The organism is Myroides sp. TSA_177.3 (genome assembly GCF_052691955.1).
The window spans coordinates 173,015-288,357 of record NZ_JBQZGD010000001.1; the positions used below are offsets into that span (position 1 = coordinate 173,015).

Annotated in this window: 92 protein-coding genes and 8 tRNA genes (2 of these 100 running past the window's edge); 47 read left to right on the top strand and 53 right to left on the bottom strand. The window is 35.5% G+C overall.

The features are described from left to right. Positions 1–111, bottom strand: the start of a protein-coding gene (locus tag ACUTSE_RS00740) for a thioredoxin domain-containing protein (RefSeq protein ID WP_445638868.1). The gene continues 1,887 nt to the left of window position 1, outside the view; the window shows 111 of its 1,998 coding nt (coding positions 1–111); it begins with the start codon at positions 109–111; its stop codon lies beyond the left edge, outside the window. 446 nt (positions 112–557) lie between these two features. On the opposite strand from ACUTSE_RS00740, the gene ACUTSE_RS00745 reads away from it, so the two are divergent. Further along, positions 558–2,840 (top strand): anion permease, encoded by a 2,283-nt coding sequence (locus ACUTSE_RS00745; protein ID WP_445638869.1) that lies wholly within the window; start codon positions 558–560, stop codon positions 2,838–2,840. Positions 2,841–2,929: 89 nt separating this feature from the next. On the opposite strand, the gene ACUTSE_RS00750 is transcribed toward ACUTSE_RS00745, so the two are convergent. Further along, positions 2,930–3,829, bottom strand: coding sequence for a NifU family protein (locus ACUTSE_RS00750; protein ID WP_445638870.1), 900 nt, complete (start codon positions 3,827–3,829; stop codon positions 2,930–2,932). 210 nt (positions 3,830–4,039) lie between these two features. Here ACUTSE_RS00750 and ACUTSE_RS00755 point away from each other — a divergent pair, with 210 nt between their 5' ends. From ACUTSE_RS00755 to ACUTSE_RS00770, 4 genes are read left to right on the top strand one after another with little or no spacing between them, the layout of a single operon-like run. After that, entirely contained in the window at positions 4,040–4,456 is a 417-nt protein-coding gene (locus ACUTSE_RS00755) for a hypothetical protein (RefSeq protein ID WP_445638871.1), read from the top strand. Between the two features lie 4 nt (positions 4,457–4,460). Beyond that, positions 4,461–10,439: a T9SS type B sorting domain-containing protein gene (locus ACUTSE_RS00760; RefSeq protein WP_445638872.1), complete on the top strand. Its 5,979-nt coding sequence runs from the start codon at positions 4,461–4,463 to the stop codon at positions 10,437–10,439. Positions 10,440–10,446: 7 nt separating this feature from the next. Then, a complete protein-coding gene (locus ACUTSE_RS00765; protein ID WP_445638873.1) occupies positions 10,447–11,457 on the top strand; it encodes a PorP/SprF family type IX secretion system membrane protein in 1,011 nt (336 codons plus the stop codon). A 51-nt stretch (positions 11,458–11,508) separates the two neighbouring features. Beyond that, entirely contained in the window at positions 11,509–12,021 is a 513-nt protein-coding gene (locus ACUTSE_RS00770) for a gamma carbonic anhydrase family protein (RefSeq protein WP_445638874.1), read from the top strand. A gap of 98 nt (positions 12,022–12,119) precedes the next feature. Here ACUTSE_RS00770 and murI read toward each other — a convergent pair whose 3' ends face one another. The 8 genes from murI to ACUTSE_RS00810 all read right to left on the bottom strand — a co-directional run bounded on the left by murI (position 12,120) and on the right by ACUTSE_RS00810 (position 20,583). After that, a complete protein-coding gene (murI, locus tag ACUTSE_RS00775) occupies positions 12,120–12,899 on the bottom strand; it encodes a glutamate racemase (protein ID WP_445638875.1) in 780 nt (259 codons plus the stop codon). Positions 12,900–12,960: 61 nt separating this feature from the next. Continuing rightward, complete coding sequence (locus tag ACUTSE_RS00780) at positions 12,961–13,476, bottom strand: OmpH family outer membrane protein (protein ID WP_002989920.1); 516 nt, start codon at positions 13,474–13,476, stop codon at positions 12,961–12,963. Positions 13,477–13,498: 22 nt separating this feature from the next. Then, the gene (locus ACUTSE_RS00785) at positions 13,499–14,773 is read right to left on the bottom strand and encodes an OmpH family outer membrane protein (protein WP_445638876.1); all 1,275 of its coding nucleotides are present in this window, start codon (positions 14,771–14,773) and stop codon (positions 13,499–13,501) included. A gap of 29 nt (positions 14,774–14,802) precedes the next feature. Next, complete coding sequence (locus ACUTSE_RS00790) at positions 14,803–17,469, bottom strand: BamA/OMP85 family outer membrane protein (protein WP_445638877.1); 2,667 nt, start codon at positions 17,467–17,469, stop codon at positions 14,803–14,805. Between the two features lie 11 nt (positions 17,470–17,480). Next, complete coding sequence (locus ACUTSE_RS00795) at positions 17,481–18,221, bottom strand: isoprenyl transferase (protein ID WP_002989928.1); 741 nt, start codon at positions 18,219–18,221, stop codon at positions 17,481–17,483. Beyond that, positions 18,222–18,902, bottom strand: coding sequence for a type IX secretion system protein PorG (gene porG / locus ACUTSE_RS00800; protein WP_115092470.1), 681 nt, complete (start codon positions 18,900–18,902; stop codon positions 18,222–18,224). Positions 18,903–19,037: 135 nt separating this feature from the next. Next, complete coding sequence (locus ACUTSE_RS00805; protein ID WP_445638878.1) at positions 19,038–19,922, bottom strand: NAD kinase; 885 nt, start codon at positions 19,920–19,922, stop codon at positions 19,038–19,040. Between the two features lies 1 nt (position 19,923). Next, on the bottom strand, positions 19,924–20,583 hold the full coding sequence (locus ACUTSE_RS00810) for a CBS domain-containing protein (RefSeq protein ID WP_445638879.1): 660 nt from the start codon (positions 20,581–20,583) through the stop codon (positions 19,924–19,926). Between the two features lie 94 nt (positions 20,584–20,677). On the opposite strand from ACUTSE_RS00810, the gene ACUTSE_RS00815 reads away from it, so the two are divergent. From ACUTSE_RS00815 to clpX, 9 genes are all read left to right on the top strand, one after another. Continuing rightward, a complete protein-coding gene (locus ACUTSE_RS00815) occupies positions 20,678–21,391 on the top strand; it encodes a pyridoxine 5'-phosphate synthase (protein WP_445638880.1) in 714 nt (237 codons plus the stop codon). Continuing rightward, a complete protein-coding gene (locus ACUTSE_RS00820) occupies positions 21,391–22,164 on the top strand; it encodes an alpha/beta fold hydrolase (RefSeq protein ID WP_445638881.1) in 774 nt (257 codons plus the stop codon). Before ACUTSE_RS00815 ends, ACUTSE_RS00820 begins: the two co-directional genes overlap by 1 nt. 309 nt (positions 22,165–22,473) lie before the next feature. Further along, positions 22,474–25,416, top strand: coding sequence for a DUF7507 domain-containing protein (locus tag ACUTSE_RS00825; protein WP_445638882.1), 2,943 nt, complete (start codon positions 22,474–22,476; stop codon positions 25,414–25,416). Between the two features lie 311 nt (positions 25,417–25,727). Continuing rightward, complete coding sequence (locus ACUTSE_RS00830; RefSeq protein WP_445638883.1) at positions 25,728–26,978, top strand: OmpP1/FadL family transporter; 1,251 nt, start codon at positions 25,728–25,730, stop codon at positions 26,976–26,978. 18 nt (positions 26,979–26,996) lie between these two features. Further along, positions 26,997–28,619: a hypothetical protein gene (locus tag ACUTSE_RS00835; RefSeq protein WP_445638884.1), complete on the top strand. Its 1,623-nt coding sequence runs from the start codon at positions 26,997–26,999 to the stop codon at positions 28,617–28,619. Between the two features lie 11 nt (positions 28,620–28,630). Next, the gene (locus tag ACUTSE_RS00840; RefSeq protein ID WP_002989947.1) at positions 28,631–28,987 is read left to right on the top strand and encodes a phage holin family protein; all 357 of its coding nucleotides are present in this window, start codon (positions 28,631–28,633) and stop codon (positions 28,985–28,987) included. A gap of 98 nt (positions 28,988–29,085) precedes the next feature. Beyond that, positions 29,086–30,411 carry a trigger factor gene (gene tig / locus ACUTSE_RS00845; RefSeq protein WP_445638885.1) on the top strand — a complete coding sequence of 442 codons (1,326 nt, stop codon included), beginning with the start codon at positions 29,086–29,088 and terminating at the stop codon, positions 30,409–30,411. A gap of 83 nt (positions 30,412–30,494) precedes the next feature. Next, positions 30,495–31,154: an ATP-dependent Clp endopeptidase proteolytic subunit ClpP gene (gene clpP, locus ACUTSE_RS00850; RefSeq protein ID WP_002989952.1), complete on the top strand. Its 660-nt coding sequence runs from the start codon at positions 30,495–30,497 to the stop codon at positions 31,152–31,154. 2 nt (positions 31,155–31,156) lie between these two features. Next, a complete protein-coding gene (clpX, locus tag ACUTSE_RS00855) occupies positions 31,157–32,398 on the top strand; it encodes an ATP-dependent Clp protease ATP-binding subunit ClpX (protein WP_115092480.1) in 1,242 nt (413 codons plus the stop codon). A gap of 161 nt (positions 32,399–32,559) precedes the next feature. Here the strand turns inward: clpX and ACUTSE_RS00860 are convergent. From ACUTSE_RS00860 to ACUTSE_RS00875, 4 genes are all read right to left on the bottom strand, one after another. Next, a tRNA-Leu gene (locus ACUTSE_RS00860) sits at positions 32,560–32,645 on the bottom strand. 180 nt (positions 32,646–32,825) lie between these two features. Then, positions 32,826–33,179 carry a hypothetical protein gene (locus ACUTSE_RS00865; protein ID WP_115092481.1) on the bottom strand — a complete coding sequence of 118 codons (354 nt, stop codon included), beginning with the start codon at positions 33,177–33,179 and terminating at the stop codon, positions 32,826–32,828. 92 nt (positions 33,180–33,271) lie between these two features. Continuing rightward, positions 33,272–33,357, bottom strand: a tRNA-Leu gene (locus ACUTSE_RS00870). Between the two features lie 13 nt (positions 33,358–33,370). Next, positions 33,371–33,446, bottom strand: a tRNA-Gly gene (locus ACUTSE_RS00875). A gap of 450 nt (positions 33,447–33,896) precedes the next feature. Here ACUTSE_RS00875 and ACUTSE_RS00880 point away from each other — a divergent pair. Beyond that, positions 33,897–38,342, top strand: a complete 4,446-nt coding sequence (locus ACUTSE_RS00880; RefSeq protein WP_445638886.1) for an MBG domain-containing protein — start codon at positions 33,897–33,899, stop codon at positions 38,340–38,342. Positions 38,343–38,437: 95 nt separating this feature from the next. Here the strand turns inward: ACUTSE_RS00880 and ACUTSE_RS00885 are convergent, their stop codons facing one another. The 6 genes from ACUTSE_RS00885 to ACUTSE_RS00910 all read right to left on the bottom strand — a co-directional run bounded on the left by ACUTSE_RS00885 (position 38,438) and on the right by ACUTSE_RS00910 (position 47,158). Then, on the bottom strand, positions 38,438–39,829 hold the full coding sequence (locus tag ACUTSE_RS00885; protein ID WP_445638887.1) for a RagB/SusD family nutrient uptake outer membrane protein: 1,392 nt from the start codon (positions 39,827–39,829) through the stop codon (positions 38,438–38,440). Between the two features lie 12 nt (positions 39,830–39,841). Then, positions 39,842–42,958: a SusC/RagA family TonB-linked outer membrane protein gene (locus ACUTSE_RS00890; protein ID WP_445638888.1), complete on the bottom strand. Its 3,117-nt coding sequence runs from the start codon at positions 42,956–42,958 to the stop codon at positions 39,842–39,844. 624 nt (positions 42,959–43,582) lie between these two features. After that, a tRNA-Leu gene (locus ACUTSE_RS00895) sits at positions 43,583–43,668 on the bottom strand. 17 nt (positions 43,669–43,685) lie between these two features. After that, positions 43,686–43,758 (bottom strand) — tRNA-Gly (locus ACUTSE_RS00900). 208 nt (positions 43,759–43,966) lie between these two features. Next, complete coding sequence (gene mutS / locus ACUTSE_RS00905; RefSeq protein WP_445638889.1) at positions 43,967–46,567, bottom strand: DNA mismatch repair protein MutS; 2,601 nt, start codon at positions 46,565–46,567, stop codon at positions 43,967–43,969. Positions 46,568–46,645: 78 nt separating this feature from the next. After that, positions 46,646–47,158: an FUSC family protein gene (locus ACUTSE_RS00910; protein WP_445638890.1), complete on the bottom strand. Its 513-nt coding sequence runs from the start codon at positions 47,156–47,158 to the stop codon at positions 46,646–46,648. 200 nt (positions 47,159–47,358) lie between these two features. Between ACUTSE_RS00910 and ACUTSE_RS00915 the strand changes: the two genes are divergently transcribed. Continuing rightward, on the top strand, positions 47,359–47,886 hold the full coding sequence (locus ACUTSE_RS00915; protein WP_445638891.1) for an RNA methyltransferase: 528 nt from the start codon (positions 47,359–47,361) through the stop codon (positions 47,884–47,886). Between the two features lie 44 nt (positions 47,887–47,930). Here the strand turns inward: ACUTSE_RS00915 and folK are convergent, their stop codons facing one another. Continuing rightward, a complete protein-coding gene (gene folK / locus ACUTSE_RS00920) occupies positions 47,931–49,067 on the bottom strand; it encodes a 2-amino-4-hydroxy-6-hydroxymethyldihydropteridine diphosphokinase (protein WP_445638892.1) in 1,137 nt (378 codons plus the stop codon). A 126-nt stretch (positions 49,068–49,193) separates the two neighbouring features. Between folK and sppA the strand changes: the two genes are divergently transcribed. The 4 genes from sppA to ACUTSE_RS00940 all read left to right on the top strand — a co-directional run bounded on the left by sppA (position 49,194) and on the right by ACUTSE_RS00940 (position 55,446). Further along, positions 49,194–50,954, top strand: coding sequence for a signal peptide peptidase SppA (gene sppA / locus ACUTSE_RS00925; RefSeq protein ID WP_445638893.1), 1,761 nt, complete (start codon positions 49,194–49,196; stop codon positions 50,952–50,954). A gap of 90 nt (positions 50,955–51,044) precedes the next feature. Then, the gene (locus ACUTSE_RS00930; RefSeq protein ID WP_445638894.1) at positions 51,045–53,687 is read left to right on the top strand and encodes an AsmA family protein; all 2,643 of its coding nucleotides are present in this window, start codon (positions 51,045–51,047) and stop codon (positions 53,685–53,687) included. A gap of 150 nt (positions 53,688–53,837) precedes the next feature. Beyond that, complete coding sequence (locus ACUTSE_RS00935; protein ID WP_445638895.1) at positions 53,838–54,455, top strand: DUF6088 family protein; 618 nt, start codon at positions 53,838–53,840, stop codon at positions 54,453–54,455. Next, positions 54,445–55,446 (top strand): nucleotidyl transferase AbiEii/AbiGii toxin family protein, encoded by a 1,002-nt coding sequence (locus tag ACUTSE_RS00940; RefSeq protein WP_445638896.1) that lies wholly within the window; start codon positions 54,445–54,447, stop codon positions 55,444–55,446. Before ACUTSE_RS00935 ends, ACUTSE_RS00940 begins: the two co-directional genes overlap by 11 nt. Positions 55,447–55,483: 37 nt before the next feature. Here ACUTSE_RS00940 and ACUTSE_RS00945 read toward each other — a convergent pair whose 3' ends face one another. Further along, entirely contained in the window at positions 55,484–56,281 is a 798-nt protein-coding gene (locus ACUTSE_RS00945) for a DUF2797 domain-containing protein (protein WP_002989977.1), read from the bottom strand. A gap of 108 nt (positions 56,282–56,389) precedes the next feature. Between ACUTSE_RS00945 and ACUTSE_RS00950 the strand changes: the two genes are divergently transcribed. After that, positions 56,390–57,901, top strand: a complete 1,512-nt coding sequence (locus ACUTSE_RS00950; RefSeq protein WP_445638897.1) for a GH3 auxin-responsive promoter family protein — start codon at positions 56,390–56,392, stop codon at positions 57,899–57,901. A gap of 68 nt (positions 57,902–57,969) precedes the next feature. Here the strand turns inward: ACUTSE_RS00950 and ACUTSE_RS00955 are convergent, their stop codons facing one another. The 3 genes from ACUTSE_RS00955 to ACUTSE_RS00965 all read right to left on the bottom strand — a co-directional run bounded on the left by ACUTSE_RS00955 (position 57,970) and on the right by ACUTSE_RS00965 (position 62,450). After that, the gene (locus ACUTSE_RS00955) at positions 57,970–58,197 is read right to left on the bottom strand and encodes a hypothetical protein (protein WP_002989980.1); all 228 of its coding nucleotides are present in this window, start codon (positions 58,195–58,197) and stop codon (positions 57,970–57,972) included. Between the two features lie 127 nt (positions 58,198–58,324). Further along, a complete protein-coding gene (locus ACUTSE_RS00960) occupies positions 58,325–60,481 on the bottom strand; it encodes a S46 family peptidase (RefSeq protein ID WP_445638898.1) in 2,157 nt (718 codons plus the stop codon). Positions 60,482–61,196: 715 nt separating this feature from the next. Further along, a complete protein-coding gene (locus ACUTSE_RS00965; RefSeq protein ID WP_445638899.1) occupies positions 61,197–62,450 on the bottom strand; it encodes a 3-deoxy-D-manno-octulosonic acid transferase in 1,254 nt (417 codons plus the stop codon). Between the two features lie 165 nt (positions 62,451–62,615). On the opposite strand from ACUTSE_RS00965, the gene ACUTSE_RS00970 reads away from it, so the two are divergent. Further along, positions 62,616–63,746 carry a DegT/DnrJ/EryC1/StrS family aminotransferase gene (locus ACUTSE_RS00970; RefSeq protein ID WP_445638900.1) on the top strand — a complete coding sequence of 377 codons (1,131 nt, stop codon included), beginning with the start codon at positions 62,616–62,618 and terminating at the stop codon, positions 63,744–63,746. A 48-nt stretch (positions 63,747–63,794) separates the two neighbouring features. Here the strand turns inward: ACUTSE_RS00970 and ACUTSE_RS00975 are convergent, their stop codons facing one another. The 7 genes from ACUTSE_RS00975 to ACUTSE_RS01005 form a co-directional block, all read right to left on the bottom strand. Then, complete coding sequence (locus ACUTSE_RS00975) at positions 63,795–64,976, bottom strand: multidrug effflux MFS transporter (RefSeq protein ID WP_445638901.1); 1,182 nt, start codon at positions 64,974–64,976, stop codon at positions 63,795–63,797. Between the two features lie 71 nt (positions 64,977–65,047). Further along, a complete protein-coding gene (gene fabD / locus ACUTSE_RS00980; protein WP_259187779.1) occupies positions 65,048–65,920 on the bottom strand; it encodes an ACP S-malonyltransferase in 873 nt (290 codons plus the stop codon). Positions 65,921–66,024: 104 nt separating this feature from the next. Further along, a complete protein-coding gene (locus ACUTSE_RS00985; RefSeq protein ID WP_445638902.1) occupies positions 66,025–68,118 on the bottom strand; it encodes a peptidylprolyl isomerase in 2,094 nt (697 codons plus the stop codon). Between the two features lie 305 nt (positions 68,119–68,423). Beyond that, positions 68,424–68,624, bottom strand: coding sequence for a hypothetical protein (locus ACUTSE_RS00990; protein ID WP_445638903.1), 201 nt, complete (start codon positions 68,622–68,624; stop codon positions 68,424–68,426). A 4-nt stretch (positions 68,625–68,628) separates the two neighbouring features. Next, entirely contained in the window at positions 68,629–69,189 is a 561-nt protein-coding gene (lptC, locus tag ACUTSE_RS00995) for an LPS export ABC transporter periplasmic protein LptC (protein WP_115092496.1), read from the bottom strand. 12 nt (positions 69,190–69,201) lie between these two features. Further along, entirely contained in the window at positions 69,202–70,467 is a 1,266-nt protein-coding gene (locus ACUTSE_RS01000; protein WP_445638904.1) for a hypothetical protein, read from the bottom strand. Further along, on the bottom strand, positions 70,445–71,194 hold the full coding sequence (locus ACUTSE_RS01005; protein WP_445638905.1) for a type III pantothenate kinase: 750 nt from the start codon (positions 71,192–71,194) through the stop codon (positions 70,445–70,447). Before ACUTSE_RS01005 ends, ACUTSE_RS01000 begins: the two co-directional genes overlap by 23 nt. A 126-nt stretch (positions 71,195–71,320) precedes the next feature. On the opposite strand from ACUTSE_RS01005, the gene ACUTSE_RS01010 reads away from it, so the two are divergent. The 3 genes from ACUTSE_RS01010 (at position 71,321) to ACUTSE_RS01020 (ending at position 71,598) form a co-directional block, all read left to right on the top strand. Beyond that, positions 71,321–71,393: transfer RNA gene (locus tag ACUTSE_RS01010), tRNA-Phe, on the top strand. Positions 71,394–71,425: 32 nt separating this feature from the next. Beyond that, positions 71,426–71,498: transfer RNA gene (locus ACUTSE_RS01015), tRNA-Phe, on the top strand. Positions 71,499–71,525: 27 nt separating this feature from the next. Beyond that, positions 71,526–71,598, top strand: a tRNA-Phe gene (locus tag ACUTSE_RS01020). A gap of 118 nt (positions 71,599–71,716) precedes the next feature. Here ACUTSE_RS01020 and ACUTSE_RS01025 read toward each other — a convergent pair. From ACUTSE_RS01025 to purH, 7 genes are read right to left on the bottom strand one after another with little or no spacing between them, the layout of a single operon-like run. Beyond that, a complete protein-coding gene (locus tag ACUTSE_RS01025) occupies positions 71,717–72,184 on the bottom strand; it encodes a hypothetical protein (protein WP_445638906.1) in 468 nt (155 codons plus the stop codon). Between the two features lie 40 nt (positions 72,185–72,224). Beyond that, complete coding sequence (gene rodA / locus ACUTSE_RS01030) at positions 72,225–73,478, bottom strand: rod shape-determining protein RodA (protein WP_002990006.1); 1,254 nt, start codon at positions 73,476–73,478, stop codon at positions 72,225–72,227. Then, positions 73,478–75,340, bottom strand: a complete 1,863-nt coding sequence (mrdA, locus tag ACUTSE_RS01035) for a penicillin-binding protein 2 (protein ID WP_445638907.1) — start codon at positions 75,338–75,340, stop codon at positions 73,478–73,480. The genes rodA and mrdA overlap by 1 nt, the downstream gene beginning before the upstream one ends. After that, positions 75,337–75,858: a rod shape-determining protein MreD gene (locus ACUTSE_RS01040; protein WP_445638908.1), complete on the bottom strand. Its 522-nt coding sequence runs from the start codon at positions 75,856–75,858 to the stop codon at positions 75,337–75,339. The genes mrdA and ACUTSE_RS01040 overlap by 4 nt, the downstream gene beginning before the upstream one ends. After that, positions 75,851–76,684: a rod shape-determining protein MreC gene (gene mreC, locus ACUTSE_RS01045; RefSeq protein ID WP_115092502.1), complete on the bottom strand. Its 834-nt coding sequence runs from the start codon at positions 76,682–76,684 to the stop codon at positions 75,851–75,853. The genes ACUTSE_RS01040 and mreC overlap by 8 nt, the downstream gene beginning before the upstream one ends. A gap of 8 nt (positions 76,685–76,692) precedes the next feature. After that, on the bottom strand, positions 76,693–77,721 hold the full coding sequence (locus ACUTSE_RS01050; protein ID WP_060872609.1) for a rod shape-determining protein: 1,029 nt from the start codon (positions 77,719–77,721) through the stop codon (positions 76,693–76,695). A gap of 54 nt (positions 77,722–77,775) precedes the next feature. Continuing rightward, positions 77,776–79,302, bottom strand: a complete 1,527-nt coding sequence (gene purH, locus ACUTSE_RS01055; RefSeq protein ID WP_445638909.1) for a bifunctional phosphoribosylaminoimidazolecarboxamide formyltransferase/IMP cyclohydrolase — start codon at positions 79,300–79,302, stop codon at positions 77,776–77,778. A gap of 180 nt (positions 79,303–79,482) precedes the next feature. On the opposite strand from purH, the gene ACUTSE_RS01060 reads away from it, so the two are divergent. Next, positions 79,483–80,733, top strand: coding sequence for an ABC transporter permease (locus tag ACUTSE_RS01060; protein ID WP_445638910.1), 1,251 nt, complete (start codon positions 79,483–79,485; stop codon positions 80,731–80,733). A gap of 120 nt (positions 80,734–80,853) precedes the next feature. Here the strand turns inward: ACUTSE_RS01060 and accD are convergent, their stop codons facing one another. The 3 genes from accD to tamL are packed head-to-tail and all read right to left on the bottom strand — an operon-like array spanning position 80,854 to position 85,433. Next, positions 80,854–81,708 carry an acetyl-CoA carboxylase, carboxyltransferase subunit beta gene (gene accD, locus ACUTSE_RS01065; protein ID WP_002990020.1) on the bottom strand — a complete coding sequence of 285 codons (855 nt, stop codon included), beginning with the start codon at positions 81,706–81,708 and terminating at the stop codon, positions 80,854–80,856. Positions 81,709–81,754: 46 nt separating this feature from the next. Next, positions 81,755–82,822: a class II fructose-bisphosphate aldolase gene (gene fbaA, locus ACUTSE_RS01070; RefSeq protein WP_002990022.1), complete on the bottom strand. Its 1,068-nt coding sequence runs from the start codon at positions 82,820–82,822 to the stop codon at positions 81,755–81,757. Between the two features lie 46 nt (positions 82,823–82,868). Next, a complete protein-coding gene (gene tamL, locus ACUTSE_RS01075) occupies positions 82,869–85,433 on the bottom strand; it encodes a translocation and assembly module lipoprotein TamL (RefSeq protein ID WP_445638911.1) in 2,565 nt (854 codons plus the stop codon). Between the two features lie 42 nt (positions 85,434–85,475). On the opposite strand from tamL, the gene ACUTSE_RS01080 reads away from it, so the two are divergent. Beyond that, positions 85,476–86,216 carry a TrmH family RNA methyltransferase gene (locus tag ACUTSE_RS01080; RefSeq protein ID WP_445638912.1) on the top strand — a complete coding sequence of 247 codons (741 nt, stop codon included), beginning with the start codon at positions 85,476–85,478 and terminating at the stop codon, positions 86,214–86,216. Here the strand turns inward: ACUTSE_RS01080 and porT are convergent. The 7 genes from porT to ACUTSE_RS01115 form a co-directional block, all read right to left on the bottom strand. Further along, entirely contained in the window at positions 86,203–87,000 is a 798-nt protein-coding gene (gene porT, locus ACUTSE_RS01085) for a type IX secretion/gliding motility protein PorT/SprT (protein ID WP_115092506.1), read from the bottom strand. The genes ACUTSE_RS01080 and porT overlap by 14 nt on opposite strands. A gap of 2 nt (positions 87,001–87,002) precedes the next feature. Beyond that, positions 87,003–87,731, bottom strand: a complete 729-nt coding sequence (gene ubiE, locus ACUTSE_RS01090) for a bifunctional demethylmenaquinone methyltransferase/2-methoxy-6-polyprenyl-1,4-benzoquinol methylase UbiE (RefSeq protein ID WP_002990032.1) — start codon at positions 87,729–87,731, stop codon at positions 87,003–87,005. 114 nt (positions 87,732–87,845) lie between these two features. Continuing rightward, positions 87,846–88,412, bottom strand: coding sequence for a GNAT family N-acetyltransferase (locus ACUTSE_RS01095; protein WP_445638913.1), 567 nt, complete (start codon positions 88,410–88,412; stop codon positions 87,846–87,848). Between the two features lie 53 nt (positions 88,413–88,465). Further along, complete coding sequence (locus ACUTSE_RS01100; RefSeq protein WP_445638914.1) at positions 88,466–89,911, bottom strand: alanine/glycine:cation symporter family protein; 1,446 nt, start codon at positions 89,909–89,911, stop codon at positions 88,466–88,468. A gap of 344 nt (positions 89,912–90,255) precedes the next feature. Beyond that, on the bottom strand, positions 90,256–90,783 hold the full coding sequence (locus ACUTSE_RS01105) for an inorganic diphosphatase (protein WP_002990037.1): 528 nt from the start codon (positions 90,781–90,783) through the stop codon (positions 90,256–90,258). A gap of 87 nt (positions 90,784–90,870) precedes the next feature. After that, entirely contained in the window at positions 90,871–93,363 is a 2,493-nt protein-coding gene (locus ACUTSE_RS01110; RefSeq protein WP_445638915.1) for a DUF5686 family protein, read from the bottom strand. An 89-nt stretch (positions 93,364–93,452) separates the two neighbouring features. Continuing rightward, positions 93,453–94,430: a pyruvate dehydrogenase complex E1 component subunit beta gene (locus ACUTSE_RS01115; protein ID WP_002990040.1), complete on the bottom strand. Its 978-nt coding sequence runs from the start codon at positions 94,428–94,430 to the stop codon at positions 93,453–93,455. 337 nt (positions 94,431–94,767) lie between these two features. Between ACUTSE_RS01115 and ACUTSE_RS01120 the strand changes: the two genes are divergently transcribed. From ACUTSE_RS01120 to ACUTSE_RS01165, 10 genes are all read left to right on the top strand, one after another. Then, entirely contained in the window at positions 94,768–95,136 is a 369-nt protein-coding gene (locus tag ACUTSE_RS01120) for a hypothetical protein (RefSeq protein ID WP_445638916.1), read from the top strand. A 283-nt stretch (positions 95,137–95,419) separates the two neighbouring features. Next, positions 95,420–95,809: a hypothetical protein gene (locus ACUTSE_RS01125; protein ID WP_445638917.1), complete on the top strand. Its 390-nt coding sequence runs from the start codon at positions 95,420–95,422 to the stop codon at positions 95,807–95,809. Between the two features lie 298 nt (positions 95,810–96,107). Next, entirely contained in the window at positions 96,108–96,854 is a 747-nt protein-coding gene (locus ACUTSE_RS01130; RefSeq protein WP_002990051.1) for an electron transfer flavoprotein subunit beta/FixA family protein, read from the top strand. A 32-nt stretch (positions 96,855–96,886) separates the two neighbouring features. Continuing rightward, the gene (locus ACUTSE_RS01135) at positions 96,887–97,855 is read left to right on the top strand and encodes an electron transfer flavoprotein subunit alpha/FixB family protein (RefSeq protein WP_445638918.1); all 969 of its coding nucleotides are present in this window, start codon (positions 96,887–96,889) and stop codon (positions 97,853–97,855) included. 102 nt (positions 97,856–97,957) lie between these two features. Beyond that, positions 97,958–98,572: a bifunctional nuclease family protein gene (locus ACUTSE_RS01140; protein ID WP_002990056.1), complete on the top strand. Its 615-nt coding sequence runs from the start codon at positions 97,958–97,960 to the stop codon at positions 98,570–98,572. 19 nt (positions 98,573–98,591) lie between these two features. Further along, on the top strand, positions 98,592–99,416 hold the full coding sequence (locus tag ACUTSE_RS01145; RefSeq protein ID WP_002990059.1) for a thymidylate synthase: 825 nt from the start codon (positions 98,592–98,594) through the stop codon (positions 99,414–99,416). 18 nt (positions 99,417–99,434) lie between these two features. After that, entirely contained in the window at positions 99,435–99,815 is a 381-nt protein-coding gene (locus ACUTSE_RS01150; protein ID WP_115092515.1) for a 2TM domain-containing protein, read from the top strand. A gap of 3 nt (positions 99,816–99,818) precedes the next feature. Next, positions 99,819–100,304 carry a dihydrofolate reductase gene (locus tag ACUTSE_RS01155; protein ID WP_445638919.1) on the top strand — a complete coding sequence of 162 codons (486 nt, stop codon included), beginning with the start codon at positions 99,819–99,821 and terminating at the stop codon, positions 100,302–100,304. A 2-nt stretch (positions 100,305–100,306) separates the two neighbouring features. Further along, complete coding sequence (locus ACUTSE_RS01160; RefSeq protein ID WP_445638920.1) at positions 100,307–101,101, top strand: hypothetical protein; 795 nt, start codon at positions 100,307–100,309, stop codon at positions 101,099–101,101. After that, positions 101,101–101,715, top strand: a complete 615-nt coding sequence (locus tag ACUTSE_RS01165) for a deoxynucleoside kinase (RefSeq protein ID WP_002990065.1) — start codon at positions 101,101–101,103, stop codon at positions 101,713–101,715. The genes ACUTSE_RS01160 and ACUTSE_RS01165 overlap by 1 nt, the downstream gene beginning before the upstream one ends. A 44-nt stretch (positions 101,716–101,759) precedes the next feature. Here ACUTSE_RS01165 and gldA read toward each other — a convergent pair whose 3' ends face one another. The 3 genes from gldA to ACUTSE_RS01180 are packed head-to-tail and all read right to left on the bottom strand — an operon-like array spanning position 101,760 to position 103,942. Continuing rightward, complete coding sequence (gene gldA / locus ACUTSE_RS01170; RefSeq protein ID WP_115092518.1) at positions 101,760–102,662, bottom strand: gliding motility-associated ABC transporter ATP-binding subunit GldA; 903 nt, start codon at positions 102,660–102,662, stop codon at positions 101,760–101,762. Positions 102,663–102,699: 37 nt separating this feature from the next. Then, positions 102,700–103,089, bottom strand: a complete 390-nt coding sequence (locus tag ACUTSE_RS01175; protein WP_002990068.1) for a DUF1634 domain-containing protein — start codon at positions 103,087–103,089, stop codon at positions 102,700–102,702. Between the two features lie 10 nt (positions 103,090–103,099). Then, positions 103,100–103,942, bottom strand: a complete 843-nt coding sequence (locus tag ACUTSE_RS01180; RefSeq protein ID WP_445638921.1) for a sulfite exporter TauE/SafE family protein — start codon at positions 103,940–103,942, stop codon at positions 103,100–103,102. 156 nt (positions 103,943–104,098) lie between these two features. Between ACUTSE_RS01180 and ACUTSE_RS01185 the strand changes: the two genes are divergently transcribed. Beyond that, positions 104,099–105,169 (top strand): chorismate mutase, encoded by a 1,071-nt coding sequence (locus ACUTSE_RS01185; RefSeq protein ID WP_445638922.1) that lies wholly within the window; start codon positions 104,099–104,101, stop codon positions 105,167–105,169. Between the two features lie 93 nt (positions 105,170–105,262). Then, positions 105,263–106,228, top strand: coding sequence for a ribosome small subunit-dependent GTPase A (rsgA, locus tag ACUTSE_RS01190; RefSeq protein ID WP_002990073.1), 966 nt, complete (start codon positions 105,263–105,265; stop codon positions 106,226–106,228). An 80-nt stretch (positions 106,229–106,308) separates the two neighbouring features. Here rsgA and ACUTSE_RS01195 read toward each other — a convergent pair whose 3' ends face one another. Beyond that, on the bottom strand, positions 106,309–107,193 hold the full coding sequence (locus ACUTSE_RS01195; protein WP_445638923.1) for a hypothetical protein: 885 nt from the start codon (positions 107,191–107,193) through the stop codon (positions 106,309–106,311). A 586-nt stretch (positions 107,194–107,779) separates the two neighbouring features. Between ACUTSE_RS01195 and ACUTSE_RS01200 the strand changes: the two genes are divergently transcribed. The 8 genes from ACUTSE_RS01200 to ACUTSE_RS01235 form a co-directional block, all read left to right on the top strand. Then, positions 107,780–109,765, top strand: coding sequence for a DUF3857 domain-containing protein (locus ACUTSE_RS01200; RefSeq protein WP_445638924.1), 1,986 nt, complete (start codon positions 107,780–107,782; stop codon positions 109,763–109,765). Between the two features lie 4 nt (positions 109,766–109,769). Next, complete coding sequence (gene dtd / locus ACUTSE_RS01205; RefSeq protein ID WP_445638925.1) at positions 109,770–110,222, top strand: D-aminoacyl-tRNA deacylase; 453 nt, start codon at positions 109,770–109,772, stop codon at positions 110,220–110,222. Further along, positions 110,222–110,425, top strand: a complete 204-nt coding sequence (locus ACUTSE_RS01210; protein WP_002990087.1) for a hypothetical protein — start codon at positions 110,222–110,224, stop codon at positions 110,423–110,425. The genes dtd and ACUTSE_RS01210 overlap by 1 nt, the downstream gene beginning before the upstream one ends. An 85-nt stretch (positions 110,426–110,510) precedes the next feature. Further along, positions 110,511–110,837, top strand: a complete 327-nt coding sequence (locus ACUTSE_RS01215; RefSeq protein ID WP_002990089.1) for a nucleotide pyrophosphohydrolase — start codon at positions 110,511–110,513, stop codon at positions 110,835–110,837. Positions 110,838–110,849: 12 nt separating this feature from the next. Then, a complete protein-coding gene (locus tag ACUTSE_RS01220; RefSeq protein WP_445638926.1) occupies positions 110,850–112,082 on the top strand; it encodes a 3-phosphoshikimate 1-carboxyvinyltransferase in 1,233 nt (410 codons plus the stop codon). A 110-nt stretch (positions 112,083–112,192) separates the two neighbouring features. Further along, a complete protein-coding gene (gene queA, locus ACUTSE_RS01225; RefSeq protein ID WP_002990093.1) occupies positions 112,193–113,242 on the top strand; it encodes a tRNA preQ1(34) S-adenosylmethionine ribosyltransferase-isomerase QueA in 1,050 nt (349 codons plus the stop codon). A 125-nt stretch (positions 113,243–113,367) separates the two neighbouring features. Next, positions 113,368–114,648, top strand: a complete 1,281-nt coding sequence (kynU, locus tag ACUTSE_RS01230) for a kynureninase (RefSeq protein ID WP_445638927.1) — start codon at positions 113,368–113,370, stop codon at positions 114,646–114,648. 61 nt (positions 114,649–114,709) lie between these two features. Beyond that, positions 114,710–115,343 carry the 5' portion of an agmatinase family protein gene (locus tag ACUTSE_RS01235; RefSeq protein WP_259187808.1) on the top strand. The gene runs 449 nt beyond the window's last position, so 634 of the gene's 1,083 nt are visible here — the first part of the coding sequence; the start codon lies at positions 114,710–114,712; the stop codon falls past the right edge of the window.

Genomic DNA, 115,343 nt, shown 5'->3' on the forward strand with positions numbered 1-115,343 from the left:
ATTTTGTTTTTGGGCTTGCTCAAAAACAGTTGGATGCCAAGCTTTCCAATGAATAGGATTGGAGGCATGTTGTCTTAAATACGGGTTTGAAGCGTGTTGGAGTTCATTCATATTCGTAACTTGTGTTTGAATAACAAAATTAAGGAAAATTTTATTGGAAATCCGAGCACAGTTGCATTTGTCGAGACCTGAAGTCCCTAAAAACGGTCAGCTGTATTTAGGGACGTTCACCTTCACTCCCTTACCCATAACCCGCAACCCCTAACTCATAACCCCTAACTCATAACCTAACTCATAACCTAACTCATAACCTAACTCATAACCTAACTCATAACCTAACTCATAACCTAACTCATAACCTAACTCATAACCTAACTCATAACCTAACTCATAACCCCTAACTCATAACCCCTAACTCATAACCCCTAACTCATAACCCCTAACCCCCAACTCATAACTCACAACCCCTAACCAAAAAAAACAAAGGATAACATTAAGTTAACGTTGGATTACAGAAATATAAGCACTTTTGCAGTACGCAAAAAATAAAAGAATAAATGGAACAGATTTTTATTGTAATGCTGATAGCCCTTGGGATATTGGCGATAATAGATTTGACTGTTGGAGTTAGTAACGACGCTGTAAACTTCTTAAACTCAGGACTTGGATCAAAGGCGATGTCTTTCAAAGGTATCATGTTGGTCGCTTCTTTGGGTATTTTGGTAGGAGCGGTGTTTTCTGGTGGTATGATGGAGATTGCCCGAAGTGGAATCTTTGTCCCCAGTATGTTTACCTTCAACGATGTAATGATTATTTTCCTAGCCGTAATGATTACGGATGTCTTGTTGTTGGATGTCTTTAATACACTAGGATTACCTACATCTACAACAGTTTCGATTGTATTCGAATTGTTGGGAGCTGCAGTGTGTTTAGCTGTAGTGAAAATTGTAACAAGTGATGACAGTTGGGCTACCTTGCCCTCGTATATCAATACGAAAAAAGCCTCCGAGATTGTTGTGAGTATTTTGTTGTCCGTTATTTTATCCTTTACACTAGGTACGTTAGTTCAATATGTATCGCGTCTAATTTTTACGTTTCAAGTAGAACGTAAATTGAAATACTTTGGTGCTTTATTTGGAGGAACAGCAATTACGGCAATTTCATTCTTTATCTTAATTAAAGGGTTAAAAGGTTCGAGTTTCTTGACGAAGGAAGCATCGAATTGGATTGATCACAATCAGCTAATTATTCTAGGAGCAAGCTTTGTGTTTTGGACCTTGTTCTCTCAGATGCTCATGTCCTTGTTTAAGCTAAATATCCTACGCGTCATTATTATCATCGGAACGTTTGCTTTAGCCTTGGCTTTCGCAGGAAATGATTTGGTGAACTTTATTGGGGTGCCGATTGCGGCGATTCAATCTTTTGAATTCTTTCAAAGCTCAGGACAAGCGCCTGATGTTTATATGATGGGAAAATTAGCAGAAGAAAGTGTGAAAGCACCCTTCTACTTCCTATTGTTAGCTGGAGCGGTGATGGTTTATACCTTGTGGACATCAAAAAAGGCACGCAATGTAATCGAAACAGAAATGAGCTTAGCTCGTCAAAGTTCAGATTCTTCAGATGAGAAATTTTCACCGAATTTGTTGTCAAAGGCTTTAGTACGAAGCATGGTTATTTTGGGTGGAATTGTGAATTACTTCCTTCCAAAATCATGGCAAATCCATATGGATAAGCGTTTTGAGCAACCGGAGGTAAAATCAAAAAGCAAGAATAAGGAGGATGAACCAGCTTTTGATATGGTACGTGCTTCTGTCAATTTGATGGTGGCGAGTATTCTAATCTCTATTGGTACATCAATGAAACTACCTTTATCTACAACTTATGTTACGTTTATGGTAGCAATGGGTACTTCCTTTGCGGATAGAGCCTGGGATAGAGATTCAGCTGTTTATCGCGTAGCAGGGGTATTCAACGTAATTGGTGGATGGTTTGTAACAGCTATAGTTGCTTTTGTGGCTTCTTTCATTACAGCCTACATTTTATATATAGGAGAAGTTTATGCTTTAGTAGCGATGTTGATCTTAGTGGGTATTCTATTGTATAGAAGCAATAAGATGCATCAGCGTTTAGAACAAGAGAAAAAACTCAAAACGGAAAAGCTCAATAAAATTGATATTGTTACCATCCAGGAAGTAGCTTCGGAGAGTTCGGCTCAAATTGCTAAGGTTATTGTTCGTACAAATGAATTATATACTCGTGTGATTGATGGAGTGGCTTTGCAAAATCACGCGGATTTAAAAGCGTGTAGAAAGAAGTTAAAACAGCTGGAAAAAGAAGTGGATAGTTTGCGTGGAAATGTGTATTTCTTCATTAAGAATTTAGATGAAACTACGGTAGGAGCAAGTAAGTTTTACGTATTAACGCTTGGATTTTTACAAGATATTATTAAGTCTACCTTATTTATTACACAGAATAGCTATACACACGTGGACAATAACCACAAGAAGTTGAAGTTTAATCAGATTCGCGACTTAAAGCTAATCGATAATAAACTACAAAGCTTCTTAGATGAGATTGGAGCCATCTTCTTAGAAGAGAAGTTTGATCGCATTAGTGATGTTTTAGCGAATAAAGAAGAGATTACGTTGACGATTGATAAATTAATTCAAAAGCAAATCGTTCGTATTCGCACAACAGAAACGAGTCCGAAGAACAGTAAGTTGTATTTCTCTATCTTGTTTGAAACTGATGATTTGGTAAAAGCAACTATAGGGTTGTTGGAATTATTTGAACAATTTGACCTCGATCAGAAACGAACTAAATTTACTTCGAAAGGGTAAGGAATTTTAAATCGTTCAACTTATAACTAAAAAAGCGCTTGAATCACTTCAAGCGCTTTTTTTAATAACTATTACTATTGTATCGGATATTATCCGTTGATTGCTTCTACAACGATAGCTTCGTCTGCAAGCATGTGACGTAGCATGTTCTCAATACCATTCTTTAAGGTAAAAGTAGAAGATGGACAACCGCTACAAGCACCTTGTAAGATAACTTGAACCACGTTGGTATCTCCATTGTAATTTTGGAAAGCGATATTTCCACCATCAGCCTGAACTGCTGGTTTTACATTTTCTTCCAAAATATTAATGATGCGTTGTGACTTTTCATCTAATGAGTCAAAGTGAATATCCGCTTGTTTTTCTAATTCTTCTACATTAGTTACTAAAGCTTCATCCACCGCTAAATTTCCTTTTTCTAAAAATTCCTTAATAAAAGAGCGTGTCGATTGAATGAATTCATTCCAATCAAAGGCCTCATATTTCGAAATAGAAACATAGTTCTCATCAATGAATACTTCGCGTACAAAAGGCAGTTTAAACAGCTCTTTCGCTAAAGGAGAAGACTTGGCTTGATCAATGTTTTTGAACTCAACCCCTTGCTTAGTTAATGCCTTGTTGGCAACAAATTTAATTACGGCTGGGTTTGGAGTTGACTCTGCATAAATCGTAATAGGATGTTTTTTGGCATCATCTTTAGATTCTATTAAGATTTTCTTACCTTTAGCCATGAAAGTTTGGATTTGGTCTGCAACCGTGTCTTGCACGTCCTCCCATTCAACAATTGAAAATTTTTCAATAGCAATGAAATTATTTGCAATAAATACCGTTTTTACAAAAGGTAAGTAGAAAAGTTCTCGCGCTAAAGGAGATTGAGCAGTTTCATCAATGTTTTTGAACTCAAAATTGTCTCCTTTTGTGATGAAATCAGGTAGGATAAACTTGACAATTGCTGGGTTTTGAGTATTTTGAATTTTAATGTGCGACATTTTGTTTTATTTTTTTTCAAAATTAACAAACTTATATTCTACGAATCTGTATATTTGGTTTTTTAAACATATAATTAACATATAATTAAGTATGAATTAACAGCGTGAAAAATAGAAGCCTTTTAATTCCAATTCTGAACGTAAGTTAATCTATTTTAGAATTTTATAATAGTAATAAATGAATAATAATTTTTATAAAGTGTGTAACGTATGAAGTTTAAAATGGTTTTTAGCTCTGTAATTATCTTAGTTGGAGCTATACTCTTGGGTTTTTCATCAAAAGCGCAAGATAGAACGACGACTTTAGATCCTCGAATTACAGAAGTCTATCGAGATAATAAGCAATTGTTATCTGAAACTAGAGTGAACGCCTTAATGCATCTGCTCAATGAAAGAGTAGAAATTAAGGAAGAAGCTTTCGTAGCAGGTGAAAAACATCAATTATTGTCAACTGTACCTTTGTTCAACAAGTTTAATCCAGATTTGACACGTGATACAACAGTAGACGTTAATACATTTAATGTATTAAAGTATGATATGAAATTTTTTAATTTAGGAAGTTTCTCGTATCGTATGGACAATACAAATTTTGTAATTATTATTCATAAACAAGCTTATAGAGATTAGCAGTATGAAAAAAATTATTAACCTATTATTTTTATTATGTAGTTACCTGATTTATGCCCAAAATAACTCAGAGTATACTCCATATCCCATGATAAATGGTGAAGTTGAAACCTGTTCGGGTTATTTTTATGATTCGGGAGGATTTGACAATCACTATGGGAATAATGAAAACTTGACTTATACGATATGTCCTGATGCGGCAAATAGAGTTATAGTTCTTGATTTCGAGGCTTTTATTACAGAAGCTAATGCAGATATTTTAACTATTTATCGAGGAACTGTTGCGGGAGGGGCTCCTTTAATGGAGTTGTCTGGACAAGTAGATCCATTTCGTGTTGCAGGCCACACTGCATCAGGTGGGTGTTTAACAATGGTTTTTCAATCCGATGACCAAAATACTTTTCCAGGTTGGAGAGCGAAAATTACATGTCAAGGTGGAGAATGTCAGAGAATTAATGCCATTTTTGTTGGGTCAACACCAGAGATTGACCCAGCCTTAGCTCCTCAATGTCCTGAAGATATTGGGATTATTCGCGCATGTAAAGGAACGCCTGTTACCTTAAAAATGAGAGGAGCTTTTGAAGTAGATGGTTCAGGAGCAACTTATGAGTGGGTTTCGAGTATGAGAGATGCAAACCACCAGCCTATTGTTTATTATGGTAAAGAAGTGACGTTGGATTTGGATCCGGGTGCTTATAAATTTACATTAGTTGTACGTGATGCTAACGGTGTATGTACAAGTCATGATAAAGGGAAAGTTATTGTGCAGATTTCTGAAAGTGAAGCGGAAATAGAATTGAGTACAGATAAGGAAAACTATTGTTTAAATGATACGGTTCTTCTAAATGCTGATGTAATTCTGAAAAGGGTAAAATATAACCCACCTCCACCACAAGCAGGTGTTACTTTTATTCCTGATGGTCAAGGAACTGCATATGAAACAAAAATCGTTGTAGATATGTTCTGTGATGATGAAAGAATTGGAGATAATCCGGATATAGATCCTGCGGAAAATTTTACGTTCTATGTAAATATGGAACATTCTTACCTAGGGGATTTAGATATTGATTTAATTCCACCAGTTACTACAGATGACGATGGGAATGTTACACATAATGGTGTTATTAGTATTAATAGAGAGAATCAAGGATTAAATTTAGCCATGGGAATCCCAAATTGGCTAGGTGGTGCTGGACCCAATTCTCCTGATGCACAATTAGGGCCTGGAGTAGGTTGGCGTTATGACTTTGCAGAGGCGGGAGCAACTATTTTATCTAATGGTCCAACTACTCAAGTAAGCATGCCAACGGTTCCTACACGTAGACAATCGATTAATCCAGGGACCTATCGTGCTAATAATAGTTTTGCAGATGTTGTAGGTCATAAACTCAATGGAGAATGGACTATTCGTATTAAGGATAATAAAGGAATTGACAATGGGTGGATTTTTGAATGGGGATTGATTTTCAATGATGCAATTTTACCAAAAGATTTATCTTTTACACCTGAAATTAAATCACAACGTTGGATTGGTGAGGGAATCATGGATAACGGAGATGGTACAGCTAGTGTACGTCCAGTTATGCCAGGTACCTATACTTATACTTATGAAGTAACTGATTCATTTAATTGTGTTCATACGGAAGATATTACAGTTACCATTGATCCTGTATTATTTGTTGATCGTCCAGATAATTTAAATGCTTGTATGGATCAAGCAACACGCGTTGGAACATTTAACTTAAGAGATGTTCAACCTTCTGTTAGCTCGAATCCAAATGTAGTGTATAGTTATTATAATAGGGAAGAAGATGCGCAACTTAATGTTAATGGTATTGTCGTTAATCAAGAGGTAAATATTGCTGATAGTCCAAGAAAAATTTGGTTTAGAGCGGTTGATCCTGGAATGAGTTTAAATTGTTATACAGTTGATAGTTTCTATTTGGTGGTAAACAATTGTGCATTACAACTGCGTGATTTAGATAATTTAATTATTTGTGATCCAGCAACAACTTTTGATTTAACTGTACAAACTCCTATTGTATATAATAATACACCTGGATTTACAGTAACTTATCATACTACACAAGCTGGTGCATTGGCAGGAAATAATGCTATTCCAACAGCAGATTTAGCTACTTTTGCTGGTACAGATGGGCAGACTATCTATGTACGTGTGCAAAGTGATGCGAATGCTGAGGCTTATGCCACAACAAGTTTTAGATTATACATTGAAGAAGTACCTACTATATTCCCAGTAACCGAAATTTTTGGTTGTCCTGTGAATGCAGAGAAATCTATTGGTGAATTTAACTTGCCATTGAATAATTTAGCTTTAACAGGTGGAAGACCTAACTTAATCGTTAGTTATTTTGCTACAGAAGCAGATGCAATTGCAGGTTTGGCTGCGAATCGTTTACCAAATATGTATCAAGCAATGAATGGTAGAATTTGGGCACGTGTAGAACATTCAAGAACGAAATGTTTTGCTACGACACCAATTGATTTGATTGTAGCTGATATTCCAGAACATGCGGATGATGTTACTATCTTTAATTGTTCAACAAATAATGATGGTATTGCTGAGTTCTCAACGAGTACAATTACATTCCAATTGTTTGGTAATATTTTACCTAATATAAGTGTACGTTATTTTATTTCTGAAGCTGATGCACAACGAAATATTAATAACTTATCTGATACATTCACCAATACAATTCCAAATAATCAAACGATTTATGCAAGAATTGCTTTTGATCGTTCAGGATGTTTTGAAATTGTACCTGTTGAATTGGTAATTTCACGTTCTCCTAGAATTGTGACACCTACACCTTTCGAAGCGTGCGTTGAAAGTCACAATAGAGAAGTTATTTATGATTTGCGTCAAAAAGAAGCTGAAATCTTAGGCGGTCAGAATGCTGCGAATTTTGAAATTACTTACTACTTGACTGAAAATGCTGCACATAGAGGAGAATTCCCTATTGATAATGCAAATTCTTTCTCTAATACTACTTCTTATGTGGTATGGGTAAGAGTACAAGATAGAACAACAGGATGTTATGCAGTAACTCGTATTGTGTTAACGACAAAATTATTACCAAATATCTCGGCTATGTTACCTACGTATAAATTATGTAGTGCACCAGAGGATAATGGAATTGGAGTTTTTGATTTAGTAGGATACAAGAATGTAATAGCAAATGGACAACAAGGTTTAGTTATTACCTACCATAAAACAGAAGCTGATGCAGATGCGAATCGCAATAGATTACCTAATAGCTATGAAAATGAAACGGCTTATTACCAAACCATTTTTGTTCGTATTGAAAACGAAGTAGGATGTCATGTAGTAAGAACATTAGCATTACGTGTTGATGCATTACCAACATTGAATATTACTGCTGAACCATTCCAAGTTTGTAGCTATGGAGAAACAGGAGTAACTTCTTTTAACTTAGTGGATATTATCAATACCATCCAAGTAGGAGTTGTTGGTTTAGAATATCATTTCTATGAACTAGAAGAAAATGCATATAACGATATTGATCGTATTTTAAATCCAAGAAACTATACGAATATTCAACCAGGGGTATCAACAGTTTGGGTGAAAGCATTAGATCCTGTAACACGTTGTTTCACTGTGAAGCCTTTGAGAATTGTTGCAGTAGCTGCGCCTATTTTACCAGTGGCTCTTGAAAATTTAGTGATGTGTACAGATAGATTTGATGGTACAAGTGCTATTTTTGATTTAACAGATCAAAATGATCGTATCTTAGCTGAGCAAGAAGGAAACCCTGCTGATATTAGAATTGTTTACTATTTAACAGAAGCTGATGCATTAAATAGTAGAAATAGAATTACAACGCCAGAGGTGTTTACAAATACAAGACTAAATCAAAGAATTTGGGTTAGAATTGATAATGCAGTAACGAAATGTTATGTAATTGGTTCTTTCCTATTGGAAATTAAAAATCCATTGGAAATTGCTGCGGTATTAACACCAATCGATTTATGTCAAGATATAACGTTACCTGGTGTTTCTGCAACATTTAATTTACATGAAAGAGAATCAGAACTTTTATTAGGTGTTGAGGTATTTGGAGCTGTATTTGGTTATTATGAATCAAAAGAAGATGCAGAGAATAATCGTAACCCAATCCAGAATACAAGAAACTATGTAAATAGAACAAATCCTCAAACGATTTGGGTGTCTGTTGAAGGTAGAAATGGTTGTAGAAGTTATAGACCATTAGTTATTAGAGCAAAACCATTACCAAAGCCAAACTACAATCCTAAGACTTTAGAGATGTGTGAGTTTGAAACAAGAGATGGAAAAGCTGAATTTAATCTACGTTTAGCTGAAGAGGACATAAGAAATCAAGATCTAAATTTATTCTTTAGTTATTTTGAATCTGAAGCAGATGCTAATGCAAATGTAAATCCTATTCCGGCTCCGACTAATTATGTGACAGGAACAAGAACTGTTTGGGTGAGAGTTGCTAAGAATAATGGAGGTGTACCTGATACTTGTTATGTGATTGTAAAATTACCAGTGAAGGTAAATCTTCAACCATACTTTAGTCCATTGAAACCTTATGTTCATTGTTTGGATACTCCAGGGGAGTTTGAAAAATTTGATTTAAGAACAAAATTTGATGAGATTTTAGAAGGTAGAAATGCAGCTGATTATTTAATTACGTTCTATACAGGTTTAGATGCAGCAATGAATGATAGAGAACCAATCATGTATGATTTCGTTAATACTACTCCAAATCGACAAGTGATTTTTGTAAGATTAACTGATAAGAAAACAGGTTGTTTCTATGTAGATAGATTAACGTTATCAATTGAACAAAAAGTAATAGCTTTTCCAATTAGTACAACGGATAAAGGAAGAATTGAGAAATGTGCAACACCAGCAGGGCCAGCAGGAACTGCAGTATTCGATCTTAATTTGTTTACAGATGAGATTAAAGGAGCTCAAGTTATTGTTCCAGCTGATTTAGTAGTACAATACTATTACAACAATGCATTAATTGATGCTGGAGATTTAGGACGTTTCAGATTACCAATCGGAACACACGAAATCGTAGCAGTTGTTAAACAAGATGATGCAGGGTTCTTCTGTCAAGATGAAACCAGATTCACATTGACTGTTTTTGAAACACCGATCGCACCAGTACTACAAGCGAGTACATTAGTATGTATCGATTACAATACAGGAAAATTAGTTGACCCGTATACGATTGATTCAGGATACAAAGGTGGTGATTATGAATTCCAATGGGAAAGAAGAGGTGCTACAGGTGGATTTGTGCCAATTAATGGTGCTACAAAATCATACTATGTAGTCGAAAGTATTGAATTAGGTAATGTCTTTAGAGTGGTTGTTAAATACAAAGGACAACAATGTTCTAATACTAGTAATGATATAACACTTAACTTTGTTGAGGATATCAAAATCAAAGTAATGAATGTTGACTCAAAAGGTATTATTGGAGCAATTGACGGAGAAGAAAGAATTTCAATTATAATTGAAAGTCCAACGGACACTAGATTGTTTGAGTATGCTTTAGATGAAGGTGCTTACCAAGATTCAAGAATCTTCTATGATGTATTAAATGGTTCACATAGAGTTTGGGTTAGATACAAAGATCAGAGATCAATTTGTCCTCAATATGTTGACGTATTTGTTTTAGGGTATCCAAGATTCTTTACACCAAATGGTGATGGGTTTAATGATACTTGGAATATTCCAACATTAAAAGGACATCCAGAAGCTGTGATTTATATCTATGATAGATATGGTAAATTACTTTCTCAGTTTAATCCTGCTAGTGGAGGATGGGATGGTACATTTAATGGGAAGCAAATGCCATCAACAGACTATTGGTTTACTGTAGAATATTTAGAAGAGGCTAAACAAGCAAATCAAGTTCCTAGAAAAGTTCAATATAAAGGGCACTTCTCATTAAAACGATAATTAGGATATGAAAATATTTAAGAAAAGATATTTAGCAGTTGCGTTATTAGTTACTCAAATGAGTAATGCGCAAGACGGTGGATTACCTATGTATTCGGATTATTTAGCTGATAACTATTATTTGATTCACCCTGCAATGGCTGGTTTGAAAAATAGTACACAAGTAAGAGGAGCGATAAGACAACAATGGGGAGATACGGATGATGCACCGCAAACTCAAACTTTAACAATCAATACCCGCGTCGGAGAACGATCGGGTATTGGTATCATCGCTTTCAAAGATAAGAATGGGTATCATTCAGAAACAGGAGCGAAGTTGACGTATGCGCACCATATCACATTTAGTGAATCGCGTTATGAATTGAATATGTTATCGTTTGGTATGAGTGCAGGTTTTGCGCGAACTACATTAGATGAAACAGAGTTTGGTTCTGGATACGATCCGATTCTAAGTGGTGGTCTTGAAGTAAAAGACAGCTATTTCTCTGTTGACTTTGGAGCAGCTTATCACCGTGGAGAATTTTTCTCTATGTTCACAGTTAAAAATGCAGTTACGAGTAAAAGAGAATTGTACACGGATGCAGAAAGTAGCAACTTCCGCCGCTATTTATTAGGTGGGGGATATACATTCGGAAACACACGTTACAATGGTGGATGGATGTATGAGCCTTCGGTTTTATTACAGTACGTTGAAGAAACTGAAATGAAGTTAGCAGATGTGAATATGAAAGTGTATAAAACATTTGACAATGCAAAGCTTTGGGCAGGGGTTTCTTATAGACGCGACTTTAACAGAGCTGAGTACATGAAAAGTGGTAAAACGAAGAAACAAGCAAATCAAAGTATTAGTCCACTATTAGGAGGATCTTACAAGATGTTTAGTTTGACTTACACGTATACACATGAATTAGGAGATAATACGTTTAACAAAGGAGGATTCCACTTGTTTACACTTGGAGTTAATTTATTTGGAAAACGAAGTTCATTAGATTGTAACTGTCCTAACTTACATGATTAAAAAAAAAGTCCCGATATTTATCGGGACTTTTTTTTTAAAATATAATGAAGTATGATAATAAAAGAAATAAGAGGAAAATACCCTCAAATAGCTGCGGATTGTTACATTGCTGAAAATGCGACTATCGTTGGTGATGTTACGATAGGAGAATCGTGTAGTGTTTGGTTCAATGCTGTAATACGCGGAGATGTGAATTCGATTACCATAGGAAATCAAGTCAATATTCAGGATGGAGCGGTGATTCATTGTACCTATGAAAAACATCCAACGGTTATTGGAAACAATGTATCTATAGGACATAATGCCATGGTACATGGTTGTGTTATACATGATAATGTCTTGATTGGAATGGGGGCGATTGTGATGGATAATTGTGTGGTGCATAGCAACACCATTATTGCTGCGGGAGCTGTTGTTACACAAAACACAGTAATTGAGTCTGGAAGCATTTACGCAGGGGTTCCTGCTAAGAAAGTAAAAGATATCAATGCTTCTAACTTCGCTGGGGAAATAGAGCGTATAGCAACGAATTACGTGATGTACTCTAGTTGGTTCAAAGAATAAAAGAAAAGAGTGGGGGAGGATGATAACTTTCCCAATTAAAGTATGTAAGGGATCAAGTATCTTTAATAAAAAAGCATGGAAATTTCCATGCTTTTTTATTAAAATTCAATTTGTTGAACTTGGACATCATCAGGTGCAAAAGTCTGTAAAATACTAGGATCAACGTTTGTGTAAAATACTGTGTTGCCCTTGTTTGTATGGGGGGTCAATAAATGATGTTCTCCCAATATTTTTTGCGTGTGTTTTGCCACAGCCTCGCCTGAGTCAATAATCAATATATGCTCGGGAATTAAAGTCTTGATGATGGGGGTTAAGTAAGGATAGTGCGTACAGCCTAATACAAGGGTATCCATGCCTTGTTCTACCATTGGTAATAGATACAGTTGTAAAAGATCTTTCATTTCTTGTGAGTGCAGTTGTCCGGACTCAATCAAGGTAACGAGATTATAGCCTATTTGCTCAATTATCTTAACGTTAGGGTATAGTTTTAGCTTAGAAGTAAATAAATCACTTGTAATGGTTCCTTTTGTAGCTAAAACGCCTATAGTTGAGGTTTTAGTCAATAAGGATGCAGGTTTAATTGCGGGTTCTATTCCAATAATAGGAATAGTGAAAGAAGAACGCAACTCTTGAATGGCATTGGTTGTAGCTGTATTACAAGCAACAACAACAAGCTTACAGCCTTGATCAACGAGGTATTGTACATTTTTATGAGATAAGGCAAGAATAGCTTCTTTGGTTTGCGTACCATAAGGAGCGTTCTTTTGATCGGCTAAAAAAATGGTGTCCTCCGTAGGCATTAGTTTGTGTATCTCCTGCCATATTGTGGTTCCACCTATACCAGAGTCAAATAGACCAATGGGATTTGTATTTTTCATAAGTAGAACAAAAATAAAAAAGTCCGTTGTAATAACGGACTTTTTTATTGAAATATAAAAATTATTTAATACCTAATTCTTTTTTTACATCAGCTGCTAAGTTTGTACCATCAGCTAATAAAACTCCTGAACCCATTGAAGAATCTAAAACATATTGGATTCCTTGAGCACGAGCTACTTTTTGGATTGCAGTTCTAGCTTTCTCAAAAATTGGTTGTGTTAAATCAACCTCTTTCTTTTGTAAATCTTGTGAAGCTGTAGTCTGGAATTGTTGGATTCTTTGTAAAAGATCTTCAACTTCTTTTTGTCTATCTTCATTTACTTTGTCTCCTACAGTAGGTGCTTCAGTTTGGTATTTTTGAGCTTTTGTTTGGTACTCAGATACCATTGTTCCGTATTCTTTTTGATATTTTTCGCTTAATGTTTTCAATTCTGCCTCAGCTGATTTCATAGCAGGCATTTCTGTAATCAAAGCTTGAACATCGATGTGTGCAACTTTAGTTTGAGCTGTTGCTGTTGTTAAGCTAACGCCAAAAAACATTACTGCTGCAATCAATAAGGATTTCATTTTTTTCATTGTATTCGTTTTTTATATTATTTTACTTGTTACTTTTTGCGGCTTCAATTTGTTTTTTCATTTCTTCTTGTTCTTGAAGCATTCTCTTGCGTTTCTCTTCTTGTTCTTGTTGAACACGATCTTTAATTTCCTGTTGTTTACGTTGAGTTTCCTCGATTTGTCGTTGACGTTGTTCTAGGGCTTCTTTTTTCTTTTGCTCTAGGTCGGCTCTACGCTTAGCTTCGGCAGCTTGTCTTTCAGCAATTAATTTCTCAAGTTCTTCATTCTTTTCATTCTTTTGCTGTTTTTCTGCTTCTTCTCGTCGTCTATCTTTTTCTTCTTGTTCTCTTTTTTCTCTAGCAGCTTTTTGCTTTTCAGCTTCTTCTTGCTGCTCTTTGATTTGCTTTTCTCGATCTAATTGAAGTTGCTCTCTCTTTTGTTTATCTTCTTGCTTCTTCTGCTCAATTTCCTCTTGCTTTTGTTTCAACGCTTGTTTTTGCGCTTCAATCTTTTCTTGTCTTAATCGTTCAGCTTCTGCTCTTTTTTCTTCTAACTCCTTCAGCTTCTCTTCCTGTTGACGTTTTAAAGCGTCTTCTTTGTTCGTTTGCTCTTGCTGATTAGAAGTTTGCTGTTGTTTCTGCTTTTCCTCTTTCTGTTCTTGACGCATTTGACGTTCAGCTTCTTCTCTTCTTCGTTGCTGTTCTTCACGTCTACTTTGTCTCAACGAAATAGCATCTTCTTCTTTTTCCTCTTTCTCTACTGCTTCAACCTGTTCCGCAGTCATGTTTTGTTTTCTTCGAGCAGAGGTCATACGACGAATGACTAAATTACTAATATCATATCGTTTATCCGCTATTAACATCGTAGTTTCTGCATTCTTGTCTAAAACATAGTCGTATTTTCTAGCTTCAGCAATATCTTGTACCATAGAGAATACCTGATCTTGAATCGGTTTCGCTAAACTTATTTTTTGCGAAAAGTACTCTCCATCTGTACCAAAATATTTTTGTTGATATTTTAAAAGATCGTCTTCAAGAGAACTGATGTCTTCTTCTTTTTCATTAATCAAATCACGAGTTAGCAATACTCTTTCATTTGCTAAATCCGTTTTGAGCTTTTTAATCTCTTCCTTTTTCTTATCAATTTCTTGTTTCCAGCCTTCTGCACGGGAAGCTAATTGTGCACTAGCTTCGGTGTATTCCGGGACGTGTTGCAAGATAAGTTCCATATCAATATAAGCAACTCGGGCAGACCCACCTTGTGCAAAGGAAAAGGAATATCCAAAAATACTGATTAAAAAAATAAAAAGATACCTCATAATTTGTTAAATTTTAGCAAAGTGTATCACTAAAACTGTTGACCAAGGATGAAGTGAGTCTCCCAACCGTTTTTCTGAGTTGTTCCTGGAGGTGCATCAAATCCATATCCAAAGTCAATACCCAATAGACCAAACATAGGCATAATCACACGAACACCCAATCCAGCAGATCGTTTTAAATCGAATGGATTGTAATCTTTGAATGAATCATATGCTGCTCCTGCTTCTGCAAATGATAATACATATACTGAGGCACTTGGTTTTAGTGTAATAGGATAACGTAATTCTAGGGTGAATTTATTGTATATCGTACCACCAATTTGTTCACCATATTGATTAATTGGTGTCAATGCTTGGTTTTTGTACCCTCTCAACTGAACAACCTCACGGCCATCTAATGAGAAGTTTACTAATCCATCTCCTCCTACATAGAAGCGCTCAAATGGAACAACACCACGGTTGCTATTATACGCTCCCATATAACCGAATTCTCCTACTGTTCTAAATACTAATTTATCAAAAATTGTGGTATACCAATCACCTTTGAATTTTAATTTATAATATTCTAACCAGTTGAATCGTTTTTGGTCAACTTTACTCGCATCAGCAGTAGCATCTTGCCAGTTGCTTACTGGTTGTCCAGCTGCATTTAAGTATGTACCTTCAGGAATTACTAATCCAGTATTTGGATCAACTTGTCCTGCTTTAGATCTGTATTTGTATTCTTGTTGATTTCCTAAATTCTTGTAGTCAACATTGTTGAACAACGAGTAAGGTGGAGTGAATTTTCCACTGATACTAAAGAATGAACCGAAAGTAGGGAAGTTTGGATCCATTCCTCGGTTGTCTCTCGTTAATTCAATTTGATACGCTAAATTTCGCGATGAACCATCACCAAACGTAAATAGTCCAGTGTTATAGTTCTTCATATCATAGTATTGGAAACTAAGTGTATGTGATAATACAAAATAATCATCTGGAACACTTAATTGTTTCGCAACCCCTAATTGTAATGTTGTAATATTAAAACCTCTACTACGGTCTGTTCTTCTGTTGTAGTAGTCGTATAAGTTTTGTGTACTATAAGCAATGGTACCAAATAAGTTTACCGGTTTTTTTCTACCCAACCATGGTTCAGAGAAACTCAAACTATACGTTTGGTAGTATGAACTTCCTTGTAATCTCAAGGCTAAAGATTGACCATCTCCCATTGGGAATGGATGGTATGCTTTTTTATTGAAGATATTTCTTAAAGAGAAGTTATTGAATGACAATCCTAAGGTTCCGATGAAACCTCCTCCACCGTATCCTCCTTGTAATTCAATCTGGCTTGAACCTTTTTCAGCTACTGACCATTCCACATCTACCGTTCCTGAAGTTGGATCTGGATTTAAAATGTCTGGTACAATGGCTTGTGCATCAAAAATATTCAATGCCCCTAAACGACGCATTGTCTCCATAACCATCGCTTTGCTCCAGATTTCTCCAGGTCTTGTTTTTAACGTACGGTGGATAACGTGATCATGCGTATATTCGTTTCCGCGAACAGTAATGTTGTTGAAACGTGCAATAGGTCCTTCTGTAATTCGAATCTCGAAATCAATCGTATCATTCGCTGTTTTTACTTCTACTGGAGTAATATTAGAGAATAAATATCCGTTGTTTTGATATTGGTTGGTTAAATCATACGCATCTGGATTAGAAGAATCTTGAATACGTTTATTTAATAACACGCCATTATATACTTCTCCTTTATCAATTCCCAAGATATTGCGAAGTTGATTATTCGTATAAACGGTGTTTCCAATGAAACGGATGTCTCCGATGTAGTATTTGTTCCCTTCTTCCACATCGATGTTAATCGCCATGCGATTTGTTTTTGGATTGTAAGCAGTCGTATCTGTAATAATACGTGCATCTCGGTATCCTTTTTCTTTGTATTTATCCACTAAGCGTGTTAAATCTTCCTCATATTTCGATTGAATAAATTTGGAAGGTTTAAAAATACGTAATGGATTGAATGGACTGCGTTTTTTAGTGTCTTTTAATGCTTTGCGCAACTGTTTGTTTGTTAACTGCTGGTTACCATCAAAAGTAATATCTGAAATACGTACTTTTTTTCCTTTGTCAATACCTACAACTAAATCTACGTATCTACCAGTTGAATCCGTAGGTACCGTATTTAATGTGATTTTTGTATTGTAGAAACCGTCTTTTTTGTACTTATTTAAAAGATAATATTTCGTTGTAGAAAGTAAGTTTTCATTAACGATTTTCCCTTTTGTCAATTTAGCTTCTTTGATTACCGTTTCAGACTTCGCTTTTTTGAAGCCTTTTACTTTAGCGCTATTTAAACGAGGTAACTCATTTAAAGTAAGTTCTAAATTGATAGTATCGTTAACAACAGATGTTTCGTAAAAATTAATGTCTTTAAAAAAACCTAGTTTCCATAGTTTTTTTAAAGCATCCGAAATCTCTTCTCCTGGAACAGAAATTTTTTGACCTTTATTTAAACCTGTAAAAGTTACAACCGTTTGAGGATTGTAATTAATTTTACCAGTTACTTTTATATCTCCTAAAATGTAGGTTTTAGGGGTTTCTAAAGTAGGAATGTTGTCCCCTTGCTGTGCTTGTGCACTACTACAAATTAGACCTGCAATAAACAGAGCAAAAAGTGAGATGCCTTTTTGAAACATTATTTTCGTTTTTATTTAATTTGTTCACTAGTTTTTCCAAATCTTCTCTCTCTGTTTTGATAGGATAGAATAGAACGATATAGCTCGTCCTCAGAGAAATCTGGCCATAATACCTCCGTAAAATACAATTCCGCATAAGCGATTTGCCAAAGCAAGAAATTACTTATTCTTTGCTCTCCACTTGTGCGAATTAACAAATCAACATCAGGCATATTATGCGTGTAAAGATGCTCATTAATAATTGATTCGTCAATATTGTCTTCTGAAATTATATTATTTTTAACTTTAATAGAAATTTCCTTAATTGCGTGTATTATTTCTGCTCTGGAGCCATAACTTAGTGCTAAAGTTACAGTCATCCTTTTGTTTTCTTTCGTTTTATCAATTGCGTCTGTTAACTTTTCTCGAACTTTTTCTGGAAGTAAATCAATATTTCCTATCGCATTTAAAGCGATATCATTCTTCATAAAAGTCGGGATTTCCTTGGTCAACGCTTTAATCAATAATTCCATCAGTTTATCTACTTCATATTTGGGTCTATTCCAATTTTCTGTAGAAAAAGCGTATAGGGTTAAATAGTCAACGCCTAATTCTCCGCATGTTGTGATAGTTGTTCTGAGGGATTTTACACCATTCTCATGGCCTATTGTTCGTAGAAAACCTCTTTGTTTCGCCCATCTACCATTGCCATCCATGATAATTGCAATGTGCTTTGGTAGATTACTCATGTTAATTTGTTCTTTCAATTTCATTTAATCTGCGCAATAACAAGGATTATGTCCAAAAGTATAACTTATTGTAATGCCTGAATAGAAAAACCAGTCATTTCCACTTTTTCCAAAACGATAGCGTTTGGTACTAGAAGAAGTAGGATGACTACCATCTAAATTATCAGTAAAAGTATAAGTTGCGGTAACTTCTGCATTGATATTAATCTGAGGGTTTACTCGAATTTTCATTCCTGCTGCAAATGGTATTGCCGCATTGTATTTTTTATCCCCTTTAATCATTTTTTTATTTCTATGGTAAATATCAGAATAACGAATACCTGATAAACCGGCGTAAAGATAAGGAGTCATGGCGAAATTCTCTTGGTGTAAATCGAATTCAAAAAAGTTAAATTCAATACCCAAGCTCAATTGCTGTAGTGTATTATCAAAACGCAAGCCTCTTTCTTTTCTACTTTCACTAGAAGCATCTGCATCATTTCCTGTTAGTTTGTGTTGACTAAAACTCAAACGATAGGAATGTCTAGGGCTTTTGTTCCATCTATAAAAAACGTTATAGCCTATATTCTTTGGATTGATAAACTGTGCAGATCCAATATCACCTACATAGTTTGTACCACCTAAACCGAAGCCTACCTCATGGATTTGAGCGTATGCTAAAGGCATGGTAAGTAGTAAGATAAATGTAATTAAGGCCTTTTTCATTTTGTTAAAATAATTCACAAATATAGTAATAATGAACTCTCTTTGTTTGAAAAAAAAGATTTTGTTGAAGCAAATACTAACAAAATCTTGTAATAAACAATAAATGTAGCGAAAAAAATGGCGCTACATGCTTATTTAATTGCGTTTGTCTTCTCCCCAAAGCAATTTATTTCGCAATGTCTTGATAAAACTTTGTTGTGGAAATTCTACCAAATTAATCGTAAATGGCGCTTTTGAAATAGTTACTTCTGTTTCGTTGTTTACCGCTTGTGTACTACTGTCCACAGAAAGTAAAAACTGACTTTCTCTTGCGTTTACTTTTAATTTAATCGTAAGATTATCTCGAATGACCAATGGGCGAACATTTAAATTGTGAGGTGCCAAAGGAGTAATAACAAAACAACCTGTTTCTGGTTCAATAATAGGGCCTCCACAGCTCAATGAGTATCCTGTCGATCCAGAAGGTGTTGAGATGATTAACCCATCTGCCCAATACGTAGCCAAATACTCATTGTCTAAATAAGTCTCAACCGTAATCATAGAAGTCGTGTTTTTACGCGATACCGTGATGTCGTTTAAAGCAAAATTAATATCGAAATTGGAGTTAGCCACAGGATCACAAGCAATAGTGAGTAGTGCTCTTCTCGATAATTTATAGGTGTCTTTAAACAAATGTGGTAAATGTTCTTCGATTGTATCTTCTTGAATATTAGCTAAAAATCCCAAACGACCAGCATTGATTCCAACAATGGGAATATTTTTGTCTTTGATGAAATTTGCGGCTCGTAACATCGTACCATCGCCACCAATACTGATGAAGAAATTCACATCCGTTGGAAGTTCATTCTCATCTCCAAAGGTTTCATACGTCGTCGGCAAGATATTGATCTCGTTCAAAAGATTGTAAAAGTTACTTTCAAAAATAATAGTAGGATTGTACGTCTCTAATACATTTAAAAGTCGTTGAACGATTTGTTGTACGATGGTTTTATTGGTTTGCCCGTAAATTGCAAATTTCATACTATAGGTTTAAAAATTTGTTTAGATAATTTGAATGCTCAATCAACTTGTTCTGATGTAAGTCTTCGTCGTGATGCGAGACAATTGTAAAATCAAAACGTCTAAAGTCTTGAATAATTGCCTCAATATTTCGTTGACTAAGACGCAACAGCAGTTGTGTTTGATTGTCTTTGGTTTGAAGTACTAGAATACCGAGTAATTTAGTATTGTTACTTTCGACAAGTTGTACCACGGTAGAAAGACTGTAAGCTTCAGCGTTAATTTCAATGATGAGCGTCGTTCCAGGTTCCGTCAGAAAGGTGCTTTCTAGTAAATTGGCCGTTAATGCCGCTTTGGGTAACATACCCTTGAGGTACATTTCTTCATCAAGTACAGGTAATAAATTGCAGCTATTGAGAATAAACGTATCAGCAATTTTAGCTAAATCATCAGAGGAAAAAGCAAAGAAAGATTCTACATGATACTGTAGATTCGCAATCTTTTCTGTTTCATCTACATCATAAAGTAAATCGGTCGCGATATTGCCTATCCACTTGTTGTCCGAATCGACAAGGGAAAGATGCGAATACTCATGCTGATCTAAAAAGGCTATGACCTCACTCACTTGCATATCGCTAGTGAGGGTAGGTGCGTCGATGAATAAAGATTCTAAGGTTATCAAAATACGTCTGATTGAAATGCTTTTGCAAAATAATTAAAAATAAACCAATAAGCCTTAATTATACTTTGTATTTTTGTTTTTTAATATCTTAATTATGACAAAGCTATCTGTAAATATCAATAAAATTGCTACTTTAAGAAACTCTAGAGGTGGTAATGTACCTAATTTATTAAAAGTTGCTGAAGATGTTCAAAAATTTGGTGCCGCAGGTGTAACCATTCACCCTCGACCAGACGAACGTCACATTCGTTATCAAGATGCAAGAGATTTGGTGCAGGTTGTTCATACAGAATATAATATTGAAGGAAATCCAATGGATGACTTTTTGAAGTTGGTTTTTGAATGTAAACCGACGCAGGTTACATTAGTACCAGATGCCGTTGATGCATTGACTTCTAATGCGGGGTGGGATACGGTGAAACACAAAGGCTTCTTAACTGAGGTGATTCAAGAGTGTAAACAACAAGGAATTCGCACATCTATTTTCGTGGACCCTGTGTTGAGTATGATTGAAGGGGCAAAGATAGTAGGAACAGACCGCATTGAATTGTATACTGAAGAATTTGCAACTCAGTATGGTTTAGGTAATAAGAAGGGAATTGAACCTTATATTAAAGCAGCGGAATTGGCTGTTGAATTAGATCTAGGTATTAATGCAGGACATGATTTGAGTCTAGATAATATTCAATTCTTTAAAGCGAATATTCCAAATTTATTAGAAGTGTCTATTGGACATGCGCTAATTGCAGAATCGCTTTATTTAGGATTGGAAAATGTAGTGAATATGTATATAAATAAATTGAGCTAATGAAAGAGATTTTATATTCAAAAATTGAAGGGGAAGGCGGAATACCGATGCTAGTATTGCACGGGTATTTTGGTATGTCGGATAACTGGAACACGTTTGGTCGACAAATGACAGCATTAGGATATGAGATGCACTTGGTAGATTTGAGAAACCACGGGCGTAGTTTTCATTCTGATGAATGGTCTTATGAGGTAATGGTAGAGGATATCATTCGCTATATGGATCACTATAATATGTGTGATGCTATTGTATTAGGGCATTCTATGGGAGGAAAAGTAGCCATGCATTTGGCAACAAAATACCCGAATCGCGTAGAGAAATTAATTATTGCAGATATTTCTCCTCGTTCTTATGCTCCGCATCATCAAGATATTTTAGAGGCATTAAATGCAGTTGATTTTTCAACAAAGCCTTCAAGAAAAGAAGTAGATGATATTGTAAGTGCGCGAATTACAGATTTTGGGACAAAACAATTTTTGTTGAAAAGTTTATATTGGAAAGAACCAGATCAATTGGCTTTCCGATTCAACTTAGATGTTTTTAATAGAGATGAAAATGTGGTTGGTGAAGGTATTGATGAAACTGCTTTATTTGATAAACCGACTCTTTTTGTACGTGGAGGCGCATCAAAGTACATTCAAGAAAAAGATGAAGTGCTCATTCAACAGCATTTTCCTCAAGCTGTTATTGAAACTATTCCTGGGACTGGACACTGGTTACACGCAGAAAATCCACAGCTGTTTTTTGAAATCGTTTCGAATTTCTTAGCTTAAAAAGCGACGATACATCAATATTGAAAAGGCTCTTGCAAATTTGCAAGAGCCTTTTTTTGTTAATTATCGGGAAGTAGGGTTGTTTTTTATTATTTGAATGGTGGAATAAAAATACTGTTTTTGTTTAAATTATTAAAGTTTAGATGTTAAAATAAAAAAAATAGTATTTTTTGGTTATTTTTTTATTTTGTATAATTTGCGGTATAGTTAAATTTAACTTAAATTGGACGGATTTTATTTTAGAATAGAGTTAACCTGAAGCTTACCAACGCAGGTTTAGTATAAACCACTTTAGATCGAACGATATTTATGAAACAAAAAAACTTTTTACTTCTCAGTATTTTACTTTTGTTGAGTAATGCTGTATTTGCTCAATACTATAAGACCCATCATATAGCGCCAGCACCATGGCAATATTGGAGCACCGCTAATCAAATTGTAATAGGAACTTTGTCAGCAACACCTGTAGAAGTTGTATTGAAAAAAAGTGATGGAACTCTTTTAACGACGTTAACGGTAACAGCAAACGATCCTATTGCGTATCGTTTTGTAGGAACTGCTAATACGCAGAATCGAAATGTTGTTAACACAACATATAACGATCGTGGGTTATTGGTTGAGGCAACTGAACCTGTATTAGTGAATATGCGAAATATTGCTTCAGACGCAACAGTAGGTTGGAATTCTTTAGGGGTGGAAAACATTAAAGGAAATGCCTCTTTAGTGAGTTTCGGTGAGGAAGGATTAGGTGTGGAATTTCGCTTGGGATACTATAGACAAAGCACCCAAGGACTATATGAGGATGCACCTGTTTATTCTGTAATGGCAACTGAGGATGAAACGGAGGTAGAAATACAACAAGCAACAGGTGTAATGACTTTTACACTGGAGCAAGGGCAAAGTAGACTATTTAAAGCACCCTTAGGAAGCTATTTAAAAGCAACGAAGTCTGTCGTGGTCAATGTAGGAAACTGGGGGGATACTCCTCGATTATGTGGACCAGGTGGAATTAACGGACAAGATGGGACTTTTGACCAAGTGGCACCTGTACATATGTTGGGGAATCGCTATTTAGTAGTTCGTGGTGAGGGAACCATTCCCAATGATACGCAACGCAATCAATTCTTAGGATCAGAACAGAGTTTAATTGTGGCAACAAAGGATAATACAACAGTTACCATCAAGAGTTACACGCCACAAGGGGTGGAAACAGGGACAATGGTTACGCAAGTATTAGCTAATGCAGGAGACTATTATTCGTTTTATCATGGGGATGGTCGAAATCCCAATTCTTCTAGTTTGGTTGTATCAGATAACGAAGTAATTGTATACGCAGGTACAGCAGTTGAATGTGAAACGGATATTTCTACCGTATTGCCTATTGGTGGTTGTGCAGGATCAATCAATATTCAAACCAAGAAATTCGTGAATTATAATGATGGAGGATTACCTTATATGGGATTCGCTATTATTGAGCACCCAACAGAAGTTGTTTACATCAACAATCAAAATATTGAAACGTTAACAGGAAGAAATCGAGTGCCATTAGGAATTAGTGGTTTATACATGATTACGTTTAATCATACGTCTATTGGAAATCCAGAAAATATTGTTCTGCGCTCTGAATTGCCTTTAACAGCTAGTTTGGTGCAACAAGGAGATGGATTTTCTATGTCTGCTTTTTTCTCTTCTTTTGGAGAGGCTGCAAAATCGCCAATCAAGATTCAACAAAATGACAACTGTACAGTGAGAATAGAATCGGAAGAAGATTCATTGGAATATGAGTGGTTTTTTAATGGAGAATCTTTAGAGATTACTACGGAAAATTTTATTGATGTAGTCGCGAGTGGAATGTATGCGGTGAAGATTAAAAAAGAATGTGGTTGGAGTAATATGTCACTTCCACTAGATGTACTAGTGAAACCTTGTACAGATTTAGCTATCACGAAAAAAGTAAAATCACAAGAGGAAAGCATGGCTGTATTTATTATTACAGTGAAAAACTTAGATGAAATTTTTACTGATACTAATGTTGTGGTGACTGACTTATTGCCTTCTGGATATGAGTTTGTTAGCTATCAAACAGATAAAGGAAGTTATGATGAAACGACAGGAGAATGGAAAATAGGAGCATTAGAACCACAAGAAGAGGTTACTATTGAAATTAAGGTGAAAATCAAAAGTGGAGGGGAATATAAAAATATCGCTACAGTAGAAGGTGATAATATCGACCCTAATCCAGATAATAATACTGATGAAGCCATTGTTGCATTAGGTAAATTAGAGTTTACGAAAAAAGTAGTGGACAAGGAATATATCCGTATTGGCGATCGTATTGAGTATGAGATTATTGTGAAAAATATTGGTGAAATTACGATTAAAGATATTGTATTGACGGATGAAAACGCGGATCCAGGATCTTTAAGTCCTGCTAAAATTTCTGTGTTAGATCCGAAAGAATCGGTAACAATACAAGCCTACCATACGATTACAGAAGAAGACTTTAGAGCGAAAGAGGTAATTAATCAAGCTTCTTTAAAAGCGATTGCCCATGGTGGAACAATGACACAATTGTCTGATGACCCTACTACACCACAACGCAATGATCCGACTATTGCGCCAATTTTGTATCGAGCAGATTTACATGCAGTAAAAGATGATGGTATAAAGTACTATACTCCAGGGCAACAAACAACATATACTATTGTTGTTGAAAATAAAGGACCAGGATCGGCTGTAGATGTGGAAGTCGTAGACATGATGCCAGAAGGTGTCAAACACATGGAATGGACAAGTTCTTTGGGAGCATCAGGAATAGGGGATATGATTGATATAATTTCATTATTAGATGTGGGAGATCAAGTGACTTATCAAGTGACCTTAACCATACCCGAAAAACATACGAATGCTTTTATTAATATTGTTTCGGTTACAGCAGAAGATAATGAAGATCCAGTAGAAGCTTGTGAGAGTTGTATGGATATTAACTATCAAAAGGTATTTATTCCTAGGGGAATTTCACCAAATGGCGATGGATTGAATGATTATTTAGATTTAAGTAATTATGATGTAATCAGTCTGAAGGTGTATAATCGATTGGGAATATTGGTTTATAATGCAGGGAAGTACGAAAAGGAATGGTATGGACAATCCAATTCAGGAAATAAATTATTACCAGCAGGAACGTACTTCTACGTGATGCAAAATATTTTAAAAGATACGTATAGTGGATGGATTTACCTCCAGCATTAAATTGAATTCTTACGTTTTTTAGTTTATATTTTGAAAAGCTGTCTTAACTTGTTAGGACAGCTTTTTTTGTTTTTGGAGCAGAAAGCAAAGTACTGTTAAGGGAATGTTGAAAAGAGATACGATTGTATTTGTTAATTAAGAGATAAAATGAATATGTGCTAAATAAAGTAAGTTTATGCTTTGAATCTTTTTTTAAAATAGTATTTTTATTTCTATTTTTTCTTTTTTAGTGTTAAAGTGGGTATTAAAAATTTGTCAAATTAGGATATCTTTTTATATTTACTATAAATGAAATAAAATAAGTGTTAATTATGATAAAAAAGGTATTATCATTATCCCTTCTGACGCTCATCACGGCATCTACGTATGCAGGTGGTTATCGCGTTAGTATGCAAGGAAATAGACAGCTTGCGATGGGACATGCAGGGGTGGCTGTTATTAGTAGTGGTGCTGAATCATTATTTTTTAACCCAGGTGCATCAGTTTATCTAGAGGATAAGTTTAACTTTTCTGCTGGAATGAATTATTTGGTAGCTGATACCAAATTTCAAAATAAGACCTATGGATGGGAAAATGATACGCGTAACCCGGGGACGCCTTTTTATCTCTATGGGACTTATAAAGCAACGGATTGGATGACGGTCGGTTTAGCGGTTTATACGCCTTATGGAAGTGCTGTAGATTGGGATAGAGATTGGCAAGGGTCACATTTGGTGAATAACATCGATTTAAAGGCCTTCTACTTCCAACCAACGGTTGCTTTCAAGGTAAGTAAGCACTTCAGTTTTGGTGGGGGACCTATCTTCGTTAATGGAGGGGTTACATTTGATAGAAACGTATCTCGTAGTATGACCGATGAGCAAGGAAGAAGAACAAGTGTTGATATCGAAGCGAAAAATGTGACCGCTTGGGGATGGACTGCAGGTTATTTGGTAAGCGTGGATGACCATTTGCGTTTTGGATTAAACTACCGTTCTAAAATTATAATGAAGGAAAATAGTGGAAAAGCTAAATTCTCTAATGTTCCTGGTTTTGGAAAAGACTTGTTTAAGGATGGAAAAATCAAAGCAGAAATGCCGTTGCCAGCTGAGTTAACAGTAGGGGCTTCTTATACTTGGGATAAATGGGTATTTGCCTTTGACTATAATAGAACATTCTGGAAAGTATATGATGCTCTGGTAATTGAATTCGTTGATAGCGCAGTGCCAACATCAGTAAATCCTAGAAATTATAAAGATTCAAGTACATACCGTGTAGGGGCACAATACAGTGTAAATGAGCAATTGACTTTACGTGCTGGGTGGTATTATGATGAAAGTCCGGTACAGAAAGGATACTTTGCGCCAGAAACACCTAGAAATGATTCGCGTGCGTATACTGGAGGTTTAACCTATAAATTTAAAAACGGAATTGGAGTGGATCTAGTATTCTCTTACTTACACTTTAGCGATACCAATAGTTCGTACGATTATTTTCAAGAGGATGGACAAAACGTATCTTTTGGAGGAACATATAAATCTGCTGTTACAAGTGGTGGTGTAGGAATTACGTATAGTTTTTAATGATTAAAGAGATTTAAAATGAAAAGAAAATATTTATATATAGCGCCACTTTTAGCTGTTATAGCTGCAGGATGTGAGCCTTCTATTAAAGATGAAATCAATTCAGATACTTACTATGCAGGTGAAGCTGATTTTTCTTCTTACGTGGCTATCGGAAATTCTCTGACCGCTGGATATATGGATGGAACTTTGTATCGCTCTGGACAACAAAATTCTTTCCCTAATATCTTAGCACAACAGTTTAAAGTTGTAGGAGGTGGACCATTTACTCAACCGCCTTTGGATGATGATACAAACAATGTAGGAGGAATGTTGATTAACGGAAATCCACTACCTGGTTTTGATACTAAATTAGTGATGAATATGTCTACTAGTAGTCCCGAAAATAAAAAGGGAACTGTGACTTTAGATGTAAATAAAAGAGCACAAAAGGCTTATCATAATGCAGGTGTTCCAGGAGCAAAAACATTTCATTTGATTGCACCAGGATATGGAAGTATGAGTAATTTACTGGCAGGAAAAGCCAATCCTTATTTTGTTCGTACGGCTACTTCTGATGAGACAACGGTAATGGCGGATGTTATGACGTTAAAACCTACGTTTTTTACAAACTGGATTGGAGCAAATGACGTATTGGCTTATGCGACTTCAGGAGGAGAAGGTTTAGATCAAAATGAACAAGCGAATGGAACAGATCTTACGCAATATGGAGGAAATGATATTACGCATGTAGGCGTATTTAAAATGGCGTATGAAGGAATTGTAAATACACTAGTTAGTGGTGGTGCAAAAGGAGTAGTTGCGACTGTGCCTGATGTAACAACCATTCCGTTTTTTACAACGGTTCCTTATAATCCAATAACCTCAGCGGTTATCGTTCAGCCTGGACAAAACGAAGATGCTGTTTTTGGTCAGTTGAATTTATTGATTGGAATGTTTAAAGAAGTTTTAACTCAACTGGGTCAAGGTGATCGTTTACAGTTGTTGGATAAAACGAAAGCGAATCCGCTACTTATTCAAGATAAATCACTAGACAATTTAGAACCACAATTAAATGTGATTATAAAAATGTTAGTGGATTCAGGTAAATTTCCAATTAAATTATCTGACCAAGAAATTGCTTTTATTGCAAAAGGCTTTGGTCAAGCAAGACATGCAACAGCAAAAGATTTAATGTTGTTGACAAGTAGAGCGCAAATTGGTGGTGCATTACCTTCGACAGGTAAACCAGAAATGGATGCCATGTTGAAAAAGGGAATTACTTATCCAATCGACGATAAATTTGTATTGAATGTGGTAGAGCAAGAAAAAGTACAAGCTGCTACCAATGCCTTTAATTCAATCATCAAAAATGTGGCGAATGAAAAAGGATTAGCTGTTGCGGATATGAATGATTTGTTGCGCAAAGCAGTTAGTGGATTGAGAGTGGAAGATGGTCAAATTTATACGGCAGATTATTTTAAAGGAATGGGGAACTTAAATACCGTTATGTTTTCATTAGATGGTGTACATTTGAACCCTAGAGGGTATGCGTTTATCGCAGCTGAAATTTTACGTGTGATTAACAAACACTATAAAGCAAATATTCCTCTAGTGAATCCTGCTGTTTATCCAGGACCAACCTTAGTTTTGCAAAATTAAAAATGATATAAATGAGTTTTATAGTTCGATTATTAGTTACAACAGCTTTAGTTGTTTTTCTTTGTTGGCTGTTGCCTGGTGTACACGTGGTAGGATGGACTTCCGCTTTATGGGTGGCTGTAGTGATGGGATTGCTGAATATGTTCTTGAGACCGGTTCTGGTATTTATGACGCTACCTGCTACAATTGTTACCATGGGGTTGTTTCTGTTCGTGATTAACGCAATCATTATCATGTTGAGTGCTTATTTCGTTGATGGATTTCAGGTTAATGGATTTTGGTATGCCCTATTATTCAGTTTAATCTTAGCGTTTTGTCAATCAATCGTAAATGGGATTCTGCAAAATGGTGAGCCAAGAAAGAGATAAAAAATTTAATAGTTGAAAGACAAACACTTAAAAAGTTGGACGGGTTGTAAAAATAATTTATTTTTGCAACCCAATTTTATATGTAAATACATCAAAAAATGAATATTACAAGAAATAATGTAGATGCTCTTAATGCAATTGTTACTATTGAACTTGCAAAAGAAGATTACCAAGGTAATGTAGATACTGTGTTATCTAACTATAAAAAGAACGCTAACGTTCCTGGATTTAGAAAAGGTGCTGTACCGATGAGTTTGATTCAAAAACAATACGGAAAATCTGTATTGTTCGAAGAAGTAAACAAAATGTTGCAAGAGAAATTGAATAACTATCTTGTAGATGAAAAATTAGATATTTTAGGAAATCCTCTTCCAGTAATGAGCGAGAACTTTGACTGGGATGCTGATGTATTAAAATTTGATTTCGAATTAGGATTGGCTCCTGAGTTTACTGTTGACTTAGAAGGAAAAACTAAGGTGACTAAATTTAATATCGTTGCTGATGAGGCGATGTTAGATGAGCAAGTTGAGTATATCCAAAAACAATACGGAAAATTAGTATCGAAAGAGGCAGTTGAAGAAACTTCTGAGTTAGTTGGTACTTTTACAAATGAAGAAGAAGGAATCAACAAAGATGTAACAATCGCTGTTGCTGATTTCAGAACAAAAACAAACCAAAAGAAATTCTTAAACAAAAAAGTTGGTGATCAAGTTACAGTTAACACAAAAGGGTTATTCGAAGACGATCACAAATTAATGGATGTTTTAGGAATTGATCACGATCAAGTTCATGGATTAGAAGTTGATGTTGTATTTACAATCAACGAAATCAACGAGTCTGAAAAGGCAGAATTAAACCAAGAGCTTTTCGATAAATTATTTGGACAAGATGTTGTTACTTCAGTAGAACAATTGAAAGAAAAAATCAAAGAAGATGCTGAAAAACAATTCGCTTCTCAAGCAGATCAAAAATTCTTAAATGACGTTTTTGAATCATTGTTAGAAACTACTTCTTTTGAATTACCTGCAACATTCTTGAAAAAATGGTTAATGACTGCTGGTGAAACTCCAATGACTGCTGAACAAGCAGCTGATGAGTACGAAAAATCAGAAAAAGGTTTACGTTACCAATTAATTGAAGGTAAAGTAATGACTCAATATGAGTTACAATTAACTTTTGAAGATATTAAAGCTTATACAACAAAGTTAATCAAAGAACAATTGGCTCAATTTGGTCAAACTGAACCAGATGATAAAACAGTTGAAGATATCGTTGCAAGAGTAATGTCTAACCAAGATGAGGTAAGACGTATTTCTGAACAAGCAATGAATGAGAAAATGTTAGCTTTATTCACAGACAAAGTAAAAGCAAACGTGAAAGAAGTTTCTTACAAAGATTTCGTTAAGGAAATGTACGGAGAATAATTCTTTCCTGAAAAATAAGTATATTTGAGCGTCTATTTGAATGAATAGACGCTCATTTTTTTAATCATAAAAAGAAATAATTTATGGACTACGGAAAAGAATTTCAAAAATACGCAACCAAACATCACGGTATAAATAGCATGTATTACGATAAAATCGTAAGCAGTATGACTCCTTACATCATTGAAGAACGTCAAATGAATGTCGCTTCGATGGATGTTTTCTCTCGTCTTATGATGGATCGTATCATCTTTTTAGGAACTGCAATTGACGATTATGTGGCAAACATTATCCAAGCGCAATTGTTGTTCTTGTCTAGTGTAGATAATGAAAAAGATATTAGTATTTACGTGAATTCTCCTGGTGGAGGAGTATATGCAGGTTTAGGTATTTATGATACGATGCAATTTATTAAACCGGATGTAGCGACAATTTGTACAGGTATGGCTGCTTCTATGGGAGCTGTTTTACTATGTGCAGGAGCGGATGGTAAACGTTCTGCGTTACCACATTCACGTGTGATGATTCACCAACCATTAGGTGGAGCACAAGGTCAGGCATCTGATATTGAAATCACAGCAAGAGAGATATTAAAATTAAAAGACGAATTGTACCAAATTATAGCAAAACACTCGGGTCAAACGATGGAGAAAGTACATCACGATAGCGATAGAGACTATTGGATGATTGCTCAAGAAGCGAAAGCTTATGGTATGATTGACGAGGTTCTAATTAGAGAATAAATATGGCTAAAGAAGAGATGAGATGTTCCTTTTGCGGACGTCCAAAATCGGAAACAAATATTCTTATCGCAGGTATTGATGCGCATATTTGTGATCGTTGTGTGGACCAAGCCTATGGAATTGTTCTTGAAGAAGAAGATGCGAAACATTTAGAAGGTCTATCCAATGAGTTATTGCTGAAAAAGCCAATGGAAATCCGTGCGTTTTTAGATGAATATGTGATTGGTCAAGATCAAACAAAAAAAGTAATGGCTGTAGCGGTATATAATCACTACAAACGCTTGTTGCAAGAGATGAATGGAGAGGATGAGGATATTGAAATCGAGAAGAGTAATATCTTGATGGTTGGACAGACTGGAACTGGAAAGACATTGGTGGCAAAAACAATTGCGAAGATGTTGAATGTACCGTTGGCTATTGTAGATGCTACAGTATTGACAGAAGCAGGATATGTAGGAGAAGATGTGGAAGGTATTTTAACTAAATTGCTACAAGCAGCAGATTACGATGTTGAAAAAGCAGAGCGCGGTATTATCTTTATTGATGAGATTGATAAGATTGCCCGTAAAAGCGATAATCCTTCTATTACACGTGATGTGTCAGGTGAAGGAGTGCAGCAGGCGTTGTTGAAACTGTTGGAAGGAAGTGTAGTGAATGTACCGCCTAAGGGAGGAAGAAAACATCCAGATCAAAAGTTTATTGAGGTTAATACTAAAAATATTCTCTTTATTGCGGGAGGTGCATTTGATGGAATCGAGCGTATTATTTCGAAGCGTTTGAATTTCCAATCTGTAGGATATGGATCGATCAAAGAAGGAGAAAAAGTAGACCGTACTAACTTGATGCAGTATATTATTCCGAAAGATGTTAAAGACTTTGGTCTAATACCTGAAATCATCGGTCGTTTGCCTGTTTTAACGTATATGAACCCATTGGATAGGGAAACACTAAGAGCGATCCTTACAGAGCCTAAAAATGCGTTGATCAAACAGTATGAGAAATTGTTCGATATGGACGGTATTGCTTTTTCTATTACAGATGAAGCTTTAGATTATATTGTAGATAAGGCATTAGAGTACAAACTTGGTGCAAGAGGATTGCGTTCACTTTGCGAGGCTATTTTAACGGATGCGATGTATGAGCTACCGAGTAAAGAGGAAGTGAAGGAATTGGTCGTTGATCGTGCTTATACAGAGCAGGCATTGAATAAAAACTTAATGCAAAGATTAGAAGCAGCGAGTTAAAAAAGAAAGATTAATTATGTAGATTAATTAATATAAAAATAGAAGGAGTTTAGTTTTATACTAGGCTCCTTTTTTTATACAGTTATCGAAAGGAATAGTTATTCAAATAAAGTAGAAAATAAGGATAAAAAAAAGTCCCAAGTGTTCACTTGGGACTTTTGTACTCGAGGCGGGACTTGAACCCGCACGAACATTACTGTTCACTGGATTTTAAGTCCAGCGTGTCTACCACTTCCACCACTCGAGCCTTTGCTCATCAGTATTAGAACTGTTTTGCGAGTGCAAAGATAGAATAAAAAATAGGTGTCACAAGAAAAAAATAAAGAAAATTAAAACTTTTTTTGAACAGTGATGTTTAGCTGTTGGTAATCAGTATTTTGGTTTTTTGTTTTTTTTGTAGCTGATTTTTTATTTTTTCTTTGTTAGGCTATTCTTCAGGGAAATCTCCAAAAATATCAAGGGATAAATCCAGTGTTTCTGCTGAAGTGAAATTTTGAATTACTTCTTCAATGCCATTTTCAAAACGCAATTCAGTATTGAATCGGCGACTAGTACCGAAAGTGTTTCCTTCAATAACGGTTTTGAAATAAAATTTTCCACTAGGTGTTTTGAAACGTATAGCTTCAACTGCAGAGAAGTTGTTTTTGAGGTAGTCAATGGTTTCATAGACTTCTTCTTTGGTTGTGTGTTCTTGGCTTGTAAGTAGAGTTCGTCCTCTGCGATGTTCAAATGTGAACTTATACGTCTCATTTTCTTTCTGGCTAATAACGATTGCGCTCATGATAAAAATGTAATAAATTCAAGATTGTTGACGCGAATTGCAATTCGCACTTGTCCAAAAAAAAAGTCCCAAGCATTCACTTGGGACTTTTGTACTCGAGGCGGGACTTGAACCCGCACGAACATTACTGTTCACTGGATTTTAAGTCCAGCGTGTCTACCACTTCCACCACTCGAGCGTAATTAAATTACTGGAGCGAAAAACGGGGTTCGAACCCGCGACCTCAACCTTGGCAAGGTTGCGCTCTACCAACTGAGCTATTTTCGCTTATGTTTGTAAGATCGTGCAGTACTTCTGTATTGCGAGTGCAAATATAGAATAGAATTTATTGTTTTGCAAGCTTTTTTAAGGATAATATTGAATGGTTTTTGCTTCTGATTGATAATGAAAGGATTGAGCTCTTTTTTTATACTTGCTTCTTCTTTCTTTTCAACTAATAGTGTAATACCCTGCATTCGGTGGAAATCTTAAATAGACGGTACAACTCTTTTTATATTTGTTTTTTATTAACATTGGCTTGTTTTGTTTAATTTATGTAATGTGTAATATTTTTTTGTAAATATTAAAAATAATAGCATATATTTTTATATATTGTTATTTAAAATATTGTTTACTCCATGGCCTATATGAAAGGTTTTGTTAATTAGTTAACTAAATAAATAACCCTTAATATGACGATGTTGTGCTAGTACTGGATGTATAACCAAATGACCTATTATGAATAACATTACTTACCTAAATGTTTTAACTACAAAGGCAAAAAAAAACAACCGATGGCTCCAACAGCTATTTTTGTTTTTAGTCCTTTTAAGTAGTCCCCTTGCTTTTGCTCAATTTCCTTCGCCTTATTGTGAAGTAGATGGATTTGCTGTGGAAGAAATTACCAAAATTGAATTTGATGGGCTAGAAATAACCAATACAAATGATATGAATTTTTTAGTGGATCATACAGCTGAGGTTGCTGAGGTTGTCGCAGGACAAACCTATACCTTAACGGTTCATGGAAATACATATGGAGATGAAAATGATATCTATGCTTTTATTGATTGGAACCACAATGGTTTTTTAGATGATGCTGGCGAAATCTATTATATCGGAAGATTGGAGGATTCTGATGGAGAAGATGGACTCAGTGTTTCATTCGATATTGCTGTACCAACAACAGCTTTAGCAGGTGCAACACGTATACGAATTACTAAAACTTGGATTGCGTTGGGTTTTGAAGTGAATATAGATCCTTGTTGGATTAGTGGATATGATGAGGATTGGGGTAGCAATGATGACTCATTTGGTCAAGCCATTGATTTTACGTTGGATGTAGATTCTGATAATGAAACTCCTGAACCAGGCGTAAGCTGTGAGATTGGAATTAATTTAACGTTCCCTAGTTATGGAGATGTAACTACTTGGAAATTACTCGATGCAGATGGACGCGCTGTTCTCAGTGGTGGTCCTTATGATTCTTGGTCTTATAGAAATTTTGTAATTAATCGTTCATATACTGGTTCAAATCATCCATATTCGCTGCAAATTACAGTGGATGATGAATTTTGGGGTGACTGTGATAATGAGGTAAATTATGCGGTGACAGTTGGAGGTGCTAATGATATTTCAGGAACTGTAACGGCCTGTGAAGAACTCGTATCAGAAACGTTACCAATTGGGCCTTGTCCTACTTGTGGGCCTCCAACAAGATTAACGAAAACGAATATTACGCCTACTGGATTAACATTGAATTGGACTAGTGATGGTGCTCAGTTTGAAATTGAATATGGACCTACTGGTTTTGTACAAGGTAGTGCAAATGGTACAATCATTGAGAATATTACAACAACATCTTATACCTTTACAGATTTAGCAACAACGCAAGCGTATCAGTTTTATGTGCGCAATATTTGCTCGGATGAAGAAAGTGTATGGGCTGGACCGTTATCCTTTGATGATATTCTTATTGCACCTTCCCCTTGGCATGAAGATTTTAGTGGAGGACGAGTTTATCCTTTAGGATGGGCTCCATTGCCTGGGGCAACTTGGAGCTTTACACCAGTAACTACTGATCAAGGGAATAGTATTCATACGAGTTTATATGATTATTCTTTTTTAGGTGGAGTCCTAACGGGGAGTTTTTCAACCATTACTGTTGGACCTATACTATATGGAGATACCTTCTCTTTTAAATATTTACTAACAGACGATTTTGGTGATCCAGCTTACACTGGTTTAGGTCGTTTAACAGTTGAACTATCTACGGATTTCGGTCAAACTTATACCCAAGTAGGAACAATCAATACCAATGGAACAAGTGGATGGCAAACGTTTACGTATGATCTTGAAGATTATGCAGGTATGTATGTAAAAATCAGAGTGAAGGCCAATGTCCTTGAGGTGTTTGCTAATCTTGACGTCGCATTGGATGATTTTGATATTTCAGGAGGTGTGCCATGTGACGAGGTTACGCTTGCAGAAGTTGAAGTGAATGAAGAGGAAACGGTCTTGCATATCGAATCGGAAGGAACAACATTTGAAATTGAATATGGGCCAGCTGGTTTTGTACGTGGAGCTGGAACAACAGTAGACAATGTAACAACGCCTTATACGTTTACGGATTTAATAGCGGATACTGATTATGATGTATATGTACGAGCTTTACCATGTGGAGTTTGGTATGGACCATTGACATTCAGTACATTACCTCCAGATAATCAGGTGATCACAGCAGAAGATGTTACGAAAGTATATGGTGATATACCTTTTATACATGGAGTTTCGGATAGCGGTTTGGCATTAAGTTATGCGGTAGAAGATGAAACAGTAGCTGTAGTTGAGAATGGAAAATTGGTGATAAAAGGAGTAGGAACGACAACTGTTACAGCAAGTCAACCAGGAAATAATGTATACTTACCTGCTGAAGATGTAACTTTTACCTTAACAGTAACGAAAGCCATGCTCACCGTTACAGCAGATAGTAGCCAAGAAAAAAGATATGGTACTGAAGATCCGGTGTTTACTTATACAGCCACTGGATTTAAATATACGGATACTTTAGCTGTTTTTTCGGGTGCCCTTACTAGAGTGGCAGGGGAGGAAATGGGAATGTATGCCATTACACAAGGTACTCTAAGTGGTGGAAGAAACTATGAGATTACGTTTATCAGTGCGGATTTCAAGATTATTTTCGCAGAATTAATTGTAACTGCCAACGAGCAGACAAAAGAATATGGTGAAGCGGATCCGGTGTTTACTTATCAAGTAACAGGGTTGTTAAACAATGATACAGAAGCTAATGTATTAAGAGGAACACTAGGTCGTGTAGCAGGAGAGAATGTAGGTAATTATGCCATCAATCAAGGAACTCTACAAGTGATTGGAGCAAATTATGAATTGACCTTTCAAGCCAGTGAATTGAGTATTACCCCTGCGGCTTTGGTGGTTGTGCCTGATGCAGGTATGCAAAAAGTATATGGACAAGTAGATCCTGTGTTTTCGTATACTGTTACAGGACTAAAATTTAATGATACCGCAGCTACAGCTTTAACGGGGTTACTCGGTAGACAAATAGGAGAAAATGTAGGGGTATATAATTATGCTTTAGGAGGTATGCAAGCTTTGTCTGGGAATTATATCTTGACTGTAGAAGGGCAAGAGAAGTTTAAAATTATACCCGCACCTTTAGAAATCGTCGTGATAGAAAACCAAGCAAAAGGATATGGTGAGGCAGATCCCGTTTTCTTGTTTGATGCCATTGGTTTACAAAGAGGAGACCAGCCTATTCAGGTGACAACAGGACGTTTAACACGTGTTGCAGGGGAAGAAATAGGATTATATGCTATCAACCAAGGTACTTTAGCTGTACGAGCAAACTATGAATTAGTTTCTTTTACAGGTGCTGATTTTGAAATTAAACAAAGCCCAATCAGTGGTATCTCGTTACCAGATCGAATTTTTGTTTATGATGGTCAAGTAAAATCTCTACAAGTGGAAGGAAATGTTGGAGCTGAGGCTGAGATTACTTATATCAACAATAATCAAACCGAAGTTGGAGTATATGAAGTGACAGCGAAAGTAGATTATGGACCTGCCTATGAAGTTCTAACGTTGAATGGAACGCTAAAAATAGTTCAAGCAAATCAAGTAATTGATTTTGAAACAGTAAATACGGTGGTGATTGAAGATACACCAACGTTACAACTAACAGCAACTGCTAGTTCTGGATTACCTGTTTCTTATCATATTAACGACGCAATAGATCAAGAAGTGGCAACGGTAGATGAAAGAGGAATGGTGCGTTTCTTACGCACAGGATTCGTTACAATTACCGCTTCTCAACCTGGAAATGAAAATTACAGCCCAGCGATACCTGTGGCACGAACAATTGAAGTGACCAGTAAAGCAGTGGAGATTGAAAACTTAATTATTGATGGTGTTTCGTATGGAAAACCAGAGAAAGAAGTGTATGTTGTGATTGGTTGTGAAAAAGAACAAGATCAAGTAATTATCGAAGTTCAGGTTGCAGATGGAGTGCAAGTATCACCTTCAACGTATATAACAGTAGTTGTAAAAGAACACGGTACGTACAAACAAGTTATTACCGTGACTTCTCCTCGTGGAACCGAACAAGAAACGTATACTGTGTATATTGAAAAACGCCTCGCTACAACCAATCTTGTATATCAGAAATATAACAATGTCTTATTGGTAAACAACAATAAGAAAACCAATGGAGGGTATGTATTCAAAGGATATGAATGGTTTAAAAATGGAGAACCTATTGGAGATCAACAAGCGTATTCAGCAGGAAATAGCATCAACGATGTATTAGAAGTTGGAGCAGAGTATCATGTAGTCTTGACGTTGTATAATGGTAAAAAGGTGGTGAGTTGTCCAATTTATATTGAACAAAAAGCAGCAGCAGATTGGGGAGTATATCCAAATCCTGTCCAGAAAAATCAAACATTACACGTTCGTTTAGATGAAGATCAACAACAAGCAATGAGTTATGTGATTTACAATGTCAAAGGTCAGGTAATCAAACAAGGAGAGTTTGTAGAAGGTACTACAGATAAACAAATTGAATTATCTTCAACTTTAGCAACGGGATCTTATATTCTTGTACTCAAAGGCAATGGAACACAACAAAGTGTACAATTCATTGTAAAAGAGTAAATAAGCGATGTTCTTCATAAGAAGAAAGATGTAAATACATGAAAAGCCCTAAGTCAAACTTAGGGCTTTTTTTATTGTATCATTTGATATGCGTTTTACTTACGTGCATCTAGTTCTTCTTGTGGAATAGGTAATTGGAAACGTTTGTCTAAAGGTGCAATGGATAATTTGGTGCGGTGATTTCCCGTACGATTAATGCCTCTTAAGAGTCGCTTCGCATCAAACCATTCTACACCACATTCGCCGTATAATTCTTTTCTTCGTTCGAGTAAGATAGCTTCCAATAAATCAGTACCGCTGGCTGTAGTTGCTTGTGCGGCAGTATCTCGATTTTGGCGGATATCATCAAGTAATTTACGTGCGTTGGTTTCATCTCCTAGATGGTAAGCGGCCTCGGCATCAATCAAAATAAGCTCTGGATAACGAAGAATAGGAATGTCCGATTCAAAAGTAAACGTAAATTTAGAAGTTACGTATTCTTGCCAATCACCTGCTGGTTTCTCGTAAAAATTAGAAAACAAGTTACGGACATCTGTAGCGCTAAATTGTTGTACAAAAGCATCATTGATGAATGTGCCATGGTAAGCCACAGCCACATGATCCATCATGGCATGAGGGTGTGAACGATAGTAAACGGTTTGGTCTGCGCTTTGTGGTAAAGCCCATAACCATTCTGCTGCTTGGATAGAAGCAAAGCCCTTGTTATAGTCTTCCGCGCGTAATACTTCAAGAGGATGCCCACCGTAGGCTGCTGCTGCATTTTTCTGCGCCAATTCCCATTTTCCCATGTATTGATATACTTGCGCTAAAAACGCTTGTGCTACGGCTTTATTGATGTAGGATTTATTTTCTCTTTTTTCATCTAAAAGAGTAGTGGCTTCTTCTAAATCCGTTACAATGCGACTGAAAAACTCCTCTTTCGTGGTAAAGGGAGCTGGAGTAGCCGTAGGTTCGGTATAAATTGGAGGGAAATTAGAGTGTTCTGGAGATAGATAAGCATCTCCAAATTCAATAGCGAGCTGAAAATAGTAATAACCTCTAAGTGCTAGTGCTTGTCCGATTAAGGTATTTTTATCTTCTGAACTGATTTTAGTACTCGCTTTAACCCCTTGAATTAAGTTGTTAACTTGATCGATGATTTTATAGGGTAATCTCCATGAAAATACAGCTCGTGTTCCTGTGCTTACATAGACTTGATGATCGTAATCATCGCCAAACCAAATTTGTTTTTGGATTAAATCTGCTCCTTTTACGCTTCGGGCAAATAAAATGCTATGAAGGCCTGAGGCTTCGTCGTTAATCATTGACATCCTTTGTAATCTCAAAATACCCGATAGAAAAGAGGTTGCTCCTTCTTTACTCCCAAAAACAATGTCGGGAGAAATGCTATCTTTAGGTTGAGGTTCATCTAAGAAATCAGAGGAACAACCCAGAAGACTACTAGATAGTATGATTAAAATAATTGCTTTTATAATTGATTGTATCATGTGTTTGCGCTTTTAAAAATTAATATTTAATCCAACCGAAACAGTAGCAGATAAAGGAACGCGATAATTCGTCACGCCATTAATTGCTTGTTCGGGATCAATTCCTTGATGTGATTGGAAGGTCAATAAATTTTCTCCTTGTATATATACTCTCGCTTGTTTGAGTTTTATTTTACTTAAACGATCAACAGGAAGTGAATATCCTATTGTTAAGGCTTTCAGACGGAGATAATCATTTTTGTATAAAAATCGTGTTGAAGTAGCAGCAAAATTATTAGAAGCATTCAAGATGATTGGCGTGTCTGTAATATCCCCTGGTTTTTGCCAGCGATTTTCCAAATCTGGTGAACTTTGATATCCTTTAGAAATTCCCCCCATTAAGCTAGCATAATCATTGTCGTAAATATAACCACCTAAACTAAAATTGAAAAAAGCACTAAAGTCAAAGCTTTTATAAGACAAACTTGTATTGAAACCTCCCACAACTTTAGGCAGAGCTGATTGTTTGTAATAACGAGTCGCTTCATCATAGTCTTTTGTTGTTTCTCGTCCCGTTACTTGTCCCTGAGCGTCTAATACATCTTTATACCACATTCCATATCCGTCATTTGGATCTACACCTGCCCATTCTCTAAGGTAAAAATCATAAAGTGAACGACCTTCTTCCCAACGGTTTAGACCACTAATGAAACTATCTTGCGTCAACGATTTAATTTTATTTCTGTCGATAGAAAAGTTTAGTGATGTATCCCATTTCCAATCCTTTGTGCGGAGAAGGTGAGTGGTTAAACTCACTTCTAATCCGTAGTTTTCAATAGTCCCTGCATTCGATAATAACTCAAGATTTCCTGTTGAAGGTGCTTGTGGAATCGCAAATAGCAAATCAATAGAGCGCTTTTTGTAATAATCCACAGAACCTTCAAGGCGGTTGTTAAACAAACTGAAATCAAGCCCAACGCTGAAAGAAGCAGTTTTCTCCCAAGTTAAATAAGGATCAGTTAAGTCTCCCAATACAACACCAGGATTGTCTAATTGATTATATCCCGTTTCAAATAATCTCAAATAAGGGAAATATTTATCCTTTAGGTTGTTGTTTCCTAATTCTCCATAGGAAACCCTTAGTTTAAGTAAGTCGATATACGAAAGATTGGCTAGGAAATCTTCAGAAGAAACAATCCAGGAACCCCCAATAGAATAAAAGTTTCCTGCCCTTACTGATTTGTCGAAACGCGTACTTGAATCACGTCTAAAAGAACCTTCTATAAAATACGCATTGTTGTAATCATAACTAATGCGACCTAAATAGCTCGTTAAACGATCTTCTACCTCGTATCCTTCAATGCTTTCTAAAGCTGTACCACTGCCAATTTCAGTATTTCCAGGGAGATATCCTGTAGAAGAAGCATGAAACAGATCTTGTTTAAAACGATAGGCTTCAACAATCCCATCGGCTGCAAAATGGTGATCACCTATAACTTTGTCATAGTGTAACGCATTGATAAAGTTAATCGTTTCAGAAGTGTCCTTTGATTTTTGAACACGCCCTTGCACGCTAGAGGCTTGTCCATATTGTGCATTGTTGTATTCTTTTACGTTGTAATCGTATTTTTCATAAGATAAGTTGGATTTGAAATAAAGCCCTTCAGTCAAATCAACTTTAGCAAAACCATTCCAACTGAGTGAAGAACGACGGTTGATGGTGCTATTATTAAATAAGATACCTACCGCATTTTCACCACTCATAATCGGACGAACACTATTAACGTCTTTGCTTGAGGCATTGCCGTAGTCGTAAATTTTCCCTCCAGTTGGATCGTAAACTAGTTGCCCTTTGGCATCTCTTTTATACACAGGGAATACACTTGGCATAGCGTAAATCCAATTCATCGGACTATACAAGTTGGTACCACTTTGAGTAGGGAAGTTTTGATTGGAACTAGCATACGCTGTATTGGCTCCTACTTGCAACCAATCTGTAATCTGACTTTCTAGATTTAAACGAACTGTTGTACGTTCAAAATTAGAAGTCTTAATCATTCCATCTTGGTTGAGGTAGTTGGCAGATAAGAAATAGGTGGTTCGATCACTCCCTCCGGCAATATTGAAGTTATATTCATTTCGGAATGCTTGATTTCGCTGTAGTTCTTTTTTCCAATCCGTTTCCCATAACAGCGGGTCCTTAACCGTCCAGTTACCATTATAATCAACAGGTTGATTGGTTCCAAAAGGATTATAACCAAAATAACTAACTAATCCATCAGAGGCATTTTTTCGTGCAGTGGCTTCTTCTTGCCCTAATACATAGTGATAGTTATTTTTTCTTCCTTCCCAAAGATAGGTGGTGTATCCTTCGGTATCCAATACGTTATGTGTGCGTACAGCATCAAAGGCAACCCCAGAGCTCAATTTGACTTGTACCTCAGGTTCGCTGTTGCGCTTTCCCATTTTTGTTTTAATTAAAATAACCCCATTAGAACCTCTAGAACCATATAGGGCTGTAGAGGAGGCATCTTTTAATATATTGATGGCCTCAATCTGATCCGCACTTATCGAATTGAGGTTTCCCGAATAGGGAGCCCCGTCTAAGATAATTAGCGGATCTGCTGAGGCGTTAATAGAACCTATTCCACGTACTCGTATGGTTGGGCTCTCACCTGGCTGAGAACTTGAATTGATGATGTTTACTCCAGCTACTGTTCCTTGAAGTGCGGTTACCACAGAAGTAGCTACTTGTTTGTCTAGAACATCACTTTTGATTTGGCTAATGGCACCTACTACGGCTTTTTGTTTTTGTGTACCATACGCTACAATAACAACATCATCTAGATGAACCGCATCTTCGAGTAGGACAACATCAATAACATTTTGTTTGTTTACTGGGATGGATTGAGCTTTAAATCCTATATAATCGAAGTACAATATATCTCCTTCATTGACACTGAGACTATATCGTCCATTTAAATCTGTTTGTACCCCATGTGTGGTGTTTGATATAATAACCGAGACACCAGGTAGTGAATCCCCATTTGACTCACGTACCACACCTGTTACCGTTATTTGTTGGGCTACCGCTATATTGCATAGCAATAGCAAGCTACTTAGGAGTAGCCGAAGTTGAATACTTTTCATTTTTACTAAAAATTTGATTATTTTTAGCAGCATATCATGGACTATCGTTTTTTGCTGCTTAAAAAACGATACAAAAAAAAGGAGGCTCTACCAAAGCCTCCTTTTCTGTTTTGTAGAACAAAAAATAATAAAGCTTTGCTTTCGTTAAGACATACACATAGTTTCCATGTTCATAGCAAAAGGAGACCATAGGAGTTGCATGTTGTGTAGTGTCGAAAAAGCGTTTATTATTTTCTGCATGTTATTTAATTTTTTATGAGGAACAACAGTGCAAAGGTATATGTTGGTTTTTTTATCTGCAAAAAATAATAAAATAAGGGTAAATTAACTGTAAATTGTATTTTTTAAAGATAAAATATGTTTTTAAAAAAGACGAAAGGTATTGAAAAAGAAAAAATAACTAAAAAAATGGTTTTATCTCTAGTAGTACTTTACTCGTTACGTCTCCTTTTGAATGGTTTTTAGTCAATAAAGATCGAAGAAAAGAGAATTTGTTTTACGATGTTAGTATAGAGGAAATTGAAATTCGCTTTTATTCTTTGTTTTTGTTTATCTCTGATAGCGCTCTTAAAAATGAAACAAGCTAAAATAAAAAAAGTCCCAAGCGTTAACTTGGGACTTTTGTACTCGAGGCGGGACTTGAACCCGCACGAACATTACTGTTCACTGGATTTTAAGTCCAGCGTGTCTACCACTTCCACCACTCGAGCGTGATAAAAAACTCTCGAGCGAAAAACGGGGTTCGAACCCGCGACCTCAACCTTGGCAAGGTTGCGCTCTACCAACTGAGCTATTTTCGCAAGCGTTTATATGATCGTGCATTATTTCTGTAATGCGAGTGCAAATGTAGAACATTTTTTTACTTGTGCAAATACGCAAATACAATATTTTTTTCTATTTTTTTTAAGCATTTGGCAGTCAGTGGATAATCAGCTAAATTATTTTTAAAAAAAATCGACTTACCCAAGGGAGTAAGTCGAATATCTAGTTTTTTGTGTTATTCTTTACTTATTGAATCATCTTTTTGAGCTCATGTAATTTCATCAAAGCCTCTACTGGCGTTAAGGTATTGATGTCAATGATGGATAATTCATCTTTCAAACTACTGAGTAAAGGATCATCAATATTGAAAATACTCAATTGTAAATCTTGTTCTACTGGTTTCAATTGTACATCTCCATCCTTGTGATGAGTCTTTTCTAATTGTTTCAGCATTTTTTGTGCGCGATTAACAACAATCTGAGGCATACCTGCCATCTTGGCTACGTGAATACCAAAACTATGAGCACTTCCGCCTGGAATCAGTTTTCGAATAAACAAAACATTGTCTTTGAGTTCTTTAACGGAAACGTTGTAGTTTTTGACTCCCTCAAAATGCTCTTGCATATCATTTAATTCGTGATAGTGCGTAGCAAATAAAGTTTTCGGTTTAGAAGGATGTTGATGTAAAAATTCAGCAATTGCCCAAGCGATGGAAATACCATCATAGGTACTCGTTCCACGGCCAATTTCATCCAGTAAGACTAAACTGCGATCGGAAATATTATTCAAAATAGAAGCCGTTTCGTTCATTTCTACCATAAAGGTAGATTCTCCCATCGAAATATTATCAGAAGCCCCAACACGAGTGAATATTTTATCTACAACTCCCATGCGAACAGCTGCTGCAGGTACAAAACACCCCATTTGAGCCAACAGTACAATTAAAGCCGTTTGGCGTAAAATAGCAGATTTTCCCGACATATTAGGTCCGGTAATCATGATGATTTGTTGGGTAGAATTATTTAAAAATACATCGTTGGTTATATAAGGCTTATCAAAAGGCAATTGTTTTTCGATTACAGGATGACGGCCATCTTTAATTTCTAAGTCATAGCTATCATCGAGTACTGGACGTACATAATTGTTTTCTAAAGCCAATTGAGCAAACGAAGACAAACAGTCTAGTTGAGCTACTAAATGCGCATTTAATTGTACCGGTTGGATGTATTGCCCACACCATTGAACAAACTCATCGTAAATCTGACCTTCAAGCTGACTGATTTTTTCTTCAGCCCCTAAGATTTTATTTTCGTACGCTTTTAATTCTTCCGTAATGTAGCGTTCCGCATTGACTAGGGTTTGTTTGCGAATCCATTCGGCAGGTACTTTATCTTTGTGTGTGTTGCGTACTTCGATGTAATATCCAAATACATTATTGAAAGCTATTTTTAACGAAGGAATACCAGTATTTTGGCTCTCTCTTTGCTCCATTTCATCGAGGTAGCTTTTACCTGTAGATGAAATATTGCGCAACTCATCCAATTCCTCATTAATGCCAAAAGCAATGGCATTTCCTTTGTTAATGGCTACAGGAGCATCCGGATGAATCGTTTGAGCAATGCGCTCTCGTAATAAGCCACAATCATGTAGTTGATCTCCAATAATTTTCAAGGAATCATTTTTGCTTTTTAAGGCTTGTTCTTTTAAAGGGATAATAGCATCCAAGGACTCTTTTAAGAATAAAAGTTCTCGAGGGGATACTTTCCCAGTTGCAATTTTAGAGGTTAACCGCTCTAAATCGGATATTTTTTTAATCTGCCCTTGAAAAAAGGCAAGTGTATCTTGTTTCTGTGTCAATAACTCCACAATTTCATGGCGTTCTACTATGCTTTTCTTCTTTTTTAAAGGAAGAGCCAGCCAGCGTTTGAGTAGCCTTCCTCCCATAGGAGATAACGTTTTGTCAATGACATCCAATAGGGTTATGGCATTGAAATTACTGCTTTGGTAAAGCTCTAGATTTCGAATAGTAAAGCGATCCATCCACACATAAGCATCTTCTGCTATGCGCTGAATGTTTGAAATATGTTTGATACGCGTGTGTTGGGTCTCTGAAAGATAATGTAACACAGCACCACACGCAATAATACCATCGGTCAAATCTTCAATACCAAATCCTTTTAATGAATTGGTTTGGAAGTGTTTGGTTAAGGATTCAAAAGCAAAGTCTTCTTTGAAAACCCAATCATCTAAAAAGAAGAGATTATAGGCTGATCCAAATTCCTGTTGAAAGGTAACTTTGTTGCTTTTTTGCACTAGAATCTCACTTGGATTGAAGTTTTGTAAAAGCTTATCCATGTATTCTGCATCTCCTTCTGAGGTGAAAAACTCTCCTGTTGATACATCCAAAAAAGCAATACCCAAGGCTTTTTTGGTAAAGTGAATCGCACACAAAAAGTTGTTGGATTTGGATTGTAATACTTCATCATTCAAGGCAACACCTGGGGTTACCAATTCCGTAACTCCTCTCTTTACAATTGTTTTTGTCATTTTAGGATCTTCAAGCTGATCGCATATGGCAACGCGAAGTCCTGCTTTGACTAATTTGGGTAAATAAACATTAATAGAGTGATGAGGAAATCCCGCCAACTCCGTTTCACTAGAAGATCCAGCGCCACGTTTGGTTAAGGTAATGCCTAAAATTTGAGCCGTACGAATAGCATCTTCTCCAAAAGTTTCATAAAAATCTCCTACGCGAAACAACAAACAAGCATCGGGATATTTAGCCTTTATTTCGTTGTATTGTTTCATTAACGGAGTTTCTTTTGTCGCTTTTTCTTTCGCAGCCATATTTTGTGTTTTTAGGTATTTAGACGAAGTTACAAATATACAGTAAGATTAGCGAGATAGCTAAAAGAGAAAGATTTTTTACGATAAAGGAAGGTCGTAATATCGCTTTAATCGACGGATTGGCATGGAAGTTAAAATGACAACCATTAAACCAATTAAACAGCCAATGGTTACAGCTAAGAAACGCATTAAGGGTGTCATTTCTGTCAATCCACTACTCGGTTGAACTAGAATAATAACCAAAGCGACAAGGGCTACACGAGCCATGTTTAGAATTTTGAAAAAGTAGCAAATTAGAATTGTCAAGACAATACCAAAAAGAATGACGTACAAATTAGGGGTGTGAATTTCCAAACAAATTAAACCCACAACTGAACCAACCAAATTGGATTTAAAGCGCTCAATAGAGAGCTTTTTTGAATTTTGTCCCTCTGGTGAAATGACTAAAATAATCGAAATAATCGTCCACAAGGTTTCGTGATCCTCAAAGTGAATATAAAGATAATAGCCTATGCAGAAACCAAGAAGACAACGAACAGTGTAGATGAGAACGGCAGAGGTAATTACTTTTTTGATTAATTCGTGAAACATATTCAAATTTTAGCCTACAAAAATATTGAACTTCAAAAGGTTTAACAATTAAACGATATGAAAGATTAGTTAAAAATATAGACTTATTTACATCAATTAGAGAGAAGTAATTAAGGAAAGCCTGTTTTTAATTTTCATGGATTAAATATTGGTCTAGTATTAGTATAATCAATATTTTTGCAGAAATATAGTCCATTATTATGCGAAAATTAGCCAATAGCGAATTAGATAGAAAGAGTGTTGACGAGTTTAAAACATCAGACAAAACACCGATTATTGTTGTATTAGATGATGTAAGAAGTTTACATAACATCGGATCTGTTTTCAGAACGTGTGATGCTTTTTTGGTAGAGAAAGTATATTTATGTGGAATAACAGCAACACCACCCAATAAAGAAATACACAAAACAGCACTAGGAGCAACAGAAACTGTCGCTTGGGAATATGTCAAGGATGTTGTTGAGGTTGTAGAGCGATTGAAGGCAGAAGGAGTTTCCGTTCAAGCCATTGAACAAGTAGAAAATAGCGTGATGTTGAACGATTTCCAAATCGAAGACAAACAAAAATATGCGTTAGTATTCGGAAATGAAGTAAAAGGTGTTTCTCAAGGGGTAGTAGATTTGAGTGATGGTGTAATTGAAATACCACAAATCGGAACAAAGCATTCCTTGAATATAGCAGTAAGTACCGGAATTGTCATTTGGGATTTATTTCAGCAAATGCGATAAAAATATAAAAGCTCCAATAACCTTGTGTTGATTGGAGCTTTTTTTTAGGATGTCAATTTGTTTTCAATCTGATCTAAGATTTGGATATAATCTGCTTGATTGGCTACAAAATCTAAATCAGATATATCAATGACTAATACTTTTTCTGCTGGTAGGGTTTTCATGAAATTGAAATAACCTTGAGTAACTTTATCTAAATATTGTCCTGAAATATCATTTTCATAGGAACGTCCTCTCTTGTGAATATTCTCTAATAAACGATCAGTATTCTGATAAAGAAAAACATAAAGGTCTGGTTTCGGTGTTTCTTTATACATGATATCAAACACTTGTTGATACAAGCGGAATTCATCTTCCTCTAAGGTGATTTGAGCAAAAATCAAGGATTTAAAAATATAATAATCCGCAATGATAAATTCTTTAAACAAATCAAATTGAGCTAAATCATCCGAAAGTTGAGCATAGCGATCCGCTAAGAAAGACATTTCTAAAGGAAAAGCATAACGCTTGGCATCTTCATAAAATTTAGGAAGAAAAGGATTGTCAGCAAAACCTTCAAAAATACTCTTGGCGTTAAAATCTTCCGCAATGCGATGTGTCAACGTTGTTTTGCCGGCTCCAATATTTCCTTCAATGGCTACGAAATTTAATTTGCGTAGGGGATGATTTTGCAAAGGAGTTGATAGTATATCTACTTTTTTGAATGTCGTTTGATCGGTACAATCTTGTACTAATTGTTGGCAGTTCTTTTTGAATATAGGGTGAACCCAGTCTAATTGCAAATCAGCCATGGGTTGTAATACAAAAAGACGCTCTTGCATCAACGGATGAGGAACCACTAAATTGGGTTCTTGGATAATCGCATCGTTGAAAGCAATAATATCAATATCAATAATTCGCGCTGCATAACCCACCTGTTGATGACGAATGCGGCCTAACTTTTTTTCTGTTTCTAAGATTTTAGCAATAGCAGTTTGTGCATCTAAAAGGGTATGAAGAACTAGGGCACAGTTAAAAAATGGCTCACTTTCAAACCCCCATGCAGGAAATTCGTAAATAGGAGATACAGTAATAACAGTTCCTATTTCGTTATTTATCAGGTCTATAGCTTTATTAAGGTTTGCTTTTTTGTCGCCTTGATTGGTTCCAAGGGATAAAACCAGCGTATTTTGCGTATTCATGGGACAAAAGTAAGTAAAAGAAATTTTAATTAATGCTAACTTTGTAGGAGATATTGAATGAAAATAAAATACTTATTTTGTAACATTTGTTCGATAGCGTATACTAATCCAGTAAAATAGAATACTATGAAGTTTTTAAGAAATTTATTAGCAACATTACTAGGACTGTTCATCTTTTTCGGTTTGTTGTTTTTTGGTTTAATTGTCTTTGCTGCCGTAGCCGGAAGCTCAGATAAAGTAATCGTGAAGAATAATTCCGTTCTTACCTTAGATTTATCAACCGTTCAATATGATTACGGTGGAAAGTTTAGTTATAAAGATTTCAACTTTAGCGACGAAAGTAAAGATGGTGTTTCGAATGTATTGATGGCAATAGAACAAGCAAAAGAAGATGATCGCATCAAAGGAATTTCATTGCTCAATAATGTTTCTTCTTTAGGATTTGTACAACGTAGAGAAATTAGAGAAAAATTACAAGACTTTAAACAAAGTGGAAAATTTGTAGTGTCTTATGCTGATACGTTTTCACAAGGAGAATATTACCTGAGTTCTGTTGCAGATACGGTATACGTAAACCCAGTAGGAGGGGTTGATTTCCGTGGATTATCAACAGAAATCTTATATCTAAAAGGATTGCAAGATCAAACGGGGGTTCACATGGAAGTGATTCGCCACGGAAAATATAAAAGTGCGGTTGAACCTTATTTAGAAAAACAAATGAGTGAGGCCAACAGAGAACAAATTACGGTTTTCTTGAATTCTATTTGGGGAACTTTGGTAAACGATATTTCGAAAAGTAGAAATATTTCTGTAGATAGTTTAAATGCTATTGCAACGAACTTAGCTGCTCGTACACCAGAAAGAGCATTGCAAGTAAAATTGGTGGATAAAGTTGCGTATGAAGATGAATATCACGCAGGAATTAAAAAAGCATTGGACCTTGCACAAGATAAGGAATACAACAAAATAGATGTATTAGAATATATCAAAGCAGGTGCACCAAGCACGAAAAAAGCAACGACAGATCAAATAGCTGTAATCTATGCGCAAGGACAAATCTTGAATGGGGAGGGGAATGTGAGCTTTATTGGAGAAGGATCTGTGAATAGAGCATTGAGAAAAGCACGTCAGAATGACAAAGTTAAAGCAATTGTATTACGTGTTAATAGCCCAGGAGGAAGTGCTTTAACATCAGAGTTAATTTGGAGAGAAATCGAATTGACGAAAAAAGTAAAACCTGTAATTGTATCTATGGGAGATTTAGCGGCTTCAGGTGGATATTATATTTCTTGTGGTGCTGATCGTATTTTTGCTGATCCAGCAACGATTACGGGATCGATTGGAGTATTTGGTATGTTGCCAAACTTTAGCACTTTAGCAACCAAATATGGTGTGAATGCAGAACAAGTAAAAACACATCAAAATGCAGCTTCTTATAGCCCATTCAGAAAAGTAGACGAATCGTTTAAAACGGAAGTCACAGAAAGCATCGAATTTATTTATGAGACTTTCGTAAATCGCGTAGCAGCTGGTCGTGGAATGACATTTGAAAAAGTAGATGAAATTGCACAAGGACGCGTTTGGACAGGTGTAGATGCTTTGGAAAAAGGATTAGTGGATGAACTAGGAGGATTAGATGCCGCAATTGCTTATGCAGCAAGTAAAGTAGAAATCGAAGATTACAACGTTGTTAGTTATCCAGAATATGAATTAAAATTCAATGATTTATTGCGCAACTTCTTAGGTGCATCAATCATGCAAACGCAAGATGAATTGTTGAAAGAAAAAATCGGACAAGAGAATTTTGAAATGATGGAGCGATTAAATTACTTTAATTCACTAAAAGGAGCACAGGCAATCATGCCTTTCGAAATTAAGATTCAATAGGTTAAGATTTACCTAATATAGGGAAAGAGTCAACTCATATCATTTGAGTTGACTCTTTTTTTTGTTATTTTGTATGAAAATTAAATGACTATGAAGAAAAAAGTTGGATTATGGATTGGTGGAGTTGTACTGGGGATTTTCCTCTTGCTACTTGCTGCTCCATTTTTATTTAAAGGAAAAATTCAAGATTTAGTGCTCAAAACAATCAATGATAACCTAACTGCAACGGTGTCTTTTGATAAAGTAAATTTGAGCTTATTAAAGAATTTCCCGAAAGCAACCGTAACGATTGATGGGCTGACGATTGTCAATACAGCGCCTTTTCAAGGGGATACATTATTGCAGGCACAAACCATCGGATTGCAGATGTCTGTCATGGAATTATTCAATGGAGCAGATAAGCCGATGAACATCGAAGAAATATTATTAAAAGATGCAGCAATCCATGTTTTAGTGAATGAACAAGGCATTGCCAACTACGACATTGCATTGAAAGATGAAGAGGATAAAGAAGAGGAGGAGGATAAAGAAGATAAACCATTCTCTTTGGCTCTGCAACATTATCAAATTGAAAATACGAAGATTACCTACACGGATTTAAGTTCAAAAATGCAGTTTGTTATTGACGAGTTTAATCATGAAGGGAAAGGAAATTTAACTGCTAATGTTTTAGATTTAGATACAAAATCAAAGGCAAAGGTCTCTTTTGTGATGGACGGAACTGCTTTCTTGAATCAAGTACAGCTGTCTTTGGATGCTATGATTGGTATGGATATGGATCAACAGATTTACACCTTCAAAGAAAATAAAGCATTGATTAATCAATTGCCTTTGCAATTTGATGGGAAAGTTCAACTGTTAGAAGAAGGACAGGCTTTTGACTTATCTTTCGCTACACCAGATTCAGACTTTAAAAACTTTTTAGGATTAATTCCCGAAGCGTATGCAGGAGGACTGAAAGGGGTAACAACAACAGGTGAATTTAAAGTAGCAGGGCAAGTGAAAGGAAATTTAACGGAAACGACTATTCCTACATTAGCGATTGAAATGGCTGCGAATAAAGCTTCATTCAAGTACCCTGATTTGCCAAAAGCAGTAGAGCAAATTGTACTGGATATGCAAATCATGAATAAGACAGGGCTAATGAAAGATACCTATGTTGATTTGAATAAGCTATCGTTTAAAATTGATCAAGATGTATTCAATGCAAGTGCGAATATTAAAAATATCACAGAGAACCCTATCGTAGATGCTAAGTTGAACGGAATAATCAATTTAGCCAATGTGACAAAAGCTTATCCAATACAAATGGACGTTCCTTTAACGGGAATTTTAAAAGCTAATGTAACAACGAATTTTGATATGAATTCTGTAGAGAAGAGTCAGTATCAAAATATTAAAAACGCAGGGGATATTAGTTTGACGAATTTCCACTTTGCATCGGATGCCATGGCCAAGCCATTGGATATCAAAGAGGCAGCGATTACATTTAATCCGAATTTTGTAAGCTTGAATAAATTTGTTTTAGTTACAGGACAAACGGACGTAGCAGCAGATGGACGTTTGGATAATTTATATGGATTCTTATTCAATAAACAAACGTTGAAAGGAAATTTCAATGTTCGCTCAACAAACTTTATTCTAGCGGATTTATTAAAAGAGGATACAGCTCCTACAACAGAGAAAGCAAAAGAAGAGCAAGTACCTGCGGCAAAGACGGCAGAATCGTTAAAAATTCCTGCTTTCTTGGATTGTACCTTAAATGCAGATGCTAAAACCGTGGTGTATGATAATCTTACGTTGAAAAATGTAAAAGGTCGCCTGATTGTAAAGGATGAGACAGCGCGTTTAGAAAATATGACAACGGATATCTTCGGAGGGAAATTGTTATTTGCCGGGGATGTATCAACCAAGGGGACACAACCTAAGTTTGCTATGGATTTAGGACTGAAAACACTCGATATTAAAGAAACATTTACTCAATTTGAGTTTTTGAAAAAGATTGCACCTATTGCGGGAATTATCGCAGGAAATATTAATGCGAACATCAAATTAGATGGACAATTGGCAAGCAGTGATTTTTCTCCTATTATGAATACACTTTCTGGAGATCTTACAGGTGATATCTTGAATTCACAAGTCAATGTAGCAAATTCAAAGTTGTTGTCTTCTTTAGATTCAGCAGTGAAATTTGTTGATTTAAGTAAACTCGATTTGAACAATAAGCGTATTCACCTGAAGTTTAAAGACGGAAAAGTACAGGTTTCTCCTTTTGATTTGAAAGTCAAAGACATGAATGTTCAAGTTTCTGGAGAACACGGTTTTGATCAACAAATGAATTATACGTTAGATTTCAAAGTACCTGCTAAAATGCTTGGTTCTGATGTAGCTAATTTATTGACTAAATTAAGCCCACAAGAAAGTGCGAAATATGATGCGATTCCTGTAAAAGTAGGATTGACAGGTGATTTTAGTGCACCGAAGGTAGGAACGAATATGAATGAAGTCGTAACAAACCTAACCAAACAAATAGCAGAAGATCAGGCAAACAAATACCTGGATAAAGGAAAAGATGCATTAAAAGATCTCTTGACTGGTGGAAATAAGGACAAAGACAATGCTACTGGAGAAACTACTCCTGAAAGTGAGAAAAAGAAAAAAGAAGCCGAAGAAACGGTAGAGAAAATAGGAAAAGGATTGAAAGATCTTTTTGGTAAAAAGAAAAGTGAATAACATAAAAAGTGAATAACATAAAAAAGGAAGCTGTACAGCTTCCTTTTTTTATTCAATATCCAGTTGAAATAAGACTTTTTACAATTGTAAATTAAAGAGTATTTTGTCAGAAATTTGTATTATTTTTGTTACAGATTAAAATGTGATTTTATGTCTTATTCAATTCATAATCAAATAGAAAATAAAATTATTAAATCATCGAAACGCACTATTTTTTTTGCAGATGATTTTGTGAAATATGGTACATCTGACAATATTCGTCAGGTGCTTTTTCGTTTGGAAAAAAAACAATGTATTGAGAGACTTGCTGCAGGAATTTATGTAAAACCCAAGCGTGATACAGTACTAGGGAAAATTTATCCAAGTGTTGAAGAAATTGCAAAAGAAGTAGCAAAACGCGATAAAATTAGAATTGCTCCAACTGGAATTATGGCTCAATATTTGTTAGGATTAACTACGCAAATTCCGCTGAAAGCAGTTTACTTAACTGATGGTTCTCCAAGAGAAATTAAAATTGGGAATCGTATACTTCTTTTTAAACGCACAGTGCCTAAAACTTTCGAAATAAAAGATCAATTGCTTTATCTTATTGTTCAAGCTTTTAAAGAAAAAGGACAAGAAGAAGTAACTCTTTTATTTTTGAAGCAAATTACACCTGCTGTATTAAAAGTTGATAGAAAGATGATACAAAGTCAATTGAGATACGCTCCAGTATGGATTCAAAAAGAAATTAATAGACTTTATTATCCCAATGCGTATGTGGATTGACCTAAAAAAAGAACAAAAGAAGAAGGTATTAGAACAAACAGGAAATTTTTATGGTTTACCTATTTTTGCTATAGAAAAGGATTGGTGGGTTACTATTTTATTAAAAGCTATTTTTCAATCGAAATACGCGGAATTTATTTTTTTTAAAGGAGGTACTTCATTGAGTAAAGCGTATCATCTGATTGAGCGTTTTTCGGAGGATATTGATTTAATTCTTGATAAAAGTGTATTGGGCTTTGATGTTGTCAATTCAAAGACAAAAATAAAGCAATTAAGAAAAGCCTCAGGGCATTTCATTATACATGAGTTTAGAGAAGAATTGATTCGTCAATTAGAGTTGCTAGGGATTTCTTCGAGTTCATATGAAATACGATATCAAGCTGAGGTAAATGATATGAGTGATCCTATGGTGTTAGAAGTGTATTACGTATCTGAAATTCCAGAGGTTGTTAGTTATATCCAAAAACGCGTAATCTTAGAAATAGGAGCTCGATCTCTGACAGAACCTGTTGAATCAAAATTAATTTCTTCTTTTATTGATCAGTATTATACTAAACAGATTTTTTCAATAGATCCGTTTAATGTACGTGTTGTTGTTCCGACGCGGACTTTTTTAGAAAAAGTTTTATTGCTACATGAGGAGTTTTTAAAACCAATTGGTGTAATAAGAGTTGAAAGATTAAGTAGACATCTTTATGATTTGGATAAAATCATGCAGTCTAGCTACGGAGAAGAAGCTTTAGTAAATAATGAATTATTTGAATTAATTGTAGCACATCGTAAAATAATGAATCCAATACGGGGTATAGACTATTTGAGCCACAAAAAAGGAAAACTGAGTATTATACCACCTGATGAGGTGTTATCGAATTGGAAATCGGATTATGAATTGATGCAAGAGCATATGATATTAGGGCATAGTTTAGAATGGAAAGATTTGCTTCAAAGAATTAAAACAATAGAAAATCGATTAAATGCTAGATTAGAATAAAAAGAGGTTATCCTAGACTAAGAATAACCTCTTTTTTTTATTCAATATCCAGTTGTACAACATACCCTTCATACGTTCGAATATTAAAAACAGTACCATCTTCAAAGAGTAAATACTGTCCTTTTATTCCTTTTAAAACGCCTTGATAGGTTGGTGTTTTATCTAAGTTTAGACTTTTAATCTTTGTAGGAAATTCTAATACAGGATAATTCAATTCATATAAATCTGCTGTTGTTGTATCAAAGAAAGGCTGTACTTCTACTGGGAGTTTATCCGCTAGAGTATTTCTAATGGCAAGTAAATCCGTTGTAATAGTATCATTTTGCAACATTTTACGCCAATTGGTTTTGTCTGTAAAAAGTCCTTTTAACGCAACTTCCGTTATTCCAGCTAAATAACGATTGGGTACTTCAACAATCGGGATAGCACTTGAGGCGCCTTGGTCAATCCAACGCGTGGGAACTTGTGTCTTTCGAGTAACACCTACTTTCACATCACTAGATGCTGCCAAATAGACAATATGTGGTTGTAATTGAACTTTGCTTTCATAGTCCAAATCGCGATCTGCAATGCCTAAATGAGCGGTACTTAATTCGGGACGCATAATCCAATCACCAACTGCTGGGCTTGCATAAAAACAGTCATAACAAAACCCTTGGCGGAAGATCTTTTTGTGTTGCCCACAATTCAAACATTGATAATCGACAAATGAAATCTTCAGTTGACGATCTAATACTTGATTCAAATTGATGAAGTTATTTTGAAAGACTAAATAGTATTCAATAGGGCTGCTCCATTCCGTTTGCATTTTGTTTAAAACTCCTTCGTATAGCATAAATAAAAGTGTTATTTTTGGGTAAGGAGTAAAAGTACAAAAACAAATTTTATTGTTTAGATTCTCTTTTTACAAGAAAAAGGAGTTTACTTTATTAATAATGTATATATGGCGCTGACAATTGTTAATTCTATTGCTTCATGGATTCTTAAGAAGAGAATTCATCAAATAGATTTATTTCGAAAATACCCCAATGAGGTACAAAATGATGTTTTTTTAGGTTTGATTAAAGCCAATGAAAAAACTTTACTAGGAAAGCAATATGATTATGCTAGTATTAAAAATTATGAAACATTTGCGGAACGTGTGCCCATTTATACCTATGAAGAATTTGAACCCTATATAGAAAGGGCGAGGAGAGGGGAAAACAACATCTTTTGGCCTGAACCGATTCGATGGTTTGCTAAATCAAGTGGTACCACTAATGCAAAGAGTAAATTCATCCCGGTTAGTAATGAAGCACTAGAAAACTGCCATTATAAGGCAGCCAAAGATTTGTTGTGTTTGTATCTCAATAACAATGAAAATTCACAGCTATTTACAGGTAAAGGACTGCGTTTAGGAGGAAGTAAACAGTTGTATGAAGACAACAATACTATTTTTGGTGATTTATCGGCAATCTTGATTGATAATATGCCTTTCTGGGCTGAGTTTAGTAGCACTCCTTCCAATAAAACATCACTGATGGCGGAATGGGAAACCAAGATGAATGCCATTATCAAAGAAGTACAAAATGAAAATGTAACTAGTTTTATGGGAGTACCTTCTTGGATGTTGGTGCTTTTCAATAAAATTATGCAAGAAACAGGCAGAGGAAGCTTATTAGAGCTATGGCCAAATGCAGAAGTATACTTTCATGGCGGGGTGAGTTTTGAACCTTATAAAGAACAATACCAGAAATTGCTGCCCAGTGGTGATTTTAAATACTATGAAATATACAACGCATCAGAAGGATTTTTTGCGATTCAAGATCAAAATGGATGCAATGAACTGTTGTTGATGTTAGATTATGGTATTTTCTATGAATTTATTCCGATGGATACTTTTGGAACAAGTGCACAGCGAATCGTTTCTTTACGCGATGTGGAGTTAGGAAAGAATTATGCCATGTTAATTACAACGAATGCTGGATTGGTGCGCTATCTGATTGGAGATACCGTTCGTTTTACTAGTTTATTGCCCTATCGAATTAAGATTACAGGTAGAACAAAACATCATATCAATGTATTTGGAGAAGAATTAATGGTGGAGAATACAGATCGCGCCTTAGCGAAGGCTTGTTCATTGTTTCAAGTAGAGATTGCTGAATATACTGTAGCACCTATTTTTATGGTAGGCAAAGAAAAAGGAGCGCATGAATGGATGATTGAATTTACCAAAGCACCACAAGATTTAAACAAGTTTGCTGAAGTATTAGATAAATGTATCCAGGAAGTGAATTCTGATTATGAAGCCAAGCGTTATAATAATATGACATTAAATCCTTTGGTCTTGCATCAAGCGCGTCGAGGATTATTTTATGATTGGCTGAAAGGAAGTGATAAATTAGGGGGACAGCACAAAGTACCTCGTTTATCGAATGATAGAAAATTGATAGAAGAATTAATCGCTTTAAATTAAAAAGCGAAATGTATATAAAAAAGAAAAGCCCTCACCTAGTGAGAGCTTTTTTTTATTGCTAGCTAAAATTATTTAGCAACTTCTTCTGTAGCTGGAGCTTCTTCTGTAGCTGGAGCTTCTTCAGTAGCTGGAGCCTCTTCAGTTACAACTTCTTCAGTTACAACTGTCTCAACTGGAGCAGCTACTTCTTCTGTTGTTACTTCTTCTGTTGCAGGTTCTTTTGCAGTATCTTTACAAGAAACAAAAGATACACCCATCATAGCTACTAAAGCAATGCTTAATGCGATTTTTTTCATTTTACTAAAGTTATAAAAGTTAATTATTAATTCGATACAAATATAGAAAATATTTCATTCAACAATTTGTTTTTGTAAAATATTTTTCTATAAAAAAATAATTTATAAATTACTGTAAATCAGTATGTTATTTTTTGTCTTTTTTGGGATTTACCAATTTCATCTCATTTATCAGGTGTTTTGCGTCTGCAAACTTGTCGATAATGAATAAAATATAGCGTGCATCTACCATAATGTTTCTACAGATAGCAGGATCATAATAAATGTCACTCATCGTTCCTTCCCAAACGCGGTCAAAGTTTAACCCAATTAAGTTTCCATGTGCATCAATAGCTGGACTTCCTGAGTTCCCTCCTGTTGTGTGGTTGGTTGCGATGAAGTTTATAGGTAGTTTACCATCTTCTGCATAAGCTCCGTAATCTTTAGCTTGATATAGTTCAACTAATTTTGCTGGTACATCAAACTCATAATCTCCCGGAATATATTTTTCCATGATTCCATCTAAATGAGTAACAGGCTCATAATAAATAGCATCTTTTGGTGCATATCCATCTACTTTACCGTAAGTAACACGTAGTGTACTGTTTGCATCAGGGAAAATTCTAGCATCAGGATAAAGCTCTAATTGCGCTTTCATATAGGTGCGCTGTAATGCTTTAATCTCTAAATCTAAAGCCTCATATTGTGGTAAAATAGCTGTTTGGTAATTTTCAATTAAGCTTTTAGCAAAAACGTAGCCTTTATCAGCCAATAAAGCTGCTTTGACTTGTTTTGCATCTCCACTTAATAGTTCTTTTAACCCTTCATACGAAGTTAATTTACTGTTGGTGTAAATGTCTTTTGTTAAAGAAGCTACATCTGCTTGTTGTAATTCAGGAGCTAAATATGCTTTTGGGGCTTTCTCCTTATATAAGGTTACAATAGCTTTGAATACATCTTGATCTACATCTTTGTTGTAGTTTTTGTAGAAACGCTCTTGTGAACGCAACAAGTTTGCTTTTCTACTTTGGAATTGAGCTTCATTGTTTAATGCGCTTTCAACACCATATACACGCCAAGCTGCTGCTAACAACTCTCCATTGCGTAAGGCTACTTCCATGAAGTAATCTCTACTTAATGAATAAGGAGCAATCTGTTGGTATAATTTTTTAAATTGAGGTAAAATTGCTGTATACTCTTTTGCATTTTTGCTTTTCTTCGCACGTACAATGAAATCTTGTTCGAATGCTTTTTTCGCTGCTACAGCATTACTCTTTTTCAATCCTTGACTTTCTCCAATCCACTTTTTCCAGTAGTTGGCAGTACCTGCATATTTAGAAGCATATTGAATTTTAATTGCTTGGTCATTACGCATGTATTCATCCGTAATTTTCAAAGCAACATCGCGTACTCCAATTTTTGCTGGGTTCAAATCATTGATGATTTGCTCGATAGCATAAGAAGGTAAATATTCTTGCGTTTGACCTGGGTATCCAAATACCATAGTGAAATCATCTTGTGCTACTCCATCTAATGAAATAGGGAAGAAGTGTTTCGGTGTATACGGTACGTTGTCTTTTGAATAGGCTGCTGGACGGTTGTTTTTATCTGCATAAATACGGAACAAAGAAAAATCTCCTGTATGACGTGGCCATACCCAGTTATCTGTGTCAGATCCGAATTTACCGATTGATGAAGGCGGAGCTCCAACTAAACGCACATCTTTAAAGGTTTCTGTAACAAATAAAATGTACTGATTTCCTTCATAGAAAGATTTAATCTTGTTCTCTTGCCAATCCTTTTTCGGGAAGGTAGCAACAGTACGCGAAATGTTCGCGTTGATTTTTTCTTGTTTTTGGGTTTCAGTATCTTTCGCTTTTATTCCATGCATGACTGCACTTGTCACGTCTTCAATACGCACAATGAAAGTAACTTCCAAATTGTCGTTTGGCAATTCTTCTGCTTGTGATTTAGCCCAGAAACCCTCTGCTAAATAATCGTGCTCTACCGAAGAGTGTGCCTGAATTTGACCATATCCACAGTGGTGGTTTGTCAATAGTAATCCTTGAGGAGAAATAACCTCTGATGTACATCCACCATTAAAGTGTGGAACAGCATCTTTCATGCTTGAATTATTCACATCATAAATATCCTGAATGGACATTTTCATTCCTAAGGTCGTCATTTCCTTTTCATTCATTCCCTCAAGCAAAGAAGGAATCCACATACCTCCTTGTTGTGCATAAACAGGAACAATAAGAAGTGCAACGAGCAGTTTAAATGCGTTTTTAAGTCTTAAGTTCATAAAAGTGTTCGTTATTTTTTTATTTCAGGCAAGATACAACTATTCAGGTAATAGGAGCTACAGTTTGCGTACCCATCCACTATTTTAAGTGTATTTTGAGAAAAATAAACACCGTGTTAAATGACGATGTGCCGTTTTATTCGATTTTTAGGAAAGAGTAGTGCGAAAAATAGAACAATAGTTTAGAATTGTTGTTTTTCCTCTAATGATGGAGGTGAAGTGACGATTAGCAGCGATGAACGCTCATTTTCTTACTGTGAGATTTAGCAAAATAAAAGCGATAATTCAACTGTGAAAATAGAAAAGGAAAGAAGGGCTAGGGATGTTAAAAAAAAATAGTTTTCCCAAGGCTTTATAAGATAAGTAAAGGAAGTGAGAGCCTAGGTAAAGATTGAGATCGTTTAAAAAATAAATAATCTTAAGGTGCGAGTTTAATTTAACAAATAGTACTAAAGGTGTTGTGTCAATCAATAATTTGCCTTATATTGCTCGTTCGGTATTCATATAATTTTTATATACCTCTAACTTTCTATAAGTTACCTATAGTGTAATTATTAATTCATATTATAAAAGGTAAGTAAACAAAAGTGTTTACTTACCTTTTTTTCGTTTTATAGGCAAGAGCCAACTTCATTTTTTTTAAGTTATCAACAATTTATTACTACGGTAATAGAATGTGATGTTAATAACTTTTTAATGAGTAAAAAGCTATTTTTTATTGTAACTGATTGAATATGTGATTGTATATCTTGTTGGTTGCATCTTTGTTGCTAAGAATGAAAGTAGAACTGATGTCATTTAATTCACAGCGTAATGCCTCATTTGTTAACAACTCGGTCAGATTGTTAATAAAGTCAGCTTCATTGTTGATAACTATACAACTGCCTAATTGAATTAAGTCTTTGGCTTCTTGAAACTTCTTGTAATTCGGGCCAATTAGAATAGGAACCCCAAAAGTGGCTGCTTCCAAGATGTTGTGAATACCCGCTCCAAAACCACCACCAACATATGCTATTGTAGCATAGCTATACGCTTTAGTTAACAAACTATAGGCGTCAATAATATAGACCTGCGTTTGAGCTAAATCAGTCGCGCCTGGAATATAGTTGGAATGGAGTTGTTTGGGTTTCTCAATGGATTGATAAAGTTGATTGATTTGCTCTGGTTTAATATTGTGTGGAGCGATGACAAATTTGAGGCTGTCATCCTGCGTTTGATTGATGTAATCAACGATGATCTTTTCATCTTGTGGCCATGAACTCCCCACTACAATTGTCTTTTTGGTTTTACCTTGTGTTAGTTCTTCTAAAAAAGCCAAGGTATTGTCGTTTTCTAAAATCTGACTTACCCGATCAAAACGCGTATCACCAACTGCGGTACTATTGTTAAGTTGAATAGAGGCAAGAAGTGCACGTGATTCTTCATTTTGAACAAAGAAATAAGTGAAGGCATGCAAGGCATTTCTGTAAAAACCACCATACCATTTAAAAAATACCTGATTGGGTCTGAAAATACCAGAAACCAAATACGTTTCAATTTGTTGTTTTTTTAGTTGATTGAGGTAATTTGGCCAATATTCATATTTGACAAAAAATACTTTTTCTGGGTGAACGAGTTTCAAAAAGGCTTGGGCATTGCTTTTTGTATCCATAGGAAGATACAAGGTAGCATCAGCGATGGTGTTGTTTTTTTTAACTTCATAGCCTGAAGGAGAAAAGAAGGTTAAAACAATTTTATGTGTTGGAAATTGTTGCTTCAGTTTTTCCATGATCGGTAAACCTTGTTCGTATTCTCCTAAAGAGGCTACGTGAATCCAAAAGACGCGATCACTAGGTTGAATCTGTTGCTTTAAAATAGCAAAAGATGCTTTTCGCCCTTGAACAAATAAGGTAATCTTTTTATTAAATAAGGCAATCAGATGCAAGACTGCAGTGGCGATATGAATAAGTAGATTATAAAGAAATAGCATAGGGAATAGTTTATCTAGCGAAATTACGTTTCTTTTAGTAAAGAAAAGATTTTTGAAGTAAAGAAATTAGTATTTTTGTAGCTGTAAAACATATCGACAGTCAAGTTGTTTGGCTCTAAAATAAGGAGGAGCCAAAGACTTTGAGATACTACTAAATCCAATGTGATGAAACAAATTCAAATGGTTGACTTAAAAAGTCAATATGAAGGAATTAAAGAAGAAGTAAATCAATCTTTCCAAGAAGTTTTAGAATCTTCTGCATTTATCAACGGACCTCAAGTACATACTTTTCAAGCTAATTTAGAAAAGTATTTAGGGGTAAAGCACGTAATTCCATGTGCAAATGGAACTGATGCATTGCAGATTGCTATGATGGGACTAGGGTTACAACCTGGTGATGAGGTAATCACAGCTGATTTTACTTTTGCTGCAACAGTGGAGGTAATTGCTTTATTACAGTTAACTCCTGTTTTAGTGGATGTTTGTCCAAATAGCATGAATATTGATGTAGAAGCGATTAAAAAAGCAATCACTCCTAAAACGAAAGCAATTGTACCAGTACATTTATTTGGAAACGTAGCTAACATGGAGGAAATCATGAAAATTGCTGCTGAGCACAATTTATATGTAATTGAAGATAATGCACAAGGTATTGGAGCAAGCTATGCTTTTTCGGGTGGTAAAAAAGTGAAAACGGGAGGAATTGCTCATGTTGGAGCAACATCGTTCTTTCCATCTAAAAACTTAGGTTGCTATGGTGATGGTGGAGCTATTTTCACAAATGATGACGAATTAGCACATATCATTCGCGGAATTGTTAATCACGGAATGTATGAGCGTTACCACCACGATGTTGTTGGAGTTAACTCTCGTTTAGATAGTTTACAAGCAGCAGTATTAAATGCAAAATTACCGCGTTTAGATCAATACAACAAAGCAAGAAGAGAAGCGGCAGCTCAATATTCTGCAGCTTTAGCGAATCACCCGAATGTAATTACGCCAAAAGTAGAAGGGGATGATGATAGTCATGTATTCCACCAATATACCTTGCGTATCGTGAATGCAGATAGAAATGCATTGATGGCACATTTACAAGGAAAAGGAATTCCTTGCGCAATTTATTACCCAATTCCATTGCACAACCAAAAGGCATATCTAGATCCTCGTTACAAGGAAGAAGATTTCCCAGTGACGAATCAATTGGTGAAAGAGGTATTGTCATTACCGATGCACTCTGAATTAGAGGCAGATCAAATTAAATTTATCACGGACGAGATTAAAGCATTTTTAGGATAGTCTTTGAACCCAATAAAAAAAAGCCTTGAGAAATCAAGGCTTTTTTATTTATGTTTTTTGAGTCAATGTATTGATGAGCAAGGAACATAGGGCGCAAGCCGCTAAGGAGAGTGCTACAACATACATAGAACCATTGTTTAGTGTATTTAATAGGACAGAAGTCAAAAAGGTAAACGCCAATTGAGAAGCCCCAAATAGGGCAGAGGCAATACCAGACTCTGCTTTAAATGGCGATAAAGCCAAAGTGGTTGAAGTAGGAAAAAGCATCCCTAAGGGCAAAACAAAAAAGAATAACGGCACCAATTGGAAATAGATGGAGGCATCTGTCACAATGAACCCAAACAAGACCAAAGCCGAAATTAATTGTATGCTGGTACCTAAGGTTATGATTTGCTTCGGTTCTAAGCGCTTTCTCAAAAAAGAGGAGGTAAGGAATGAACCGACCATTAAACCACAAGAATTCACCATAAAAACGATACTAAAGGCTGTACTGCTCAATCCTCCAACTTTCATTACAAGTACAGGAGAATTAGAAATGTAAAGCATCAAACAACTGAAGGCAATACTTCCAACCAAGGTATAGGTAATGAATGTTTTGTTTTCAAAAAGCCTCAAGTAGTTTTGAATGATGGATTTTACTTCTAAAGAAGGCAAGCGATTAGAAAAGTCTTCTTTTAAAAAGGTAAATGTCATGGCAATACTAAAAAGAGCAAACACCCCCATGGCAGTAAAAATATGAGGCCAATCAAAGTATTTGAGTACAGCATTTCCCAAAATAGGCGCCACAATAGGGGCAACTCCACCAACAAGGGCTAAGATGCTAAATATCTTCAGTGTTTTGTCTTTATCGAATCGCTTATTGACAATAGAACGCGCAATGACAAGTCCTCCGCTACTTCCAAAAGCTTGTAAAAAACGATATGCCCACATCATTTTGATATCAGACACATACAAACAAGCAAAAGAAGTGAGGATGAAAATACTCAATGATAAGATAATGGGCTTTTTAGCTCCATATTTATCTGATATTGGTCCCCAAAACAATTGGCCTACTGCTAAGCCGCCTAAGAAGGTTGATAAAGATATTTGAACATAGCTTACGTCTGTTTGTAGATCAGTAGCTATCTTTGGAAAAGCAGGTAAATACATGTCAATAGCTAATGGACCTAAAGCGGTTAAGCTAGCGAGTGTAAAGATTAATACCCACTCTTGAAGTGATAATTTTTCCACGATTTTTAATGAAATAGAAAATCCTTGACACTTTTGGAATCAAGGATTTTATAAGTATGGTTAGTTGAATTTTAGATATTGAAAGTCTCAGCGTCTTTATCAATTTTTTTGATTAAGCCTGTTAAAACTTTTCCTGGACCTACTTCTGTAAATGAAGTTGCTCCATCTGCAATCATTTGTTGTACCGCTTGTGTCCATTTTACAGGAGCTGTCAATTGTACAATAAGATTATTTTTAATTACTTCTGGGTCACTTACTGCATGAGCAGGTACATTTTGATATACTGGACAAGAAGGTTGGTTGAATGTTGTTGCTTCAATAGCAGCAGCTAATTCTGTTCTAGCTGGTTCCATCATAGGCGAGTGAAATCCTCCACCTACAGGAAGTAATAGTGCTCTTTTTGCACCAGCTTCTTTTAATTTTTCACATGCTTTTTCTACTGCAGTTGTTTCTCCAGAGATAACCAATTGACCTGGGCAGTTGTAGTTTGCTGCAACAACAACACCGTCAATTTCCTTGCATACTTGTTCTACAATAGCATCTTCTAAACCTAATACAGCAGCCATTGTTGAAGGTGCGATTTCGCATGCTTTTTGCATCGCCATAGCTCTTTGGTATACTAATTTTAAAGCATCTTCAAAAGCTAAGGTACCATTGGCAACTAAAGCTGAAAATTCACCTAATGAATGTCCTGCAACCATCTCTGGATTAAAGTTCTCAATTGTTTTTGCTAATATAACAGAATGTAAAAATACAGCAGGTTGTGTAACTTTCGTTTCTTTTAATTGTTCTGCAGTTCCTTCAAACATAATGTCTGTGATATTGAACCCAAGAATGTCGTTTGCTTTGTCGAATAGCTCTTTTGCAATTGCTGAACTTTCGTATAAATCTTTACCCATTCCAGTGAATTGAGCACCTTGACCAGGGAAAACGTATGCTTTCATATGTATCGTGTTAAATATAGAATTCAGGGCAAAAATAAGGTATTTTTCTTAGTTAAACGAAAAGAATAAAAAAGCCATCTAATCGTAGATGGCTTTTGATATGATTATTGGATCATTCCAATTCTGTTGTCTTTAATTTTAGCTTGTTCTTTCAGTGCTTGTAACACTTTAGACGAAGCGCTCATGCGAACTGCATTTTCAGTTCTAGTTTTGTAGTTGTTGTAGTTGTCTAAATCTGGTGCTAAAGCAACGTTTGTTGTTTTTACCATATAAACTCCATTTGCTCCATCAATCAGTTTTGAGTTTTGATTCAAAGCTGTTCCGAAAGCTGTTCCAACTACTAAAGGTTCGTTTCCGATATTTGGAATTAACGGGTTTTGTCTTGATACTTCTGATACAGTTGCGATTGAAGCATTCGTTTGTTTCGAAACTTCTTCTACTGTAGCAGCTGTCATTTTTTGCTTAATTACTTGAGCTTTTTTCTCATTCATTAAGATTGGTTCAACAACTTTTCTAGCTTCTTCAATTGGCAATAAACCAGTGTTGTTTGTTGAAGCTAAAGTAGCGATGATATAACCATCAGGAATGTCAAAACGTTTTACGTCTCCATCTTTAGTTTCTTTGTTAAATGCCCAAGAAACGATTTCACTTCTTGCTCCAACTGCTTGTAAGTACTCATCAAAAGGACGAACTGTTACATTTTGTTGAACAACTGCATTTACTTTTTCTGCTTCTGCTACTAAGTTTCCTGAAGTTGCAGCAGATTCAATATTTGTTGCTTTTGCGAATACTTCGTCAGCTGTTGCTTCTGAAGCTTCTACTTTTCTAGCCAATGTAGCAATTTGTACACCTTCTGATTTTCCTAATACTTGAATTACGTGGAATCCATAGTCTGTTTCAACTACTCCAATTTTACCTGAAGGGTTATTGAAAATGAAATCTTCGAAAGGTTTAACCATTTGCCCTTTAGCGATATCTTCGTATTTACCACCATTTGCTTTTGATCCTGTATCTTCTGATTCAGCTTTAGCTAATTCAGCAAAGTTCGCTGCAGTAGCTTTTTTCAAGATTTCATCTGCTTTTGCTTTTGCTTCTTCTTTCGTTCTAGTAGCAGCACTTTGTGGTGCACCAGCATACGAAATTAAGATGTGAGCAGCATTTGCTTTTGCCCCAGCTTTTTTACCTACCATACGAGAAATACAGTAATGGTCATTGAATAAATACGGACCAAATACTTCTCCTGTAGGTAAGTTGTATAATTGTTCTTGGAATTCTAATGGTAAATCTTTTTTAGCATAATAAACGCTATCAAATTTTACATCTGAATTTGCATTGATAAAAGCAACTAAGTCTTTTGTTGCTTTAAAACCTGCAATTGTATCGTTCTTTTTAGTCTCAGCATTGTATTGAACTGTTGGCTTTAAGAAAGCTTCAACTGTTTCTTTTACATCTTCTTTGTCTTTTTCAGAAGGTGTGCTCTCAACATAAGCATAAGTTAACTCACGTGTAGGTTCAGATTTGAATCTATTTTCGTGTTTTTTCATATAACCTGTAATTTCTGAATCACTTACTTTCGCTTGATCATCATTGATTGTGCTATATGGAACAGTTACATAGTCAAAAGTTACTTTGCTATTTTCACCATGGTAAGCATATTTAGCTTCTGTTTGTGTTGTGTATACTCCTCCTTTTACTAAGGCATTGTACATTTGCTGTAAACCAAACTTTTCCAATTCAACCTCATAGTTTAACCAAGCTTGCCATTGTTCTGGACCAGCTTGTTTCATTGCCATAACCCAAGCATTGAACTTAGCCATGTCGAATTGTCCTAATTGATTTTGGAATTCAGGACTATTAGCAAACATAGGGTTGGTTTTCACTACGTTGATTAATTGATCCTTTCCAATTTGTAAACCTAATTTTTCGAACTCCGTTTTTAGCAGTATATTATTCACTTCGGTATTCCAAACCATTTGATAGGCTTGATTTCTACTCATTTGATTCCCTTGCTCCGCTTGGGAAACTTTCTGTTGAAAAATCTGCGTATTGATATCTTCACCATTTACGCTTCCAATATTTCTTGAAGAACCAGCACCTCCGCTTCTAACTACGTCTCCAATAACGAATGCTAATAAAGCAATACCAATTACTGCAATTAACAGCGCCGACTTTTGTCTAATTTTTGATAAAACTGCCATGTTTTTTTATTATGTGTAATTTTTTTCAGAGAGCGAAAATACAATTATCTCTTTAATAATAAAAGGGGTAAACCTATTATTTTGAAGAAAGAATGTGTTTCTTGCTGTTTTTTAATGTTAAAAAACAGAATTTTTTACTTAAAGCTTGATTCAAGATGGGAAAAATGGTGAGAAAAAGGGGGATGGACTAAAAATGAAAAAAAGAAGAAAGTAGGGAAATGTAAGAAAAAGGGAGCTTTATAAGATAAAAAAAACCGTAAAGCTTGGTTTTAAACTTTACGGTTTTAGGTATATTTTCTTGACGGTTATTTTTTATTGTAATGGTCCACCATTCTTTTGCTGTATTTTCTTCTGAAGAAGAACATAAAAATAGCTAGACCTGCAACAAGAAAGCTTGTCCAATAATTTGAAAAGGGTTCACCTGCTATGATTTTAGTTGCCCCATCATAGATGAATAGAATGGCAACAAATAAATATAGAAAAGGTATAAGTTGTAGTGCTTTCATAGGTTTAGTTTTCTTCTTTTTTAATACTTTCTGCGTAGCTATTTCTAGCTTTAATAATGTTTAGCTTTCCATCGAAGTCGACACCTACGCCTTGAGTGAAGTTTTCTTTGTCTGTGGAAGCTTTGTATTTACCATTGGTGTAAAACCAATCTAATCTTTGGTTGTAGTACAACTGATCGGATTCTAATTTCTTATTATCATGTGTTGTAATCACCACATTGCCTCTTAAATCAATAAGCTCCGTTGCGGTGTACTGAATAGCATAATCGGCTACAACGGTGTTTTTATTGTTGTTGTTATCGAAAAACGTCAGGTTAATTCCTTCTGGAAATTCGGTAAACTTGTATTTTACAGTGGAGTAATCAAGCATTTTTTCGCTAACTAAAATCGCTTTGACTCTTCCGGAATCAATGTATTGACCTCGCATTTTTTCTGCTATTCCAGCTGGATAAAATGGAGCTTTGTCGTGTATTTTTTGAATATCTCTAAACTTACTCTCGCAAGAAACAAAGCTGATGCTACCGAGTAATAAAGAAATAAAAAGTGTTTTTTTAGTTAACAACATGGATAAGTTGTATTAATCAAATTTACGTTTTAAGAACCAGAAATCGTTTAAAGATAAACCGATAGAAAGGTTAAAGTAGTTTTCTTTAACTAATCCACTGTTTTTTGTTCCTTTATTTCCATACTCTAGCCCGATATTCACATTAGACAAAGAACGCCCAAATAGCGGGAATCCTGCACCAAGCGAAAAGGCATAATCGTTGATTGATTCATTTTTCAATACTAAACCTGTGTTCTCATAACGGAATCCAGCACGGTATACAACGCGATCAAAATAGCTTGTGAAAGAATTGTATTTAGGAATATAAAAACCTCCAACAGCATAGCGTTTGGTATCTTCATAACCTGCATATTGAGCCGTACTCCAGCTTGATGCTAATTTACTGTTTTCAATATACGTGAATTGTCCAGAAACAAACCATTTCAAATCTTTCCCGATACCAGCTCCAATTGCTAATTCTTGTGGTTTCGTTAATTTCGTACTTCCATTAAAAATTTCTTTAGAATCAACAATACCACCATTTACATTGATAATTCTCAAGTTCGTTACATTGTCCGCTGTTAACTTCGTTTCAGGACTGTACGTAAGATTGGCTTTCCAATCATACCCTTTGTATTTTCCTTCATATTGAAGAGCAGCGCGAATCTCATATCCTTTGTAATCAATTCGTCTTTTTTCATTTGTACTATTAAGCAAACCAAATCCATCTCCAGCATCTAACAATGCTATGGTATTTGTATTATCCGTGTTACCAAAGAAATAACTAGCTTGAATACCAACTTGAAAGTTTTTGTTGATTTCATATCCTGTACCCAAGAATACACGGTTAATTCCTCCAGTTCCCTCCAGTTGATTGAATTCTTTTTGGTTTAATTCATTCATTTGTTCTCTTTCGATTTTATAACCAACAGAAGAATAAGGCTGAAGTCCAAAAATAACCCCTGACTTTTTAGAAATAGGTAACCCTACAACGAAATAGTCAATTGTTTGACGTTTTATGTTGTCATTGCTGTTATCTGATTTGAAATTATAGAACTTAGAGGTAGATCCAACAGTGAATGTAGTAGCCTGTAATTTGCTAATAGCAGCAGGGTTCAATAAGTTTAGGTGCAAACTATCTGAATAGACACTAGTACCTCCCATAGCTTTATATTCATTTGTACCATTGTAACCTAAGTCTCCAATTCCGTAATACGAATAAGGAGATGCAGTTCCTTGCTGAGCGAAAGCTTGAGCGGATAAAATAAGGCTAAAGCTAAGAATGATTCTTTTTATCATTTTCAATTATGTATTGATATATATGGTTCAGACTTTCAGAAAGAAAGTTTGGATTAGCAAATATTATATTTTTTAATCTTTTAGCCAAAAAAACTGTATCCCCACCCGTTAAAATTATTGTTAAATCAGAATAATCTTTTTTATAATGGTCGATAATATTGTCTATTTCTGCAACAATTCCGTTGATAACCCCCGATTGGATGGATTCATTTGTATTTTTTCCAATAAAATAATTAATGTCTTCCGTTTGTAAATAGGGGAGTTTTGCAGTGTAATCGTTCAATGCTTTATAACGCAATTGTAAACCAGGAGATATAGCGCCACCTAAATACTCATTTTCAGTATTGACAAAGTCGTAGGTAATACAAGTTCCTGCATCGATGATTAAACGGGCAGTGTTGGGATAAACAATAGTAGATCCAGCAGCGACTACTAGTCGATCGATCCCCAAGGTATGAGGAGTTTGATATTTATTCGCTACAGGAAGGGGAGTCGTATGGCTGATTTGAATGAAATCAGTATGGGTTTGAAGCCAATTTAGCAGGTCAGAATCCAAATGAACGACGCTTGCGAGTATAATTTTCGGCTTTGTTTTATTTTTTTTTAAAAAAAATAAAAGTTCTTCTTGTAAATTTTTTGTTGAAAGATATTCGGTTTTCAAAAGGCTATTGTTTTCAAACATAGCGAGTTTGGTTCTGGTGTTTCCGATATCAAGGGTATAGATCATGTTTCTATTGCTTAGTTTAACAAAGATAAATAAAGAAAAATTGCTAGAGAAGTTTTGGAAGAATAAAAAAGTATTATATATTTGCAACCGCTTAAGAGAACAAAAGTTCACTACTAAAAGCCAATTGGTGCCTTAGCTCAGTTGGTAGAGCAAAGGACTGAAAATCCTTGTGTCCCTGGTTCGATTCCTGGAGGCACCACAAATTAGCTTTTAGTAACTTAGTTTAAAACTGGTGCCTTAGCTCAGTTGGTAGAGCAAAGGACTGAAAATCCTTGTGTCCCTGGTTCGATTCCTGGAGGCACCACAAATTTTAAACTATTGATAAGCAACTGGTGCCTTAGCTCAGTTGGTAGAGCAAAGGACTGAAAATCCTTGTGTCCCTGGTTCGATTCCTGGAGGCACCACACCAGAAAAAAACCGATAACGAAAGTTGTCGGTTTTTTTGTTTTTATAAACGTTTACAGTTGACAGTTGACTGTAAACTGTAAACAAAAAAAGCGAAACCTAAGTTTCGCTTTTTTCTTATTTTGTTAATGTTTCGTATTTGTATTCTTCTGCTTTAATGTCAAATTCCAAATTGGCAATTTGCGTTTGGTATTTATGCAGTTTCGTTTTGATTTTTAATTCTTGAACGGGAGCAATTTTACCTAAAGCCATATCGCGATTAAACGTGTCATTCTCTTTTTTGTACTTCGCTTTTGTCTTGTTTAGCTTCTCTGTTGCTTTTTGGATTTTCTTTTGGGTTTTAGCAATCTCTTTTTGCTTTTTAAGCTCTGCTTTGCGCTCACGCTCAATCTGCTTTTGTTCTTGCTCAAATGCCTTTAATTCTTCTGTACTCATCGTTGGAGCTTCTTCGACAACGCTTTCTACAACCTCCACAACGGGAACTTCAGGTAAAATTGTTGTAGACTCTTCTTTTTGTACTTCTTGTGCTTGCATAGCGGTTGAGCCAAGTAGCATCATACCACCGATTAAAAACGTTTTTTTCATTTTTCTTTTTCTCTATTTTGATTCTATTGTTGTTCGAATTTTACCATTCATTGATTCTATTGGCATCCAATTTCAAAAAGATGAATAGTAGTAATGTAAAAGCAATTAAACTCGATCCTCCATAGGAGAAAAAGGGAAGTGGTACTCCGATAGTAGGGAATAATCCCACTAACATGGTAATATTAAAGGCAAAGTGAATGAATAAAAAACTCACGACACAATACCCGTAGACTCTATTAAATCGCTTCTTTTGTTTTTCTGCTAGATAAATCAAGCGGAAAAATAAACAAAGGAATAAGACGATAATCGTACTAGAACCAACGAATCCCCATTCTTCTCCAACCGTAGTAAATATATAATCAGTATGTTGTTCTGGTACAAAGCCTCCCTTAGTTTGGGTACCTTGTAAAAAACCAGTGCCATACCAACCACCTGAACCAATTGCAATTTTCGATTGATTGAGGTTATATCCTTCGGCTTGAAGATCTACATTTTCACCGAGTAAAACGTTTATCCTATCTTTTTGATGGGGTTCAAGTACATTGTCGTACACGTAATCAACAGATAGAACAAAGCCGCACATTACGGTGGCTAAAATAAGATAAATAAAGGGGTTTCTATTGATGTTTTTGTTAAAGTAGTAGTGTAATAGTGTTAATAATACAATGGATGTGATGATTAGGGAAGGTTTTACTATCAATGCTGCAACAAAGAGTGCTATTGTAATAAAAGCAGACCATAAATACCAAGAAGGTAATCCTTCGCGAAATAATACAAAGATTAATGCAGCGAATAACATGGCACTTCCTGTATCGTGTTTTAAGATTAATAAGGTTGGTATACCAATGATCATAAAAACGGTTACCTGCTCTTTAAGCGTCTTTAAAGTACCTTGGTTGTCCGAAAAGTACTTGGCCAATAAGAGAGCCGTGGTTGTTTTTACAAATTCGGAGGGTTGAACCCCTAATCCACCAATCTGATACCAGTTGGTTTGACCTTTTACCGATTTACCAAAGACAAATAGACCAAGAATAGAGAGAATACCAATAATATAAAAGATTAGGGCATACTTCTCATAGAACTTGGTATCTAGAGCAAGGATGAGGATAATTAAAGGAATGCACGTCAAAATAAAGACCAATTGCCTGCCGTAAATCTGACTAAAATCAAAAATACTGGCTTCTTCACTAGGCAGTGAGGTAGAGTAAATATTTACCCATCCCGCTACAACCAGTAAGAGATATAACATAATAGTTATCCAATCGATATGCTTTTGTACGCTTCCGCTTCTCATTATTTTTTCTGCTTATCCACTAAGTTGTATAGTTGTAAAACTTTGTTGTATTCACTTTCTAAACTTCCTTCTAACATTCGTTTTTCTAAATCAGGACGAACAATTTCTGGAAGTAGATATTTTTGTAGCATTAGACTCGTAATAGGTGCAGCCCATCGTGCTCCCCAAACTCCATTTTCAATAAAAACGGCAATAACAATCTTAGGATCATCTACGGGTGCAAAAGCAACGAATACAGAGTGATCTGCCAATTGATAACGCTTTCCATTGATACGTGTAAAGTTTTCTACTGTTCCTGTTTTTCCAGCCATCTCTAGCTGTGGAACCGCAACACTACGCCCAGTACCAATGTGAAACACTTGATTCATCCCTTGGATGATTGGCTCAAAGTGTTTCGGATCAATCGTAGTGACTTGTTTGGTAACAAACTTTTTGTCAATATTGTGATCTTCAATGTTTTTGATGATATGAGGGGTGTAATAATATCCGCGATTAGCTACGGCTGCTGCCATATTAGCTAATTGCATTGGAGTCATGATCACCTCACCTTGTCCAATTGCGTTGGAAATTGTCGTGGTACTTTTCCATCCTTTGTTGGGGTACCAACGATCGTAATATTCCGAATTGGGAATATGACCTTTTCGACCTTCAGGTAAATCATACCCTAAAAACTGCCCTAGACCAAAGCTTTCTAAGTGCTTGCTCCAGCGGTCAATTCCTTCTGCTGGGGATTTATATTTCTCAATAATCTTTTTGTACGTCTGTGCAAAGTAGGTATTACAAGATAAAGCAATCGCATGTCTTAAATTCCATGTTCCAGAATCGTGGCATCCCATCCAGGCGCCTCGCCCATAATAAAATCCTCTGTTACATGAAAAAGCAGAGTGTTCTGTGATAACTCCTTCTTGTAAACCAATTAATCCTGTTAGGATTTTAAAAGGTGAACCTGGAGAATACTCTCCCGATAATACGCGATTATATAAAGGTTTCGCTAAAGAGTCATTGTATAATTTGGTGTAATTTTTAGAGCGTTCTCTTCCGACCAATAGGGAAGGATCATACGAAGGGGCATTAATCAGAGCAAGAATTTCGCCTGTTTTTGGTTCAATCGCTACAATTCCACCTCGTTTATTTTTCATTAAGAGCTCACCATAAGCTTGCAAATCATAGTCAATCGTCAAGGTGATATCACTTCCTTTGATAGAAATGGTATCATAAACCCCATCTTTAAAAGAGCCAATCTCGCGATTGAAACGATCGCGTTGGATGTATTTCACGCCTTTAGTACCGCGAAGAATATCTTCATATTGTTGTTCCACTCCTTGAATACCGATTAAATCTCCAGATCTATAGTAAGGGTTTCTCTTGATGTTATCTTCATTAACCTGGCGAATGTAACCAAAGACATTGGCTCCTGCATTGACTTGGTAGTCACGCAAGGAACGTTTTTGTACATAAAATCCATTGAAATGGCGAATTTTTTCTTGAAAAGCAGCATATTCCGCTTTGCTCAACTGCGCTAAAAAGACAGAGGGAAGACGAGGGCTATAAACCGTCGCTTTTTGTAGTTTAGTTTTGAAATCATCGAGGGTTACATCGAGTAATTTACACAAAGCTAAAGTGTCGATATCTTTTACCTCTCTAGGTATAACCATGATGTCATACGAAGGTTGATTCGCGACCAATAATTTTTTATTTCGATCGAATATATATCCACGTTCAGGATATTCATAAACGATTTTTAAGGCATTATTCTCTGATTTTTTGATATAGGTATCATCTACGACTTGTAAATAGAACAGTCGAATAAGAATGGTTATAGTTACTGCAACTATGATAATAGGAAGTAATAACTTTCTCATCGTTTAGATGGTTTGATCAGATAGAGGATTAATATACAGCTAATTAATGTTGCTACTGTGGTAAGTAAAGTTCGCAATAAGATTTCCAATATAAAATTAAAACGCAGGAATTCCAGTGCAAATAGTACAACGTGGTGAATTATTACCGTAATAATTAAATAACCCATTACCTCCATAGAGGAAAATAAATCCTTCGTTACTTTCTTAAAGATATTGAGGTTGTGGTATTGGTAACTAATACCAAATGAAAATTTCAATACTAAGGGTCTACTAAAAGCGAGTATCAAGGAAGCTGCAGCATGTACACCTCCTGAGTTCTCGAACATGTCTATGGTTAATCCTAAAAGAAAGCTGGAAACGTAAAAGAGCGCTTTGTTGCCATCAGTTGGATAAAGTACAATAAAAAGTATATACGGAAATGGATTTATAAAAGAAAATAAATCCAAGTTGTTAAATACTAATACCTGTGCGATTAGCAAGATAACAAAACGCGTAATATTGGAAATAGCACTATTCATTGCGTGTAGCTTCTTCTAGTTCAATAATTTCTTTAATGTCGTTATTTTTAATCACATATACATACCCTAAGTTTGTCATGTCATTAAAAAGTTTGACTTCAATGGTAAAGTAATTCGAGCTTTCTGTAGTATACGCTTTTTCGATTGTACCAATGGGAATATTTTCAGGGAAAATATCCGAAATACCTCCTGTGACAATCGTGTCGCCTTGGAAGAGTTCTGCTAAGCGGGGAATGTCATTTAATTGAACATACCCTGTGCTTTTACCATCCCATTGTAAAGTACCAAAGTGATTTGATCCCTTAATCTTGGCATTGATTTTAGATTTCGCGTTTAAGATACTCTGTACGGTAGAATACTTTGTGGATGACTTTTGAATAATCCCTACAATTCCGTTGCTATTGATTACTCCTAAATCTTTTGTAATACCCTCTCGTTCTCCACCTTTAATCGTTAAGTAATTTTCCTTGGTATTAAATTCATTTTTAATCACCTTGGCAACGATAACGTTGTATATATCTTCTTGAGTTGTAAGAAGAGGTAATTCAATAGGGACAGAGTCTGTTACAACAGCACTATTAAAAGCCTGTTTTTTCAGTAGAGCATTTTCCAGAACTAAAGCGTCATTTTCAGTCTTAAGACGCATGTATTCCTTTAAATTATTTACATTTTCATAGACGTAACCTGTCACACCATTTGCCGAACTAATAAATGAACTCTTGTGAAACGTATGAGTTCGGAGTACTAGGGCAAATGATATAACTAAAAGCAGCAAAAACAGTAACTTAGTACTGTTTTTTATAAAGAAATTAATTATTTGCTGCATGGGTTAGTTTATTTTATCAATACACTTTTGTATTTGTCAATATTTTTGATGGCAAGGCCCGTTCCACGTACAACTGCACGCAATGGATCCTCAGCAATATAAACAGGTAAATCCGTTTTTTGAGAGATTCTCTTGTCTAATCCTCTCAACATAGATCCTCCACCAGCAAGGTAGATTCCTGTATTATAAATATCAGCTGCTAATTCTGGAGGCGTTTGAGATAACGTTTCCATTACAGCATCTTCGATACGTTGTATTGATTTATCTAATGCTTTTGCTATTTCACGGTAAGAAACAGTTACTTGTTTTGGTTTCCCTGTTAACAAGTCACGTCCTTGAACTAGCATGTCCTCTGGAGCAGTTTCCAAATCTTCAGTTGCAGCTCCTGTTTGAATTTTAATTTTTTCTGCTGTACTCTCTCCAACAAATAAGTTGTGTTGTGTACGCATATAGTAAATGATGTCATTCGTGAATACGTCACCTGCAATTTTTACAGATTTATCACATACAATACCTCCAAGAGCAATAACAGCAATTTCTGTTGTTCCTCCTCCGATATCAACAATCATATTTCCTTTTGGTTGCATGATGTCTACTCCAATACCAATAGCAGCAGACATAGGTTCATGTATTAAATAAACCTCTTTACCATTCACACGCTCACAAGATTCTTTTACTGCACGCATTTCTACTTCAGTAATTCCTGAAGGAATACATACAACCATGCGCAAGGCCGGTGTAAACATTTTTTTTCTTAGAGCAGGTATGCTTTTGATAAAGAGGCTTATCATTTTTTCTGATGCGTCAAAATCAGCAATAACTCCGTCTTTTAAAGGGCGTATTGTTTTGATGTTACCATGAGTTTTCCCTTGCATCAAACTCGCTTCTTTTCCAACGGCTATAATTTTTCCCGTTGTCCTATCTCTAGCAACGATTGATGGATTGTCAACGACAACTTTTCCATCGTGAATGATAAGGGTATTCGCAGTTCCTAAATCGATTGCGATATCTTCCGTCATGAAATCAAAAAATCCCATAGATATAAAAGGCTTTTAGAGTTAATATTTATGTTGTTCTACAAAATTAGTAAATTAATGTTTAAAATGACGAATTCCCGTGAAAACCATTGCGATTTTATTTTCATCACAGTAAGTAACACTTAAATCATCTTTAATTGAGCCACCTGGTTGAATAACTGCCGTGATTCCAGCATTTCCAGCAATCTCAACACAGTCAGGGAAAGGGAAAAATGCATCACTTGCCATTACAGCTCCTTGTAGGTTGAACTCGAATGAGTTAGCTTTTTCAATTGCTTGACGTAAAGCATCTACTCTTGAAGTTTGTCCTGTTCCTGAAGCACAAAGCTGACCGTCTTTTACCAAAACAATAGTATTTGATTTGGTGTGTTTACAGATTTTAGAAGCAAATAATAAATCAACTACTTCTTGATCTGAAGGTGCTACTTTAGTAACGGTTGTCAAGTGGCCTTTATTGTCAGTTACATTATCTTTATCTTGAACTAAAATACCATTCAAACAAGTACGTACGTGTTTTTTAGGTAATTCAATTTCATTTAAAACCAAGATAATTCTATTTTTCTTCTCTTTTAAGATTTCAATTGCAGCTTCTTCGTAAGCTGGTGCAATCACAACCTCGCAGAATAATTGGTTGATTTCTTGTGCTGTTGCAACATCAATTGTTCCATTCGCAATTAAAACACCTCCAAAAGCAGAAGTAGGATCTCCAGCTAGAGCATCTACATACGCTTCTTTCATTGTGTTTCTTTGCGCTACACCACAAGCATTGTTATGTTTCAAAATAGCAAATGTTGGTTGCTCTCCTTTGAATTCATTCATTAAGTTTACCGCAGCATCAACATCTAATAAGTTGTTGTAAGACAATTCTTTTCCGTGCAATTTTTTAAATAATTGATCGAAGTCACCAAAGAAGTGTCCTTTTTGGTGTGGGTTTTCTCCATAACGCAATTCAATCCCCTCTGCATGGCTGATTTTTAATGTATCATCCGCTTCATTGAAGTAGTTGAAGATTGCTCCATCGTAATGTGAAGAAACGTGGAATGCCTTAGTTGCTAGTAAACGTCTTTGTGCTAATGTTGTTGAACCATTATGCTCAATCAACATCTGTAAAAATAAATCGTATTCATTTACTGAAGGTACGATAACCGTATCTTTGAAGTTTTTAGCAGCTGCGCGGATTAATGAAATACCACCGATATCAATTTTTTCAATGATATCTGCTTCATTCGCTCCAGAAGCAACTGTTTTTTCGAATGGATATAAATCTACAATGACTACATCGATTTGAGGAATTTCAAATTCTTTCATTTGTTGAATATCTCCCTCGTGATCTTGTCTGTTTAAGATTCCACCGAAAATTTTTGGGTGTAAAGTTTTTACTCGGCCTCCTAAGATAGAAGGATAAGAAGTAATATCTTCAACAGGTACAACAGGAATACCTAAATCTTTAATAAAAGTTTCTGTACCACCAGTAGAATAGATAGTTACTTCGTTTTTGTGTAGTTCTCTTACAATAGGTTCTAATCCGTCTTTGCTAAAAACAGAAATTAAGGCCGATTGAATCTTTTTAGTTGTGTTCATTGTGTGTTATTAATTAAACGGCAAAAATAACTAATGTCTAGGTATTTATAAAGTTAATATAGAAGTTTTTATTTTAATTTTAAGAGGCGTAAATTGTCTTGTTTTTTAAAGAAAAATAGGAGGGAAGTGTAACTTTTATAATCTTCTTCTACTAATAGGATGGTCGTTGAACTTGATGCTATGATAATATATTTTAGGCTTTTACTCAGTAGTTTTCAATTTGCAATCAATGCATTGAGAACAAATAAACTAAGAACCTTGCTTTCTCTCCTAGGGGTGACAGTGGGGATTTTTTCTATTATTGCCGTTTTAGCAGCTGTAGATTCGATGGATCGCACGATAAAATCTGAATTAAGTGGATTTGATCGCAACATGATTTATGTGTTTAATCATTCCTTTGGGCCATCAGAAATTCCGCGTTGGAAGATTGATCAGTTTCCTAATGTAACCTATGAAGAATACGATTATTTAAAGCGAAATCTAAGTGATGTCGAATATGCGTCCTTTAATTTTTTCGTGCGCAATGAAAATATGAAGGCCGATCGTTATTATGCTAATGATGTTATTGTTCGTCCTTGTAGTGCAGATATGCAATACCTCGACAATGTAAAAATGGCTAGTGGGCGTTTTTTTAATGAATCAGAAGCGGTAAATGGAAGTGGAGTTATTGTCATTGGAAATGAAATCGCCAATACACTTTTTCCTGGACAAGATCCTTTAGGGAAGAATATCCGATTGTATGGACGTAAATTTGCAGTAATTGGTGTTTTAGATAAGCAAGGAGCAATCTCTATAGGAGGTGGGCACGATGAAACAGCTTATATTCCCGTAAATTTATTTCGACAAATGTTTGGAGATAATATCAAAGCATATACGCCTGTAATTATTTTAAAACCCAATGAAAAAGCAGATATCAAACATTTTGAAGATGAAATAACGACTAAATTACGCGCATTCCGCGGCTTAAAAGTAGGGGAGGATACCAATTTCTTTGTCAATGTATTTGGTGGAATGATGGAGTTTTTGGATAATATTATTGGACAGATGAATGTAGTAGGGTGGATTATCAGTATGTTTTCTCTTTTGGTAGGAGGATTTGGGATTGCCAATATTATGTTTGTGTCTGTCAAAGAACGCACGCACTTAATAGGCATTCAGAAAGCGATAGGAGCTAAGCGACGTGTTATTCTTTTACAATTCTTGTTTGAGTCAATTATATTGGCTTTAATCGGGGGATTAGTGGGTATTATTGTTGTTTGGATGATTGCGAAAGGAGTAAGTGTATTACTGGACTTTGAGTTTGTATTAAGTTTATTTAATATTGGTATTGGATTGGGATTGTCTATCATTATAGGATTGATATCGGGGTATTTACCTGCGCGTTCTGCAGCGAAATTAGACCCCGTTGAAGCAATTCGATCTGGAATGTGATACTGGGGATTGGAGATTGGAAAAGAGAAAAGGGAAATGAAATGTAGGGGCGAATGGTAATTCACCCACATAATCTGAATATAATAAAAAAAGAGTTGCTATACAGCAACTCTTTTTTTATTATCTAATTGGACGATTTAAAATCAAATCCAAGTATAAGTTTACATTTTTCTTTAATTCCTTACGGTGTGTAATGAAATCTAAGAATCCATGTTCTAATAAGAATTCAGATGTTTGGAATCCTTCAGGTAAATCTTTTCCTGTTGTATCCTTTACAATTCGCGGTCCAGCAAATCCGATTAAAGCGCCTGGTTCAGCGATATTGATATCCCCTAACATAGCGAAAGATGCAGAAATACCACCTGTTGTTGGGTCTGTACAAAGTGAAATATAAGGAATCTTAGCATCACTTAGTTGCGTCAACTTAGCAGAAGTTTTTGCCATTTGCATCAATGAAAAACCAGCTTCCATCATACGAGCTCCTCCTGATTTAGAAATCATTAAAAAAGGAATTTTGTGCTTTAAAGAATAATCAATTCCCCTTGCAATTTTTTCACCTACTACAGATCCCATAGACCCACCGATGAAAGCAAAATCCATTGCAGCAACAACTAATTTTTCTCCTTTTGAATTTCCAACAGCTACACGCACAGCATCATTCAATTGCGTTTTTGAAGTAGCTTCTTTTAAACGATCTACATATTTTTTTGTATCCTCAAATTTCAACATATCCTTTGAAGATAAACTCTTTGCTATTTCTTTGTAATCGCCATTATCAAAAAGAATTTCAAAATACTCTTTACTGCCAATTCGAACATGGTAACCATCTTCTGGACTCACCCAAAGGTTCTTTTCTAGTTCTTCAGAATCTATAATTTTACCTGTTGGTGATTTGTACCATAAACCTTTTGGTATATCCTTTTTGTCCTCAGTTGGTGTTTGAATTCCTTTTTCTGTTCTTTTAAACCAAGCCATAAATGTCTGTTTTGTTTATACTATGTTAATAGGTTTAGAGAAGAAATTACAATGTGTTTACATTGTTTAAATCTTTAAATGCCTCTTCTAAACGAGCATTGAAAGTGATTTCTCCTTGTCTCACCCATGCACGTGGATCGTAGTACTTTTTATTTGGTACATCCGCTCCCTCAGGGTTTCCTATCTGTGTTTTTAAATATTCAATTTTTGAAGTCATATAATCTCTTATTCCTTCTGTATAAGCAAATTGCATATCTGTATCGATATTCATTTTGATTACACCATAAGAAATTGCTTCTCTAATTTCTTCTAATGATGAACCAGAACCTCCATGGAAAACAAAATCAACAGGATTATGCCCTAAGTTGAATTTCTTAGCTACATAGTCTTGAGAGTTTTTCAAGATGATTGGCGTAAGTTTTACGTTTCCTGGTTTGTAAACCCCGTGTACGTTTCCAAAAGCTGCTGCAATGGTAAAACGAGGACTTACTTTACTTAGCTCTTCATAAGCATAAGCTACTTCGTCTGGTTGTGTATATAGTTTAGAAGAATCTACACCAGAGTTATCTACTCCGTCTTCTTCTCCTCCTGTAATACCTAATTCAATCTCTAAAGTCATACCCATCTTTTCCATTCTTTCAAGGTATTTTTTAGAAATTTCAATGTTTTCTTGGATTGGTTCTTCTGATAAATCAATCATATGCGAACTAAATAACGGTTTTCCGTATTTTGTCATATGTTCCTCACTAGCATCTAGTAAACCATCAATCCAAGGTAATAGTTTTTTTGCACAGTGATCCGTATGTAAAATAACAGGCACACCATAAGCTTCAGCTAAAGCGTGTACATGTTTTGCTCCTGCAATAGCTCCTGCAATAGCAGATTTTTGATTCTCATTAGATAAACCTTTTCCTGCCATGAAAGATGCACCACCATTCGAAAATTGAATAATAACAGGCGCATTTAGTTTTGCCGCTGTTTCCAATACACCATTAATTGTACTAGAACTAGTCACGTTAACAGCGGGTAAAGCAAAACCTTTCTCTTTTGCATAGTTGAATATTTCTTGCACTTGATCTCCAAATGCTACTCCAGGTTTAATATTGTGTGCCATAGTCGTGTGTTTAATTTATTGGACAAAAATACTAATTATTATTTGATTAGAATGGATAATTAATACCAACATTCAAGACAGACTCTTTGAAGCTAAATTCTCCAAACCATTTGCGTTTGGAGTAAATCGAAGGATCATACGTCTTGAATCCCATATCTAATCGGAATACAAAGAAACTAAAGTCATAGCGAATACCAAAACCTGAACTCACTGCTAGATCTTTAAATGAGCTTACTCCATTGAAGGTGTAGTTCTTGTCTTCAACATTGTCAAATACGTTCCAAATATTACTTGCATCCACAAAGAAAGCCCCATTCCATTTACCTGTGATATTAAAACGATACTCCGTACTGAAGAAGAGCTTCATATTAGCCTCATTGAAATCGTTCGTTCCTCCGCTTTTACCTGGACCTAAACGATACGATTGCCATCCACGGTTGTCATTGGATCCTCCTGAAAAATAGCTTCGAGAGAACGGAATGGAATTGGCATTACCGTAAGGAACCGCCAAACCACCAAATAGACGAATCGCAACAATTTGCTGGCGTCCAAGATCCCAATACTTTACAAAATCTAATTCCGTTTTAATGTATTGTGAATACTCTACGTCAAATAAAGTTCTCTTTCCTGTATGACCTTCTTTATCACTTACGCGATTCATAATTAAATCAAGTAATCCACCAGCAGCCTCTACTTTCGCACGAACGGTATAGAAACTATTATCATTAATTCCGGTTCTCGTTGATGAATTAAAGGAAATATTCGAAGCTAAAATTAAGTTGTTTTCAGAAAGGCGAACCTTGCGCTCTTGAATACTGCGAATTTCATTGTAGTCTTCTGGTGAAATTCCCATAGGGTTATTTGTAGCTAATGCGTCATTAATGAAGCGATTCGCACCTTCACCTTGTATAGTTAAATCTCCACTTTCATCTACGTAGTCTACAGGTACATCATACTCTTTTGAAATGTTATTTAGGGTGTTGTACGAAGATTTATAGACACTAAAGTAGTTGTTCGGGTTTGTATTTCTTACGTATTGAATATTGGCTACATCCACGCTAAAAGAATTTTTGCGTGAAGGATACCAGCTGTAATTGATGATACCAGTGAAGTTGTCTTTATCTAATCCAATGTTTCGTTGTCTTGCAAAACCAAAACTCATAGCTGTTGTAGGAAGCATGGTTTTAGGGATGATTTTATTGGATGCAAAAGGGAATAAAAAACGAGGAAAGGTTAATTTAATATCCGCTCCATACTCTGTAACGTTGAAAAACACATCGTTAGGGTTGCTCATTTGCCTTGAGGATCCAATAGTTCCTCGTAATCCAAATTCTAAAATTTCAGCTCCTCTAAATACATTTCGAAATAATAATCCCATGCTACCACCAATTCCGAAATCTTGAATGTTTGAGTGAGTCACATCCAAAGAAGGATTGAAGGTCATCTTTTTACGGGAGGTCAAATAGATATTACTAATCAAGGTTTCGCCTTTAGGATCAGTAGGGTCCTCAACGTATTCAATTACAGGATAATTAAATATGCGCAAATTACTGATAGAACGAGAGGTAAGAATACGTCTAGAATCACTAAAAGTACTTTCAGGAGTAATGAATATCGCATCCGTTAAAGCTTTGGGCTTGTATTGGAGCTTCGTTGAACTATAAATATTAAAACCATTGTATTGGATACTGTCCAATACATACGCTTTGTTTTTAGAAACATTATCCGTGAAAATATTCACTTTGCTAATTTGGTAAATCTTAAAAGGAACCTGACTTAAGGTATCTCCAGATTTGACCGTTTGTTGATCGACAATCAATAAGATGTTGGCCTTGTTTTTGCTATCTAAAATAGTATCAACCTCATAGCGAATATTGATTTCCTGGAAGTGATAAGCTCCGTGATTTCGATAAATAGAAGTGATGCGTTTGCGCTCTTCTTCAAAGTTTTTTACATCAAATACTGTATTCGTTTTCAGTAAGCTTTTGGCTTGATTGTTTTCGTATAATGTCTTTAATGCGGGGGTGTCAATCAAATAAGAAATACTATCAATCAGGTAAGGATTTCCTGTTGTGATAAAATAGGAATTCGTCATTTTTTGCTCACCAATGCGTTTGGTTTCATTCGTAACCTTCGTATCAAAATACCCTTTGTTGAAATAATAGTTTTTCAATCGCGTTAAGGATTTTTCCGTTTTAAGGCTATCGTATAATACAGGAGGTTCACCTGTTTTGATTAAGAAATTATTGAAACCCGCAATCATGAATGATTGACCTAAGCGATTAACCTGTTTGCGAGAAAGTACGCCTTCTAAGGCTTTATCTGTTTTAGGATGTCTATTTAACCAAGCATGATAGTTGGAATCTGCATCTTGTCTTGCTAAGTTGTATAAATTCAAACGCAGGCGCGACCCAATAACAGGAAATTTGCTATTAGGTTGTTGGTACAGCTGATTGTAGATCTCTTCTTTGGATGTTTTCTTATCATTGATAACAATGCTGTTCTCCATTAATAAATCATAATCCTCTGGCACATTCTTCGTTATGGAACACGAAAAAAAACATGCAGAGATTATAAGAATAAATACTATTTTTGATAAAAAATTGCCCAACTTTATTACATCGATATATACAGATCAAAAATACATTTTTTTATGGTTACCAAAAACCAAATTAAGCGAATAAAAAGCCTTCATCAAAAAAAATATAGAAAAGAGCACCAATTATTTATTGCAGAGGGGATTAAAGTGATCCAAGAACTCTTGCAATCATCTTTTGTTTTAGACCATTTATATGTAACAAACGAGATGGATTTTGGCGTTCCTACACATCAAGTAACGCGAGTTTCTGCGGATGATTTAAAGAAAATGAGTGCTTTGACTACGACGCCTAATTGTTTGGCTGTATTTCATTGCTTAGAAAGTAAAACGATCGATTTTTCGGATTGGGTAGTTGCTTTGGATGATATTCGAGATCCAGGAAATTTAGGGACCATTATTCGCTTATGCGATTGGTTTGGTATTAGCCATATAGTATGTTCGTCAGAAACCGTAGATTGCTATAACCCTAAAGTAATTCAGGCAACAATGGGGTCTGTATCTCGTGTAAATATTGTATATACTGATTTAGCGGAGCTATTACAAACTGCAGAGGTGCCATTATATGGAACCTTTTTAGGTGGTGAAAATATCTATGAAATGAAAGAGGTAAAACCTGGAGTGATCTTAATGGGAAATGAAGCCAATGGTATTTCTGCCGAAATAGAAGCGCTTATTTCTCGTAAAATTACAATTCCTCGTTTTGGTAATTTACAACAAACAGAAAGTTTGAATGTTGCTATGGCTACCTCGATTGTGTTGAGTGAATTCCGAAGAAGTGTTTTTAATGTACAGTAAAATTTAAGAAAACTCCTCTAGTTTTCATTGAACTGATATGTCCAGTCCAAGGGCTATCCGGATCTTTATCGCGAATTAATTCATCGCCTAAACCAAATACACCGCGGATTGAAGGGCTAAATTTGAAGTATTCAAAGTAAATATCAACACCAACCCCTAATTCATAGTTCGTTGTCCATTGTTTCATTCTCCAAACTCCTTCATAGTTATCGTCATCTGATTTGTGATTGCTGCTTAAGTTTAAGTCAGCAGAAAAACCACCGAGTACATAAGGGCGAATGTTTCCTGTACGCAAAGCAGAGAATTTTAAAAGTAAAGGTAAGTGAATCAGCGTAGAGCTGATTGATTTTGTGCTAGAATTGGTTATTTCCTGCATAGTAGGAACCGAATTTGGCTTGTTTTTCATGTAGTAGTCCATGACAAAAGCGCGAGGAAATTTCAAATCGCGTTTCGAATAGATTAATCCTGGTTCAAAACGCAAATCTAAATATTCCATAATACGCAAATTTCCTACAAGTCCCACACTGAAACCCATATTGGTTGTTACTTGTATTTCTGTATGGTCACTGCCGTATTCGCCAGCTAAACTTTTGAGTTTATCGTAATACTCTTTATCGTAGTCAAAATTGAAATTCAAGAAATTTGTTCCAATATAATAGCCGTAGTGGACACGTTGTTTGTCCCAATCCGATTTATTTAATATTGGATTTCTCCCAAAAATCCACTGTGCAGATACATTTGCAGAGGTGAATAGAATAATAAGTAAGATAAAAAGTTTTCTCATAACTACTTTGAAGCAGAATATATGGTTGCTATACCCATCGTTTGCGGACGGTGTTTTACAGTCTTAAACCCAACTTTTACCAAAATATTGTTCAATTCTTGTCCAAAAGGAAAATTTTTAGCAGAATCAGATAAATATTTATAAGCATCTTGGTCTTTTGAAAACAGTTTACCCATGAATGGCATAATGTTTTTAGTGTAAAAAAAGTACCCTTGCTTAAAAGGAAATTTAGTCGGAACTGAGGTTTCTAAGATAATAAAAATTCCATTAGGTTTTAATACTCTTAAAATTTCTGTTAAACCTTTTTCTAAATTTTCAAAATTTCGTATTCCAAAGCCCACAGTAATGGCGTCAAAGGAGTTGTCTTCAAAGGGTAAATTTTCAGAATCACCTTGAATCATTTCAATGCGATTGTCTAGATTTAACGCCTTTATTTTTTTTCGTCCTACCTCCAGCATCCCAGCAGATAAATCTAAACCTGTGATTTTCTGAGCATTAGTTTTCGATAAAAGAATTGCCATGTCACCAGTACCCGTTGCAATATCTAAAATAGTCGTAGGATTAGTTTCAGCAACTAGTTTTAATACTTTTCTTCTCCAACCTTGATCCGTCCCTAATGAGATCATTCGATTCAAATTGTCATAATTACCTGAAATTGTATCGAACATTTGCTCCACTTGTTGTTTCTTTCCAAGTTGAGAATCTTTATAAGGCGTGATATTTTTACTCATTGTTACTATTTTTAGGCAAATATAAATAATCTCTATCAAAAAGAGAGGGTATCAAGCGGAATAAAGAGAGGGAACTAAAAAAGGGAATATCAATTTGATATCCCCTTGTATAAATTAGAATCTTAGGTACATGTGATAATATTCTCCACCAACGAAATCAAGTTGTTTTCCTTGAACAAATCCTAGTCTTGAGTATAATTTCATAGCATTAGGATTTTCTAAGTCTACAATTAATCCCACTTGTTTATAATGTTGAGATTGAGCAAAATCCGTAGCTGCTTTTAATAAATGACTACCAACACCTTTTCCTTGTACTAAAGGAGATACCGCAACTGTATCTAGGTAATATTCTCCACCTTCGGTTTCGGGCTCAGGAATCATATCGTTGTTGTACTTCTTTCGCATTAATTCTAGCACAGGCTCTCTTAGTTTGATAAAATCATCTCCGTTATATCCCGTAATTGAACCAACCACATTATCTTCGTCGTCTACAGCAACAAATGTATTTTGATAGCTGTATAAGTTATCTGGTTGTTTGAATAAAGTAGTTAGAAAATTAATAGCTTCTTCAATATCTTCTTGTTGAATAAAACTGAATACGATGTCTTCCATCGCTTGTAACATTAATTCAGGAACAACATCAAAATCTTCCTTTTGTGCAGGTCTTATGGTAAAATGCATGATTTTGTTTTTTAATTTTTTACAAAGTTAGGAAAGAGTTTGTTAGTGTTCAACTAACTTTTTCTTTCTTTTAGTAATCTATGCCAAATAGTACTTGCATTTTTAATTTTTAGCTTTTCTGGATCAAAGATAGGGTTACGACCTTGTTTATGCTGTGCGATATAATCATTCAGTGCAATAATTGTGGGTTTATAAAGGAATAAAATAACAATAAAGTTAATCCAAGCCATTAGTCCGACGCCAATATCTCCAATGCCCCAGGCAGTAGAAGATTCATTGATAGACGCATAAAATACGGTGGCTAATAAAATCAAACGCATCAACCAACGAAGAATAGTTCTCGGTTGATCAGTTAGATAATTAAAATTAGATTCTGCAATAAACACATAAGACATGATTGTCGTAAAGGCGAAGAAGGTTAATGCAATAGCGATGAATTGGCTAGCAAATAAGGGAAAGTGTACGGCAATTGCTTTTACAGTATAGGCTGATCCTACTTCTACATCAGGGATATTGTTGACAATATAATTTCCTGCTTCATCAAAAACATTGTATTGATGAGTGAATAAAATCATCAACGCCGTAGCAGTACAAACAAATAAGGTATCAATGTAAACGGAAAAAGCTTGTACTAGTCCTTGTTTAACAGGGTGGGACGTTTCAGAAGCTGCAGCAGCATGTGGAGCTGTACCTTGTCCTGCCTCATTGGAATAAATCCCACGCTTCACTCCCCAAGCAATAGCTGCACCAAAAATACCGCTGAAAGTAGCCTCTAGATTGAATGCAGAGCGGAAGATTAAGGCAAAAATAGACGGAATTTCTTTCGCATTAATGGCAATGATAATAACAGCCATAACAATGTAGATTACCGCCATGAATGGGACAACAACTTGAGCAATTCGACCAATTTTTTTAGCACCTCCAAATACAGTTAGACTAAGTAAAATACAAATAGCAAGCCCCGTAATCCACTGAGGAACTTGAAAAGCATCTTTAATACTAATGGAAATACTATTTCCTTGGATACTGGGTAAAAATAGCACGCAGCTAACAATCGTTACAAAAGCAAAGACTAAGGCTAACTTTTTACTGTTTAATCCTTTTTCAATGTAAAAAGCAGGCCCTCCACAATAATGACCATTTTTTTCTTCTTTATAGATCTGAGCTAAGGTAGATTCAACAAAGGCAGAAGCACTACCTAAAAAGGCAATCATCCACATCCAAAAGATGGCTCCTGGTCCTCCATAAGCAATTGCAGTAGCAACGCCTACAATATTTCCGACGCCTACACGTCCAGCTATAGCGATACTAAACGCTTGAAAGGGGCTTACCCCTTTTTCGGAAGATCCTTCCGTGAAGAGTAGTTTTACCATTTGCTTGATGTAGCGCACTTGAACAAATTTCGTTTTGATTGTGAAAAATAACCCCGCTCCAAGACATAAAATGATAAATACATTTGACCATAGTATGTCGTTAATAAATTTAATCGCTTCTTCCATTTGAAATGTTTTGAATTGAAAAATAATAATTTTTAATCAAATACACTACTTTACTGTGATTATTATATGTAATTGGTTTGTTTATTTTGTATAGTGAAAGGGAAATGTGCTTTTTTTGATGAAATAGAGAAGTAGTTTGCGTAAGCTTTTATTCGAATCATCTCCCATATAACTTTTAATTTCCAATGTTCTAAGAGCTTTTTTTCGAAGAAGAGTAAGCTTTGATAGGAGGTGGAGTAAAAGAAAAGATTTTAGTTAATTGGAAGAGGAGAGTAGTAGCAGGCATAAAAAAAGCTACTTCAATAACTGAAGTAGCTTTTATATAGTATTGTTCTGTTTTGTGCTTAGTAACGGATGCTGAATAAACCTTCTGCTTTGTTTTCTAAGTTATTAAAACGCGCTGTACATTCTTGAATCATTTTTACAGCAGCAGCTTTATCTCCAAAACCATTTGTAGTAACTGTTTTATTTTCTAAGTCTTTGTAAACTTTGAAGAAATGTTCTACTTCTTTTTTGAAGTGCTCATTTACATCGTCGATGTCATTTAATTTGTTCATCAATGGATCAGAAACAGGAACACAAAGAATCTTCTCATCTTGTCCTTTATCATCAGCCATGTAAAAAATACCAATAGGTTTCACTTCAACAACCATTCCTGGAAGAGATGGTTCAGTAAATAATACTAGTACGTCTAGTGGATCTCCATCTAAAGCTAACGTTTCAGGAATAAAACCATAGTCAGCTGGATATCTCATGTTTGAGTAAAGTAAACGATCAAATCTCAATCGTTTTAAATCAAAATCATATTCGTATTTATTTCTACTACCTGCTGGGATCTCAACGAAGGCATCAAAAGTTTCGAATGTACTCATATTCATTTATTTTTTATAGTCAAATAACTTAATAATGGGTGCAAAAATACTTCAATTCGTGCTGTTTACCAAGTTTTATCCACAATATTAGAAATAAATTCCAAATGAACCACGAATTGCAAACCTTCTTGCATCTGGCATATCCAAGTAATTTCCTCTCCAGCTTAAGTCAAGTCTGAAAATTTTAAAAATATTACCTACACCTACATAATATTCATAATAAAAATCTTCGGGTGCTTTGTATACTAATTGAGAAGCATTCAAATCAATGTTCTCTTGAGAAATTTTACCATAGATTCCGCGAATCCCCACAATCTCCCTTAGGTTTAAATCCCTAAACCATGGAATTCTTGAAAGTAAACGCCCTCCAAAATTGTGTTCTAAGTGAATAGAAGCATATTCGTTTGTGACAAACTCATAATAATCCAGGTTGGCAAACGTATTTTCAATATTGAACCACGATTGGTTACCTGGTACGACACTTAGTAAACCTAATGGAACTTCTCCAAAGGTTTTACCTGCTTCAAATGTAGTAGTAAACGTTCCAAACCCACCTAGTAAAATAGGTTTTCGAGCGTATAACTGCAATTTATCGTATTGGAAATTACTGTCAAAAGCTCCTTTGAAACCATGACTATAACGCAGGTATAATTTGAGGTATTTTTGATCAATTTCCTTGCGATCTACTCCATAGCCAATCGTTCTTTTACCTGGTGTATAATCAATAGCCATTTCAACTTCCGATTGCTTGGTTTCATTTGAAATAATCGTACGCTCTTTGTCTACATAGTAGTCTAAGTTAAAGAGGTCTGAGGCTGGTTTTAATGTTCGATAACTGAATGTCGTTAATAAACGCAAGTTTTTGACTGGTTCAATCTCTAAACCTACTGTTGAAAGATTGATGTCGGTAAGCTTAGAATTATCTCCACTAGCAAAAAGGGAACTTGAGGCGAAGCTACGCCCTAATACATCATTCGTTTCCGTTAGACTTACCCCAATTTGTTCCACATCGCGGCGGTTTCCTCCAAAAAGAATAAAACGCGATGGACTGTGAAGTAAGACTTTTCCACTAATACCATATTTGAATTTGTTGTCTTTGAAGCCGTAGGCTCCATATCCTTCTAATCTCCATTTATCATTCGGACCAAAATAAGTTCGCCCTCCAGCACGCATACGCAAGCCTTCAATATCGTTATAACCGAAGGTCGAGAAAATAGGTCCGTAGTCGAATTTATATTTCGGAATATTGTAGTAATTACTTGCAATGGTTGACGTTAAGTCGAAGAGGAACCTAAACTTAGGTACTGTTTTTAAGGTGTCTAGCATTTTGTAGATACCAAATTCGTCCTTACTCAGAGGTTCAAAGCGATAGGTTTGCCAGAAATCATCCGAGCGAGTATAAATTGACTCGTCATATTCATTGACATCCTTTTTGTAAAAATCATCTGGATGCTTGATGTTGAACTGATGGTTTTGGTATACCGTTGTTCGCTTACCGTAGATTCCTTTGGATTCTTCTTTTTTCGAAAGAGCGAAATCAGACATGAAGTGATCACGCGTCAATAAGAATACGGAATCATTTAATACGTCAAATTCTTGCTCAATATAAATTTCTTTTACCCAGTTGATGTTTGCATCACGACTGGCTTCCATATTAATCTTTTTGATAGCAAAGGTGGAGTCATTGACCCAAAAATCTCCTTTGAATGTCAATTCTCCTTTTCGTCTAGGGTAATAGACAATGTTGTAGCACCATTTGTCATCGATAAAGGCACTATCTGCTAAGACGTAGTTGTATACATTGATTCCTGTTCGCGATAAAGGACTGACAAAGTCTTTGTCAAAAATCTTGATATAGTTGTTGTAGATATTATACTCTGCATATAAATCTTTGACAAACTCAATAATATGTTGGTTGGTATCAAAACCTGAGTTTTTGTTTCCTAAGGTCTTTTCTATTTTTTTGTTGTCAATATTATCTCCAAATACTTGTCCGATATTTTCATTGATGAAAATAGGGAGGTATGTTTTTCCAGTAATGCGGTTGGTATCCACTTGATCAAAAATGAATTCCATGCCTTTGAATATTTTTTTCTTGCGGTATGCACTGTCAATGGAGTTAAGATCGAATTCAATCTTCTCGTATTTGTCAAATTCATATTGACTAAACATGTATAAACCATTTTTGCGCTTGCGTTCCCAAATTTTACGCAAGATATCGATAGCAGGATTATTTTTTTTGGAGGTTTTACCCGTGAAAATACGCACCTCTTCAAGCATATTATCTTCTTCTAAGGTAATGTTTAAATCGAGATTGCTACGGCTTTTTAAAGGGACATACGCTGTTTTGTATCCAACGAATGATACTACTAAAGTGTCGTAGTTATTTTCAGTTTCCAAATAAAATTTTCCAAGCTCATTTGCAATCACTCCTTGAGTAGAATTCTTGAAATACACACTTGCATAAGATACGTCAACTTTGTTCGTATCTTTAATTCTACCACTTACTTTTGTTTGGGCAATGCCTTGAAAGCTAGTTAATAAAAGGAAAGCTAGGTAAAATAATATCTTTTTTTTCATAGTCAATTTGGGAGTAAACAAAAAACTCCATCCTATTAAAAATAAGATGGAGTAATTCAAATATACAATATTTTTTTACTTAAAAAAGTTTATCTGTATAGTACTTTTTTCACTGCCTTGATTACATCGTTTGCATTTGGCAACCATTGTTCAAGTAAAACTGGTGAATAAGGTGCAGGTGTATCTGCAGTTGTAATTCTTTGAATCGGAGCATCTAAATGATCAAATGCTTGTTCTTGAACTAAATACGTAATTTCTGAAGAGATACTTCCGAATGGCCAAGCTTCTTCTAAGATTACTAAGCGATTTGTTTTCTTTACAGAAGTTAAAATTGCTTCTTGATCTAATGGACGTACAGTTCTCAAGTCAATTACTTCACAAGAGATACCTTCTTTCTCTAATTCTTCAGCAGCTTTTAATGCTTCTTTGATGATTTTACCAAAAGAAACAATCGTAACATCTTTACCTGCTTTTTTGATATCCGCTACTCCTAATGGAATAGTATATTCTCCCTCAGGCACTTCTCCTTTGTCTCCATACATTTGCTCTGATTCCATGAAAATCACAGGATCATTATCGCGAATAGCAGATTTCAATAAACCTTTTGCATCATAAGGATTAGATGGTACCACAACTTTTAATCCAGGTACGTTTGCATACCAATTTTCAAAAGCTTGAGAGTGAGTAGCTCCTAATTGTCCTGCTGAAGCAGTTGGTCCACGAAATACAATTGGAATGTTGAATTGACCACCTGACATCTGACGCATTTTAGCTGCGTTATTTATGATTTGGTCGATTCCTACTAAAGAGAAGTTGAATGTCATAAATTCAACAATTGGACGGTTTCCATTCATGGCGGAACCAACACCAATTCCTGCAAAACCAAGTTCTGCAATAGGAGCGTCAATTACGCGTTTAGGACCGAATTCGTCCAACATACCTTTTGAAGCTTTATAAGCACCATTATATTCCGCTACTTCTTCTCCAATTAAATATATGGTTTCATCGCGACGCATTTCTTCGCTCATAGCTTCACATACGGCCTCTCTAAATTGAATCGTTCTCATAAGTTCTTATTTTCCGTAAAATTATTCAATAGGAGCAAAAGTATGAAAAAATATCCTTACCTCGCTTATCTTACTTTCTGTTTTGTTTTTTTTAACGGCACTTCTCGAATACAGGAATAAGAATACGGAAAAAGTAAGTAGTGTATTTTGGAAGGGAATCGTTGAGATATCAGGAGAGAAAGGGTGAGTTTTTTGTAAAATTAGCTACTGATGTAGGGGTGAGATTGTGGAAAAAATACGCAAGGTGATGAAGTTTTGCCGATTCGTTAAAAAATGTTGTACAATTTGCGAATCATCATTTTATTTGTACTTGTAAACAATAAAAAAACTTGAAAGTATGATGAAAAAGGTAAAGGTTGCACTTGTATGTGCGATGGTTTCAATGGGGCTTTATTCATGTAATAGTGATGACAATTCATCAAGTGGGGATGGATATGAAATTGTAGCTAAAACATCGGATAATGCGCTAATTAATAATATTGTGGTTGTTGAAGATGGAGCTACAGAAACGATTACAGAGCTTGGAAAAAAAGAATGGTCTAAGTCTTTCTCTGGAAAAAAAGTAGTAGCTGTTTCTGTTACAGGTGGTACAATTGATGCTGGAGATAAAGCAGGAGTGTTAACCTTAGAAGTGGTAAAAGACGGAAAAGTCGTGAAGACATCAAAAGCAGACGGAAGTATTTTAGTAGCAACTATTTCAATGTAATTCAAATTTACTTTTGAAAGAAGTATAGTAGCTTCTAAAGATATAAAAGAAAGAGTTCAGCCCTGCTGGACTCTTTTTTTGTTTGTAGTAGAGGTAAAAAAAGATGATTGGTATCCTCTTTTTAAAGGAGAGCAGAAGATTAAATATATAATTCAACTATATAGGTACGATTACTGATAAGTTTAGTATATAAAGGAGAAAATGGATGTTTTTTTGATATAGGGTTTAAAGGAAAAATCTTGCGTATTGTAAGAGTTGTAAATAAATTTAAAATCCGTGAATTATGTTGAAAAAAATGAAAATGACAGCGTTAAGTGTATTGGCTATCGCTATGGGTATGGTTGCTTATGGGCATAAACAAGAGGTAGATTTAGAGGTGAAAGTCGAGCAATCGCTGCGATATCAAGTGACGGTAACTACCTCAGAAGAAGCTCGGATAACGAGTATTCAAATCAAAGAAGGAAATAGAGAAACAAATGTTACGGATCATGATGGAAGAAGATGGAGTCGTTCTTTTGCAGGAGATGTACCTGTAGCAGTAGCTGTTACAGGTCATGCTGTTCAAGGAGAGAGTAGTGCTTCTAAGATGACTGTTCAAGTATTTAAAGATGGCAGACTTGTAGAAATTGGCGTAGCAGAAGGAGAAAATTTAGCCGTTAATGTTGAATTTTAAAATGAAGTAAATGAAGAAATGAAATGTGTTTGATTATAAGTTAAACACATTTTTTTTACAATCAATATAGAATCTTGACTAATTGGAAATTACAAACTTTTTAATTTTTTGTCTTTTGTTTCAAAGAATGAATATTTGAAGGACAAAATCACAATAAAGATTATGACTTATTAGGCGATTTAGTAAATTTTATTTGGTTAATTCAAACTAAATTAGTATGCTTGCATAGTAAAAAGTTCGAAATTAATTCTTATTTTCGTTCACAAGTAATATTGTAAAACAAAAAACTATAATAATAATGAAGATATTAGTTTGCATCAGCCACGTGCCTGATACTACATCAAAAATCAATTTCACAAATGGTGATGCTGAATTTGATACAAATGGGGTACAATTTGTGATCAATGCTAACGACGAGTATGCATTAACACGTGCCATTTGGTTTAAAGAAAAACAAGGAGCTACAGTTACTGTAGTAAATGTTGGAGGAGCTGACACAGAACCTACATTGAGAAAAGCATTGGCTATTGGTGCCGATGAAGCAATCCGTGTAAATGCTGTGCCTACTGATGGTTTATTCGTTGCAAAGCAATTAGCTGAAGTAGTGAAAAACGGAGGATATGATTTAGTATTAGCTGGAAAAGAATCATTAGACTACAATGGTGGAATGGTTCCTGGAATGTTAGCTGCTATCTTAGGATATGACTTCATCAATTCATGCGAAGGTATGGATGTTGATGGAACAGCTGTAAAAGCAATCCGTCAAATTGATGGTGGTAAAGAAACAATATCTGGAAAATTACCAATGGTTATCGGAGGGCAAAAAGGATTAGTAGACGAGAAAGATCTACGTATTCCAAATATGCGTGGAATTATGGCTGCTAGAACAAAAGCATTAACTGTGCTTGAGCCTGTTGGAGCTGATGCTGCAACGAAAGCAGTAAAATTCGAGAAACCAGCTGCGAAATCAGCTTGTAAAATGATTGCTCCTGATAACTTAGATGAGTTAATCAATTTGTTACACAACGAAGCAAAAGTGATCTAATCTAGTAGTTTTTAACCTTAAAAAGAAAAAGTATGTCAGTTTTAATATATGCTGAATCAGCAGAAGGAAAATTTAAAAAAGTAGCATTAGAATTAGCTTCTTATGCGAAAAAAGTAGCAGAATCAATGGGAACAACGGTTACTGCTGTAACAGTTAATGCTGCTGATGTTAGCGAATTAGGAAAATATGGTGTTGATAAAGTATTAAAAGTATCTAGCGATAAATTAAATACGTTCAACGCAAAAGCATATGCAGATGTAATTAAACAAGCAGCTCAAAAAGAAGGTGCTAAAGTAGTTGTATTATCTTCTTCAACAGATAGTTTATACGCTGCTCCAGCAGTTGCAATTGGATTGAATGCAGGTTTTGCATCAAACGTAATTGCTTTGCCAGAAAGTACTGCGCCATTTGTAGTAAAAAGAACAGGATTCTCAAATAAAGCATTTAATTTTACTGAAATTACTTCAGATGTAAAAGTAATCGCTTTAGGGAAAAATTCATTTGGATTGGTTGAAACTTCTGGTGCTGCAGCTGCAGAAGATTTTGCTCCAAGTTTAAATGATGCAGACTTCAGCTTAAAAGTAGAAGGAGTAGAGAAAGTATCTGGAAAAGTAACAATCGCTGACGCTGATATCGTAGTATCAGGTGGACGTGGTATGAAAGGACCAGAAAATTGGGGAATGTTAGAAGATTTAGCAGAAGTATTAGGAGCGGCATTAGCTTGTTCTAAACCAGTATCGGATGTGGGATGGAGATCACACGAAGAGCACGTAGGACAAACAGGAAAACCAGTAGCAGCAAACCTTTATATCGCTGTGGGTATTTCTGGAGCAATCCAACACATTGCTGGGGTGAACTCATCTAAAGTAAAAGTAGTAATCAACACAGATCCAGAGGCTCCTTTCTTTAAAGTAGCAGACTACGGAATCGTAGGAGATGCTTTCCAAGTAGTACCTCAATTAGTAGAGAAATTAAAAGAATTCAAAGCGAAAAACGCATAATCAGCATTTTTTGATTTAGATAATTGACTTAGACAGTAACTAAAATCTAAAGATTGTTTATCTTTGATTTAGTTACTGTTTTTTGTTTTTATAAAGATAATTATGAGTTTGATTAAGCTGACAGTTAAAGGAATTTCATATAGCCATTCTCAAAATGGTGCCTATGCCCTTATCTTAGATGAAGAGCATGGGGATCGAAAATTACCTATTGTTATTGGAGCTTTTGAAGCACAGGCTATTGCCATTGCTATTGAGGAAGAAATTAGACCTCCAAGACCTTTAACCCACGATTTATTTAAAAGTTTTGCCGATACATTTGATATTCAACTGAAGCATGTTATTGTTCACAAATTAGTGGATGGCGTGTTTTTTTCGAGTTTAGTTTGGGAAAAAAATGGAATTGAAGAAGTGATGGATGCGCGTACATCCGATGCAATTGCTTTGGCAATTCGCTTTTTTGCTCCAATTTACACCTATCCTGATATCATGAATAAAGCAGGAATTATTTTAAGTGGAAACCCAGAAGTAGAGGAGGAAGATCCTGCAGATGACGATATCGCAAGTCAAGTAGAACAATTTCTAGAACTAGATATTGAAGGAAAAGGCTATAGTAAATTTGGATTACAAGATTTACAGCGATTATTAAATGAAGCTATTGGTAATGAAGATTACGAAACAGCAGCAAGAATTAGAGACGAAATAAGTAAGCGATCATAGTTAATTAAGGAGGGCAAGAATGAAACAATATTTAAATTTAGTACAAGAAGTTTTAGATAAAGGCGTACAAAAAGGAGATCGTACCGGAACAGGAACGAAGAGTATCTTTGGTCATCAAATGCGTTTTGATTTGGCAGAAGGATTTCCCTTGGTAACGACTAAAAAAGTACATTTAAAATCCATTATCCACGAACTTTTATGGTTTTTAAAGGGAGAAACAAATATCGCTTATTTAAAAGAAAATGGGGTTCGTATTTGGGATGAATGGGCAGATGAAAATGGAGATTTAGGACCTGTCTATGGCTATCAATGGCGCAATTGGAACGGAGAAGGAATTGATCAAATCAAAGAAGTAATTGATACCTTAAAGAATAACCCAGATAGTAGACGTATTATGGTTTCTGCATGGAACCCAAGCGTATTACCTGATACTAGCGTTTCTTTTGCTGAAAATGTAGCGAATAATAAAGCAGCTTTACCTCCATGTCATTCCTTTTTTCAATTTTATGTTGCAGAAGGAAAATTGTCTTGTCAACTGTATCAACGCAGTGCAGATGTTTTCTTAGGAGTGCCATTTAATATTGCGTCTTATGCATTATTGACAATGATGGTTGCTCAAGTATGTGATTTAGAAGTGGGCGATTTTGTTCATACGTTTGGAGATGTTCACATTTACAACAACCACATTGAACAAGTAAATCTACAGTTAAGTAGAACACCTTATGCGCTACCAAAAATGAAAATCAATCCAGCTGTAAAAGATATTTTTAGCTTTACCTACGAGGATTTTACACTAGAAGATTATGTATCTCATCCTGCGATAAAAGGTAAAGTATCTGTATAATTCTAATCCAAAAATGCTATGGAAAAAACGGAAGCAATTAAACAGTACGAATACGCAAAGAATCGAATCAAACAACGCAAGATGTTGTTGTTTCACTTTGTTGTTTTTCTTTTAGGGTCTATCGTACTATACGGAATCAATATGTGGGTGAAAGACCCGCAAATTGTTGGCGTTTGGTGGACTTACGCGGTAGGGGCTTGGGGCTTATTGCTCCTGTTTCACGTGATTAATGTATTAGTTATTAATCGCTTTATGGGACCTGCTTGGCAAGAGCGAGAAATTGAACGATTAATCGCGATTCAACAAGAAAAAATTAGACAGTTACGAGCTAAAGTGGAAAAGGATTTCCCTTTGGTGGATGTAAAACGCGATTTAAATCACGATGATTCAAAACAGTAAATAATGATCACTTTAATAGCAGCAATTGCAGAGAATAAGGTATTAGGAAAAGACAATGCAATCATTTGGCATTTACCAGATGATTTTAAACACTTCAAAACATTAACTTCTCATCATTATATTATAATGGGGCGTAAAACGTTTGAATCGTTTCCTAAGCCATTACCTAATCGTACACATGTGATTATTACAAGACAACAAGATTACGTTGTCCCAGAACATTGCATTGTTGTTCATAGTTTAGCAGAAGCCCTAACACTTACTCAAAAGGAAGAAGAAGTGTTTGTGATAGGAGGTGGTGAAATCTATCGCCAAGCTTTGGACTACGCTGATAAATTAGAATTAACTCAAATTCACGCTTCTTTTGAAGGAGATGCGTTTTTTCCTGAATTCTCAACTTCCGATTGGCAATTGGTAAAGGAGAGTTATCATCCACAAGATGAACGACACGCCTACGCTTTTACTTTTCAAACGTATACTCGAAAGTAGATATGAAAAAGTTATTCGCTTTGTTTATTCTTTGCGGTAGTTTTGTTGCAACAGCTCAAGAATCTTTGCAAGCTCAGTATTTAAATAGTGAAACGCTTAAGGAAAAAGAAGTTTTTCTCAGTAAAGATATTTTTGACAATACCTTTGTACAAGAAGAAAATATCTTGCGCAAAAGAAGTAAATACAGCTCAGAGCACTTTAGCTTACCTAAGCTTGGTACATTGAAAATGGTTGATTTAACCAATTCTCAGTTTCCGGTTTTGTTTTATAGCGATTTTAATTCCATCGTTTTATTGAGTAAGGAATTAGCGCTGCTAAATACCATTGATTTAACAGGACGTTTCTCAGCAATGGACCCTGCTTATATTGCTACAAGCACACAAAAGAACTTGTGGATTGTAAACCAAGCCAATCAAAGTGTAGTGCGCTATAATTTAAGTACGCTTGAAGTACGCAATATTTATACAATTAAAGAGGATCAAATCAAAGCATATCAATCTACTCTGAATTATTTGTATCGTATTACTTCAACGAATCAAATTAAAGGAATTGATATCTATGGTAATGAAGTATTGGACTATGCATTGCCTACGGATTATGAACACATTCAGATTGTAAATAATAAACAAGTATTTTATTCGTATCTAAATAAGTTGTACTATGTTGATATGGAGAAGAATAAGATTTGGGAAATTGCAGTTGATGTAAAAAGCATTTTAGGCTTCTTTTATAACACTCAAAAATTGAGTATTTTTACCGAGCAAAAAATAAATAATTATCAAATAAAATTACCGTAATGCATATAGCGATTGCTGGAAATATTGGAGCGGGAAAAACAACACTAACAGATTTATTAGCCAAACATTATGGATGGGAAGCACATTATGAAGATGTGGTTGATAATCCATATTTAGATGACTTTTACCACCAAATGGATCGATGGTCATTTAATTTACAAGTCTATTTCTTGAATAGTCGTTTTCGCCAAGTGCTTCAAATCAGACAAAGTGGAAAAACAATTATTCAAGATCGAACGATATATGAGGATGCTCATATTTTCGCTCCGAACTTGCATGCTATGGGCTTGATGTCTAATCGAGATTTTAAAAACTACGCTACGCTTTTTGACTTGATGCAAGACTTAGTAGCTGCACCAGATTTATTAATTTACTTGAGAAGCACAGTGCCTAATTTAGTGGGACAGATTCACAAAAGAGGAAGAGAGTATGAAAATTCAATCTCTATTGAGTATTTGAGTGGGTTGAATGATCGCTATGAAAACTGGATTAAAGGATACGACAAAGGAAAATTATTAGTCATTGATGTTGATCACATGGATTTTGTAGATAAGCCTGAAGATTTAGGATTAATTATCGATAAAATCAATGCAGAAATCAATGGATTATTTTAGATAAAAAACAAAAAAAGAGCCTTAGGCTCTTTTTTTTATTTCTATTATTCACTAGTTGTAAATTCGTGAAAAAGTTTTTCTAAATTTTTGTTCTTTGGTTGTAAAGAAAGCGTTTTTAACCCTTGCTGTTGCGCAAAATCATAAACTGTAGCGCGGTAGTCCTGATCTGTTGGGAAAACAAGCTCCCATTGTGTATCGTGTACATGATTGGCTTTGATGAGGTGAGGAATTCGATTAACGAATTCAATTTCGATCTTAAAGTCAAACTCTACGGCGATAATTTGTTCATGTTGGTTGTCTAATAATTCGTGTAAGAATTGATCCGCAACAATATGCCCTTTTTTAATGATAATAACACGCTCACAAATTGCCTCTACTTCTTGCATAATATGGGTAGAAAGAAATACCGTTTTGTCTTTCCCTACCGTTTTGATTAACTCTCTAATTTCAACCAATTGATTGGGATCAAGTCCTGTGGTTGGTTCATCTAAAATCAATACTTCAGGGTCGTGTAGTAAAGCCGTAGCAATACCGACACGCTGACGATATCCTTTGGACAGTTGGCCAATTTTTTTATGCGCTTCTGGTGTTAATCCTGTCAAGGTAATTACTTCTTCAATACGCTCTTTTTTTGTTTTGTAAATCGAAGCGTTAAATTGTAGATACTCTCGGACATACATATCCAAATACAGCGGATTATGCTCTGGTAAATAACCAATCGATTGTTGTACTTTTTTTGCTTGTGTTGCTACGTTATACTCGTTGACGTAAGCAACTCCTTCGTCACTGTGAATAAAGGTAGTTAGTATTTTCATCAGCGTTGATTTTCCTGCTCCGTTTGGACCTAAGAAACCTACAATTTGCCCTTTAGGCACCGTGAAACTGATGGCGTTTAACGCTTGTTGCTCGCCGTAATATTTACTAATATTTTCTACTTTAATAGACATATATAATGGAAGGTTAGTAAAAACAAATGTAGGTAAATTAATGAGAAAATCCGAAGGACACGCTAAGAATGATAACTGCAATTACAATTAGGGTAATCACAACATACATCGCGTCTTTTTCGAGGATAAAAGAAAAGAGCGATAAGAGTAAACGCAGAGCGGGTGTTAAAAACAAGAGCAAAATGCCCAAGAAAATAATCGACTCTCCGTTCCATTCCTTGACCCCTTGAAAGATGGTTTTAAAAACAACAAATAGATTTTGATCTTTTTCAACAAACGTAGAGAAAGAAACGACTTGTTGGGAATCTTTTGCTAACAGAATAATTCCACCCAGAAGTGTTACGGTTAAAGCACTCAATACGCCATAACGCAACACATTCCCGATGATACTTTGTAATTGATTATCTGTAAATTTAGTTGTACTCATAGTTTTGGCTTTAAATTTTTCCTGTAATTCCGTTGTAAATCATGTTCAAGGCGATGATGAAAATAAGTACCGCAAAAAACAATTTGAGTTTTTTGGTGTTGGCTTTCATTAGCACTTTCGCACCAACCATAGAACCAATTAATACTCCTATAATAACAGGCATACAGATGGATGGTTCAATATACCCCTTTTGAATATAAATAACCGAACTGGCAATAGCTGTAACTCCCATCATAAAATTACTCGTTGTGGTAGATACTTTGAAAGGAACCTTCATGATGGTATCCATTGCAATTACTTTAAAGGCGCCAGATCCAATACCTAATAAACCTGACATCATACCCGCAACGCCCATCATACTAAATCCACCAAGAATATTAGTCATGCTATAGTGTACTTTTTCGCCACTAGTTGTCGGGTAATTGCCTGCTAGTTTGAGTTTTTTAGCTAAAGTACTGCCTTGTTCTGGTAGAACAAGATGGTCTTCTTTTTTGCGAATCGAATTAAGGGAGGAAAAAATTAAGGTGGCTCCAAAAATAATAGCGAGTAAAGAAGTAGGGGCATTGGTTGAGATAAGTGCACCTACTACAGCGCCAATGGTTGTGGCAATTTCGAGGAACATCCCCAATCGCATGTTGGTAATCCCTTCTCGAACATAGGCCGATGCAGAACCTGATGAGGTTGCAATTACAGCTACTAAGGCTGTTCCGATGGCGTAATGCATGTCAACACCGAGGAAAACAGAAAGTAAAGGGATTATAATAATACCGCCTCCAAGTCCTGATAATGAGCCGATAAAACCAGCTGCAAAGGCACCTAGAAACATAATTAAGATAAAAGTTAATAATGACATTAAGGTTGAATTTTTGATGAAAAGTAAATGTATTAATTATTATAAAAAACAAAGAACAAAAAGAGCTTTATCTGGTTTTTACCTTTTATCATTTTGGATTAAATCCCATTTTATAGAATATAACTCGTAAATTTGCATCAAATGAAATTGTAAGAAATGAGTAAAGATTGGTTAACTGCTTTTCAAGGTCAAGCCCCTGCAATTATAGCAGGTCCCTGTAGTGCTGAAACACCGGAACAATTGTTGCAAATCGCTCACTCTTTGCCTCAAGAGGTTAAAGTATTTCGTGCGGGAATTTGGAAACCAAGAACGAAACCAGGTGGATTTGAAGGAGTGGGAGCAATTGGTTTAGACTGGATGCGACAGGTAAAGGAAGAAACAGGATTGATGTTAGCAACAGAAGTAGCAACAGCAGAACATGTTGATTTGTGTTTGCAAAATGACATCGATATCTTGTGGATTGGTGCTCGTACTGCTGTGAATCCTTTTTCTGTACAAGAAATAGCAGATGCCTTAAGGGGAACAGACAAAATCGTCATGCTGAAGAACCCGATTAATCCAGACTTATCTTTATGGATGGGAGGATTAGAGCGATTGGAAAAAGCAAATATCAAGAAGCTAGGCCTGATTCACCGTGGATTCAGTACTTATGAAAAAACAAAATATAGAAATATACCAGAATGGCAGATTCCTTTAGATATCAAATCAGAATTGCCTCATATTCCTATTTTCTGTGATCCTTCGCATATTACAGGACGACGTGATCGCATTTTAGCGGTTTCTCAGTTGGCGTTGGATTTGAATTTTGATGGGTTGATGATTGAAACACATTGCAATCCAGATAAAGCCTGGAGTGATGCTGCTCAACAAGTGACCCCGGAACAACTGAAAACCATTGTTCAAGCACTGAAACTACGCAATATCACTGATGATACGGAGGAATACCTACAGAAATTACAAACCTATCGCATTCAAATTGATGATATGGATAGTAAAATTTTAGATCTGTTGAAAAAGAGAATGATGATTTCCGATGCAATCGGTTCGCTAAAACGCGACAAAAATGTTGCTGTTTTTCAACAAGAACGATGGAATAGTATTGTGGAAAAAATGATGAAAGAAGGAGAACACCTAGGATTTACGGATGAATTTATTCGCACTATTTACAATGCCATCCACCAAGAGAGTATTTACCGTCAGGATCAGGTGATTAATAGAAAAGAATAATAAAACAGAAAGTGAATAATACAGCAGAATTAGACTAGGTATTTTTCTACCTAGTCTCTTTTTTTTGGCTGGATTTTAAAATATATTTGCCCTATGAAAGGAACAGTTTATAAATCAACAGGTAGCTGGTATCTTGTAAAAGGTGAAGATGGGCAATTTTACAATTGCCGCATCAAGGGAAAGTTTCGTATTAAGGGAATCAAAAGTACGAATCCCCTTGCAGTAGGTGATCATGTTATTTTCGAATTAGAAACAACCAATGATGCAACTACTGGGGTGATTCACGAGATTGCGCCTCGTATGAATTATATTGTACGTAAATCGGTAAACTTATCTAAACAAGTACATATCATCGCTTCGAATATCGATACGATGTTCTTAATTGTTACGATTGATAATCCTGTGACTACAACGAGCTTTATTGACCGTTTTTTGGTTACGGCAGAAGCATATGGAATTAAAACGGTTTTAGTTTTCAATAAGATTGATACCTATTCAGAAGATGCATTAGATGAACAATTGTATTTGCAATACATCTATTCTCAAATAGGATATGAGTGTTTGCGTGTATCTGCATTAGAATCAAAAGGAATCGATGCGATTAAAGAACGTATGATTGGCAAGGTATCGATGTTCTCTGGGCATTCAGGGGTTGGGAAATCAACGTTGATTAATGCGATTGAACCTGGATTAAATCTGAAAACTGCACAAATCTCAGAGCAACATCAACAAGGGCAACATACTACTACGTTTGCTGAGATGTTTGACTTAACGTTTGACGCGGCGATTATAGATACGCCTGGAATTCGTGGATTTGGTGTTGTTGATATGGCACCTCAAGAAGTCGGAGATTATTTCCCTGAGTTTTTTGCCTTAAAAGATCAGTGTAAATTCAATAACTGTTTACATCGAGAAGAGCCACATTGTGCAGTAAAAGACGCTTTAGATCGAGATGAATTGGCTTGGTCGCGTTACAAAACCTACATCCAAATTTTAGATGGAGAAGAAGAACATTATCGTACAGATATTTATAAAGACGGAAGAAACCAAGAAGAATAATCTTGGTTTTAAATAAAAATAACAAAGGAGCTGCCTCAAAATCATGAGACGGCTCCTTTTTTTTAATAACAAAAAAATATTTAAAATTCAGAAAAATAGTAGGTATTACCAAAGCGATAGGTGGCCATTTCCAGTAATAATACGTCTTTTACGTGTTGAGATAAGGTTGCGTCTGCTAGTACAGCAGTCTCCATTTCTTTAGAATAAGCGGTAAAAAGAGCGGTATTATTGAGTCGGAAAAAAGTAGTGGTATAGATTTTAGCAATTGGTTTAAAATGCGCTAAGTCTTCCTTATTTTCAAATGGATAAAGGGTGGCATAATACGTATCACTTTCATTGTCATCTAATTGATTTATTTTTTCTAGTAAGGCAACAGCAGTATCTTTTTCATAGGATGCCTGTAATCCTAATTGCTCAGCTTGCTGGTAAATTTTATCATATAACATAGCGAATAACTCATTGGAAGGAATTGTTGAAAGCGTAGAATCTTTGAGTACTTCGTTCACCAATACATAGTGATAATATCCAGCATCATCCATTGAGTTAGCACTGAAATTTGCTGTTTTAATTTGTTGAATATTAGGTAAAACTAAGGCGTGATACGATTTTACTTCAGCTGTATTTTGAATTCCATGGATGGATTTTTTGACCGTAACAGCTTCTCCTACAGAAGCTGCTGCACCAATAAGCAAAGCTTCTTTCCAATCGCTTTTCATTCCTTTTTTAACGGCGTAGGCAGCAGCGGCTTTTGCATCAGCCGAAGCTACTCTTTTTAGCCAATCCCAAAAACCAGCTGTTGCTTTATTTGGGAGTTCGTGTTGTTTTTGTTCATAGGTAGCACTGATGTGCTCATAAATAGTAGGCTCGGTTTGCGCTGGATTGGCGCTGTCTGTAGTTGTTTGATCTGAGTGGCAAGCGGTGCATAAAGTGACTACCCCCAAGACGATTAAATATAACTGTTTCATGTTTGTCTATTTTGTTGAGCCAATTCGTTTTGAATTGTACGAGTTAATACACGGTGTGATAAATAGTATCGTAATGCATAAACAATAATAAATCACTCAAAAGAGTTGATTTATTAGGATATGCAGTGCGGAAGAAATAAGGAATTAGCTGCGCTATCTTTATTTGCTGGATCTGTGGATTAAAGTCGGCCGATTAATCTAAAAAACACACCTGAATAGTACCTATATACACATTTCAATGAAATAGAGTAGCTGAACAAGAGAGGCTACTTTCTTTTATTGTAGGGACGTAAAAAACGCCCTTTTTTATTCAGGTGATAGAGTAAAACTAGAGTAAAAGTGGATTGGTATAAGTTAATAAATAGTTAAAAAAAAGTAGTCGTATTGGAATACTATATGAAATAGGATGAACTTGTTTTTTGAGTATAATAGGATAATAAAGTACCTATCTCATAACATAAGAAATGAAAATCGAAAATAAGTAAATGAGATTTTGGCTTGTATGATAAATCCTCCCCAAAATCAAAGGAGAAACAGAAGGAGTTTTGTATTTTTGAAAAAGGATAATATAAAAGCTGTGTAAGAAATGAATAAGGTTGTACTATTTGCCTTTGGAATTTTAAGTTGTACTTCGTTAGCACAACAAACTTCGAGTCAATTGTTGGGTGAAATCAATATCATACAATCGCCTAGTGCTATACTTGAAGCTCAGGCTGATGCTGTTGTGTTGAATGAAGAAGGCGTAGTTGAATACGAATTTCATGAAGAAAGTGGATTCAAACTTAAACAAACGGTAAAACGCAGTGTTTTAATTCAAACAAAAGATGGAATCAGCCACGCTAGTTTACAAATTCCCTTCTATTTTGGTCGATTTGCGAAAGAAGAAGTCGTTATTGAATCCTATAAAATATATCGTATAGTCAATGAGAAAGAAGAAGTAGTAGTAATTGACAAGGCAATAAATACAAAGGTTGAAGAAGATTTCTACCTGAAAGAAATTAAAGTGAACGATATTCAAGTAGGCGATCGCATTGAGTATACCTATACAAAAGTCATCGATAATATTGATACTATCCCTGTTTGGTATTTTCAAGAGGATATTCCCAAACTAAAAAGTAGTTATACCGTTAAGATTCCAGATAATCTGACTTATCTTATAACGACTACAGGGAATCTATCTTTAAATGAAAAAAAAGAAGTTACCCAAGTTGCGCGTAACTTATCTTCATCAAGATGGGGAACTTCGTATCGATTCAAAGAAGCGATTCTGCAGTATAGTGCTGTGAATATTCCTGCTTTTCAATATGAACCTTTCATGGACAGCAGCCAAAATAATGTCAGTAGTATTCGCTTTGATTTAATTCAGTTTCAATACCCTATGAGTTCTTCTGTGGTAATTCCTCATGAACCTGCTGCCGTTGCTAAGGAAATTTACAAAGGAAGAAATTTTGGCAGTGAACTGCGTTTGGATTCGTATTGGATTAAACAATTGAAAGATTTTCCAGTTGTAGATGGAAGCGAGTTAGAAAAAGCGGCGCAAATGATTGCATTTGTTCAAAGTAAAATCAAGTGGAATCAACAGTATGGCTATTGGGCAGAAAAAGGAGTAAAGAAAGCCATGAGTCAAGGCGTAGGAAATGGAGCAGATATTAATTTAGCTTTAATTGGCGCTTTGCGTGCAGTTGGAATTTATGCAGAACCAATTGTTTTAAGTACGCAATCAAATGGTAAAGCTCCTTTGTTGTTTTCTCGTTTTATGAATCACGTCATTGTAGGATTTAAAATAGAGAATCAATTGTATGTAGTAGATGGAGTACTGCCAAATGCTGAATTGAACGTACTTCCATTTGAAGATTTAAATGGAACTGGATGGATGATTACGGAAGAGTTTGCAGTGACTAAAATAGATTTAACCCCTAAACAGCTTTCATTCAAGCAGGAAGAATTTTCCTTACAATTGGATGAGTCGGGGCATGTAGCTGGGCAATTGAACAGTACCTTAACGCGTTATGAGGCTTTGGCCTTTCAAACGAGATATGGCGAGAGCCCGCTCAATAGAAGCCGCGGTGATATTGAAGCTCGTAGCCCGCAGTTGTTTCTAAGTGATGGAAAAATAACCCCAAAACAAGGAGAAGTTGAGCTGGCATTTCAAGTGCGAAAGTTTAACTTTGCTACGATTGAGGAAGAGGGAAAAACGATGAGGTTTAATCCTTTATCCTTGTATCGAGATAAAGATAATCCATTTGTTAGCGCAACTAGACAATCGGATGTTTATTTTATGTATCCATTTATGGATATGTATAAAGTTACAATCCAACTACCTGCAGGTTATAAGGTAAAGCAGTTAGCTAACAGTGGTATAGTGACAAATAAAACAATAGGGATGAACATGACGTATGAAGTGAAGGAACTAGATGCAAATCAATTGCAAATTGCCTATACTTTACGCGTGACCAATACGGTTGTACCAAAAGAATATTACAATGAATTGCGCGCGTTCTATTTAGAAATGAATAGTAAAATGAACCAATCTATTGTGTTGGAAAAAATAAACGAAGGAGTAAAAAAATAATACATTGAGAATAGTAATACAACGAGTAACAGAAGCGTCTGTTACTGTAGAAGGAACAATCATCAGTAGTATTGGTACAGGTTTACTGGTGCTGGTAGGAATAGAAGAGGTAGATACAAAACAAGATATCGAATGGCTTTCGGGCAAATTGGTGAACTTGCGCATTTTTGAAGATGAACAAGGGGTAATGAATAAATCAGTTCTTGATATCGAAGGAGAGGTGCTTATCGTAAGTCAGTTTACCTTACATGCCTCGACGAAAAAAGGAAATCGACCTTCTTATATTAAAGCCGCAAAACCAGATTTCGCCATTCCGATGTATGAAGATTTTGTCGCTCAAGTCTCTCGTGATTTAAATAAAAAAGTTCAAACAGGTAAATTTGGTGCAGATATGAAAGTAGCTTTGCTCAATGATGGACCTGTAACTATTTGCATCGATTCTCAAAATAAGGAATAATGAAAACAACACTGATTAAATTTAGCCTATTCACGGTTATCTATATTTTATTTTCGTGGTTTATTGCCACTGATTTTGTTTGTGCTTTAAAAGGAGATCCACTGTGTATGCAGAATGTAGCGATTCGCTATGTGATTTTCATCATCCTTATGGTTGTCTACGAAAAATGGGTAAAAAACAGATTATTTAAAAAGCAGAAGTAGAGCTAGTATTGGGTTGAGATTGCTTGCTGGCCAAACGATACAATCACAAGAAAAGAACGTATTAAAATTATAAAACACATAAAAGATGAATATACAAGACGCACAATTAGCCGTTGATACTTGGATCAAAGAACATGGAGTTCGCTACTTTAATGAATTGACTAATATGGCTCAATTAACGGAAGAAGTAGGGGAAGTAGCCCGAATTATCGCTCGTCGTTATGGTGAACAATCTGAAAAAGAAAGTGATAAGAACAAAGATTTAGGAGAAGAATTAGCTGATGTGATTTTTGTGGTGATGTGTTTAGCGAATCAAACAGGCGTTAATTTACAAGAAGCGTTTGATAAGAAGATGGATCTAAAAACAAAAAGAGATCATGATCGTCATCACAACAACGAAAAATTGAAATAAAAGAGCACCATCATGCAGATTCACCTACAAAAATCATCCATAATATCGGGACAAACCATTGTCATCTCAGGAAGTAAATCGGAAAGTAATCGCTTGTTGCTGTTGCAAAAGTTATTTCCTCAATTGGTTGTTGAGAATGTAGCCGATTCGGATGATGTGGTGGCTATGCAAGAAGGCCTAGCACATAAAACAGCAGTGGTTGACGTGCATCATGCAGGAACAGCTATGCGCTTTTTAACTGCTTATTTTGCTTTATGCCAAAAGCAAACGGTGATTTTAGAAGGGAGTGAACGCATGCACAATCGTCCTATTGCTCCTTTGGTTGATGCATTACGTACATTAGGCGCTCAAATTACCTATATTGCCAAAGAAGGATTTCCACCCTTGCGTATTGATGGCATAGAAGCAGAGGGTGGAACTGTGGAGATATCTGCTGCTATTAGTAGCCAATATATTTCCGCATTACTACTTGTTGGAACGCGTTTAAAAAAAGGAATTACCATACAGCTTTTAGGGGAGATAACTTCAAGGCCCTATATTGAGATGACTTTGGCTATGCTCAGAGAGTTGGGAGCCCAAACTTCTTTTGAAGGACAAACCGTTACTGTTTTTCCTCCGCTTCAACTCCAACAAACTCATTTTACTGTAGAAGCAGATTGGTCTTCTGCTTCCTATTATTATTCTCTCCTGGCTTTATCTCCTTTAGGTACGACACTGCGCTTGGGGAAATACAAAAAGGTGAGCTTACAAGGGGATTCCATTTTGTCTGCGATTTATGCTAAACTTGGTGTAGAAACGGTTTTTGAAGCTGATGATTACATTCGATTAACGAAAAGAACAGAAGCTCAACCTATTTTTGAAGCTGATTTTAACGATACACCTGATTTAGCCCAAACAGTAGTGGTCAGTTGTTTTGGCTTGGGAATCGCTTGTCATATACAAGGCTTACATACATTGAAAATAAAAGAAACCGATCGTTTAGTAGCTTTGCAAAACGAATTGGCTAAACTAGGAGGGCAGCTGGTAGTTACAGCAGATAGTTTAACATTGGCTGCTCATAGAAGTGCAGGAACGACAGTACCAGCTATTGATACTTATCAAGATCATCGGATGGCTATGGCATTTGCTCCGCTTGTGATGCAAATGGATCTCCTTATTAATGAAGCAGAAGTTGTCAGTAAATCATACCCTGCCTTTTGGAATGACCTTAGAAAAATTGGTGTTCAGGCTATTGAATCTAAGTGAGATAGAAAAAAATACGACTAAAAACTTGACAACCCCTATCTCAAGGTCGTATATTTGTAAAACTTAAAAAGAACTGACTTCTTTTTATTGAACTAATTAAAATTGTTTTCATGAAGTTATCAAACTTTAATTTTGATTTGCCAGAAGAATTATTGGCAGAGTTTCCAGCTGAGAATAGAGATGAGGCTCGTTTAATGGTTATTGACCGTAAAACGGGAACGATTGAGCATAAATTATTCAAAGATGTTGTGGATTATTTTGGAGAAGGTGATGTAATGGTTTTAAACAATACGAAAGTATTTCCTGCACGTCTTTATGGGAATAAAGAAAAAACGGGTGCTAGAATCGAAGTTTTCTTGTTGCGCGAATTGAATGAAGAACAACGTTTATGGGATGTATTAGTAGATCCAGCGCGTAAGATTCGAATTGGAAATAAATTGTACTTTGGAGAAGACGATTCATTAGTTGCTGAAGTTATCGATAATACAACTTCTAGAGGTAGAACGTTGCGCTTTTTATATGATGGTTCATACGAGGAGTTCAGAACGAAACTACAAGAATTAGGAGAAACACCAATCCCGAAATACATCAACAGAGAAGTAGTACCAGAAGATGCAGAACGTTACCAAACGATTTATGCAAAAGAAGAAGGTGCAGTAGCTGCTCCAACTGCAGGATTACACTTTTCTAAACACTTGATGAAACGCTTAGAAATCAACGGAATTAAATTTGCTGAAATCACTTTACATATTGGTTTAGGTACATTCAATCCAGTTGAAGTAGAAGACTTGTCAAAACACAAAATGGATTCGGAAGAATTTGTGGTGTCTCAAGAAGCTTGTGATATTGTAAATAATGCAAAAGAAGAAAAACATAGAGTATGTGCTGTTGGTACTACTTGTATGAGAGCTTTAGAAAGTTCTGTTTCATCAAGCCAAACCCTAAATCCATATAGAGGATGGACAAATAAATTTATCTTCCCTCCTTATGATTTTAGTATTGCTGATTGTATGATTACAAACTTCCACATGCCAAAATCTACTTTATTAATGATGATTTCTGCTTTCTGTGGTCATGATTTAATGATGAAAGCATACAAAGAAGCGGTAGAAGAAGGATACAAATTCTATTCTTACGGAGATGCAATGTTGATTTTATAAAATCAACGAAAACTAAGATATCTATAAAAAATCCCTTGCTATTCCAGCAAGGGATTTTTTATAAGTAGAAAATAGTGGAAATATTGATAAAAATTCTACATTTACAAAAACCAAAATTATAAACCATGAAATTTGAGAATACGTTAGCTTTTGCTCAAAGTCTTGATGCTAAAGATACCTTATCAAACTATAGAAGTGAATTTAACTTTCCTAAAGTTAAAGGAAAACAAGTGATTTATTTTACAGGTAATTCACTAGGTCTTCAGCCTAAACGAGCAGTAGAATATGTAAATGAAGTGATGACGGATTGGGCGGAGTTAGCAGTAGAAGGACACTTTTATGCAGATAAACCTTGGTGGGATTACCACGAAAGATTTAGTGAACCTTTAAGTAAAATTGTAGGAGCAAAACCTTCGGAAGTTACGGTAATGAATACGTTAACCGTAAACCTTCATTTGTTGATGGCTACGTTTTACAAACCTTCAGGAAAGCGCGTTAAGATTTTATGTGAAGAAAAAGCATTTCCTAGTGATCAGTATTTAATCCAAACCCAAGTGAAATGGCACGGATTAGATCCTCAAGATGTAATCGTTGAGGTAAAACGCAGACCTGGAGAACACAATTTTAGATTAGAAGATATTCTAGCAAAGATTGAAGAAGTAGGAGATGAGTTGGCTTTAGTACTAATGGGCGGTTTAAATTATTATACGGGTCAAGTATTAGATATGAAAACCATCACAGCAAAAGCACACCAACAAGGGGCTTATGTAGGATGGGATTTGGCTCATGCTGCTGGAAATATCAACTTAGAATTACACGATTGGGATGCGGATTTCGCTGCTTGGTGTAGTTATAAATACATGAATTCAGGACCTGGAAATGCTTCAGGCTGTTTTATTCATGAAAAACATCATACCAATAAAGAATTAGTTCGCCTTGGTGGATGGTGGGGACACAATAAAGAAAGACGCTTTTTGATGGAACCAAATTACGATCCTATTGAAGGGGCACATGGATGGCAAATTAGTAATTTACCAATCTTGACTTTGGCTCCTTATTTAGCATCAGTAGAGCTTTTTGCAGAAATTGGTATGCCGAAGTTAATTGAAAAGAGAAATCTGATCACGTCTTATTTAGAATTTATCATCAATACCATTGGTGCTGAAGTAGGTGGGAATTTTGAAATTATCACCCCAACAGAACAAAGTGAACGCGCGAGCCAATTGTCTATCTTATTACATGGAGAAGGACGCGCTATGTTTACGTATTTAATGGAGGCTGGTGTAATCGTAGACTGGAGAGAACCAAATGTGATTCGCTTAGCGCCAGTGCCTTTGTACACTAGTTTTGAAGATATGTATCAGTTTGGACAAATCTTAAAAGAAGGGATTCTAAGTCAAAAATAATTTTGATAGTACGACTGTGATTTAATTCTTAAATTTGCAGCGAAAAATAACAGCTTAATATATGTCAACAAAGCAACAAAAAATAGAGACTTTTGATCCGTCTCAACCAGGGTTAGCAGATGCGACAATCTATGGTTTGCCTTTTACAGCAGAAGAAAGTGAAATAATTGTAGTTCCTGTGCCTTGGGAAGTAACAGTAAGTTATGGAGCAGGAGCATCAGAAGGACCAGAAGCAATTTTGGAAGCTTCTTACCAAGTAGACTTGTTACACCAAAACTACCCTGAATTGTGGAAGTTGGGAATCTATTTTGATGAAGCACCAGCACATTGGCAAGAACAAAGTGCTCAATACAAAACGTTAGCTCAACCTATTATTGAAGCTTTAGAAAATGGGGAGGATTTAGCTGATCACCCAACTTTACAAGAAAGCTTGAATACCATTAACCAAGTATGTGATACTTTACATAAAGAAGTAGAAGCAAAAGTGGCTGACTGGATGAGCAAAGGAAAACGCGTTGTATTGTTAGGAGGAGATCATAGTACACCTTTAGGGTATTATAAGGCTGTGGCTAAACAGCACGACTCTTTCGGGATTTTACATTTCGATGCGCATATGGATTTGAGAGATGCTTATGAAGGATTTACTTATTCGCATGCCTCTATTATGTTCAATACATTGAAATTACCTCAAGTTG

Bases quoted from the DNA above. Each gene is read 5' to 3' on its own strand.
- accD (WP_002990020.1), bottom strand. From the start codon at position 81,708: ATGGCTTGGTTTAAAAGAACAGAAAAAGGAATTCAAACACCAACTGAG.
- ACUTSE_RS00785 (WP_445638876.1), bottom strand. From the start codon at position 14,773: ATGAGGTATCTTTTTATTTTTTTAATCAGTATTTTTGGATATTCCTTT.
- ACUTSE_RS00935 (WP_445638895.1), top strand. From the start codon at position 53,838: ATGTCTTATTCAATTCATAATCAAATAGAAAATAAAATTATTAAATCA.
- clpP (WP_002989952.1), top strand. From the start codon at position 30,495: ATGGACTACGGAAAAGAATTTCAAAAATACGCAACCAAACATCACGGT.
- ACUTSE_RS01215 (WP_002990089.1), top strand. From the start codon at position 110,511: ATGAATATACAAGACGCACAATTAGCCGTTGATACTTGGATCAAAGAA.
- ACUTSE_RS00945 (WP_002989977.1), bottom strand. From the start codon at position 56,281: ATGCTATACGAAGGAGTTTTAAACAAAATGCAAACGGAATGGAGCAGC.
- lptC (WP_115092496.1), bottom strand. From the start codon at position 69,189: ATGTTGTTAACTAAAAAAACACTTTTTATTTCTTTATTACTCGGTAGC.
- ACUTSE_RS00790 (WP_445638877.1), bottom strand. From the start codon at position 17,469: ATGTTTCAAAAAGGCATCTCACTTTTTGCTCTGTTTATTGCAGGTCTA.
- mutS (WP_445638889.1), bottom strand. From the start codon at position 46,567: ATGGCTGCGAAAGAAAAAGCGACAAAAGAAACTCCGTTAATGAAACAA.
- ACUTSE_RS00805 (WP_445638878.1), bottom strand. From the start codon at position 19,922: ATGAAATTTGCAATTTACGGGCAAACCAATAAAACCATCGTACAACAA.
- ACUTSE_RS00985 (WP_445638902.1), bottom strand. From the start codon at position 68,118: ATGGCAGTTTTATCAAAAATTAGACAAAAGTCGGCGCTGTTAATTGCA.
- ACUTSE_RS00770 (WP_445638874.1), top strand. From the start codon at position 11,509: ATGATAATAAAAGAAATAAGAGGAAAATACCCTCAAATAGCTGCGGAT.
- ACUTSE_RS00970 (WP_445638900.1), top strand. From the start codon at position 62,616: ATGAAACAAATTCAAATGGTTGACTTAAAAAGTCAATATGAAGGAATT.
- mrdA (WP_445638907.1), bottom strand. From the start codon at position 75,340: ATGAGAAAGTTATTACTTCCTATTATCATAGTTGCAGTAACTATAACC.
- ACUTSE_RS00915 (WP_445638891.1), top strand. From the start codon at position 47,359: ATGCGAAAATTAGCCAATAGCGAATTAGATAGAAAGAGTGTTGACGAG.
- tig (WP_445638885.1), top strand. From the start codon at position 29,086: ATGAATATTACAAGAAATAATGTAGATGCTCTTAATGCAATTGTTACT.
- ACUTSE_RS01135 (WP_445638918.1), top strand. From the start codon at position 96,887: ATGTCAGTTTTAATATATGCTGAATCAGCAGAAGGAAAATTTAAAAAA.
- clpX (WP_115092480.1), top strand. From the start codon at position 31,157: ATGGCTAAAGAAGAGATGAGATGTTCCTTTTGCGGACGTCCAAAATCG.
- porG (WP_115092470.1), bottom strand. From the start codon at position 18,902: ATGAAAAAGGCCTTAATTACATTTATCTTACTACTTACCATGCCTTTA.
- ACUTSE_RS00840 (WP_002989947.1), top strand. From the start codon at position 28,631: ATGAGTTTTATAGTTCGATTATTAGTTACAACAGCTTTAGTTGTTTTT.
- murI (WP_445638875.1), bottom strand. From the start codon at position 12,899: ATGAAAAATACAAATCCCATTGGTCTATTTGACTCTGGTATAGGTGGA.
- ACUTSE_RS01005 (WP_445638905.1), bottom strand. From the start codon at position 71,194: ATGATCTATACCCTTGATATCGGAAACACCAGAACCAAACTCGCTATG.
- ACUTSE_RS01050 (WP_060872609.1), bottom strand. From the start codon at position 77,721: ATGGGATTTTTTGATTTCATGACGGAAGATATCGCAATCGATTTAGGA.
- ACUTSE_RS00885 (WP_445638887.1), bottom strand. From the start codon at position 39,829: ATGATACAATCAATTATAAAAGCAATTATTTTAATCATACTATCTAGT.
- ACUTSE_RS00890 (WP_445638888.1), bottom strand. From the start codon at position 42,958: ATGAAAAGTATTCAACTTCGGCTACTCCTAAGTAGCTTGCTATTGCTA.
- ACUTSE_RS00830 (WP_445638883.1), top strand. From the start codon at position 25,728: ATGATAAAAAAGGTATTATCATTATCCCTTCTGACGCTCATCACGGCA.
- folK (WP_445638892.1), bottom strand. From the start codon at position 49,067: ATGAATACGCAAAATACGCTGGTTTTATCCCTTGGAACCAATCAAGGC.
- ACUTSE_RS01060 (WP_445638910.1), top strand. From the start codon at position 79,483: ATGATAATATATTTTAGGCTTTTACTCAGTAGTTTTCAATTTGCAATC.
- ACUTSE_RS00750 (WP_445638870.1), bottom strand. From the start codon at position 3,829: ATGTCGCACATTAAAATTCAAAATACTCAAAACCCAGCAATTGTCAAG.
- ACUTSE_RS00865 (WP_115092481.1), bottom strand. From the start codon at position 33,179: ATGAGCGCAATCGTTATTAGCCAGAAAGAAAATGAGACGTATAAGTTC.
- ACUTSE_RS01025 (WP_445638906.1), bottom strand. From the start codon at position 72,184: ATGAAAAAAACGTTTTTAATCGGTGGTATGATGCTACTTGGCTCAACC.
- ACUTSE_RS00880 (WP_445638886.1), top strand. From the start codon at position 33,897: ATGAATAACATTACTTACCTAAATGTTTTAACTACAAAGGCAAAAAAA.
- gldA (WP_115092518.1), bottom strand. From the start codon at position 102,662: ATGTCTATTAAAGTAGAAAATATTAGTAAATATTACGGCGAGCAACAA.
- ACUTSE_RS00795 (WP_002989928.1), bottom strand. From the start codon at position 18,221: ATGAAATTGAAAGAACAAATTAACATGAGTAATCTACCAAAGCACATT.
- porT (WP_115092506.1), bottom strand. From the start codon at position 87,000: ATGAGAAAACTTTTTATCTTACTTATTATTCTATTCACCTCTGCAAAT.
- ACUTSE_RS01120 (WP_445638916.1), top strand. From the start codon at position 94,768: ATGATGAAAAAGGTAAAGGTTGCACTTGTATGTGCGATGGTTTCAATG.
- sppA (WP_445638893.1), top strand. From the start codon at position 49,194: ATGAAGTTTTTAAGAAATTTATTAGCAACATTACTAGGACTGTTCATC.
- queA (WP_002990093.1), top strand. From the start codon at position 112,193: ATGAAGTTATCAAACTTTAATTTTGATTTGCCAGAAGAATTATTGGCA.
- ACUTSE_RS01080 (WP_445638912.1), top strand. From the start codon at position 85,476: ATGGTTACCAAAAACCAAATTAAGCGAATAAAAAGCCTTCATCAAAAA.
- ACUTSE_RS01200 (WP_445638924.1), top strand. From the start codon at position 107,780: ATGAATAAGGTTGTACTATTTGCCTTTGGAATTTTAAGTTGTACTTCG.
- ACUTSE_RS00960 (WP_445638898.1), bottom strand. From the start codon at position 60,481: ATGAACTTAAGACTTAAAAACGCATTTAAACTGCTCGTTGCACTTCTT.
- ACUTSE_RS01155 (WP_445638919.1), top strand. From the start codon at position 99,819: ATGATCACTTTAATAGCAGCAATTGCAGAGAATAAGGTATTAGGAAAA.
- kynU (WP_445638927.1), top strand. From the start codon at position 113,368: ATGAAATTTGAGAATACGTTAGCTTTTGCTCAAAGTCTTGATGCTAAA.
- ACUTSE_RS00910 (WP_445638890.1), bottom strand. From the start codon at position 47,158: ATGTTTCACGAATTAATCAAAAAAGTAATTACCTCTGCCGTTCTCATC.
- ACUTSE_RS01130 (WP_002990051.1), top strand. From the start codon at position 96,108: ATGAAGATATTAGTTTGCATCAGCCACGTGCCTGATACTACATCAAAA.
- ACUTSE_RS00820 (WP_445638881.1), top strand. From the start codon at position 21,391: ATGAAAGAGATTTTATATTCAAAAATTGAAGGGGAAGGCGGAATACCG.
- ACUTSE_RS00755 (WP_445638871.1), top strand. From the start codon at position 4,040: ATGAAGTTTAAAATGGTTTTTAGCTCTGTAATTATCTTAGTTGGAGCT.
- ACUTSE_RS01180 (WP_445638921.1), bottom strand. From the start codon at position 103,942: ATGTCATTATTAACTTTTATCTTAATTATGTTTCTAGGTGCCTTTGCA.
- mreC (WP_115092502.1), bottom strand. From the start codon at position 76,684: ATGCAGCAAATAATTAATTTCTTTATAAAAAACAGTACTAAGTTACTG.
- ACUTSE_RS01145 (WP_002990059.1), top strand. From the start codon at position 98,592: ATGAAACAATATTTAAATTTAGTACAAGAAGTTTTAGATAAAGGCGTA.
- ACUTSE_RS00955 (WP_002989980.1), bottom strand. From the start codon at position 58,197: ATGAAAAAAATCGCATTAAGCATTGCTTTAGTAGCTATGATGGGTGTA.
- rodA (WP_002990006.1), bottom strand. From the start codon at position 73,478: ATGAGAAGCGGAAGCGTACAAAAGCATATCGATTGGATAACTATTATG.
- ACUTSE_RS01125 (WP_445638917.1), top strand. From the start codon at position 95,420: ATGTTGAAAAAAATGAAAATGACAGCGTTAAGTGTATTGGCTATCGCT.
- ACUTSE_RS01105 (WP_002990037.1), bottom strand. From the start codon at position 90,783: ATGAGTACATTCGAAACTTTTGATGCCTTCGTTGAGATCCCAGCAGGT.
- ACUTSE_RS01115 (WP_002990040.1), bottom strand. From the start codon at position 94,430: ATGAGAACGATTCAATTTAGAGAGGCCGTATGTGAAGCTATGAGCGAA.
- fabD (WP_259187779.1), bottom strand. From the start codon at position 65,920: ATGAAAGCATACGTTTTCCCTGGTCAAGGTGCTCAATTCACTGGAATG.
- ACUTSE_RS00780 (WP_002989920.1), bottom strand. From the start codon at position 13,476: ATGAAAAAAATGAAATCCTTATTGATTGCAGCAGTAATGTTTTTTGGC.
- ACUTSE_RS00765 (WP_445638873.1), top strand. From the start codon at position 10,447: ATGAAAATATTTAAGAAAAGATATTTAGCAGTTGCGTTATTAGTTACT.
- ACUTSE_RS01040 (WP_445638908.1), bottom strand. From the start codon at position 75,858: ATGAATAGTGCTATTTCCAATATTACGCGTTTTGTTATCTTGCTAATC.
- ACUTSE_RS00815 (WP_445638880.1), top strand. From the start codon at position 20,678: ATGACAAAGCTATCTGTAAATATCAATAAAATTGCTACTTTAAGAAAC.
- ACUTSE_RS01100 (WP_445638914.1), bottom strand. From the start codon at position 89,911: ATGGAAGAAGCGATTAAATTTATTAACGACATACTATGGTCAAATGTA.
- ACUTSE_RS01150 (WP_115092515.1), top strand. From the start codon at position 99,435: ATGGAAAAAACGGAAGCAATTAAACAGTACGAATACGCAAAGAATCGA.
- ACUTSE_RS00745 (WP_445638869.1), top strand. From the start codon at position 558: ATGGAACAGATTTTTATTGTAATGCTGATAGCCCTTGGGATATTGGCG.
- ACUTSE_RS00965 (WP_445638899.1), bottom strand. From the start codon at position 62,450: ATGCTATTTCTTTATAATCTACTTATTCATATCGCCACTGCAGTCTTG.
- ACUTSE_RS00930 (WP_445638894.1), top strand. From the start codon at position 51,045: ATGAAGAAAAAAGTTGGATTATGGATTGGTGGAGTTGTACTGGGGATT.
- ACUTSE_RS01165 (WP_002990065.1), top strand. From the start codon at position 101,101: ATGCATATAGCGATTGCTGGAAATATTGGAGCGGGAAAAACAACACTA.
- ACUTSE_RS00835 (WP_445638884.1), top strand. From the start codon at position 26,997: ATGAAAAGAAAATATTTATATATAGCGCCACTTTTAGCTGTTATAGCT.
- fbaA (WP_002990022.1), bottom strand. From the start codon at position 82,822: ATGGCACACAATATTAAACCTGGAGTAGCATTTGGAGATCAAGTGCAA.
- ACUTSE_RS00825 (WP_445638882.1), top strand. From the start codon at position 22,474: ATGAAACAAAAAAACTTTTTACTTCTCAGTATTTTACTTTTGTTGAGT.
- ACUTSE_RS01175 (WP_002990068.1), bottom strand. From the start codon at position 103,089: ATGAGTACAACTAAATTTACAGATAATCAATTACAAAGTATCATCGGG.
- purH (WP_445638909.1), bottom strand. From the start codon at position 79,302: ATGAACACAACTAAAAAGATTCAATCGGCCTTAATTTCTGTTTTTAGC.
- ACUTSE_RS01160 (WP_445638920.1), top strand. From the start codon at position 100,307: ATGAAAAAGTTATTCGCTTTGTTTATTCTTTGCGGTAGTTTTGTTGCA.
- ACUTSE_RS00940 (WP_445638896.1), top strand. From the start codon at position 54,445: ATGTGGATTGACCTAAAAAAAGAACAAAAGAAGAAGGTATTAGAACAA.
- ACUTSE_RS01220 (WP_445638926.1), top strand. From the start codon at position 110,850: ATGCAGATTCACCTACAAAAATCATCCATAATATCGGGACAAACCATT.
- ACUTSE_RS00950 (WP_445638897.1), top strand. From the start codon at position 56,390: ATGGCGCTGACAATTGTTAATTCTATTGCTTCATGGATTCTTAAGAAG.
- ACUTSE_RS01185 (WP_445638922.1), top strand. From the start codon at position 104,099: ATGAGTAAAGATTGGTTAACTGCTTTTCAAGGTCAAGCCCCTGCAATT.
- ACUTSE_RS01110 (WP_445638915.1), bottom strand. From the start codon at position 93,363: ATGAAAAAAAAGATATTATTTTACCTAGCTTTCCTTTTATTAACTAGC.
- ACUTSE_RS01095 (WP_445638913.1), bottom strand. From the start codon at position 88,412: ATGCATTTTACCATAAGACCTGCACAAAAGGAAGATTTTGATGTTGTT.
- ACUTSE_RS01140 (WP_002990056.1), top strand. From the start codon at position 97,958: ATGAGTTTGATTAAGCTGACAGTTAAAGGAATTTCATATAGCCATTCT.
- ACUTSE_RS01210 (WP_002990087.1), top strand. From the start codon at position 110,222: ATGAAAACAACACTGATTAAATTTAGCCTATTCACGGTTATCTATATT.
- ACUTSE_RS00760 (WP_445638872.1), top strand. From the start codon at position 4,461: ATGAAAAAAATTATTAACCTATTATTTTTATTATGTAGTTACCTGATT.
- ACUTSE_RS00990 (WP_445638903.1), bottom strand. From the start codon at position 68,624: ATGAAAGCACTACAACTTATACCTTTTCTATATTTATTTGTTGCCATT.
- ACUTSE_RS01195 (WP_445638923.1), bottom strand. From the start codon at position 107,193: ATGAAACAGTTATATTTAATCGTCTTGGGGGTAGTCACTTTATGCACC.
- rsgA (WP_002990073.1), top strand. From the start codon at position 105,263: ATGAAAGGAACAGTTTATAAATCAACAGGTAGCTGGTATCTTGTAAAA.
- ACUTSE_RS01000 (WP_445638904.1), bottom strand. From the start codon at position 70,467: ATGATAAAAAGAATCATTCTTAGCTTTAGCCTTATTTTATCCGCTCAA.
- ubiE (WP_002990032.1), bottom strand. From the start codon at position 87,731: ATGAGTAAAAATATCACGCCTTATAAAGATTCTCAACTTGGAAAGAAA.